Genomic DNA, 102,500 nt, shown 5'->3' on the forward strand with positions numbered 1-102,500 from the left:
GAAGTGCTCTCATATTGGAAAGCCATCGGGCGACCTACAAAACGAAAGGGCTATGTGGACGGAATGATTTTGCATTACGGAAAGGTCACGACTGGAACCGGGGGCGGATTGTGCCAATTATCCAACTTGATTTATTGGATCACGCTCCATAGCCCACTCACAGTGACCGAGCGTTACCGCCACAGTTATGATGTCTTCCCTGATTCACGAAGGGACCAACCTTTTGGGAGTGGCGCCACATGTTCCTACAACTATTTAGACCTTCAAATCACCAATCGGACGGCACAGACGTTTCAACTCCTTCTATATATAGAGGGGGATTATCTCGTAGGGCAATGGCGGTCCAATATCCCACCAACCGTTCAATATGAGATATATGAAGAAAACCACCACTTCACGAATGAATGGTGGGGTGGAACAGTTCGGCATAACCAAATATTTAGAAGCGTCTTCTCCCAAGATGGCACATTCATCCGAAATGAGTTCATCACAGAAAACCATGCTTTAACCATGTACGACCCCTTCTTACCTGAAAACACTGCATACAAAAAAGCCGACTCATAAACCGAGTCGGCTTCATTTCATTACGCGTGCGGCAAGAATATAAAGTAAGCCAAGAAGATCACTAACATGCCGTACATGATTGGGTGAATCTCTTTCGTCTTCCCTTTCGCGACCATCATGAGCGGATACAAGATGAATCCGAGCCCAATCCCCGTCGCAATCGACGAAGTGAGGGGCATCATCAGAATCGTCATGAATGAAGGAATCGCGATTTCTAGCTTTCTCCAGTCGATATCGAGTAAAGCCGAAGCCATGAGTACTCCTACGATAATCAATGCAGGGGCTGTGACCGCCGATGTGACGACTGCCAAGAGTGGCGAGAAGAAGAGCGCCAATCCGAAGAACAAACCTGCGAATACAGCCGTCAAGCCCGAACGACCACCGGCCGCTACACCAGCCGACGATTCTACATATGACGTCGCAGTCGATGTCCCAAAGATTGCACCTGCCACTGTTGCTGTTGAGTCAGCCATGAGCGCTTTACTCGCACGTGGCACTTTGTTGTCTTTCATGATTCCTGCTTGACGAGCTACCGCTACGAGCGTACCCGCTGTATCAAAGAAATCAATGAAGAAGAACGTCAAGATGACGACTAGCATTTGGACCGTGAAGACTTCTGAGAAATTGATGAACGCTTGTCCGAACGTCGATGACATGCTCGGTGGTGCCGAGATGATGTCTGAGATGGCAGTCGGTGTCGGTACAAGATTGAAGATCATCCCGACAATTGCTGTGAGAAGCATCCCGATGAAGATACCACCTTTTACATTTCGAACCATTAACAATGCTGTCACTACAAGACCGAACACCGAAAGGAGTGTCGTCCCTGTTCCGAGTGAACCGAGACCGACGAGCGTCGCTTCGTTGGCGACGACGATACCTGCATTTTTCAAACCGATAAAGGCGATAAAGAAACCAATCCCTGCCGCGACCGCCATTTTGAGTGGTCCCGGAATTGCGTTGACGACTGTCTCACGAATACCTGACAGTGTTAAAACGATAAAGAACAAACCAGAAACGAGAACCCCAGATAGTGCCGTCTGCCATGGAATACCCATGCCGAGAACTACACTGTACGCGAAGAAGGCGTTAAGCCCCATACCCGGAGCGATCGCAATCGGATAGTTGGCGAACAAGCCCATCATGACAGAACCGACGAGGGCGACAAGACCGGTTGCCACGAAAACGGCGCCCATGTCCATTCCTGCTGCACCTAACACGTTCGGGTTAACGAACAAGATGTAAGCCATTGCCAGGAACGTAGTGAATCCTGCAATCAATTCCGTTTTGATGTTCGTTCCAAGTTCATTCAACTGGAAGTAACGTTCAATCCGGTTTCCTGATGGTTGGTGATTTGGTTCTTGCTTGAGCTGTGTGCTCATTGGTTTTCCTCCTTGGCTCGCCGTAAAACGAGAAAAGGTCCCCGATTGATAACCGGAGACCCCACGCGAAACATACAGGGACATAAGTCCCTGATCTATGTCTCGCCGTAGTGAAATCATTTAAGGTGATTTCGTAGAGACTCTCGGGCCATATTCCCGATATTATACGGCAAAATAATTTTTAATTGTTCGGATATGATAAGAACGTTTTTATCTTAACAACGGCAAAATCGAATGTCAACACAAATGACGGATTTTAATCAAATATTTCGCTCTATTGTTCGGATTTACCAAATAAAAACAGAGGGGATTTCTCCCCTCTGATGGTTATTCCCACTCGATTGTTGCTGGTGGCTTCGATGTGATGTCGTACAGGACACGGTTGACGTGACTGACTTCATTGACGATACGAACCGAGATTTTCTCGAGTACATCCCATGGAATGCGGGCCCAATCTGAAGTCATTCCATCAATCGAGGTGACGGCACGTACGCCGACCGCATAGTCATACGTCCGCTCGTCGCCCATGACACCAACTGAACGAATCGGTGTAAGGACCGTGAAGTATTGCCAAATATCACGTTCGAGACCGGCTTTCTTCACTTCTTCGCGCAGAATCGCATCTGACTCACGCACGATTTCAAGTTTCTCTTCTGTGATTTCACCGAGAACACGAATGCCAAGACCTGGTCCCGGGAACGGTTGGCGCCAAACGATATAGTCCGGTAACCCGAGTTCAGTCCCGAGTTCACGCACTTCATCTTTAAAGAGCGTGTTAAGTGGCTCAATCAACGTGAAGTTCATGTCTTCCGGTAGTCCACCGACGTTATGGTGCGACTTGATTGTTTGTGCCGTGTCTGTTCCACTCTCGATGATATCCGTATAAAGCGTACCTTGGGCAAGGAAGTCCATGTCCACAAGTTTAGACGCTTCTTCGTCAAACACGTAGATGAACTCATTGCCGATGATTTTTCGTTTTTGTTCTGGATCTGAAACGCCGGCTAGTTTCGCCATGAAACGCTCCTGCGCGTCAATCTTGATGACTTTCATATTGAAACCGTCCGCGAACGTCTTCATGACGCTGTCCGCTTCATTTTTACGAAGCAAACCATGGTCGACGAACATACATGTCAATTGGTCGCCGATGGCACGATGAACGAGCGCTGCGACAACCGATGAGTCGACGCCACCTGACAACGCGCAAAGAACTTGCTTGTCACCGACAATCTCGCGAATCTTCTCGACTTCGATATCGATGAAGTTCTCCATCGACCACTCACCTTTGGCACCACACACTTCATAGATGAAGTTTTTCAAGATGTCGTTGCCGTACTCAGAGTGACGGACTTCCGGGTGATACTGTACACCGTACATTTTGAGTTCATCACTCTTGATTGAAGCGACCGGACATGATGGGTTCGTCCCATCGACGATAAATCCTGGCGGTGCTTCCATGACGAGGTCGCCATGGCTCATCCAAACCGTATGTTCCACTGGGAGACCTTTGTAGAGCGCCGACGCTTCCGGTGTCGAGAAGAGCGTCGCTTTTCCGTATTCGCGATGTGCCGCTCGTTCAACACGTCCACCGAAGTGATGCGTCATAAGTTGCATGCCGTAGCAGATTCCGAAAATCGGAATGCCAAGTTCGAAAATTTCCGGGTCACAGCGATATGCGCCTTCCGCGTACACACTGTTCGGTCCACCCGAGAAAATAATCCCGGCCGGAGCCAGTTCACGAATCTCAGCAGCGGTCATCTTGTGGGAATGAAGCTCACTATATACGCCAAGGTCACGTACACGACGTGTGATCAACTGGTTGTACTGGCCTCCAAAGTCGAGCACCAAAATCATCTCTTGTTCTATTTTCACAAAACCTCCACCTTTCTGCCTTCTTCTCAAAAAAAGAGCGAGCTTCTCCCACGGATTCACTAAACCGAAGAAGAAGCACGCCCTTTTCTGTGTATACGAAACGTGCTCCTTCATAGTCGGTCCATTTACGGTGGTCCGGTAGAGACTCTCGCGCCAATTCGCGAGTATATACGAAGGAATGCTGTTCAATTATCTAACTAATGCGTCTATCTTACTGTATGCATCCGCCTACTTCAACTCATAATTCGACGAATCATGATTTTCCAATATTCTTTATATTTTGAATTCGGCGTTTTTTCGGCATAGATACTTTGTTCAAACAAACGGGTCAATCTCGTCATTTCCGTCGATTCATAATAAGCATCGACCTCTGCGGCGAGTTCGGACGGCGTGCGCCCGTCGACTTTGAAACCTGCTCCGCGGAGTCGTTTCACTAGATATCGATGCATGGCGACAAGTCGATTTTCATTCAATGGACGCCGTGTCCACCAAAGCATCATGACGAGGCGTTCAATCGATTTTCGGTTCCATACGAGAACGGCGACCGTAAAGACAATGACAATCCAACCCCATACCGGCATATTCCAGTTCTCCGTTACCGCCTCTCCTGACGTCACATCATCGAGTGCCAAATCTTCTTGCGGACGATTCGTCGGCTCGTCGTCTTGCGACGCTTGTGGATCATTGGCCGCTGGATCTTCTGCATTCGCTTCGTCCTCCGTCTCGACTTGAAGCAAGTTGGCGTCCGAGAAACTGATGGTCGCCTCGAGCGGGACCCAGCCTGCGCCTTCCACGAAATATTCTACCCATGAGTGAGCGTGACGGTTCCGGACCGTGTATTCTTCTTCCCCTTGGATAATCCCGCGCGCATCACCCATCGTGAAACCTTTGACCCAACGCGTCGGCACTCCGCTCGCCCGGAGAAGGACGGCAGCCGAGGTCGAGAAGTTGTCACAGTACCCGATTAACGTATCGAACAAAAATTGATCGACGTAATCCGTATCACCTTCCGGGACGGCTACATCTTCCGTATTGTATTGGAAATCTCCAGATTGGAAGTAGGCTTGGACTGCTTGGGCTTGGTCGTAAGGTGTCTCACTGTCGCCCGTGATATCGGCCGACAAGTCGCGGACCCGATCCGGAAGTGAATCCGGCAATTGTAAGTACGCCTGCCGCTCTTCTTCCGTCAACGTCGTCACCGGCTCATTCAACGCCAGTTGCTCTTCTGTGAAGGAAGGGACACTGTAGCGAAGTTGAATCGTCTGAGGCGTCGTTTGCCCGTCATTGTCGAACACGATTTTCCCGGACGGTCGGATGTGAATCGTCTCGTTCGGAAACGGTTCTTCGATATTCCCGACTCGGAATTCGGTGCCATTGTCCGTCTCCGTCGCCTGTGGGTATTCTCCACCATACGGGACGAACGTTTGGCGCCGGTCAAATCGGAGCAACGCCTGTTCCGGTGTCGTATCGACAGCTTGGTCGACGAGTTGTCCGCGGTTATATTCGGAATCGAGGACCGGGGACTCGACCCAGCCTTTCCCCGTATAAATCTCTTTTGACTCGATGCGCCAATAGCGCGCCGGCACACCACGGGCGATGAAGACGATGCCGTCATCTTGCTCAAACGGTCCGCCGAGTTGTTCATCGTTCACCCCATAGCCGACTCGACCGCTGCCTGAACCTTCATCGTTCCCAGCATTTTGGAAACTCGTCGTCAACCGATCGGACCAATCCCCTTCAATTGTCGGCGACACGCTCGCGAGCGCCAACACGACCGAAGCGAGGAGCGCGATACTGACATAGCGGACGAGCGATTTGCTCGGTCGTTTCGCCAGGTCGGTGACGAAGAGCAATAAGAGCGATGCTAAAATTGCGAGTAAAATCTTCCCTTCCCCGTCATAAAGCGTCCACGTGTCAAAGTAAGCCATCAGTCCGAGCGTCGAAACGATCATCCCGAGAACGAAGCCATAGCTCGGATACGTGCGTCCGACCAGGATGGCGAACAGTACCCCGATGAGTGCCATCGCCGAGAAGAAAATCGCCTCTTCCGGCAAAGCCCCGCTCAGTACCCCGCTCAAATCCTCTAACCATAGACCGAACCAATCCAGGATACTCCCGTGGTACACGTACAAGACGATAAAGAAATTGAAGACGACCACACCAATGAAACCATACCAAGGCAACAAGCTTGCAAACATCGGAACGAGAAGCAGGAACAAGAACGGCCAATTGACATCAAATGTCGTACTGCCCACAATCGGCTCGACCCAAAATGACAACAAGTAGGCGGCAAGCGCCGTATAGACGATTCGTTTCAACCATGTCGTCATGTCGTCACCTCGTTCGCCGTGTACAAATGATAGCTGCCTTGTGTCTCATTCATGATCTCACGCACCCATTTCGTCTCGAGTGGGCTAATCAAAATCAAGTTCCCCACTTCTTGCGGCAGGTTGCGCTTCACTCGTTCGACAAGGCGCCCTTCCGGCTCCGGTGTCGCTGTCAGCAAGTAATGGCCGACCTCTGCGCTTTGGTCCGGCAAATGGAACAGACGGACCTGCTCTTCGATGACATACAGTTCGAACGGCAGATTTTTCCGCTCGAGTTGTCGGATTGCACCGACGAGAAGCGACAATGAACGTTCGAACGCTTCTTCATGCCCAGCCGTTGTCGATGGGACAAAGACAAGCGACAGTTTCTTCTCCTGCTCTTGGTCGAACGTTTTCGTCATTAAGTTTCCGCGTCGAGCCGAGGCTTTCCAATCGATTCGACCGATGCGGTCCCCGGCCGCATACTCACGGACACCACTCGTCGTATTGGCAACCTCGGTATATGTGCGCGTGCGGCGATACTGTTCGCCTCGCCCACCGACTTGCTCGTCACGCGGTAAGTCGAACGGAAGTTCAGCAGGTGAGACTTCAACGACCGTCTCGAGTCGCAACGTCCGTTTGCGGTCGAACAGTCCGAACACGTCTCGCACGTGAAGGACGGTCCGATCGAACACGTGGATGCCGCGTCGAATCTGTTCGATTTCGTAATGGACCGTCTCTGTCCGTCGAAAGAAACGGTCGACCGGTGTAATGATGACATCAGTGGATGTCGCGAGTCGCGGCGGCGGTGTCTCTTCTAACGTGACGACCCCGACAAGAAACGGGTATTTCCGCTCCACTTGCAGTTCCACGTCCATCGTTTGGCCCGAGACGAGTCGTTTCGTCGTCACACGGCGCGACACGTTCGCGGCTGTGACCGGATAAATCATGAAAATCGTCCAATAGGCGGCCAGGACGAAAAATGACCACCAGAGCGTCGACGCGACGATACTCCCTTCAATCCGGGCGAATGCGTAAAGTCCGAATGCCGCCGCCCACACAAGGAACAGCTTCATCCAATTTTTCATACTTCTTTGACCTCACGATCCATCGGGACCGGAAGTGTGTCGAGCCAGCCTTTGACGAGCTGTTCGGTCGTCTTCCCTTTATAGCGCGCTTCTGCCGTCAGTAAGATGCGATGACCGAGCACACTACCGGCGAGCGCCTTCACGTCATCCGGTAGCACGAAGTCACGGTTGTGGATATACGCCCACGCCTGTGCCGCCTTCATCAAAGCGAGCGTCGCCCGTGGACTGCCCCCGAGATACGTGTTCGGGTCGTTGCGCGACTCGTGAATCAAGCGGACGATATACTGTTTGACGGCACTCGAAACGTGTACATCGCGCACTTCGCGTTGCATCTGTTCGACTTCATGTTTCGTAATGACACTCTGTAGCGCCTCAAGCGGTTCTTCTTTCTCAAACCGCGTCAGCAGTGCAATCTCTTCATTGAAAGATGGATAGCCCATCTCGATTTTAAGGAGGAATCGATCCAATTGAGCTTCCGGGAGCGGATACGTCCCTTCATGTTCGATCGGGTTTTGCGTCGCCATGACGAAGAACGGGGACGGTAAAATTTTGACTTCACCGTCGACCGTCACGCTGCGCTCCGCCATCGCCTCGAGCAAGGCCGATTGTGTTTTAGGAGAGGTCCGGTTGATTTCATCGGCCAAAACGATATTACCCATCAATGGACCCGGCCGATATTCGAACTCTTTCGTCTTTTGGTTATACATTGAAATTCCGGTCAAATCAGAAGGCAACATGTCCGGTGTGAATTGGACACGTTTGAAATCCAAATCGATGGCTCGACTGAACGTCCGGACTAGCATCGTTTTCCCGACGCCCGGGACATCTTCTAACAACACGTGCCCTCCGGCAAGTAAAGCAGTCAAACTCTTTGCGATGACATCTTCTTTTCCGACGATCACCGTCTCAATGGCATTGATGATCGATTGAATGGCTGGACGATATGACATAGCCGACTCCCCTTTTTTCTCTGATCGCTGACGCGTTAGAAATTAGAATGTTCTGACTTTATTGTGACACATTCGAGCGCTCGTGTGAAAGAAAACCATTATGCCAATGGGCTCTCCATTCTTTACCCGAAAAAAGGCGCCTTGTCTCCGATTCGAGCAGGCGCCATGGCATTTATTTCGGTCGTTCGATTTCGAACGTTTCGCCGAGCGTGGCATAGAAGTTTCCGGCGAGTCGACTCACCGGTGCCAATCGTTCGGCGTCGATACGTCCAGCTTCATAAAGCGCCGGGTCAATATGGAACCTCACGACTCGCGCAATCAATAAGTCAGCCGTCACTTTCCCGTCATGCTCAATCGGAACGTGATGGTGCAGTTTACATTCCATTCGGATTTTGGCTTCTTTCACGCCTGGCGTCTCGATGATATCACTTGGTGCGGTCATGAACGTCGTCCGATCAAGCTCACTCTCCGCTGGCCCTAAATTGGCCGCGGTCTCGTTGACGAGAGCCACGTTCGTCTCATCGACGATATGGATGACGAGTTCTTCTGTCGCGACCGCATTGCGGGCTGTGTCTTTCATGACACCGTTCTTACGTTGAACCGATACCGATAGTAGCGGCGGCTCGGACGCCACGATGTTAAAGTAACTAAACGGCGCAGCATTGATTGTGTCGCCGTTTCGAGTCGTCACGAAAGCGATCGGCCGCGGAACGATACTCCCGATTAAAAATTTGTACGTGTCTCGCTCGGTTAACGCTGAAGGTTCAATCGATAGCATAAGAGCACCTCTTCCATAGTCATTTCTTCTCTTTCAAGCTATCCTGTTCCCTTCACATGTGTCAATCGGAAGCACATTCGAATGTGTAAGATGCTGAAATCCGGGGTATATCCGTCTAGATATGATATTTAAACAGAGAATGCTTGATGGCACATTGTTTGAGCAGTTCGGTGTTCATCTAATTTTTCTTTTTGTATATTTCCGTTATACGACGATGGAATTGGAGTTGGTTTTTAGTTAAGGAAGGAAGTAGAGCGTATTATGGGCAAGTGGATTGAACAATTGAACAGTCGTCAAATTCTCGGCATCCTTTATGGGGTCTGTATCGCCAGCCTCGTTTTAACAGCAATCGGTGCTTGGTTCGTTCGGGACGATACCGTCTCACCGACCGAACTTCTGACGTTGCGTTGGATCTGGATCACCGGGCTAGTCATGTTTATCACTGCTATTTTATTAATTGGACGTCCTTTGATTACACGAATGGTCAGTCAAAACGAAAACATGCGCGCGAAGCAAGCAGAGATGCAGTCCGTGCTCGAGGCGTCGAAACAAAACGAGACCAAGCTGCAGTATCGTAACGAATTGATTGAAGTACTCGCTTCGAAGGAATCGTTACTCGACTATTCGGCTGTCATCGAAAAAATCGTCTGGTTGACCGAGGCCGAGTTCGGGGCCGTATTGCTCGTCAAAGACGATGAAATCACGTCCGTCGTACCGAAAGGGATGACCACTGAACAACAAGAAGATTTGAAAGTACAGTCGCTCTTACTCAAACGCGTTATGATTTCAAGAACGCTAGAGGCGAGTTCAAAAAAAGTGGCCGACCAGCTTCACGGCTACCCATACTATATCCATGAGACGGTCATCCCGGTAAAGGATCCATCAGACGGAACGATGATCGGCTGCTTATATTTGGCCTGTTACGATGAGCCGTTCGATGCGAGTGAAACATCAGAGTTGAACGCGTTCGCGAACCAGTTGGCCATTTCGCTCTTACGGACGCGGCTTTATCGCCAGATGCAACAAGACCGTAAAGAGACGGCACAATTAATCAACTCGGTCCGTGAAGCGATTCTTTATTTCAACTATGAAGAAGACACGATCGTCGGCAACCGCGCCTTTATCCGCATGTTCGATGAACTTCAATTCGAATACGCCGGTTATGAGGAACTGACAACGTTATCGATTGATATCGAACAGTTTGCCGAACGTGTCGATCAACAAGACCTTTTCATCAGTTATATCGAACGTGTCTTCGACCAAGAGCCGCCGGAAGACGGTTTATCGATTTCATTGGATCAAGGTGATTGCTTCCTTCAAGTCTATGCAGAGAGCATTTACCGAGACGGGAAGATTCACGGCACCATGCTCGTCTTGCGCGACGTGACGGCCGAAACTGAAATTGACCGGATGAAATCGGAGCTTGTTTCGACGGTCTCTCACGAATTGAGAACGCCGCTGTCATCAATCTATGGATTCACAGAGTTGATGCTCGAGCGTGACTTGAAGGCAACCCGCCGCGAATTGTACTTGAAGACGATTCACGATGAGGCGAAACGTCTCTCGTACTTGGTCAACGACTTCCTCGACCTTCAAAAAATGGAGGCCGGAAAACAGACGTTCGAGTGGGAGACGGTCGATTTGCTCGAGCTCGCCCGCGATAGTATCAGCTTTTATCAAGAGACGACCGATTCGCATCATCTACACCTTGATGCCGATGTCGGACAAGACTTCAAAATCGAGGCCGACTTGGAAGGGATGCGGCAGTTGCTCGGTAACTTGCTCAGTAACGCCATCAAGTATTCTCCAGAAGGCGGAAACGTCCTCGTCTCGTTGGAACGACTAGAAAGCCAAGTCGTCATGAAAGTCCGAGACAACGGGATGGGTATCCCTTCTTCCGCCTTACCGAACTTGTTCGGCAAATTTTACCGGGTCGATAACTCAGACCGTCGTAAAATCGGTGGGACAGGACTCGGTCTCGCCATCTGTAAAGAAATCGCGAAAGCGCACGACGGACATTTACACGTTGAATCGATTTACGGGGAAGGTAGCACATTTATTTGTGAATTGCCGACATCGAAAGAAGCGATTCATCAATGAACACGACCGGAGTCGTTCCGGTCGTGTTTTTTACGCCTTAGCTTCTATTTTTAGCAGGAATGTTTTGGGATAATCTAGAAAAAGAGTAACATCGAGAAACGAAGGCAACATCGATTTACCCTTCCCATTTTTCTCGCAGGTTAAGTCTAGAAAAAGAGCTATACTAGTAAGGAAGAGACAGACAAGATTGGAGGTCATGAAGTTGGATCACCGCGACCCACCGTTTTCAGAACTAGGCGACTTTAAACAATGGGGACGTTTTGATATAAACGTGCCACTTCAAGGCGGGCAAGCCGAACTGCAAGCTGCCGTATCGATTGTTAGACATCATATTCCTTTGCGGTTGGGTGGGTTTTATATCATCGCGAGTGAAGATGGGATTTTGCGAAGCGGCTCTCACGATGCCAATTTGCAAAAACATATCATTCACCTGCTCCAACAAGTTCAAACGGGCCATGTGGAAGACGAAGCATTGATGAACGAACCGATTTGGACGATTCATTATTTCACCACTCCATAAACGACAAGAGACGATTCGGGCGTCTCTTTTTTTGTGCAAAAAAAGAACGCCTGAGGAGGCGTTAATCAATGTGAGACATGATATCAATGACTTTTTCATAGTACTCAGTGGCCAATTTATATTTCCCATTACTTCGAAGTTCTCTAGCTAACCATAAAGAGTATTTTTGCATATACACATAATCATTATTCATCTCAAAATAGTGAACTGCGTCTTTCAGTGATTTAATCAACTCAAGCTTGTCTGGGACTTGATAACAGTTTTTATAAATTTCAAAATGATGATCGAATTCTTCTAATCCCGTTCGATCACCTTTAATCTCGTATCCTTTGGCCAACCAATTTAAGATTTCTTCTGTGTTGTTGTAGTTTGTATATCCTTCAATCAACGACACGACACTATACAATTTACTTTTCACTTCTACTTTGTAATCGAAACTCTGCATAAAATATTCAAGTGCCCGCTCTTGATCGCCTAGTGAAGAATAAATCTCACCCATGTTATTGTAGAGCATTCCATAATAGTTATTTAGACTTGTCGCACTTATTACTTTGACCGCTCTATGGTAATGAGCCAAAGCTTCCGTAAAGCGTCTTCGACGTTTAAAGGCTAGTCCAATGATAATATGACATTCAACGATTCTTTCTAAGAAAAAATGTTCCTGGAAATAATCGAGCGCGAATTTTACATTCTCGATTGCTTGTAGATAATCTGTGAATTTGTAATACAATCCACCCATGATATACCTCATATCCGCCATTTCCCACGTAGGTAAATTTGAATGGGGAAGTTGTTCGTTCAGATCTTCAAGTAACTCTAAGGATTTTTCTTTCTCATTTTGGTTAATCAGTCTAATACATTTTATCAAAGTATATCTTAGTTTATCTTCTCGATTTAACTGTTCTTCAATCCAACCAATCTCAGTGAAGTATTTCCCCTCACCATCGGGCATGATTTCAAACCTAGCCAACGCTATTAACAATGTTATATATAACTCTTTTGATTGATTGACCACAGGATTAGTTAAATATTTGTTGATTTCAATTCGCTTATCTTGATCTTTCCTTGTTAAAATAGCATCTTTCAAAATCTCTTCAATTTCGCTCTTTACTTTCTCGACTTGTTCGCTGAAATCATAGTACAGAGGCACTTCAATTTCAAGCCTCTTAAAAATCATCTCTAGTACTTCTTCACTAGGAGATGTTTGGTTATTTTCAATTTTACTCAAGTAAGATATTGAACAAATCCCTCTAGCTAAGACAGACTGCTTCATATTCCTACGCATTCTCTCAATTTTTATAAGGTTTCCGTAGTTGTATTCCATCCCAAGAAATAGCCCCTTCGCCCTAATTATTAGCGTTTTTTAAAATAAATATAGTCTGGAAACGTGCATATCAGGAAACTTTTAACCTAAAAACGATATTTTTGATGTTTTTCTGCTATGATTTTCCCAACCTATAGCAGTTCGTTAGACTGTTTAATCATGATAAAATTTAACTAGTAAATATAAAACTTTATATTTTTATAGGTAAAATGATTCACTTTAAAACCAGTTGTAGGATTTATATTTCGGAGGTGAATACATCAGATGGGAAAACTAAGTTTTTTACTGGCTGAAGATTATATTAAACCTAAAATCTATTTCCAATCTAAACAAGCCCCGGTATTCAATACATCCTATTCGTATACCGATCACAATCAATTTGAGGGACTAGAACATTTGACCCAATTGTTGCGTTCTCCAAAAGGATTTATCGTAAACGCTTTTCAAATCGATTATTATCAAACTTTGCCACAACTAATTACAAGAACTCTTAAAGAAAATCGGTCATATAAAAAACTATACATTCTTGGACCTGAACTGTCTCTCTCTATTCTAAAGCGCAGTTCAAAAACCGTCTATGAGAAACACTTCCAAGAATATGGATATATCAATATCGAACGAGATTTTCAAGCAGTTCTTCGCCAATGTTTAGCCTTATTGCAGGAAGGACATATCTTGTATATTCTTCCGGAAGCATCAATTTGCTGGCGACCAGAATCTTTTCACTCGTTAGAGAATCTACTCACTCCATTATGTAGCACATTGCTTAGTCAAGAAGCACACGTTCCAATCTTATCTTCTTCTACTAGAGAAGGTTTGGACAAAGTTGTGCTACATGAACCAAACCTACCACAACAATATGTAGGAGATTTGGAATCACGTGTTTACCAACAGTCAGAATCGGTATATAATTTACTAGAATCTCCAGTTTCTGACTACTAACCACTGTCATAACATACTAGGGATCGCTGCTTTATTCACAATAATTTATTCAACGGAGGGATTCACGATGAAAAAGATTACAGGGCTATTATTCATCGCTGCTGCAGTTTTATTACTTGGTAGCTCAATCAAACCAATGGGCGAAGATTTACCACGCTTGACGAAATTTAATGCACCAATTCAAACCTTTGGTGAGGACCTCCCACGTTTGACGAAATTTGAACCAATTATCAAACCATTAGGCGAAGACCTTCCGCGTTTGACAAAAATCGAACCAACAATCAAACCATTAGGCGAAGATTTACCACGCCTTACGTGATTATTAAAAGAGACGCCCTCGTGCGTCTCTTTTTTTATTTCCGAAACTCTGGAAATAAACTTATTGAAAAAAAGTCAAACAATTTACATATTAACCTCCATTTTTTTCTTGTTTCCTTATATAATAACGGAGACATGATGACGATTTCATTTCACAGCTACTTCACCTATCTTATGAATAAAGGAGCGGATCTCGATTGAACCAAACGAAATCATCTTGGAACTTGAAACTGTTGCTTAGCTCTTCCCTCGTCATTGGTGGCATGGCCATCGCCCCATTCGACTTGACGCCGAACGGTTTCGAATCGAGCCGAGTCGAAGCTGCCTCTACATACACGACGACAGCGAACTTGAACCTTCGTTTAAGTGCCGCCACATGGAGTCCTGTCCTTTTAACGATTCCAAATGGGGCGACCGTCAAATATGTTAGCAAGTACGGCTCTTGGTACAAGGTCAGCTACGGTGGAAAGACCGGCTACGTCGCTTCGCAATACGTGAAAGTTTCGACTCCCTCGACGATGACGCCGAGCTCAGCCTCGTACTACAAAACGACGGTCAATTTAAACTTGCGATTGACGGCAGCCTCGTGGAGCTCGGTCTTGACGACGATCCCGAACGGCGCCACCGTCAAGTATGTCAGTCGTTATGGCTCTTGGTATAAAGTCAGTTACAACGGAAAGACGGGCTATGTCGCTTCGCAATACTTAACAGCCACCGGAGCCCCGACTACGACGACTTCTACCACGTCCTACCAAACGACGGTCAACTTGAACATGCGCTTGACGGCAGCCTCGTGGAGCACGGTGTTGCTGACTATCCCAAACGGTGCGACCGTCAAGTACATCAGCAAGTACGGCTCTTGGTATAAGGTGAGTTACGGCGGCAAGACGGGTTACGTCGCTTCACAGTATTTGAAGCCGGCCACGACGACGACACCAACAACATCAACCGGTTCAGGTCGGACAATCGTGATCGATGCTGGACACGGCGGGAATGACCCAGGGGCTGTGTACGGATCAGTGTACGAAAAAGTCATCGCTTTCGATATCGCCGCACGTCTCGCGAGTACGCTCTCGAATACATATGGCTATAACGCACGGATGACGCGCTCGAACGACGTGTACTTGTCGCTCGCACAACGCGTCGAATTGACAAAATCGTATAAAGGTAGCGCCTTCGTCAGCATTCATAACAACTCGTCGACGAATACGTCTTACCACGGTCACGAAGTCCTCATCCCGACCGGTGAAAGTTATACGACGAACCCATACATCTCGGCTAGCCGTAGTTTAGGGGCAGCCATCAACCGTGAACTCGGTGTCCGAATCCCAACGATTCGTAACCGTGGTGTGAAATATCAAAACGTTTATGTCGTCGGCAAGAACAGCGTCCCATCGACCCTTGTCGAATATGGTTTCATCAGCAACTCGAACGACCGCTCGCACTTGACGAGCACCACATACCGGCAACGGATGGCAGATGCCACCGCTTCTGGGATTCATCAATTTATGAGCACTTATAAATAAGCAAGAGACCTGATCGCATGCGATCAGGTCTCTTTTTCATTGGCGGGACAACGCCAAATTTTATGATGCGCCCCCGGACCCCAATAGTGCTCAATCGTCACGAGCGGCGGGCCGAGCCGCTTCTCCCAATAGGCTTGTGACGTTGGAAAGCCGGCATCTAAATAAAATGCCGTTTGTTGATTCGCCACGAGTTGCCGTCTCATATTGTCTATCAAGAAACGACCGATACCTTGGCGTTGGGCACCAGGTGCGACGTACATGCATCCGATTTCAGGAACGTTCGGCTCGATGTCGACGTGTGCGGTAATGATGTCATTCGGAGGCAAAATCGCGGCCGTCCCTACGATGACGTCGTCTTGGAGCACCACGAAAATTTGAACGGTCTCGTCCTCGAAACTGTCTTGAACGGTCGTATTCAACCGTTCGACTTCCTCATCCAACAAGTCGGCATCTTCAAACTGTTCTCGGCGAATCAAATCACTCAGACTCTCCATAAACAGCCGTTGGAGCGGCTTTACATCTTCACGTTCGAGCGGGCGAAAGTTCAATCTCTCCACTTCCCTCTGTTCCTGAATGATACGTGCTAGTCTTTACCCGCGTCCGCTTCTGGCGTAACGTTCGGTTGATGCGACCCTTCCACCGCCTCGAGCTGCTCGAGATGATCGTAACCGAGATGTCCATGCGTTCTCCAGATGAGGACGATTGCAGTCGTGACGAGCAATAACGTCAAATGGAGAAAGCCGATCGGAAACATGCCCGGCTTCATTAGTGGAATGAGTGCGAACGAGACATTGAACATCGTATGGAGCAAGAAAACGGACCATAAATTCATCGTCGTAACATTGTAGAGCCAAGATATGATGAACGTGAAAGCGAGAATCGCCATGGCGTATGCCCAAAACGGGATGAGCGATTGCCCGGTCCCCTCCATCAAAAAGAGTGGTGTATGCCAGACGGTCCAAATGCCCCCTACGAACAAACTCGCTTTGATCGGGGTCGTCTTCAATTGACACGCGTTGAGCAAATAACCGCGCCATCCGTACTCTTCTTGCATCGTGCCGCCAAGGAACAGCATGTAGAAGAACGTCGGCACGACGAGCCACGGACGCTCAAACAGCAACGCCCCTTCCGCATCGGACCACCAATAGGCAATCAGGAAAACGGAGGGAAGGAACAACAGGCCGAACGCATAGTATCTGCCTGCCATCCGCCACTCGAATCCCCGCTTCCATAACGTCGTGACACCTTCCCAACCGTTCTCCCGAAACGCCATGTAACTCCCGGCAAGACTTGGACCGAACGCTCCGATCAGCACAATCGCTTGAATCGGTAACTCGGTCCCAATAAATAGTCCCCACCACGCCAACCATGAGAACCCGAACGCGATGAGGAGAAATAAGATGATTTCTTTCTTTGTCGGTATCATTCGTCTCCCCTCCTTCTATCCGTAGTTTACCCGCTTTCCGAACGACTTCCCTATTTCATGCAAAAAATATTTTTATTATATGAAGCAAAATGATAGATGGACTTTTGAATTCCAAGGTATAATTGAAATTACAAAAAAATTACATTCATAGTGAGGTATATATGGAACCAGTCGTTGAACACTCGATGAGTCACAATGGGTTTCTCGTGATTCTGTCTTATCTGATTGCCGCCGTTTCTGCTTACGCCGCCATCGAACTGGCCCGACGTGTCAATTCAGCGAACCGTTCCACCCAAAATGTCTGGATCATCGCTGGTGGCGCGACACTCGGTCTCGGCATTTGGTCGATGCATTTCATCGCCATGCTGGCCCATGAGGTATTGCGACCGATCACGTATTCGGTCCCGCTCGTCCTATTGTCCGTCGTCATCGCCATGGCCGGTTGTATGTTCGGCTTCTTGATTGTCTCGCGTCGCACGACTCGACCAGCCCTAATCGGTGCCGGACTAGTCATGGGAGGGAGTATCGCCAGCATGCATTATGTCGGAATGGCCGCGCTCCAAGGCATCACGACTTCCTACAATCCATGGTTGGCGACACTCTCGATTTTGATTGCGCTAGGTGCCTCGCTCGTTGCTTTGTGGATCGGCTTCTTTTCGAAGTATACCGAGAAAAAAATGCACATCGAATTGAAAGTGTTCTTCTCCCTCTTGATGGGTGTCGCCATCTTCGGCATGCATTTCGTCGGTATGATGGCGGCAACTTTCACGTTCGTCGAGACAGACAGACCGTTCGCCAATGCGATTGAGCCTTCGTTGCTCGCATGGCTCGTGAGCGCGATCACGATTCTCTTGTTTGCCATCTTCTTTTTATCACTCACGATTGACCGTCATCTTCGAAAACGGGATTTTATCCAAGCAACGATTCTTGACTCCACGACGGATGCGGTCGTCACGACGACGAAAGACGGAATGATTCAATACGCGAACACAGCGTTCTATCGCTTGTTCGACCGAGTGGAGAAGGATGCATTCTTCCAAGACTATCATCCGTCGCTCACCATCAATCAACCGTTTCATGAAACGAGACGCGTCAATTTCGACGACAGGACGATTGAAGTGACGAGCTATCCGCTTAAAGGGGAAACGATGGACCAGGTACTTTGGTTCTTGCGTGACGTCTCGGAGACAATTGCCTCACAGCGGCTCGTCGAACATATGGCGTATCACGATACGCTCACGGATTTACCGAACCGGCATAAGCTCGAACGGATTTTAGCCGAACATATTCAAATCGAAGACCCGGTCGCTTGTCTCTACATCGACATCGACCGGTGGCGTTTCTTGAGTGACATGCTCGGGCATCACGGCTCGGACGAACTGACGATGCAAATCGCTGAGCGTCTGCAAGTGACCATTCACCCGGATGACATTTTGACGCGCGTCGGTTCATCCGAATTCATCATCTTGCTGTTTGATAAGCGGAGCACGCTCGCCAAACAGAAAGCCGAGAAGTGTATCAAGGCGATCTCGCAACCGTTCGATATCGACGGGACGACCGTCGAACTGACGATGAGCGCCGGCATCAGTCATTATCCGAAAGATACGAAGTCGGCCGAGGAGCTCGTGCAATACGCACGCCTCGCCGTCCACGAGTCGAAACGGACCGGTAAGAATCAAATTAAAGAATTCGAAGACGAGTCGAAGCATCAAATCCTTCGTACCGTCGAAATCGAAAAGGCGCTCGCGCAGGCGCTCGACCGAAATGAGTTTTCACTCGTGTACCAGCCGAAAGTGTCACTTACGCAAAATCGACTCGAAGGCGTTGAGGCGCTCCTGCGTTGGAACAACCGCGAGCTCGGTCACGTGTCACCGACAGACTTCATTCCAATCGCGGAGAACACCGGCCTGATTCACTCAATCGGCAGTTGGGTCATGCGTGAATCGTGCCGAGCCTGGGTCCGTTGGAAGAAGTCGGGCGTGAAACCATTCACGCTTTCGGTCAACGTCTCCCCGCTCCAGTTCGCGCGTGAGGATTTTGTCGAGTCGCTCCAGGCCATCTTGGATGAGACCGGTATGGACCCGATGTTCCTCGAGCTCGAGGTAACGGAGTCGTCGATGCTGTCATATGAAGAATCGACGCGAGAGAAACTCACCCAGCTCCATCAGTTCGGGATTTTAATCTCACTCGACGATTTCGGGACGGGCTACTCGTCGTTCCGTCAATTGCGTGAGCTACCGGTCCAAGTGTTGAAAATCGATCGGTCGTTCATCGTCAACTTGTTCACCGATCGGAACCAGGAAGCCATCGTTCGCTCGATGATTCAACTCGGTCATAACTTGGGTATGAAAGTGCTCATGGAAGGTGTCGAGACGTCGGATCAGCTCGAATGGTTACTGAACGAACAGTGTGATTACGTCCAAGGTTATTACTTCAGTCGTCCACTTCTTGAAAAGGACGTCGTGAAACATGTCAAATCGGTCACGACGTACATCGAGTTTGGAAAGACACGCGCTTGATCAGACTGCAGCCCCTGCGCTGCAGTCTTTTTTGTATGCCAAAAATCTCCCATGCCACCAGGCACGGGAGAATCGTTTTACGAGACTTGCGCTTTTTCTTGCTCGCGAATCAAGTGGTATTGTTCGAGGATTAGCTTCGTCAGCGTGTCATCCTCATGCAATTGGAGATATTTTTCTACCGTCGAGACGATGCCGTCTTCTTCGATGGAAAGATTAAGTTCAGAAGATTCTGAATCCTCAGGGTTATAATAGGTCAAGGCAGCCGCGATTCCGTAGGCCAGTTCATTCGGTTCGATGCCGTTATCGATGAGTTCGCGGGCTGGTTTGACGAGCCGATCACTCGGTCCGAGCTTACGGATTGGTGAGCGGGCGACACGTGAGACTTCATCTTTCAACTTCGGATTCTCGAATCGTTTGATGATCTTTTGAATGTATTGGCTGTGTTCTTTCGCCTCGAACCCGTACTTCTCGAGGAGGAGCCAACCAGTCTCATACAACGCGCCTTGCACAACTTGACGGACACGGCGGTCTTTGAGCGCCTCGTCGATCGTCGCTTTCCCGAACAAGGAACCGATGTACGACGCGATGGCGTGACCGGTGTTGACCGTGAACAGCTTCCGTTCGATGTATGGCCCAATCTCGTCGACCCACGTCACACCTTGAAGCGGGGGCCGCTCGGCCAATCCTTTCGTCTCGATGACCCACTCGTAGAATGTCTCGACCTCGACGAATAGCGGGTCTGCGTGTTGTTGCAACGGGACGATCCGGTCGACGGCCGCATTCGGGAACGAGGCATTGGCCGTCCCGATGCCACCTGACGCTTCGATCGCTTGATGAAGTGATGCGCTACCGCCAATCATGTTCTCGCAAGCAATCACATAAACGGGTGCCGACGTCACGCGTTCACGGAGTCCTTCGCTGATGAGTGGCGCGACTTTCGGCAACAGCGTCGGTCCGACCGCGGTCGTGACGAGATCGGCCTCCGCGATGAGGGCGATGACCCGCTCCGGATCGGTCAAACTGTTGACGCCGCGGACCCGGTCGACGAGGACGTTGTCGACGCCTTCTTCGGCGAATCCGACTTCATAAAATCGCTTGTCTTCTAACGCTTGGATGACGGTATCGTTAATATCGACGAACGTGACCTCGTAACCACTCTGATTGAGCAGCAATCCGATAAATCCACGTCCGATATTCCCTGCCCCAAAATGTACGGCTTTCATTACGCCACCTCTTCCATGAATAGCGACAAAATCTCTTCTTTCGTCTTCGCCTGTACAAGACGCTCGACGTTATCCTCATCTGAACAGATGACCGCGATTTGGGACAGGAGTTCCAAATGTTCGTCATCCACACCAGCAATCCCGATGACGAGTTTCGCCGTCTGGCCACCGAAATCGACGCCGGCCGGCACTTGGAGGATGGAAATCCCCGTCTTTTGAACGGCGGATTTCGCTTCCTCGGTCCCGTGCGGAATCGCGACTTGGTTCCCGATATACACGCTTGAGAGCGCTTGACGCTCGTGCATCGCTTGGACGTAAGCCGGAGACACGCATCCGGCTGCTTCTAACACTTCACCGGCTGCGTCAATCGCTTCGGCCGACGTGTTGAACGATTGGTTGAGTCGAATCATCTCTGTCTGAATGAATGGCATTTTAGTTCCTCCTATACCTTAAACCTTGTCTCTGTCTACTTGTGTTATGAGATTTTGCTGCGTTCTGCTTTAATTTCTTCAATCAATTGATCGTAATAGTCGGCGTTCAAGAAATTCGTGACCGAACGGTGAATCGCATCCGGCACTTGTGCCTCGGCCCGGTCCGTCAAATCCTCGTGGGTGATGATGAATTGAGCGTCTTTCGGCAATTGACTGATTGACGTGTTCGTGACTTTGATTGGCAAATTCGCCTTATTCACTTTATTGCGAAGCACCGACGCGCCCATCGCGCTCGAACCCATACCGGCGTCACAAGCAAAGATGATGTGATCGACTTTATCGAGACGGTCGTGAACGAGAGCTGACGCATATGACTGTTTGCCTTTCATCGCGCTGACGTTTTGTGTCGCTTCTTCAAGTGAAACTTCTTCTGCCGCGCTCGATTTCAAGATGACACTTGCCACGGCGAACGTGACCGCTGCCGACAAGAGAATCCCTGTGACGAGCCCGAGGTACGAACCGCGTGAAGCCATTGCGAGGATTGCGAAGATACTACCTGGTGACGCTGGTGCGACGAGACCGACATCGAACAAGACGAATGTGAAGACCCCAGTTGCCCCCCCTGCGATCATCGCAAGGATTAAGATTGGTTTCATCAAGACGTATGGGAAGTAAATCTCGTGAATCCCACCGAGGAAGTGAATGATCGCTGCCCCTGGTGCCGTACGTTTGGCCGCGCCTTTCGCGAACACCATGTAAGCGAGCAGTAAACCAAGACCTGGTCCCGGGTTTGCCTCAAGTAAGAACAAGACCGATTTCCCGGCGTCCGCCACTTGGTCGACACCGAGCGGGCTCAAAATCCCGTGGTTGATGGCGTTGTTCAAGAACAAGATTTTCGCTGGCTCGATGAATAGACTTGCGATTGGCAACAGTTTCGCACCGACGATCCAGTCGACACCGGCTGCCATGACTTTATCAAGGCCGCTCATGATTGGACCGAACACTTCGAAGCCACCGATCATGAGAAGACCACCGATGATTCCGACCGAGAAGTTGTTGACGAGCATTTCGAATCCAGCTTTGACTTTGCCTTCGATGAGGCGGTCAAATTGTTTAATGACATATCCACCGAGTGGACCCATGATCATCGCACCGAGGAACATCGGAATGTCCGTCCCAACGATGACCCCCATCGTGGCGAGTACCCCGACGACTCCGCCTCGTACATCATGAATCAACTTACCGCCGGTGAACCCGATTAAGAGCGGTAACAGATACGTGATCGTCGGACCGACGAGTTCTGCTAATTTTTCATTCGGCCACCAGCCCGTTGGAATGAAGAGGGCGGTGATAATCCCCCAGGCGATGAAGGCGCCGATGTTTGGCATGACCATCCCGCTCAGGAAACTCCCGAACCGTTGTACTTTGACTCGAACCCCGCCCGAGCCAGCTTGCGCATTCGCCATGTATAAAACCTCCAGTCGATTATTGTGAAAGGTAGATTGTTGTAGTGTAGCTAACCGGTTTGTGCTCTACACTCGTATTGTAGTCTCAGCGTAAGCGCTTTCTCAATTCAATCCAGTTCATACTTTGGCAATATTCTGTGCCAAATAAAAAAATGACCACGGCGGGTCATTTCTCGTGCAACGTGTCTTGAATCATTTTCTTCATACATTCATGAAGCAAGAGACGTAGTTCTTTCTTTGAACCGTTACTGTATAAGTTCATATGTTGTTCGCTCTCAATCAATGATCCACTGACGGCACTGAGGAACTGGAGTTCGACGTCCTCCGCCTCTTCCGGTGCGAGCAGGACGAGCAGACGGGATACCGGTTCGGTCGATTGGTCCATCATGAGGAGCGGGATCGATTGATTCAAGTCGAAAGCGAACACGCTCGCCCGTTCGATCGAGGCGTGACGTCCATGGAACAAGGCCAGTTTCGTGCCCGGAATCCCGAGCCCGGCCACTTCGTGACGCCGGAGCAATTGGGCCGATAACTGGATACCGCTTTGGACGAGTCCACGTTCTTCTAGATGCGTCCCAATATCGAGCAAAATGTCTTCCAGTCGGTCGCTATTATCGAGCGTGACGAGATCGAACTGCCGGTCCATTCGTTCGAACGTCTCGACGAGAGCACCGAGTTCATTGAAGTCGAGCATCGTCGAGTGGCTCTTCTCTTTCGTCTGGAACGACTGCGGGAGCGATAACAGCAAGTGGCGGACGCGCTGCACTTCTTCGTTCGTCAACAGCGGGTTGACGATGAGTGTCGGCACCGATAACGGCGGCAACGGCACGGTCGACAAAATGACGTCATAGTCGTCGAGTCGATGCTGTTCGAGACCGAACAATGACGAGTTGACGACATCCTGCATCTCTGGAAACTCTTGTTTGACCCGGTTGACGAGCATCTTCGAGGAGCCTAGACCCGCCGAACAGACGACGAGGGCACGATATTCGCGGCGCCGGACCGGTTTGACGAGCGCGGCGGCGAAATGCATCGCCCAAAACACGGTCTCTTCTTCCGTGAACGTGTTCGTCCCGAAGACGATATCGGCCGCCTGTTGAATGGCCGAACGTAAATGCGGATAGTCACGGTCGATGTGCGGACGCACCGTGTCCGTATCAGGGAGCGCTTGGGTGTTCATACTCGACAAGATATGGGCGAGCAGCCCTTTCTCGAGCGCGGCGTCGTCCGTGAAGGCGAATCCGTGGATCAGTGAAACGTGATGGATGAGCTTATGGACACGGATCTGCATGACCCAACGCTCTTCCTCATCTTCTTTCATCTGTTCCTTCAACGATCGGAGCCGATTCGCTTCCTCGGCGAACCAGACCCGCTCCGCCATCGAGAACGGCGTCCCGAGGGCCGTCTCCATATCAAACGCGACTTTCAAGTAATCGTCCGAGCGTCCTTTCGTATACATTTCGAGGAAGAACCCGGCGTCCAGACGGGCTTGTTGCACGCCATAGGCGAACGTCACCCGCATAATCGTCCGGTCGTCCATCCGCTCATACGGATGTTCCTTTAGATAGTCATAACCGTCACGGAGCGCCTCGAGCATGACGTCACACGGGACGGTCTTCAAAAAGGTCGGGATGTAATCATCCTCCCCGCGGACAAAGCGATAGAACGCGAGCGTGTCCCAATGAGCGAGCAGCGCATTGATCATCAGCTTCCGCTTCTCGGCTTCGAGGCCGAGCACCCGTGCGCCGACCCCTTTCTTCCGCTCGACTTCAAGGTGATACTCGTCGAACCAACGATCGAGTTTCTCAAGGTCTTGTGTGAGCGTGCTCGGTGACACGTGCATCTGTTTCGCGACCGCCTGCAGCTTAAGCGTATCTTTTTCAAACAGGAGCCTCCAGGCGAGCTCGAAGATGCGGTCCTCCGCCGTTGGAATCGCCTCGGCCGACAAAATCAAGTCTTCGCGCAACTGTTGCTTCGCATCGGAACGACCGATGAGACTGAGGCCGTGCCCGCGCTGCCAAGCGAGTTCCAATTCGAACTCGCGCAGGATGCCTTCGAGCAGTTGACGTTCCCGTTGAATCGTCCGCTCAGACAAATTGACCGCTTGCGCGATTTCCGCGAGCGGGGTCGAGGTCTCCGTTGCCAATAGATGTAGTAAAATCGAGCGCTCTCGGGCGCTCCACTCATGTTTCATATGCATTCACCCATTCCTCGACGAGTTGTCGATATTCCGTGAGCGATAACATGTGTCTGACCGAGCGAACGTGCGCGGTCGGATGATCGACCGTCTCAGTCCCGGCTTGATAGATAATCCAATCCACGTCTTCCGGGATGTCTCGATACGTGCCGTGTTGAATCACACACGATAATTTTCCCGAACACGCTTCAGCAAACAGCTTCGCCGCCATCGCGCTCGTCACGAACCCGCATGGACAGGCAATATATACGTTCATGTCAGACCTTCTTTCATCGCTTATCTTTATCTAACCATACGATGCAACCGCTTACTTCACCTACTATTTTGCTTGTTGGCAAAGATATCGGCAAGCAGTAAAAAGCACCTTTCCTCAATCGGAAAGATGCTGTGTCTAAAGTTAGGCGGCCTTCAGACGATTCCGTGCATGAATCGACTTCATAACGGCACGGGCAATCGGTTGGGCGAACAATAACTCAATCCAGAACGCGATACCAAAATTACGGAACCACGTCGGGAAAAAGTGTTGCAACGTATCAAAATTGATCTCCCCCATCCCGATCCACGGTCCGATGATCGTCATGAAAAATGAGATCAGCGAGACGTTCAACACGATGTTCAATAAGATTCGGGCGTTAAAGCCATCCATTTCTCCGGCAAATCGTTTGAATAGCATCCCGGCTGCCGGTTTGACGATGAAGCGAATCAAGATCATGAGCGCAATCCAGGCGAACGGGATGATTTTGAGCGTGTCGATATAATGGGCGACACTAAAGCCACGTTCCATCCCGACGATGATCGGCGCGATCGTGTTCACGGACAAAATCGAAATAATCAGCATGAACAGGACGCCTTCTTTAGGGTTTTGAGGTAATCGGTCTTCTTGGTACATAAGTAAGCCTCCATACAACATATGATTTCAGAGGGTAGACGTATCTTGCGACATATATTTTTGGTCTATGACCAATATCTCTACAAACTGATTGTCATAGTGTAGCAAGTTGGAGGCCTGCTTCGTAAGCATTTTTTTTTAAATTATTCAACCGTCACCGATTTCGCCAAGTTACGCGGCTTATCGACGTCACAGCCACGGGCGAGCGCGGCATAATACGCCATGAGTTGAACCGGTAACACCGTGATGAGCGGGGCGAGAATTGGTTCGACGTGCGGCAAGATGAACTCATCGTTCTCGTGCTCGACGCCTTGCATCGAGATGATACACGCGTTCGCACCACGGGCGACGACTTCTTTGACGTTGCCGCGAATGTTCAAGTTCGTCTTCGGTTGCGAGATGAGCGCGATGACCGGTGTGCCATCTTCAATCAAGGCGATCGAACCGTGTTTGAGCTCTCCGCCCGGGTAGCCTTCTGCTTGGATATACGAGATTTCTTTTACTTTGAGCGCGCCTTCGAGACAGACCGACGCATCGAGGCCACGTCCGATGAAGAACGTGTTCGGCGTCGTCTTCAAGTAACGGTCCGACAAATCTTCAAACAGCTCTTTTTGCGACATGATCGAGTCCATGATCGTCGCGACACGCGCGAGTTCCGGCATCAACTCGAACGGCAACTCTTTCCCGTTCGCGCGGGCGATATCATAGGCGAGGATGGCGAGCACGGCGATTTGAGCCGTGTATGCTTTCGTCGACGCGACCGCGATTTCCGGGCCGGCGTGAAGAAGCATCGTCTCGTTCGCTTCACGTGAGAGGGTCGACCCTGGTACGTTCGTCATCGTGAGCGCCTTGTAGCCGCGTTTCTTCACTTCGACGAGAACGGCCCGGCTGTCGGCCGTCTCCCCAGACTGTGACAAGAAGACGAACAGCGGACGTGAACTTAAGAGCGGCATATTGTAGCCGAACTCTGACGAGACGTGGACCTCGGTCGGGATGCCGGCAATCCGCTCAAGGATGTCTTTTCCGACGAGCCCAGCGTTATAGCTCGTGCCACAGGCGACGATGTAGATGCGGTCCGCTTCCGAGACGAGCGAGCGCACGCCTTCCGTGAGCTCGATGTCACCGTTCTCGTTCTGGTAGTGTTGGATGATGTTGCGGATGACGGCCGGTTGCTCGTCCATCTCCTTCAACATGTAGTGCGCGTACGTGCCCTTCTCGATGTCTGACGCATCGATCTCGGCCGTGTACGGGGTACGTTCGAGGACCTCGCCGTCGAGCGTCTTGATTGTCGCCGATTCGCGCGTCAAGATGACGATCTCGCCGTCGTGGAGCTCGAGGTACTGGTCCGTCACTTGGAGCATCGCCATCGCGTCAGACGCCACGACGTTGAACGTGCCGTCGCCGAGTCCGACGAGGAGTGGCGATTTGTTCTTGCCGATGTAGAGGCGCTCTTGATCCTCTGAGTCGATCATCGCGATCGCGTACGAGCCGTGGAGCTCAGCCAACGTCTTGCGGAACGCCGCCTCGACGTCATTTAGCACGACGAAGTTCTTCTCCATCAACTGGACGATGACTTCTGTGTCCGTCTCTGAGAGGAACGGGACGTCGAGCGTCGCCTTGATCTGCTCGTCGTTCTCGATGACACCGTTGTGGACGAGCGTGAAGCGGCCCGTCGTGCTCTGGTGCGGGTGGGCGTTCGGGACGCTCGGCACGCCGTGTGTCGCCCAACGTGTGTGGCCGATGCCGATGGCGCCTTCCGCTTCGACCGGTACGATGTCACGAAGTGCAGCGATGCGACCGACTTCTTTGAATACATGGACATCATCACCGACGAGCGCGATTCCGGCTGAGTCGTAGCCTCGATACTCGAGCTTCTCCAATCCTTTTAATAAAATCTCTTTCGTTCCGACTTGACCAATCATTCCTACAATTCCACACATAACAATTCTCCTCATCGATTCGATTTCTCGAAAAAGGAAACGGGCTTTTTAGAGTGCTGTCAACGTGTTCCTCGTTGTCCGTCCGGTCACCCGAACGTTTTAAAAGAACACTTGTAGTCGTGACAGGCGACTAGGAGGCATCCGCCGAAAACTCGATAACCCCCAACCTCGTCAACTCCGAAGAGTTCTGGCGCTTTTCCCTTCATAGCTGGCCGTTTCTCCAGATACCCTTTCATGCTAGCCGGTCTCGATTGAATCCGAAAGTGTTTATGTCACAACAAAATCCGATACTTTTTTACTGTTCATGTAAAAGTCACCACTTTCACTAAAAAGCTACTTTTTTGAACAGGCTTGTCCCGGCGAGCTCGTTCGGGCATGATGGAAGTATCTATTAGATGGAGTGGAGGAATGGCTATGAATATCGTCTTTCTCGTCATCGGCATCATCTTATCGACCGCATCCAAATGGCTGCAAATCGAAGGACAGAGTGAAGTTGGGGATTTTCTTGTGTTTCCGGCCGCCTTTTTCTTGGCGCTCGCGCTCTTGTTCAGCTTCCCATTCTTTAAAGAATGGTGGGATGACCCGTCGCTTCGCCCGAAAGCGTATCGTTTTGCTGGACTTGCTGCCGGCGGCGTCTTGTCATTCCAGCTCTTCGCCTGGCTCCTATTCGGTCAAGGCGAGTGGATCGGAAGTATGTTCTTGATCCCGTTCCTCATCTGCCTCTACTTCGTCATCCGTACGTTTAAATGAAAACGGGGCAGCGCTCAAGCGCTCCCCCTTTTTTAAAAGATGTCGATGTCGAGTAGGACCCCATAATGATCACTCGGCAGCACGTCGGTGATCGAATCAGACGTCTTTCCAAACACGTCCACGTTCGAGATGAAGGGGACGTTCCCTTCGTCGTGACGCCATAACATCCAATCGTAGCGTGCTGGTTGTTTCTGCAAAGAATCCTGCTTCAAATACGGATTGTGTCCATAATCCAGCGTCGGCTCATCCCCTCCACGATGACATGTGGCGACATCAATCCAACGATGTGCGGTCAAATCACGATAAATCTCCGACTGCGGATTGTCATTGAAGTCACCACATAGCAGCTCGTAACGTTCTCCCTCACCAATCCACTCGCGGACCGCCTGCACTTGTGCTTCCCGAATGACCGGCGACCTCCAATTCAGATGGACGTTCGTCAATCCGAACGCGTGACCTCCTGCTTGAAACGTCACCCGCATCGCACAGTAGTTCGCTTCTTCTACCTCGTGGTGCCAAATCGCATCATTCGTCTCGAGCGGAATATGACTTAAGACAGCGAGCCCTTCATCGGGTGAATCCGGATAGGCGAGAAACACGCAAAACGGATAGCCCGTTTCGTTGGCGATCTGCTCGGCTACACTGATGCCTTGCTCCCCTTCCACATGCGTTTTGACTTCTTGAAGCGCCAGCACATCGGCGTCAATCATCTTCACTGTGGTACAGATGGAATCGATCCGTTTCGACCATAATGTCGGATTGTTCCAGAGGTTGAACGTCGCAATCCTCATGTACTGGCTACACTTTGTTGCAAATCTGTCAGCACGAATTGTTCGCTTTCTTGAAGCTGTTGAATCATCTCTCTCAACTCACCGACCGTGTTGTCTAAATAGTAACGGTCCGGTGCACCCGAGCTTAGAAACTCGTTCCGCAATATGATGACCCGCTCCCCCATCTGCGCATCGCTCGGCCGGTGTTGATCACGTTGGACGTGAACGTCTTGCTCCGCCCATAAGATGACGTAGCGCACTTCGACACCTTGTTCAATCCAGTGAGCCGTGTAACGCTTCACGTCTTGCCAAAAGGCGACCCAGTCCACGACGACGTCATACCCTGCCTCAAGAAAATTTTCGGCCAACGCGACGATATTCTTCCAAACCAAATCGTTTGCCCGCTCCGATTCCCATGGCCTTTCACGACTAGAGACTGCCATATGACTGATGTCATCCCCCGACACGTATGCACTCTTCTCCATGCTTTGAGCGAGCCATCTCGCCGTCGTCGACTTCCCGACACCAGCCGGACCTGAAATGATCCATACTTTCCGATTCATCATTATCCTCCTTAACATATAAGAGGAAGCGCCTAAGCGCTCCCCCACTTTTGTTCTTCTCGCAATTCGGCTTCCGTGACGTAGTGCTCGTCGAGTTGAGTCATATGACGCTCATAAAGACGATGCTCAAGAATGGCGAGCACGTATGCTCCTAGCCCAATCAAAGCGAACGTTTGGAGTGTAATCAAATCCGTGAGCAATGCATAAACCCATAATAGGAAGAGTGGTAGTGTCACGAGCCCGAAGATGGAGTTAAGATGGATGAGCCGCTTTGCTGCATCCGACTTCAAAAATTGTTTTTTAATATTCTCGCGTTGCCACATCTTGCGAAAATCGGGAAGACCCGCTGCGATGCTGAGAAATATGACTGTCATTGGTGAGAGCCAATTATACTCTAATGAGAAAAATAGAAGTGCGGCCAACACCGCTGACAAAAACACTTGTGTGGAATGCTTTCTCTGGTCGAACGCCGTCAATTCACGCATTTGGCTTCGTTTATCCATGACCTTGCTCCTTCTCGATGTCGCGCGCTTCCCGAATCAGTTTTAAATCCTCCCCCGTCAAATAATGGCCGTCATGCTTTTGGATGATGCGATCGAGCCACTTCCCGAAAAAGGCAGCTCCCCAGAAAAAGGCTTGCGACAACAAGAACGCCTGAAATGATTGCGGTTGTGGCGTCTCATAGAATACGACAATCCCGTAGTATCCGATTGCGCTAACCCCAATCAAATAAATCGTATACCGGAGCGTAAGCAGTTTCCGTGCCTGTCCATTTTTCACGAACCGACGCCACATGAGAAATCGAGTCGTTTCGATGCTAATCATCAGAGCGAAAACCGACACTAAGAGCACAAGGATAAATGACTCGGGCATGTCCCAGTACGATGCGTAAATTAACATCCCAACGACCGCAGAAACGACCAGGATGCCGAAGCCCCAACTCGTCCACTTCTCAAATCGAAGAATCGTATCAATCTGTTGCTTTGATTGTGGTGATAGTTCCATTCAACTCATCCTTTCGATCAATTCTTCATACGTCGGTGCATGAGGATCATGCTTTTTCAACTGACGTTCAATGAATCGTTTCCGATGATTTGCAGTTAACCCCCAAATCCCAAATAGAAATCCAATCACAATTCCAAGCGACTCCATTGTTAATAACGCCGTCATAAACGTGCCCATCAACAGCGCGCTAATCCACGTATCCGCATATTCGACCTTTAGCCACTGTAAGCTTTTTGGGTGCGTCGAGACATGGCGAAGGAGACGGTATTGTTTATGCCCCATGAAAGTAAGGAACACAGCGACGGTCCACATTAGAGGAATCAATAACATCTTTTCGAATAGAAGCGCAATAATCATTAATAGAATGTAGGTGCCCAGGACCGCGCCCCCAAAGCGTTGAATTCGTTTAATCGATTGGACTTCTTGTTGAATAGAATATTCCATCCGCTCACCCCTTAAGCTGTTCATATGTAGGAAGCCACACATCCTCTTCTTTCATCCGCTTTTCGATTCGTATCGTCATCCATCCAGCCACTCCAATGACAACAACCCCAACGATGTACCATTCGTTCGACTCAAACAACTCACGACCATTCAAAGCGATAAAGAAGGCGATCGTATTGAAACAGTCACTCCATAGTTGCTGGCGATAGCGATGCGCCAATGGTGGATTCAATGCTTGCCGCATCCGGGACCTTCGCATGTACATAACATTGACGGGGACGAGCGCTAGTCCGATATAGACAATTCCCCAAAACAGATGACCCGTCCATGATATAACTGGAAAGACGACAGTCAACAAGACACCGATGATCCCAAAGATGAGTTGTTGGAATGAACGAAACCACGCCCGTTCCTGTTCGATCCGTTCCTTCATCGTGCTTCCTCCAGCTCGAGGGCGCGTAACATCGGGTCATGCGCTTTTAAAGCCCGGTTCAAGCGGCGCGATACGACCTCGCTCATGATTCCCCAGATGACGACCGCGAACGCCCAATAGATGTTGTCGCGACTAAAAATCAATAGACCACCGACCATGATGACAAGCACACTCGTATTGACGATGTCGTACACCAACTGCCAACGGAGTAGCTTTTGGGCGGCTGACTCGACCAAAAACGAACGCCTCATCCGATATTTCGCCACGTCTGAAACGAACAGCGCGATGCCGACAAGCCCGAGCGGTACGGCAATCCACGTCGCCTGTCCAAAGAACATGAAAGCGAACGCTAGAATGACTACCGCCAATAAAGCGTAGCCGATGCGTGTGTGTCGTTGCTTCCATTCTCGTTCCCGTTCCATTCGAACTGATTGTGCCATTCCCTCTCCCCCTCACTCTTCTCCTTTTCTATACGAAATACCTTTCCAATTTGTTTCGCCTATTTTTAGGATTCTCTTTACAATCGTTCGACGTTTTTCAACAATTGCCGAAGGATTGTCCTCCACCCATATATAATTTCTGATATACTGATAGCGTATTCATACCTACAAATTTTCATGTGAAAGGTGCAGACCCTGATGTCCCCAAAGTATAAACAAGTCGCCGAACAGATTGAGACGGATATTATGAATCACGTCTATCAACATACGAACAAGCTCCTCACCGAGGACGAATACGCCACCAAGTACGGCGTCAGCCGCAACACGGTCCGAAAAGCAATCGAGATTCTCGTCAACAAAGGCTACGTCTATCAAGTGCAAGGGAGCGGCGTCTTCGTCCGTGACCATTATATGAGCGATTACGTGAACCTCGAGAAGTTGCAAGGTCTTACGAGCGACTTCAGTGGACGGAAAGTCGAAACGCAAGTCCTTGATTTCGAATTGACGACAGCGAACGACGAAGTCGCCGAACGGATGAAGTGCAACGTCGGGACACCCGTCTACTACGTCAAACGTCTCCGGCTCGTCGATGACCATCCGTTCTCGGTCGAGGATTCGTATTTCCGGAAAGATCTCGTCGTCTATCTCGACCGGAACATCACCGAGAAGTCGATTTACAACTACTTCCGCAACGACCAAAAGCTCGCCATCGGTTTTGCCGACCGTGTCATTTACGCCGATTTTTTGAACGCAGAAGACGCGACACTGCTCGGACTGAAAGAGAACGACCCGGCCCTCCTCGTGGACAACACCGTCTATTTGACGAACGGTCAAATCTTCGACGTATCGCGCTCGACACATCATTTCCGCCATGTGAAGATGCTCAAAGTCTCTAACATCAAGTCCTAAACGCATTCGAGAGATTGTTCTCGTGTGCGTTTTTTTATGTTCACATTCCGGACGAAAAGAAAGGGTTTACATGTAAGCGGTCTCGTGCTACTATCAATTTGTAGAATTTGTACCTATGAATTTTGGTTATCCATACAAAAAGGAGAGATACTATGGTTTCTGAAACAATCGAAATTACACCCGAAGATATTTTCGGTTTAATCGCTCTTTCAGGCGACGCCAAAGCGAGCTACCATCACGCGATGCTATTGATGCAAGAAGGCAAGGCAGAGGAAGCGGCTGAAGCGGTCAAAGCTGGGGATGCGACATTGAAAGAAGCACACGCCATCCAGACGAAATTCGTCACACTCGAAGCACAAGGGAAAACGGCTACGGTCGGCGTCCTCATGGTGCACGCGCAAGACCACTTGATGAACACCATCCTCGTTAAAGAGATGCTCGGCTATATGATGAACATGCAAAACGAAATCAACCAATTGAAAGGAATGGATCAAAAATGATGAAAATCGGACTCTTCTGTGCAGCAGGTATGTCAACAAGTATGTTAGTAGAAAAAATGAAAGCGGTTGCCGCTGAACGAGGCCTTGAGGCTGAAATCGCTGCTTACCCAGAATCAGAAATGGAAACGTACGTGGACAACCTCGACGTCGCGCTTCTCGGACCACAAGTCAAATACTTGCTCGCGAAAGGCAAACAAATCTGTGAGCCTAAAGGTGTTCCAATCGACGTCATCAACACAGTCGACTACGGCATGATGAACGGAACGAAAGTATTAGACCACGCGTTAAAACTCGCAAATAAATAAACTGAGGTGACCACTTTGAAAATGCCAAATAATTTCTTGTTCGGCGCTGCCTCGGCTTCTTACCAAGTCGAAGGTGCATGGAACGAGGACGGGAAAGGACTCTCGAACTGGGACGTCTTCTCGAAAATTCCTGGGAAAACATTTGAAGATACAAACGGCGACGTCGCAGTCGACCATTACCACCGTTATAAAGAAGACATCGCACTCATGGCGGAGATGGGACTCGAATCATACCGTTTCTCGATCTCATGGCCGCGCGTCTTCCCGAACGGCACAGGTGAAGTGAACGAAAAAGGACTCGAGTTTTACAACAACTTGATTGACGAGTGCTTGAAGCACAACATCGTCCCTTTCGTGACACTCTACCATTGGGACCTCCCGCAAGCGCTTGAAGAAAAAGGCGGCTGGAAAAATTCAGAGACGGTTGACGCATTCGTCCGTTTCGCCGATACTTGCTTCCAATCGTTCGGCGACCGTGTCCGTCACTGGATCACGTTCAACGAAGCGGTCATCTTCTGCTCGCTCGGCTACTTGACTGGGGCACACCCGCCCGGCATCGAAGGCGACGTCAAAGGTTACTTCCAAACGACACACCACGTCTTCGTCGCTCACGCTCGTGCCGTCGAGTTGTTCAAACAAAACGGATACGTCGGCGAAATCGGAATCACGCACGTGTTCAACCCGGCTTTCAGCATCGATGACGCCGAAGAGAATAAGTTCGCTGAAATGCACGCGAACGCTTACTCGACGCATTGGTTCTATGATCCGATCTTGAAAGGTGAATACCCAGCATACGTCGTGAAAGGACTCGAGGAGCAAGGCCTTCTTCCTGACATGACAGACGAAGAGCTCGACCTCTTGAAGCGCACGGCTTCAATGAACGACTTCATCGGCCTCAACTACTACAGCCCGCAACGCGTCATGAAAAATGACTCGGCGCTCGTCATGGCCGGTGGCCGTGAGAACTCGACAGGCCGCCCGGGTAACCCATCATTCGATGGCGTCTATAAGACGGTCATGATGGATGACAAGGTCTACACGAAATGGGCTTGGGAAATCTCACCGGAAGCGTTCCTTGACGGCATGCACATGCTCAAAGATCGTTACGGCGATGTGAAAATCTACATCACAGAGAACGGTCTCGGTGATGTAGACCCGATCGTAGACGGAGAAATCGTCGACGACGCTCGCATCGAATACATCGAAGGTCATATCCGCGCCGTGAAACACGCTGTCGAACAAGGTGTCAACGTCGCAGGTTACTACGCTTGGTCGGCCATCGATCTTCTCAGCTGGCTCAACGGATATAAGAAGCAATATGGCTTCATCTACGTTGACCACGCCAACGGGCTTGCTCGTAAGAAGAAAAAATCGTTCTACTGGTACAAAGACATTATCGCTACTCGCGCTGAAAACCTATAAGGAGGTTCCCCATGAGCCGCTTAGAAACCGTATTTGAAAAATTCACGCCAGGGTTCGTTCGTTTCGCGAACGCCAAGCCCGTCCTTGCTATTAAGGACGGGTTCATCCTGACGATGCCGATGACGATCATCGGGTCATTGTTCTTGCTCATCCTTGCTCTCCCAATTCCAGGTTGGGCTGACTTCATGTCAGGATTGTTCGGAGCTGATTGGACGCTTCCACTCACGCAAGTCGTCGGTGCGACGTTCGACATTCTCGCTTTAATCGGTGTATTCGGAATCGCTTACTCGTATGTTAAAAACGAAAAAATCGAAGGTGTACCAGCTGGTATCCTCGGAATCATCTCGTTCTTGATCATCACGCAAGCGTCTGTCCTCTCTGAAGGTGGAGAAACAGTCGGCGGAGTCATCCCGAAAGTATGGACAGGCGGACAAGGTGTCCTCGCTGCCATCGTCGTCGGATTGGTCGTTGGATTCATTTATTCGCAGTTCATCAAACGCGGCATCAGCATCAAAATGCCTGACGGTGTTCCACCAGGCGTATCGAACTCATTCTCAGCACTCGTTCCTGGTCTTGCGATTATCACACTTGCGGTCGCGACATTTGCGATTTTCCAAGCGGTTGCTGATCGTACGTTCACAGAAGTCGTCTATGACGTGCTTCAAGCACCACTTCAAAACTTGACAGACACACTTGCCGGAGCCGTTATCATCATGGTGCTCATGTCAGTCATGTGGTGGTGTGGAATTCACGGTGCTGCCATCCTCATGGGGATTATGGGACCACTTCTTACAGCAAACGCGCTTCAAAACCAAGCACTCCTCGATGCGGGTGAAACACTCGTTGCCGGTGAGAACGCGAAAATCGTTACCATCCAGTTCCTCGACGTCTTCACGAAGCTCGGTGGATCAGGAATCACAATCGGTTTCATCATCGCAACACTCATGGTCGCCCGTTCGGCTCACTTGAAGCAACTCGGTAAGCTATCGCTTGCACCAAGTCTCTTCAACATAAACGAGCCGGTCATCTTCGGGATGCCGATCGTGTTCAACCCGATCATGTTCGTACCGTTCGTCATCGTTCCTGCCATCGCATCGTTCATGGTGTACTTCTCAATCCTTTGGGGCTGGGTCGACCCGTTCAACGCGCTTCAAGTGCCTTGGACGACACCACCAGTAATCTCCGGTTTCTTAATCGGCGGATGGCGTGCAGCGCTCTTGCAGATTGCAACGATTGCTATGGCCGTAGCCGTGTACCTCCCGTTCGTCCGCATGCAAGACCGCGTCTCGTACGGTGAAGAGTTGAAAGCACAAGAAGACGCAGACAAAGCGTCAGCCTAAGTAAAAACGACAGCCCTTCTCAGCGATGAGAAGGGCTGTTATATTTAGGGAAATGAGTATGAGAGTTGGTATATAGATGAAACGAAATTATACGGTCGCGTTCTGCTTATTAATGAGCGCCTCGTTCCTTGCCGGCATCGTCCTAGAGTCTGTCATCCCGTTCGTTCTTGGAGTCATCTTTCTGTTCGCAGCTGGCGTTCAAGCTAGAAAAGAAATCATTCATTAACAAGCAGCCAGCCTATTCGTAGTGCTGGCTGCTTTCGATTACAGATCTCGAATCGGATATGCGTCGGCGATTGCCTGTAACCCTTCCAAAAAACGCGTCACATTGCTCACAGACGTCTCAAACGTGAACGCAAGCTCCTCAGACTCACCTTCAAGCGGATGCTCGAGATACCCCTTTACCGTGACTTCATCCCCATCTCCGTCTCTTCTCGTCACCGTCAAGCTGACGAATGGTTCGGTCGGCTCAAAATCGACTTCGGATACGTCGCCCGCTACGAATGACTCGAACATTGGTATGTAGTGAGCCACGAGCAGACTGTCGAGCATGACGTCATCGAACGTGATGCGATGGTCCGGCGTATGGAGCCCGACCCAATTACGATGCCAGGCCGCGTCATGGATGTTGTCGGCGTCAGGATAGGCGTACGCATAGCTCTCGATTGTCACATCACACGACTCGTCTCGTGACATCAGTTTGGCGATCGGCATCGTTATCCGTCCTTCCTGAGCGAATAACCGTCAATCTCCTGCAGACGCATCCGTTTCTGATCGACGGCCGCATGGACGATGACCGTCACTCCTGGGTTGAGCTCCATCATCTTCTTGATTTTCGTCAAGTCGTCCCCTTTAATCTCGACCGGCAGGATAAACTCGCCTTCCTTCAAATGGATGAACTTGATCTTTCCTTTGTCGTCATAGCCTGTCACTTCGTACGTCGCATAGTTGCGTTTCATTAGTAACAACCTCCTTTAAGTGGCTAATGCACTTAATAGATCAATTCCCTATTCCGTAATATTCTTTAACTTGATTCAAAGTAACTTGGATCCCGACTTTTTCTAATCTTGGATTCACTTGTTCATACAATTTTTCAATCATGTCTACACGATCTTCATCTACGCCATAATGAATTTTACGATGGCAATTAGCGCATAAGCAGATAATATTCGCTGCACGATCTAAATCAACATCTGGAAAATTATCATATCGAGATATACCAACGAAATGATGTGCCTCGCAATAAGGCTGTCCCGAAGATTTAGAAAGAAATGTCGAGTGCTCAGATTCTACCTCACATTTGTATCCCGCTCTAATTAATGCCGTAGTTGCCTCTTTAACATCTCGTGGATATTTTTGACGACCACTCTCATCAATCACTAATTGTTTACGTGGTCTTGGCTTTTCGTCTAAAGATGGATCTTCCTCTTTGACGATACTAGAATATCGGTCAACAGCTTGTTGATATTCGATTTCATTATTTTCAAGGTATGCATTATCATCATTTAAAAGAATATATCTGTTGAATTCTTCAGCGCTTCGGTCGTTAAGTAATGTCTTTAATTTTTGATAGCTTTCTAACAGCAAATTAAAGTCTTGTATGAGAACCGAGTTATCTGGTATCGCGTTGATATCATAATAGATACCCATAATATGACCATTTTCATATCCAATTGCTAAATCCTTTTGGGATGCTAAATCAATTTTTTTCAGATTAAACTTTGAAGGTACATTGATCTTACTGCGCATAATGCTAGCAGCTGTTCTAGCTTTCTCTCTTCCCATTTTTGCTCCGTATTCTTTACTGAAATATGTATATCCCTGATTTAAACTGAGATAAAATCCCGACATGTCGCTTTTAAAAAGATATACCAGATAATATCCTTTAGTAGCTGAAGATGTGATCGAACGATCAAAAAAACCGATCCATGGTATCGTGGCCCAATTCCCCTTTCCTACTGAACCAGTGATCGCATATTTTTTCTGATCTAAGTTTAACTGCTCGTACATTAAATTCGGAATGTCTTTTCTAACTTCACGGCTGAGTTCATTTTTTTCAAATGAAGATTGCTTTTCAGTCAAATAATTGTTTAATACATATCGGAACGTACTTTCAAGATTTTTGTTATTCATATTCCCACCTCATTTATCAATTAAATTACTTTATTACCTATACTTTACCAAAACACTTCTTTTTATATTACTTTTCTCATTAACTTTATTTATGTACACAAAAAATCCATCCCTGTAGCGGCAGGGATGGATTCGTCTTACGCCTCGACGCTATCCGCGTGTTTGGCTTTATGGTCCGCGATGACACCGGCGTACCATTTTGCGCTGTCTTTCCAGACGCGCTCTTGCGTGTCGAAGTCGATGTAGAGAATGCCGAAACGTTTCTCGTAACCGAAGCTCCATTCGAAGTTGTCCATCAAGGACCAAAGATAGTAGCCAGCGATGTTCATGCCTTCATCATTCAAATCAGATACGGCTGTGAGGTGCTTTTGGACGTAGTCGATCCGTTTATCGTCATGGACTTCGCCGTTCTCAAGCACGTCGTCGTATGCGGCGCCGTTCTCGGTGATGATGATTGGAAGGTCAGTGTACTCGTTACGTAAGCGACGGATCAGGTCTTTGAATTCGTTCGGGGCGATATCCCAGCCCATGCCCGTCTTGTCGTAATCGGAGTAAGCAGCAACCGTCATGAAGTCGTTGGCCGCGCTGAACTCGACGAGTCCGCGGCTATAGAAATTGATGCCGAAGAAGTCGCACTCGGTCGAGATCGTCTCCATGTCACCTGGTTTGATGAAATCGTACGTGTGCACGTATTTCGCGAATAAGTTCATCATGTCGACCGGATACTGACCTTTGAACACTGGATCGAGGAACCAGCGATTCGAGTAACCGTCCGAGTTGTTTTGTGCGAGTCGATCGTTCACCGAGTCCGTCTTCGCGTAGACCGGTGACAAGTTGAGCGTGATGCCGATTGGCGTCGTCGACTTCAACTCTTGTTTCAACAGTTCGACCGCTTTCCCGTGCGAGAGAAGCATATGGTGCACGGCGCGAACCGCTTCGTTCATGTCACGATGGCCCGGTGCGTGAACGCCGAGATGGTAGCCGAGGAATCCGGCACACCATGGCTCGTTGTGTGTGATCCACGAGTCGACGATGCCGTCGAGTTCGTCGAAGCACACTTTGGCGTAGTCGAGGAACCAGTCGACCGAGTCGCGGTTCACCCAGCCGCCTTCATTGTGGGCCCACATCGGGAGATCCCAGTGGTAGAGCGTGACAGCCGGCTTGATGCCTTCCTCACGGAGGCGTGTCGCCAGCGTCTTGTAGAACGCCATCCCAGTCGGGTTGAACTCACCCTTCGCCGGGAAGATGCGCGGCCAGGCGATTGAAAAGCGATACGTGTCGACACCGAGCTGTTTGATGTGCTGGATGTCTTCTTCGAAGCGGTGGTAGTGGTCGCAGGCGACGTCACCGTTATGCTTCTCGAACACGCGTCCGTCGATGTCGCAGAACATGTCCCAAATCGACGGAGTGCGCCCGTCCTCGTTATATGCGCCTTCAATCTGATACGACGAAGTCGCGGTCCCGAAGACGAAGTCTTTGTTAAACTGCATAGTCTATTCCTCTTTTCTCTCTAGTTATTCTTTGACCGCACCAGCCGAGATACTGCTGACGATATATTTCGACAAGAACAAGAAGGCGATCATGATTGGCACGACCGAAATGGCGATACCGAGGTAAAGGGCACCGAGGTTCTCGGCGACTTGTGAACCTTTCAAGAAGCCCATGAGTACCGGCAACGTGTACTTCTCAGGTGAGAACAAGAGCACGAGCGGCATCAAGTAGTTGTTCCATGAGCCGATGAACGTAAAGATTGACATCGTCGCGACGGCCGGCATCATCATCGGGAGAGCAATCGTATGGAAGATGCGAAGCTCGCTCGCTCCATCGATTCGCGCTGCTTCGATCATACTGACGTGCAGCGTCGCTTGTGTGTATTGGCGGATGAAGAAGACGACGAACGGACTGGCGATCGACGGGATGATGAGCGGGATGAACGAATCGAGAATCCCGAGTGTTTTCGAAATCTCGTAGAATCCGATCAGTCCAAGTTGCCCTGGGACCATCATCATGACGAGCATGAAGATAAACATCACGTTTTTGCCTTTGAAGTTATAGAAGGCGAATCCGAACGCTGTCATGGCTGAGAAGTAACCAGAGAGCAACGTCACGAGCACCGCGACGATCAAACTGTTTTTAAAGCCGGTCCAGATGTTGATATAGTCGCTCAAAATCGCATAGTTGTCGACGAGCGCCGATCCCGGGATGAGCGAGAAACCAGACATGATTTCACCGTTCGTCCGAGTCGCGTTGACGAGCATCATCAAGAATGGGATGAAACAGACAATCGTTAAGATAATCAAGCCCGTGTAAATCAAACCACGGCTGAACCATTTCTTTTTCGGTTTCTTACTGGGCGGTAACACACGGAGCGGTTTCTCCTCGCGCGGCGGCTGAACTTCGCTGTCGGCGAGCATACGCCGTGATTCTGCATTTTGTTCCATTGCTTATGCTCCCTTCTGCGCAGCGCGTTCTTTACGGAACATCCCTTTGAAGACGATCGCCGAGAAGACGAGTGTGATCAAGAACAAGCCGTAAGCGACCGCTGCCGCATAGCCATAGTTGTTATACTTGAATGCTTGGTTATACAAGTAGAGAACCATCGTGTTCAACGAGCCATCTGGTGCACCGATTCCATCTGTCAAGAGGAGCGGAAGATCGAACAGTTGAAGACCACCGATGAGCGATGTGATCATGATGTACAAAAGAATGGGTTTGAGTAGTGGGACCGTGACGTTCGTGAACATCTGCCAACGGTTCGCGCCATCGATATGGGCGGCTTCGAAGAAGTCTTGTGAAATCCCCGATACACCGGCCATGACGATGATGAACGAGTGACCGAACCACATCCATGTCAAAATGAGCGAGACGGACAGTTGTGCCGTCACCGGTTGCGATAACCAATTGATCGGGTCAGAGATGATACCAAGTTTCAAGAGCATCATGTTGAGTGATCCATGTTGCCAGTCGAGCAAGATTCCGAACAAGAGCGCAACCGAACTGATTGTGATCAAGTTAGGAAGATAGAAGAATGAACGGAAGAACGCGAGGCCCTTCAACTTCAAACGTAAATCTGAGAACAAGAGCGCGAGTGCCAGCGCGAGACCGATTTGCAAGACAAAGTTTATTCCCCAAATCTTGATCGTATTGACGAACGCCTCGATGAAATATGTGTCTGTCAACAGGCGCGCGTAGTTCGCAAAGCCGACGACCTCTTCTCCTTGGCTGCCGGTATAGTTAGTGAAACTGTAGTACAGGGTCAAGAAGACCGGGTAGATACTGAATGTCAAAAAGACGACCCAAAATGGGGCAATAAACGCATAGCCGTAACGGTCTAGTTTTTTCACGTCGTGTTACTCCTTCCATAGCAACCCTTCAGGGGGGAAATCCCCCACTGGTTAGCTTGCTTCAGTCAACTGTAATGTCTGGGTAAGCGTTCTTCGCTTGTTTTTTGAACTCTTCGATTGCTTCTTCTTTCGACTTCTTACCTTCTACGTACTGAAGGACTGAAGCGCCGTAGAGCGTGTCGAGTTGTTGGTCGTATTTCGTGACAATCCCTGGTGTGATTTCATCCGCTTGCTCGAGGAAGAAGTCATAGTTGTTCTGTCCGCCGAGGAACTCGTCGCTGAAGTCATCTTTGATTTTGTCGGTAACTGGTTTGTAAGCGAGGACGTCGCCTGTCTCTTCAGCCCAGCCAGTCAAGAACTCTTCGTCTTGTGTCATGAGCTTAACGAAATCGTATGCAGCTTCTTTATTTTTCGATCCTTCATAAACGCCGAGCCATGTGCCGCCCCAGAAGTACGGGCTTGGACCGTTCGTGACTGCCCAGTCACCGGCTGTGTCTTTCGCGCTGTCTTTCAAGACGCTGTGAAGACCCCATGTCGGGAGGACGTAAGAGAAGACTTGTGTCTCTGTCTCTTTGCCGCCTTCTTTAACTTTGATCGGCTTCGACATACCTTCGAACCAAGATGGTGACCATTCTGGAGCGAGTGCCGTGTATTGTTTCTCACGAAGCTCTTTCGCGTAGTCCATGTAGTTGATCTTGTCTTCTGTCAACACGAGTTCGTTGTTGTCGTTTACCCATGCTTCTGGGTTCGCGCCTTGTGAGAACCAACGAATCGCACCTTCGTCTGGGAACATCTTGTAGCCTTTTTGCTTCATCTTCTCAGCAACTTCGAAGACGCCGTCCATCGAACTCATCATGTTGCCGATTTCAGTCGGGTCATCCGTACCGAGCACTTCTTTTGCTAAGCTACGTTTGTAGTAGACGCCACCTGGTGTCGTTTGCCACGAAAGCGCGCGCACGTTGCCGTCTTTATCTTTCCCAAGGTCGAAGACGTAAGGGATGTAGTCGTCTGAGATTTCATTGACGTTGTAGGGCTCGTCTGAAAGGTTTTCCCAATAGCCTGCGTCAACCCATTGCTTAAGGAACGCGATTTCTCCTGTGAAGACGTCCGGTGCCCCAACGCCGCTTTCAAGTGCCGGCTTTAGTTTCGTCGGATAGTCCGCGATTGGAACGATTGTCAATTCAACCTTAAAGCCGTTCTTCTCTTCGTATGTTTTGATTGGCTCTTTAAGCTCGTCCGTGAACGACCAAACTTTAAGTACGTCGTCTTTGCCGTTTGACGATTCTGAAGACCCTTCGTCATTTGAGCATGCGCCCAAGACACCGACTGATAGTGCTCCGATAGAGAGTAAGCTAACTAATTTTTTACGCATGTGTGAACCATCCTTTATAAGTGTTTTTTAGAAAGCGTTTACAAGAAGAGGTAAATAATTGTCGAAAGCGCTTTCGAAAGAATCGAAAATAAAATATCGAAAGCGGTTTCGATTTGGGGTGAATGATTTTCGAAATCGCTCTCTTCTCTCCATTCCGCTGAAGCGAACAGAGCGACTTCGAAACATCATCGTGACTTGTTTACTTTTTGACCGGCGCGCACGATGCCCGTTCAATCAATGTTACCGGGATGACGCGACGTTCAGTCCGTCGTTCTTTGGCTGTCATCTGCTCGATGAGCAGCTCGGCCGCCGCCTCTCCGATTTCGTCCGTGTCTTGCCGGATTGTCGTCAGTTTCGGCGTGATGTACTTGATCATCTCGATGTCATCGTAGCCGATAATCGAGATGTCTTCCGGGACCCGGAGACCGTGTTCATGGACGGCTTCGATTGCCCCGATTGCCATTTGATCGCCTGCCACAAAGACAGCCGTCGGCGGTGACGCCAATAGTAACAACTTCTCCATCGCCTGCTTGCCTTCTTCGACCGAGAAGAACCCGGCGTTCACCAAGTATCCTGGTTGAATCGGTAAATCGAGCGCGTGCATGGCAAGCTCATACCCTTTGACCCGGGCCGCCCCAGCGTCAATCGACGAATCGCCGGCGATATGTGCGATGGCGCGATGGCCTAACTCATACAAGTAGTTCACAGCCATGCGGGCCCCTTCCGCGTTGTCCGAATAGACGACGCTACAGTTGGCGCTGTCCATATCGACCACGACAATCGGGATGTCGCTTTGCATGAGTTCTTGTACTTGTTCATCCATCCGGTCCGAGCAAATGACGACAATGCCGTCGACCGCTCGGTGTTTGAAGTGCTCGAGGTAACTCATGTCGCGGTTGCGGAGGTTACGCGAGGCGAAGATTAAATCATATCCGTGTTCCTCGGTGGCGTGACGGAAACTTTCAATGATGCCATTGAAGAACGGATGCTTCATTCCGACTTCGTTCGCTTCTGAGAACATGACCCCGATCGCCCACGACTTTTTCGTCGATAACGACTGTGCGTGCGCGTTCGGCAGATAGTCCATCTCAGCCGCGGCTTTTAATATTTTGGCTCTCGTCTTTTCGCTGACGTCTTTATAGTTATTCAACGCTTTAGAGACGGTCGTAATCGAAAAGCCCGTTTTTTTTGCTAAATCATAAATCGTACCCATGTCAGTCTCCTCTTCCCGAAAGCGCTTTCGGTAATTTGATTGTAGCGCACGAATTTGTAGGAATCAATTCTTTTTCGTGGAATGTTTTGAGATTTATTTTCGTGCCGTGTTTCTTCTATATTACTGCATCGACCTACTTTTTGTCGTCAGTGTGTTCGTGTATACAACCAAACGAGATTCGTAAATTTCTGCACTTCCGTCTCCCCGGTCACGCCTTTAAACAGACGTTGGAACGGTTTGAGCAATTGCTCGATGACGATTTTCCGGAGCCGGTCTCGGTGCAACTCATACGTAATCGCCTCAAACAAATCCTCTTGTTCTTCAGTCATCTTGACATGCGCGTGAATCCGTTCCGCCATCTCAATCAATTCGTCTTTCGTGACGAGATTTTTATCGGTCGTCCCACGCATTTGATCAACTGTGACCGGGTTTAGAATGTGCTCCCCTGTCTCGATCATACGGTTTGCCATCAGTTCCACGTAAGCGTATAAGTTTCGCACCAACTTTTGAATCGAGTACGCCGTATTCGTGATGCGGAGCGTGAACATGACATGCTGTAACATCCCATTGAAGAGTACGGTCAATTCGACCGAATACGGACGAATCGGTTCGCCAATAATCTCAGTCAAACGCATCGCGAGCCACTCAATCTCATAGACGCGATGTTGCAAGACTAGCTTCTTCAACTCTGGCTCGTTTGCCGACATGATCGACTCGAACAAGGCGTGCAAGTTCCGCTCTTCATTCAATTGAATCAAAATCGAGATCTGTTCAATGAAGACGTCCTTGTCCCGTTTGTCCCGTCCCATCTGCATCTCGATTCGGCGTTGGCCGGCGTCATAGCGCAAGTTTTCGAGAATGTTGGCGACACAGTCCGTCTTCGAGGCGAAATAGTTGTAGAACGTCCCTTTCGAGATATTGGCCCGCTCGATAATTTCTTGAACCGACGTCTGCTGCACCCCGTTCTCGATGAACAGGTTCATGGCGACATCAGCGACTTTTCGTTTCTTATCTTTCATAGAATCATGGCTCCGTTCTGCTTGTTTTGTACCTTAAGTATATCATTTTGAACTGGCAGTACAAAATGGTTGATTTATTTGTACAACGGGTATAAAATCATCACATCGACACTTACTAGTATATAACTATTCAGAACATAAAGGAGCAACTCGTATGAAACCAGAATTCCAAAAGAAACCGCCGTACCTCATGCTCGCGGTTCTCTTTGCAGGGGCGTTCATCGCCTTCCTGAACAACTCATTATTGAACGTCGCGCTCCCATCGATCATGGTCGACTTAGAAATCGCCGACTACTCGACGGTCCAATGGCTCGCGACCGGCTTTATGCTCGTGACGGGCGTACTCGTCCCGGCATCGGCCTACTTGATCACCCGGTTCTCAAACCGGAGCCTCTTCATCACGTCGATGGCGATTTTCGCTCTCGGGACGGCCATCGCCGCTTTCTCTCCGAACTTCGGTGTCTTACTAGCCGGTCGGATGATTCAAGCGGTCGGGGCGTCGACGATGGGACCGCTCTTGATGAACGTCATGCTCGTCAGTTTCCCGCGTGAAAAACGTGGAACGGCGATGGGGATTTTCGGTCTCGTCATGATTTCAGCACCAGCCATCGGTCCGACACTCTCGGGCTACATCGTCGAATACTACGACTGGCGCGTCTTGTTCGAGATGATTCTCCCGCTCGCCATCATCGGGCTCGGGCTTGCCATTTGGAAAGCCGAGAACGTCATGGTGCAAAATAAAGAGCAATCGCTCGACTATCTATCGCTCGTCCTATCGACGATCGGTTTCGGTGGCGTCTTGTATGGTGTCAGCTCAGCGAGTTCGGATGGTTGGGATAACCCAATCGTCTTGACGACGATGATTGTCGGATTCGTCGCACTGATCGCCTTCGTCATCCGTCAGCTCAACATGGAGAAACCACTGCTCGACCTACGGGCATATAAATATCCAATGTTCGCGCTCGCCTCGATCATCGCGGTCGTCAACGCCGTCGCCATGTTCTCGGGGATGATTTTGACACCGGCTTACGTCCAGAGCGTCCGCGGCATCTCACCGCTCGACTCGGGGCTCATGCTGTTGCCAGGTGCCATCATCATGGGAATCATGTCACCGATCACCGGCAAGCTGTTTGATAAATTCGGACCGAAGTTGCTCTCTATCACGGGTCTCACGATTACGGCCATCTCGACGTATATGCTCGCCCACGTCCAACTCGATTCGACGTACACGTATATCGTCACGACGTACACGCTCCGCATGTTCGGGATGTCGATGGTGATGATGCCGATCATGACCAATGGTCTCAACCAGCTACCGACGAGCCTCAACCCCCACGGAACGGCCATTAACAACACGGCCCAACAAGTATCCGGTGCGATCGGGACGGCAGTCCTCGTCACCATCATGAACTCGGTGACGAAAACAGAAGCCGAGTCACTTATGACCGGCGTCGACCCAGCGACACTCACCGAGAGTGCGATGGGTGCGTTGACGCAGCAAGCGTTGCTTTCAGGGATTCAGTATTCGTTCTATGTCGCGCTCGGCATGAACATTTTGGCGCTCGTCCTCGCCTTCTTCGTGAAACGAGTCGATGTTAAAAAACTCAATTTCAAAGAAGACGCAGAAGAACTCAAAAAAGCGAATTAACAAAACAAGCCGTCCTGTTCGATTAGGACGGCTTGTTTTCTGTTTATCCCTTTGTAAAACTCAAGTCATGCCGACTCGGATGTTCCGGGTCGAACTGGCGAATCTTGCGTTCGTAATACATCGTCGTCGCCGCTTGGCCCGCAACCGCCCCGAAGAAAATCATCATCCATAAGAACAGATTTGACTGGAATCCATGTTTAAATAACAGGCAGAACCCGATGGCTCCGAACAGCGAGACAGCGTTGCGCCCAAGATACGTGCGACGAATGAACTTCTGGACGGACGGTTCGGCTGTCAACCGTTGCATGAATCGGCTCTCGCGCCATTCCAGGTAAATCAACACGACGAGCGCCGCTAAGAAGACGATTCCACTACCCGTTTGAAACTCGTTTATAACTAATAACACAAATGACATCCCGACCGCGATGACGACTGATACGTGCAATGGCATCCATCGTTTTTGATACGATTGAATCGAACGCATGCGTGCTTGTTTCTTCATTCCCATCACCTCGTCTTTAGTTACGTGAGCAAACTGGTTTTAGTTTCGTTAAAAGAAATGCTTCATGATTCACCTTCATAAATTTGGATGATTCCTCCCGTTTAATCAAAATGAAATAATTAATAAACCTAATATATGGTATTATTTTCATAGTTTATTCGTTGATTATGGGAGGAACAAGGATGAAGCGTGTAGTCGTTTATTGGGTAGGAGTTACTTTAATACTATTTTCATTGATTAGTTCGACACCGTCCGTTTCAGCTGCGTCAAAAAAAGAAAATCGTGCTATTATGGGAACATCAGCATTAACACCTCAACAGATGGCGGACTTTGTCAAAAAGAAAAATCCAAAAAACGTCCGGCTTCAAGCTGTGACCGTCGAAGAGCTCGCCAAACTGTTCATCGTCATCGGTGCAAAAGAAGGTGTCCGTGGCGATGTCGCGTTCGCGCAGGCGTTGAAGGAGACCGGCTACTTCAGTTACAAAGGGGACGTCCTCCCGAGGCAACACAATTATGCGGGCATCGGAACGGTGGGTAATGGGGTAAAAGGCCATACGTTCCGCTCGCCTTTCCAAGGCGTCACAGCCCATATTCAGCATTTGAAGGCATACGCTTCGAAAGACAAACTGAACATGAAGCTCGCCGACCCTCGCTTCCGTTACGTGAAACGAGGATCCGCACCAACATGGCCCGCCCTCCAAGGCAAATGGGCGATGCAGCCAAGAGGCAACTATGGCAACGACATCCTTGCGATTTATAAAGAGATGGAACGGACAAAACTTCGCGTCGCCAAAAAATGAATGACCTACAATGACTTACAGGGGTGAAAGATAGTGACTTGCAACCAAGTACGATTGTTTAGCGGACTCGCACTTCTCGTGACCGGCGTCGCTTTACTACTCAAACGTTAACAGGCATTCGGGGCACCTGCCCGGATGCTTTTTTCATGTAAACTGAAAGAACAAACTTGAGGACGTGTACGCGCCACGTCTGTTAGGGAGGAATAAAGCATGTCGACTTGGGATAAACGGTTCAATACGGATGAGTATGTGTACGGGGAAAACCCGAACGCCTTTGTGAACCAACAGGCACACCTGTTCAAACAGGGGATGCGTGTGCTCGCAATCGCAGAAGGGGAAGGACGAAATGCGGTTTGGCTCGCGGAACAAGGAGTCACCGTGGACATGTGGGACTACTCGCGAGTCGGTCTTGACAAAGCAAACCGGTTAGCAGAACGTCGCGGGGTCACCCTTCACACCCGTCTCGTCGATTTGGCCGAGGCCGATTGGTCGGAAAACGTCTATGACGCTATCGTCTGTATTTACGGACATTTTCCAGATCACGTAAAAAAATCCGTCATTGCAGGAGTCGGGCGTGCCCTAAAGCCCGGCGGTTATTTCGTGACGGAAGTCTACAGCGAGGCGCAACTCACTTACGGAACGGGCGGTCCGAAGCAAAAAGAGTTGCTCTACACGCGCTCTGATTTCGCAACACTCATGGATTCATTCAAAACGATCCACTTTTTCGACGGGACCGTGGAGCGACACGAAGGCTCACTCCACAACGGTGAATCGGCTGTCTTGCAATATATCGGCCAAAAAGTAAGTACCTCGTAAACAAGTTAAACCGACTCGTCTAACGACGAGTCGGTTTTGTCATTTGAGATTAATGTCCCCGATACTTCCCGAGCGCCCGTATGTTGAGTAAGTAGAGTACCCCGGCATAGACAATCAAGCCGAGCAAATAACCCCAAATCCCGGCGAACCCGCTCCCGTACACCATGACTTCTTTGATCGCGGTCGCCCCGTAAAAGATGGGCATGACGTAACTCAAGTTGCCGAGCCCGTACGGAATCAAGTCGAGCGGGATGAGACCGGAAAAGAACACTTGCGGGATGATCGTGAACGGAATCATCTGGACGACTTGCAGTTCCGAACGGGCGAACACCGAAATCGTGGCGCCGAACAAGACGGCCGTCCCGGCCATGAGCAACATGACCAACATGACCCAACCGATATTGCCGAGCGAGGTCAGCCCGAGCACGTAAATCGTATACAGAACGATGAAGACGGATTGAACGACCGCGAACACGCCGTAGCCGAGCGTATACCCTAAGATGACCTGTCCACGTTTGATTGGTGTCATCAGGAGCCGTTCGAGCGTGCCACCGCTCCGCTCTTTGACGAGCGCCATCGCCGACAGGATGAAGACGAAGAAGAACGAGAATAGCGACAAGAACACGTAGCCGAACGAATCGAACGTCGATTGGCCTTCTTCCCCATATACATAGTTCATCTCGATATCAGCCGCCGGATTCAATGCCGACAACGCCGCTTGAATCTCTCGTACCGCCTTCGAAGACTTCGTCGAAGGTTCTCGGAGCGTGATGGTCGTCCCTTCCTGAGTCACTTCAAAAATCGCATCGACGTCTTTATTGTCCTCTAAATACCCGAACGGATTGTCGACCGTATCCAACCGGACGTCGAGTGTCTCGGCTTCGAACGCTTCGACGAGTTGCGTTTGTTCGTTCTCATCGAGCACGACGACCGGCACATAATCCGAGTCCCCGAGCAGGAAGTAGACGAGCGTCAAGATGAGGAGCGGCGCAATCAAAATCAAGGCGACACTCCGCTTATCGTTGAGCGTCTGAAAGATGACGCGTTTCGCCAAGTTACGCATGATCCGTCCCTCCTTCTCGACCGGCGATGAGGAACAGTTCCTCGACGCGACCGTTCTCCGTCTGGTCTAACAGATGTGGCACGGTGTCGTAAGCGATCAAACGGCCGTTATAGATGAGCGCGGCCCGGTCACACTCGAGCACCTCGTCCATGACGTGCGTCGAGACGATGATCGTCGTCCCGTTCGCCCGAATCGCTTGAAACTGATTCCAAATCTGACGGCGTAAGATTGGATCGATTCCGACCGTCGGCTCGTCTAAAAACAAGACGTCCGGTTGATGCAGGATAGCGATCGCGAGTGACAGCCGTTTTTTCATCCCGCCCGAGAAGTTTCGGACGAGTTTCTTGCGGTCGGCCGTCAAATCGACGAGCGTGAGCACTTCCGTGATGCGTTGCTGCAGTGTCGTCTTGCTGAGCTTATAGATGGAGCCAAAAAACTCAAGGTTCGCCTCGGCCGACAAGTCGTCATACAATCCATCGTTCTGAGGCATGAAGCCGATGTTGTGCAGCATATGCATGTTTGGCATGACCGTCTCCCCTATTTGAATCGAACCCTTGTCTGTGGCCAAGGCACCGATCATCAGTCGGATGAGCGTCGTCTTCCCTGAACCGGATGGGCCGAGCAGGCAACAGATATCCCCTGAGTTGATGGTAAAGTCGACGTGGTCGATGGCCAATTGGTCACCGAACGATTTACTGACGCCGTTCAGTTGGATGTCCATAGCGATTCTCCTTTTCGATGCCCGATTCATGTACACTTGATTAATAGACACCGTGTTGGTTTATACGTTCAGTATAGACCTCGTCCGACAGCCCAACAATCGGCAATATCGGCCATCGTGTCGGTTATCAGACAGTTCACACCCAAGTGTTGGATAAAGGAGAAAAAACAGATGGGACATGAAGATTTACGCATCACGCGAACGAAACAATTGATTAAGAATGCCTTTTTAGACTTGATTGACGAGCACGGGTTCGAGGCGGTCACGGTGAAAGCTGTCACCGAACGGGCCGGCATCAATCGCGGGACGTTTTACAGTCATTATGCGGATAAGTTCGACTTGATGGAGAAGCTGATTGAAGTCATTTTTCACGAGGCCGAACGGAAACTGGTCAAACAGATTCCGCGTGTCTTTGGTGACCAGCGCGGACCGGGCGCTCATGAACTGCTCGTCCCGTTCATCCGCTTCATCGAAGACAATAAAATCTTAATGAAACCGCTCCTAGGCCCGAACGGTGACCCCCAGTTTCAAGCCCGGCTCCGGTCGTACATGCACGCGGCGCTCTTCCAACGCTCCCCGACGGTGTTGTTCGATGCGACGAAAGCACTTGTGCCGGCCGACTATCTCGTGTCTTATATTTCCGCGGCCCATATGGGGGTCATCTACGAATGGCTGTATAACGACCGTCCCGAAACCGCAGAGGACATCGCCCGCATCATCTATACAATCACGTTCGAAGGACCGCTGACAGCCGGCGGTCTGAAGCCGTAAGTTTTTTCCCGACATCCACTTTGATCATTTTATACATTCGAGCCCGATATGCATGTTCATTCTACGCGAAGCAGGGAATAAGAGACGTGATGGCAAACTGTTAGAGTAGACATCACGCGTTCCTACTTAACAATAAAAAATACATGGTGGAAGAAGGGCGAAACACATATGCAAAACGTGAACAAATCGGTGATTGTGATCGGTGGCGGGCTCGGCGGGATTTCCGCGGCGATCTCACTCGCACAAAAAGGATACGACGTCTCCTTATACGAAAAGAACGACCATATCGGCGGGAAAGTGAACCGGCTCGAACAAGACGGCTTCGGCTTTGACCTCGGCCCGTCGATTTTAACGATGCCGCAGATTTTTGAGAAGCTGTTCGCAGGTAGCAGCAAGCGGATGGAAGACTACGTGCCAATCAAACGGCTCGACCTCGAGTGGCGCTCGTTCTTCCCGGACGGCACGGTGCTCGATCTCTATCATGATTTGGACAAGATGGAGCGCGCCAACCCGACGTTGTCCCGAAAAGACATGTACGAGTACCGCGAGCTGTTGAAATATGCCGAGCGGATTTACAACACGACGGAGAAGGCGTACTTGAAAGAAGGGTTTGAATCGCCGCGCGAAGCGGTCGCGAAGAACGGTCTGTTCTCGACGTTGTTCGGCTTCGATTTGACGTCGACGATGTACGACGGCATCGCCAAACGAATCAGCAACCCGCATTTACGGACGATGTTATCGTATTACGTGAAGTATGTCGGATCGTCCCCGTACAGCGCACCGGCTGTCCTCAACATGATGATTTACATGCAGCACGCCCAAGGCTGCTGGTACGTCGAAGGCGGGACGCATAAACTCGCGGAAGGATTGACGAAACTCGCGGAAGAGATTGGCGTCCAGCTCCATACCGGTCAAGGCGTCGTCCGCGCGCACACGCTGAACGGACAATTGACGGCCATCGAGCTCGAAGATGGACGGCTCCGCTCGGCCGACTATTTCGTCTCGAACATGGAAGTCATCCCGTTCTATCAAAAGATGGTCGAAGCAGATGACCAGTTCGTCGACAAGCTTGTCGAGAAATATGAGCCGGCCAGCTCCGGCTTCGTGCTCCACCTCGGCGTGAACAAAGAGTATCCTGCGCTCGGCCATCACAACTTCTTCTTCTCGGAGAACTTGCACGAACAGATGGACAAGATTTTCGAGCAGCACGAGTTGCCGGACGACCCGACGATTTACTTGGTGAACGTCAATAAGACCGACCCGACACAGGCACCGCCTGGGCATGAGAACATCAAGATCTTGCCGCACATCCCGTACATCCAGGACAACCCGTTCACACCAGAACAATACGCCGCGTTCGAAGAGCGCGTCCTCGACAAGCTCGAACGGATGGGCTTGGACGGATTGCGGGAACATACGGTGACACGTGACGTCTGGACGCCGCATGACATCGAGCGCACGTACGGTTCGGACCGGGGCGCGATTTATGGGACCGTCGCCGATAAAAAACGGAACGGCGGCTTCAAGCATAAGAAACAGAGCGAGCTGTACGACAACCTCTACTTCGTCGGAGGTACGGTCAATCCCGGCGGCGGCATGCCGATGGTGACATTGAGCGGCCAGCAAGTGAGCGATAAGATTGCGAAGCGTGACGGAGTCACAAATCGATGACCGACTCGTTTTGGGAACGACACCGCTTCAAGTTCTATACGATTGGCATGGTCATCTGCGGGATTTTGGTGGGCATGTTCGCCTAACGAAGCCAAATTATATCTTAATTTAAAACACCCTATGGAGAAGCAGATGGACTCACCAATCTGTATTCATCCATAGGGTTTTTATCGTGACGAGATACGATGATCCATTTTGTTTATTAGACTCAATCTCTATGATGCAACTTATGTGGATATTTCTGTAAAGTGTTCATCTTGTATTGATGAACAAGGAGGTAGTTGCTACACTGATTTCAAATATATGGATTGGTACAGAGGAAGGCGGTTCGTGCATGAAAATCAAGCTCGATATTAGTAACGAGCGCTATGACGAGATTAAGTCTATGCTCGAGGAAAAAGGAATTGAAATAGATGATACGGCCGACCTGGTACTGAGTACATCTACTCCTTTTGTTCAGCATTTGACTGTTAAAGAGAAGGACACGAATGAACGGATCGTGTTACCAGTAGCGGATATTATTTGTATCGAATCCTTTGGCCATACAGTGGAAATTGAAACGCAAGCATCCGTTTATGTCGCTACTGATCGATTATACCGGCTCGTCAGTTTGCTCGATCCGACGTCTTTTTTACGAATCAGTAACTCTGTTGTCATTGCAACAAATCAAATCAAACAAATCAAACCCACTCTTTCCACAAAATTTATCCTTACTCTAACGAACGGAAAACGCGTTGATGTGACAAGGAGCTATTACTATATCTTTAAAGATCATTTTCATATCTGAAGGAGACAACTTTATGAGCATCCCTATTTACATCATCGCGACATGCATCGTTCTATTCACCTTTATTGTGACTATCACGCTTTATTTTCAGGCCTACAAGCGACACATCAATCAAGCGCTAATTGGCAACTTAAAAACACGTTCCCCGATGATGCCGCCTTATAAAATCACTGTCATCCTGTCAATTGTTCTCTTAGTAATCAGTGTGTTGATTAGTTATTTTGCGGGATACACCAATGCGTACAAAGCATATGAGGAAGATATCTGGGTTCTCGCTCCGTCTGATATTCAGACATTTTATGCTGAAATTCAAGGAATCGAAGACAATCAGATAACGGTTAAAGGTAATTTATTTAACGATGAAACGAATCAAACACTTATGGAATATGAAGTTTTTGAGGAACAAGTATCCATTTATAAACAAGAGGAGACGCTCTCTCTATCAGATTTATCCAAAGGTGATTTGATTTTAATCACCTTGTTGACGAACCGTTCGGGCACAGGTGTGTTTAAAATACAGGTAGTGGAGAAGCAGTGAAACGCCAATCAATTTAAAAAGCCATAAAAGTCGAGGCTCTCGAATTTTATGGCTTTTTGGTTCTATTCAGTTCTGCTTGTTCGCTGTTCCAATCATTAGCTTTAGCACGAAAATGATTCCGCCTAACAAGACAGCATAATTACCAAGCGTCCACAGCATATCAAGCACTCGCATATCCATCGAACTCCTCCTTATTTGAGCTGGCGTTTCGCTTCATCGCGATGCGCCGTCCGCAACTCATGGTTCGTCACGTGCTCTGGGTCAATCACCTCAATTTTACGGTTCACCCATACCGACAAGAAGATGAACGGGAGGAACAAAGCGATCAGCATGATTGCAAAGACGAAGAGTGACCCTTCAATCGCCCAAGCGATAGCGATGAAGACCCCAAGCAAGATGACGTTCGCGAGAACGGTACCGAACTCGAGGCGCACGAACTTTTGATACCGTGACTCGTCATTGAACGTAAGCAGCAAGTTCATACGATGCCACGCCCGATAGAGACTCGGCAATTGCGTCGCCATGATGATGACGGCGAACGTCGCGACCGTAATGTCTTGAGTAAAGATGAAGTAAAAGGCGATTCCTAAAATTGCGAACGTGAGCAAGAGCGCCGTCCGGTTCACTTTCCGGTCGTTCTCGACCATTTGTTTCAGTCGTTCATTTTTATTAACCATAGTTAGGTACTCCCATCATGATGACTTTCGTTTTTCGCGCTCGAGTTGCGCCTTGCCGAGTTCCGTCGCGGTCACGTGCTCCGGGTCAATCGTTTTCAACTCACGGTCGATGCGAATCCCAAGCGCTAGGAATGTGATCAGACCCACGATAACGACGATGACGAGCGTGAGTAGCGTGATTCATCCGAGCATCGAGCTCGCGATCAACAGCAAGAGAAACACGATGTTCCCGACGGCCAAGCCGAACTCGGACCGTACTTTCTGTTGGTAGCGAGCGTCGTCGTTGAAGGTGAGCAGCAACTTCATCCGGTACCACCCTTTATACAGCACGGGCAGCTGTCCAACCAAGATGATCGGCAACAGTAAGAGGACGTCCGTCGCCCAAAAATAGATGATGAACAGTGCGATGATTCCTATCGTCGGGTACAACATTTGTTTTTGTCGATTTCGATCGTTCTCCATCATGCGTTCAAGTCTTATGTTATGGTCAATCATCCAATCCCCCTAATCAAATCTCGTTACCTTCTTTTACGAAAGGAAACGGCAAATCGTTTCACTCAACTCTAATATCGTTATCAAGAATGTACATCGTCTCTTCGTAGCATTGTTTACTATAGACGTCGTCTTGTCTGTGGAGCGTCTCAAAAAATGCTTCGAACAGTTGTTGATCTAAGGGCTTCCGTCGAATAATGACTTCTTGAATGACGCTTGTCGCCGTCTCTCGTAACGTCTCGTCATCCATCCATGTCAACAGCTCACGAACGAGTTCGTTCGCCTCAAGTGAATCCAATCCATTGAACCAAATAACCGCACCGTCCAGTTTTTCTTTCGGTTCTTCACTATAAAGCAGGCGTCGTGCATCGTCCAAGAGTGCTTTCCCTGGTTTCATTTCAGTGATTGGTTCTGGAATCATTTCTGCAAACATTACCATGTCGACCGTCGTGAGCGCTTCGCTAAATTGACTGAACGAATCGAACAAGACATCAATCTCTTCCGTATCCGTATCGATATAGGCAATCTTAGGCGTCGCTCCTTCACGGTAGTCGAATGCGAGGAAAAAGTGCCCGTCACCGGCGAACGCAATCAATCGTTCATCCTCGACACCCCATTCCGTTAATAAAGCTTTTGATTCGATCAGCCCTTCGTGACGCCCGACTCCAGCAATTGAATCAACGAGAACGATGTCATCTTGTCCATTCCATATAATCGGCAAGTCGCGCTGTTCGACATATCCCCCGTTCTGGATACGAATCGTCTCGAGATAATCAATCGGCAGTTTCACTCCGAGTCGCGTCTCCACTTCAGTCAACACGTCATCCGTTAATGCGGGCAACCGGTTCGGGTCGTCCGGTATATCGTTCCAAATGATCATTGTTCCCCTGCTTTCTTCAATCGTCTGTATTGGCGAATGTCTTGATTCGTCACATGTTCTGGATCAATCTTTTTGAGTCGCTCATTCACCCACCATTCAAAATAAAGACAAGGCAAGACGATTAGCGTACCAAGCAATGAATACGTGACATGTTGAAAAGTTTGAATGACTGTACCCCAAATAAATACCGCGAGCCCGATGACCGTCATGAAGATGAATAAAAAGTTGAGTCGAACATATCGGCGATACAGCTCATCCGAACTAAAGCGAAGCAATAGCTTCATCCGTAACCAGCCCCATAAAATCAATGATGCGTAAATGACTAAAAAGGCTGCGAACACCTGCATGTTCGTTAAAGTGTAACGACTATGGAGATAAAACGAGGTCAAGATGATGATGGCTACTAGTAGACCAAATAAACGAATCGAGACTTGTTCAAACCGCATCAATTGAAGCAAGCGATTTTTATGCTCGACCATCATTCGCCCTCCCATTTCCGCTTCAAGCGCTCACGTTTCGTAAACCCAATCAAGCTATCAGTGACATGCTCATGATCGATACGAAGTAACCGGTAATCGAGCCATGTCTCAACCACTAACATGCCTGCAATCAACATCGCCGATAGTCCACTGAATACTGGCAATGCGAAGTATCCTGACACATATCCGCCCATCAAACCGAGCATGACCCATAACAGCGCAATCGCGATGACGCCTTTCGCCCGAATCAACCGTTTGTAAGATCGACTTTCATTGAACGTCACAAATACGCGCGTCTTCTGCCAAGCTACGCGACTGAGCGGGACAGCCGTCATCATCAAAAAGACGAACATCGCAAGCATTGGCAATGATGCATTGGTATAGATCCACCATCCCACTCCAAATCCAGCTGCTGCGGCCCATAACAAGTTAAAGGCACCTTTTTTCGGACGTATCTGTAATTGCTCGATTCGTTCTTCTCGCGTCATCATCATTTGTTCCTCCTTGAAACCAATTCGGACCGTTTACCGTACATAGGAGTAGCATACCAATAATTAGGAGGTATTTCGATGGATATTCTGATTTTAGTCGTCCTGCTCGGTATCGTCGGCTTTATTGTGACCCGCTCTTATACCATCTATCCGTCATCGTTCGGAGACCGCTCCCCCGCCCAACCACGTGCCTCGTTCACGACAAAATGCCCGCATTGCCAAGCCGTCATCAAACGGCAGGAACACGGGCAGATATGTCATATTTGTCGTAAATCCTTTTAACCGACTTGTTTTACTTTTTGATGGGCCGTCTCTTTATTTCCACTCAACTGGAACAACAGAACCCCACCAACGATTAGCACGATGCCAATCGCTGTCTTCCACGTGAACGGAATGGCTTCGAGCCCGAACCAGCCGAGCGTGTCCCATAGGAGCGCGAATAGGATTTGTGACACCATGACGATTGATATGGCATGGCTCGGTCCGAGCTGTTGAACGCCTTGCGTCACGCTCATGACGACACCGACTCCGATGATGCCGCTGAACCAATACCACGTCTCCATCCCCGTGACCGCGAACAGACCAAATCCTTCACTGATCAATCCGACGAGTAGCGACGCCAAGAAGCCGAGGGCGAGCACGAGCGTCGTCGTCGCCCACGCCCCAACCTGTTCTTTCACTTTGGCGTTGAACGTATTCTGCACACAGACGAGCATGCCGCCCATGACCGCGAGCATCATTCCAAGTGCCATGATATGTCCTCCTCATTCATAAATACTCTCCCCGGCGACGGCAATCAACCCGGCGCGATCCATGATTGCAATCGACCGACGATCCCGTTCAATCAATCCTTGTTCCACGAACCGCTTGAGTGTCCGGTTGACGTGGCGATAGCTCGTCCCAATCAAATCGGCGATATCGGTCAACTCATCGACGGTCGACCCGAGCGTCGTCTCTTCCGGTGTCATCGACAACAGATAGCTCGCGAGTCGCACATCGACCGGGTAAAACAAGTTGAAACTCATCGACTGCGACTTCATCTCGAACTTTTTTGTGATGCCTGCCAGCAAATAGTGGAGCCACGTCACATCATCTTTCGCATGACGCGCGAGATCATCGAAGCGGACGACGAGCATCTCGACCGGCGTAACCGCCTCGACCGTGTTCAAGAACGGCGTGCGGCGAACGTATTCGATGTCGCCAATCAAGTCGAGCGGATATTTGAACGACAAGACGAGCCGCTTCCCGGCCGCCGACGTGTGGGCCACCCGAATCTTTCCACTGACGAGAAAGTGAAGATGCTCGGCCTTAGCGCCTTGGGTACAAATCGCCTCCCCCGTCGCGTAACGGACGAGTGTGAGATGAGGACGGACGGCTGATGGGAGCACCTCATTCAATCCATATTGCTTCATGTAACGGTCAATCTGTTCCATCGCGCGTCATCCTTTCAATACGAGAATCCCGATAATCATCATGATGACACCGAGCAGTTGCGTCCGGTTCAAGTCACGGCGCAACATCCCGAACCACCCGCGCCAGTCGATGACAAGCGCGAGGGCAAGCTGGGCAATCAAGAACAACGAGATGGTGAGGGTGACGCCGAGCTCATGCACGGCCGTCATATTGCTGAACAAGATGAACGCAGCAAACGCGCCCCCTGACAAATAGAGCGGCTCGACGCGACGCATGTGGACGTACGTCCGGTCGCGGACGACGAGCATGATCACGAGCGCGACGAGAAAGCCCGTCAATTGCGTCAACGTCGCAGCCTGCCACGTCCCGATACTTGAACTGATGCGAGCGTTGGCGACGCTCTGCAGTGTCAAAAAGAAACCTCCACTGATGGCGAACAGTACTCCGCGCATGATGCCTTTCCTCCCCTATGACAAACGAATCAGCATGATCCCGATGACCATGACGAGTAAACTGACGAGTTGAATCCCGGTGACCGGGTTCTTCGCGGCCCCGAACCAGCCGAAGCGGTCGATGAGCAGACTTCCGCACAGCAAGCCGACAATGACGATGACGACGGCGATGCCGGTCCCGACCATTGGCACGATCAACACATTACCGCCGATGAACAGTGCCCCGATGATGCCGCCGAGCCACATCCACCACGGCTGCCCGCGTAGCCCGCCCCTTTCGACGTTCGGCCGCAAGACGAGCAAGATGAGCAGTAACGTCACCGTCCCGACGACGAACGAGACGAGCGCCCCTTTCAAAGCCGATTCGAGCACCGTTCCCAAATAGCCGTTGATGGCCGTCTGCGTCGCACTCATTATCCCGGTCCCGATTCCGACGAAGCGCCAGACGTTCAAATTGCCGGTTCCCGTCTGCGATCGGGCGACTAGTTTGCCGCGGCGACGGTTAATCCAGTCCGTAAGTGCGACCGTCCCGACGACGCCAAGTAATACGAGCAAGGCCCCGAACACGCGCCACGGCGTGAGGACGTTGACGGCTGAATTAAACCAACCGAAGTGGTCAATCAACAGTCCCATCAAAGTCTGTCCAAAAATCGGCATGATGACAGTCTGAACGCTGCCGAGCCTTGGAAACAAGAGGATGTTACCCGTTAAAAAGATGACCCCCAACAAGCCGCCCGACCACATCCAAAGCGGTTCTGCTCGGAAGATGGACGATTCAATCCCGAACGACTGCCCGGTGAGTAATAACATAAGTGTTAAAAAGGTCGTCCCGATCGCGAACGACAGAAACGACGCGACGAACGGTGACCCGACGATGGTGCGCAGACGTGAGTTCACGCTCGTCTGCATCGGCAACAAAATCCCGATGACGAGTCCAATTACAATGGCTAACATAGTCTCTTCCTCGATTCTCTCTATATACTGTGTACATCTCAAGCTTACTCCTCGAGCGCTCGAGCATAAAGGACCTATGTCCTGAAATGTGAAAAAAGACGAGTTCCGATGATCAGGAACTCGTCTTTTCGTGTGCACGGCGCTCAGTTTTCGCTTCGTCGAACATCCGATTCGTGACGTGATGTTGATCAAATGTCAGAACGATTCGGGTGACCATGTATGAAAACAGTAACCCGCCAATCGTCCCAGTCACCAACATGACCATGAGTGGCCAAATCGTGAGAAGGCCCGTGTGATAGGCAGCGAGTAGACAGATGAACAGCAAAAAGATGAACCATTCGACGATGAAATCACTGTAAATCCAACGTCGATAGCGAGGATCCGGATTAAATGTCAGCAACACTTTCGTCTTGCACCACGCGACACATAATTGGGGCAAATACACTGCAAATAGGATGAGCGGTAAGTAAATCGATGTCTGATACGAGATGAACGCGACAGCGACAAGGCTGAAGAAAAGGCCCCAGTAGCGCCAGTGCCACGTCGCATCCTCATGCGCGAGTAATCGCTCGATTCGTTCTTGTTTCGTCAAGATCATCACATCAACCCCCGCGTCGTCATCAATTCAGATCGGACCGGTTGGACTGTATCTGCGCTTTGGACAGCTTCGTTGACGCGTTTATACAAAGGCGGCAACGTGACGGCAATCCCAATGGTGAGAATCCACGTCCACCATGGAGCCTCCAATTTATAACTTGCCACGCTACCGACGATAATGACGTACCATCCGCTTAACACCCAGTAGACGTTTCTCGTCGCGACTTGTGCTTTCGGTTCCGCAGACAGATTGGCGAGCGCCTTGCCCTCTTGTATTACATATACAATCGAACCGATTGCGAATATACTCATCAAACCTGCCCATACCCACCACAGTTGATCGGCGAGCAGCGTGACAAACAATAGTCCAGGGACAGGAGCGAATAGTATGTCCCGCCGCCGCTTCTTTTGCTCACGGTATCGGTTCATTTCGTCAATCCGTTGTTGTTTCGTCATACGATTCCATTCCTTTTCTAATCATTGATTCCGTCAAGTCGACGCTTCAGCTTCTCACGATTGGCTTTAGCCAGCATGTTTGACGTAACGTGTTCTGGGTCGAGTTTGAGCAGTTTTCGATCCATCCACAGCGGCAACAACACAGACGGTGGTGCCCCGATGACCATCGCCCACATCAACACGTCCGGATGAATCTGCCCCGTCAAAAACAGGGTGATGAGACTGAACAACGTGAGGAAGGTAGCTACTAAGATAAAGAATTGTCCTTTCACGAGACGCCGATATGTCCAGTCGTCATTGAACCGAAGATACAGGACGGTCTGTTTCCATTCGAAAAACAGTGTCGGCACAAGACTGGCCACCGCAATCACACCAGAATACGTCGTGTGCATCATGAAATAAAGCGCGCTCACAAAGATGACGACACTGCTTCCAATCATGAAACGACGATACGTCGTGTAGATTTGTAACAATGCCTCAGTCCGGGCTTCTCGATCCATCTCATCCCTCCTCAGTCTCTGACGTTGTCGAGCCGTATCTCACGAAGCATCGGATGCTCCGGATCGATGTTCATCAACCGCTCGTCTTGCTTTCGGATCAAACAATACCCGACATAGATGACACCGACCGCTACACCCAATATCCACGCGTACGTCCACCCTAGCTTAAGCGTCAGGGCAAACGACAAAAGGAAAAGGACGAACAGCGCAAAGACAAATCCGTTCCGACGGACGATCATCTTTTTGGCTTCCTCTTGCTCGGTCAACTCGGTCTCGACTCGATTCGCCTTGAAGAAGATTCCGCCTAATAGCAACAGACAGACGAGCGCTCCCGCCACGTACCAACCGTTCCATGAATCCGATTCGATAAATCCGACGAGACAAAACACCATTGGAAACGTGAGCAGACTTTGGAAAACGGCCGTCTTTATATTGGTTTTATAAATCAGATTGATGCGTTCTTGTTTGTTCATCAAATCCCCCCTTAAAAACTTTCCCGCTTGACGTCTCGACGCGTCGGTTGCTGGGGATCAATCAGCTTTACTTTCTCATCAAGTAACCGCTCGACAATCACTAGCGCTAACGCTGTAAAAGAGAAGATGAAGAATGGGACCCAACTGATTGTTTCGAGCTTCATGAGCAACGGGAAAAACAAACAGATAAAGACGACCATCATGTAGTCGAACACATATTGGATATGGATGACCCGCTTCGCTCGAATGTGGTCTGTGAAACTGCTCATGAATCGACTTTCCCGTCCAATCATCACGCCGTATATCAGCAACGATGCAATCATCAAACTGCCATACAAGATTGATCGTGTCTCGGTTTGTAAAAAGAAAAAGAGTAATACTCCTATTGGAATCGCAAAGCCAAGTCGTACGAGAAGCCATTTCCGGTTTGCGGTAACCATTTGCTTCAAACGCTGATGTTTATTCATCTTGTTCACCTCTTATCTCACTATACGATTCCACCAGAAAAAAAGTTCCGTTTTTTTACAATTTTCTTGTAGTAGCCTCCTCGCTTGACGAACCAGTCACTTCGCTTTATAGTTTAGTTAACTTAACTATATTAAAAGACAGAAAGACTGAGGTTTTCTTTATGAATGTGCTACAAAATCCACGCTTCGTGTTCACGTGGTTATCCGGGATGACGCTCACGCTCGGCTTCTCGATTTTCTTCTTGAGCGTATCGTGGCTCACAATCGATGTGCTGAAGCAACCGGCCCTCCTCGGGATTATCATGACCGCCGTCTCGTTGCCGCGTGTCGTGATGATGGTATTCGGCGGCGTGTTCGCCGACCGATTCCAAAAAAGTCGCCTCTTGTTTTTGACGAACCTCGGACAAGGTCTTCTCATGGTCGCAGTCGTGGCACTGCATCTTGCGGACGCGTATTCGGTGTCCGCCTTGATTATGATTTCCATCGTGTTCGGACTCCTCGACGGCATGTCCTATCCGGCGTTGTCTTCCTTAATCCCGTCGCTCGTCAAACAAGAAGAGTTGCAACGCGCCAACTCACTCTTCCAAGGGACGCTCGAGCTCATGTTCGTGTTCGGACCGTTCCTCGCCGGTGCCTTACTCACATGGGGCGGCTTCGGGCTAAGCTTCGGGACGGCGGCCGTCTTGATTTTCATCGCCGCTATCTTGATCATGCCGCGCTTGATTCGTGACTCCATCCCCCTAGCCCGTGCGATGTCGCTCGGCCATGTCATCGTCGATTTGAAAGAAGGCATTCGTTACGTCTCGAGCACGCCGATTTTACGGAGCGGGACGCTGTCGATTGCTATCATCAACTTGTTCGTCATGGGACCGCTCATCATGAGCATCCCGATTCTCGTAGGTGAACGGGGTGGCAACGCGTTTGATTTGAGTTTGATTGAAGGTGGACTTGCCGTCGGGACGTTCGTCGCGAGTTTTCTCGTCCTGTTGTTCCGCTCGGTCCACCGTGGACGCTTCGTCTTCCGCGTCCTGTTTTTGACGATTGGGGCCTTCTTCCTCTATACGCAGGCGCAGTCGATCACACTCCTTGCCTTGGCTGCAGCTGCGAGCGGATTTATGTTGATGCTCGTCTATTTGCCGACGGTCACGCTCATGCAAGAACATAGCGACCACGACAAGATTGGACGCGTCATGAGCATCATGGCGCTCGCCGCATCCGGGTTAGAGCCGATCGCGTTCGCCGTCCTGTCGATTTTGGTCGCCTTGGCCGTGCCGATTCAAACGTTACTCATCTCGTTTGGTATAATCGGATTAATATTGAGTAGCGTGTTATACGTGCGGAGCCAGACGTTCCGTGACACGCGATGAAAGGAGAACAATCATTGAACGACACACGCAAACAGCAAGTCATCGAGATGTACCGTCAAATCGACGAGCTCGACTTGTTGTTCACTAAATATTTTACCGAGTTGAACGAGTTCGAACTGAGTTATCAACAGGAACAGATGCTACTCCTGTTCAAACGACAAGACACATGGACGACGACCGAGATTGCCACGAAGATGAATATCTCGAAAAGTGCGGTCAGCCAAGTGCTCAAAGTGCTCGAACAGCGTCAGTTCGTTAAAAAAGAGAAAAACCCGGACAACTTGCGCGAGAGTTTCATCCGCCTCGGTCCAATCGGTATGGAGTACTCGAAACAAATCGATGCGATTGAAGAACGACTCGCCGAGGAGATGTTCTCCGTGCTCGAAGACGATGAGATGACAATGATCAATCGTGCGCTCGCGTTGATGATCCAAAAGTTCAAATGAAAAATGCGTATCATCCTGGGTTTGGGATGATACGCATTTTTGGTTAGAGCGGCTCGACGATACGTTCTGCTGAACGGAGTGCGCCCTCGATATGACCACCGAACAAAGAGTCCGTCTCTGTCCCAGCAAGTGAAAGGCGACCTTCCCAGTCCGCATCAAGTGCAATCGGCTGATAGACAGGGAAATCAGTCAACGGTTCTCCGTCTTGAACCGTGGCCGTATACCGGTCACTCGACCAATCGACGTATAAGACATCACGCGGGGTGCGCGCCTCTTCCCCGTATAGACGGACGAGCTGGTCGATGACGAGACGATTCAATTCGTCCCGGTCGAGTACCGAGCGTTCAGTAGCGGTCAACCGGAAGAAACCGAATAACGCGGCAAGTCCGTCCGGCTGCGAGGCATCATGAATCTCTTGCAACACACCGGCCCAGCTCATGCCTTGGCCGGATAGCCCCTTATCTCGCCAAAACGGACGGTCATATACGGCGAGCACTTTCGCCTGTCCGCCCATCCAGGTCGGCGTGTTCGACAGTTTCGTTTGCACGGTTTCCGATAGTTCCGGTTGAAACGAGATACGTGGGACGAGCCGAGGTGGGATGGCTAGGATGACGTGACTAAACGGTTGGGACCCTCCCGTTTCGAGTTCGATAGATACCCCGTCCTCAACCTGTTGAATCGAGGTGACCGTCGACTCGAGCTGAACCGTTTCGCTCGGTAATGTCGCCGCGAGCGCCGTCGACAAACTGGCCATGCCACCGACGAGTCGCATCGATGGGATTGTATGACCGGGCGGGAGCGTATGGCGTTCGATGACACCGAACTGCCGCTCGAGCATCAAGTCTCCGGCCGTGTATTGCGAGAACGCTTGAAGACCCAGTTGGTCGACCAGTTGCGTCATCGTCGTCTCCGTCTCTGGCCAATACCAAGTCGGACCGAGGTCAAAGCCATCGTGACTCAACACCCGTCCCCCGATGCGGTCACGCGACTCGAACACGGTGACGTCATAGCCTTTCTCGATGAGGAGCGACGCAGCATACAGTCCGCTCACACCGGCTCCGATAATCGCAATTGATGGATTCATGAAAACGCTCCTTCTTTATACGTGGTGTTCCTATTATACTGAAAAAGGCGAATATACATAATCTGGGCGCACCGCTCAGGAAAGGACGTTACGAGGTGAACCGATTCTTTTATTATTTTTATTTCCCATTCATCTGGACGATGCGTCTATTGTATCGGTTCATCAAAACTGAATTCATGTTGACAGTTGCATTGATTGTCATAGCTTTCCCATTGATGTTTTTAGTATTGGATGATTTCTTTCCACTACCCCTCTATTTGAAGACATTTGCTTCGGTCTATATCTCTATGGCCATGCACACACCGTTTCATTATTTTGATTCGGACGTCAGACGGCGACGTACCAAGCCTGGATACATTCCGCTCGATGAAACCAAATCGTATTTGAAATCGTAATATCTAAGAGCCACACAAGGAGGAAACCACATGGAGGAAGTATTGTTCTCATTGCTCGAGGGAGTTATGGCACTGCTGCCGTTGCTTATCATTATTTTGTTCATTGTGACAATCGTACGATTCATGAATCGCCATGAGCAACGCGCTAATGCACAGATTGAATTCGAGAAACTAACCGCCTTGCATCAACAAGAACAAATGAATGCGTTAATTGAACGACTCGATCGAATTGAAGAGGCGTTAGAAACTCGCCGTTAATGGAAAGGAGTGTTTGAATGGATTGGACCACGATCATGTTGATTGCTTCATTGATTTTGAACGCGTTCTTCCTCAACGTCATCGTTATGCAAACAAAAGATATTAATGCATTGAAACGAAAACAACTCCATACCGAACCAATCGTGCAGGATGACGAGTTTTATGCGTCGATTAAAGAAAAAATCGATACGATTGGTGTGATTCCGACCGTGAAATTCTTGCGTGAGACATATGGTCTGTCGCTACTTGAAGCAAAACAATTGGTCGATCGCGTAAATGAAAAGGAGTAGCCCTCGCTACTCCTTTTTGACTGCCTTTATTTTGGAAAGAAACCGACTTTTCCCTGAGCATACACTTTATGTGTCACATGTTCCGCGTCAAGTTCGCCAAGTCTTTGATCGAGCCGGGACGACGCGATGATTCCGATTCCGGAGAGTCCCGTTGCAAGCACCAACAAACTGATTTGTTCCGGGTTGAACAGGAGTGTCAGCATCAATACCACGTAGGCTCCAATCAGCCCAATAGCTGCCCAACCTTCAAGACGCACAAGTCGCTTGTAGGCGGCAGACGAGTTGAAGCGTAGCAATGTGTTCGTCCGCGTCACTATTTTCACGAGACCGACAGATGGCAACACTAGGAGGAACCAAATGAATTCAGCGAGACGATGTTCATCAATGGTCATCAAGACCACACTGACTCCTGTGATCAGTGCAAATAACGCGAGTGCCTGGCGGGTCGAGCGCTTCCCGCTTTCATATAAATGATCGAATCGTTCGCGTTGGGTCATTCAATTATTTCTCCTTTCGCAGGCCAAGGCGTTTAGGTGAGTACGGTTCTATTTACTCAATTCCTTTAAACGGAACCGGTGACGACAGATTGATGAGTGACGACGGCTGGCCGTAAGCCATCGATTCATCGATGAACGTCTCGAGAGTGCGTACGTTTTCCGTCACCACTTTTACCAAATAGCTGTACTGGCCGGCGAGACGATGGCATTCCATCACGCTCGGTTGTTGTCGGCAAAACTCTCGGAACGCCTCGCATCGTGTCGTGTCATATAAAATAAAGGCCGTCACATGCTTTCCTAATTTCTCCGGATTGATTACGGCACGATACGCTGTGATGACTTCGCGTTCTTCGAGCCGCTTCAGCCGTTCATTCGCAGCCGGTGTTGATAAGCCAATCCTCTTCCCGAGCTCCGTGACAGAAATCCGCGCGTTCTCCTGCATCAAGCTGACGATATGTCGATCAATTTCGTCCATTTCGGTCCCTACTTTCAAATCGTAAGTTGTGTGTCCAATCTTCCGTGCATTTTAAGGAATCGCACGCAGAACTCCGTTGATCTCGTATGTAATCAACTCTTCCTCCCCGCTACACTTAAGGTAACGTTAACAAGGGGGAAACAGACATGAAGCAAAACACAGTCGTACCATTATTGATTATTGACGTCCAAAAAGCGTTCCACGATCCGAGTTGGGGCAATCGGAACAATCCGATGTTTGAAGCAAACACTGCACGTCTCATCTCGACTTGGGAAGATGCCAATCAACCGATCATCTACGTCCAACACGTCTCTCAAGTGCCTGAATCATTATTTTACTTCCAGAAGGACGGTCATTTGTTCCAAGACTTCATTCGTCCACGCGAACAAGACACCATCCTCACCAAGCAGGTCAACAGTGCCTTCATCGGTACGAACCTGCAAGAGCTTCTCGAAGCGTATCAAGCGAAATCCATCATCGTCACAGGATTGATCACGAACCACTGTGTCGAGACGACCGCCCGCATGGCCGGCAATCTCGGATTCGGACCAATTGTCGTGTCCGATGCGACGGCGACGTTCGACCGCCGTTCATTGAGCGGTTCGTTGATTCCAGCAGATGTCATCCATGACGTCTCCCTCGCCAACTTGAACGAAGAGTTCGCGACCATCCAAACGATGGATGAGGTCATCGCGATGGTTCAAACGAAAGTAGTACAGACCCAATAACGGGCTGTACTGCTTTTTTCTCGATGTTAATACCGTACTTATCCAACTAGTTCCTGTAACGTTATTCAGCAATTTCTTCTTTATAGCCACTAATTAAAAATGGAATCTTTAAATTCGCAAGCTTCATTAAGAAATCGGGTTCAAACTCTAGTTTCACATCAAGGTGATAGACGACACCTAAATCGATATGGATACAATCGGCTCCACAAGAACGAAGGGTATCGATATGCTCCGTAAGGATGTCCACCATCCAAAAGAGTCCGATATACGGATTTTCCATTTGTTGAAATTCAAGTGGTGGTTCAAATGACGCATGACCGTACGTAGCAATTCCTTGCCATTTCCCTACGCGCTCAATCTCCCCGACTTCTGTTTGTTTATAAAATTGAATGCCTGTTTTTTCTGTTGCAACGCGAGGTGAGAAATTCTCTCCGGTTAAATGGCAAGGAATCATAAATTGATCTGGAGGATACCTTTCGAGCGTTTCACTCATGATTGTGGACTCGGATACTTCACCGCGTTCTTCTCGAGCTTCTCTTCAATCGCCTGCGACACATCAATCCCTGCCGCATGCGCGAACGTCAGCGCGTAAATGAGGACATCCGCGAGCTCTTCTTTCATCTCGACGTGTTTCGTCTCGAGCGCTTCTTCGCTCGACACCCATTGGAACAACTCCAACAGCTCGCTCGCCTCGAGCGATAACGATAATGCCAAGTCTTTCGGGTTATGATGGAACGCCCAATCGCGCTCGTCACGGAATTCAATCACTTTGTCCATCAGTCGTTGTACTTCGTTCATATCTGTACCTTCTCTCTTTGAATGTGTAACAACTTATCTCGCAACGCTTGATTGCTCGCATATAAGTAAAGTCCTCGGACGCCACGCTTCATCAACACATTGATGGAGTTCAACACGATTTGTTCTTTCGCCAACTCGACATCTTTGACACCGTCAATTCCCGCATACGCCCCGGTGTCTTTATAGAGATTCGTGTCGATCACCAAGCAATCCTTCGTCTCATCGTACGTTACCGAAGGACCGAGCACGACGCCGACGTAGTTCAAATCAAAACCTTGGATCGTATAGATCGATCCAGCCTCGGCAATCGTCTCCGATTTCTCGGCCCACGTCGTCTTGCCTCCCGTCGTATTCCACGGCATCTTATACTCACCGTTCGACTCGTAAACGTAATACGTTTCCCCGTCCTTTTTATGAAGGTAATCGAACGTCGACACGACTCGACTGAGCCCATGTTTCTTGTCTTGTTCGATAATCATTAGGTGCATCTCTTCCAACGTTTCAAACACACGTAAATCATAGTTTTTAGAAGCTGGGAATGCTTGTATCTGCTTAGCTTTGAAGGCTTTGATCCAATCGATGACATCCTCATCCGCCTGCATCCGAAACTGATTCGTCAGTTTATATGTTTTCAAACACTTCGCTTTTTCTTTAAACTCATCCAACTTGCTTTGATCCCACCGACTCTTCAGCTTTAACACTTGGTCTTGATCGAAGATAACAATGACAACCTTGGCGATCTTCATCAATTCTTCGAGATGATTATCTGCCCGAAAGTTGTTGTATGCATCTGACTTCGTCAACAGGAGGTGCGCCTCGTCGACCAAAATGATATCGACCTTCTTATCTTTTAACTTGTTAAGGAGCGGCGTCGGTTTGACGAAATTGACAGCCTTCAAGTGTTTGACTTGTTTGGCAATCCCTTTATACGTCTTCAGCATCTCCTCGTGATTGACGACCAGATAGTTCTCCGTTTGATACAGATTCGAACCCGCCTCATTCGTTCGCGCCTGAATCGTATTGAAGATGGAGCTCAGTACAACACTCTTGCCGACACCGGCCTCGCCTTCAATGACATACAAGTCTCCATACGTGTCTTCGGGCTTGGCCTTCGCAATCCGTGTCTCACAAAACTCGAGCACACGCTCTTTTAAATCCATCTGTTCAACGGATAGTTCTTTGAACGGCGACAATTTGAAGATGTCTTTGTTCTCGATGGCGTGCAGGTCGTTTTCGACGAGCCCATTCTTATGTAGCACACCCCATAACTCAGGAAACAGCTCATTGTCGTAGAACGATTTATTGTAATAATTGTGTGTGAAGTCGCTTGCCGTCTTGCTTTTGTTTTGTAACGTATACTTCTCGTCCCCTAAAAAGTAGTTGATCAACTTCGTCTCAAGATGAAACGTCGCCGATCGATTGAACGTCTCATGCTTCACGAGATTGATTTGGTCTACATTTTTCCGATCAGCTTGTTTCAGCTTCAGATGTTGTTTCATACGTTTTTGGAAATGCACCGTTTCCCCGATATACGCTTCCTTCTGTCCGTTCAAAATATAAATCACCGGATAGTTCAAATAATCGGCTGTCCGATCAATCTCATCTATACTCGTTTTATCAAAATCTAACGGAATGACCTCAATCATCTTCACTGACACACCCTCATCTAATTTCAAATTATCTCCAGTTTAGCATAGCCTTATTCCAATTCATTACTCAAGTCTTTCCTGAATCAATGGTATACTCCAACTAAAAAGGGAGGGATTCGGTGCTTACGTTCGACAACGTCTCTGTTCGCCAACAGGACACGCTCATCCTTGAAAATATCTCCTTCACCATCAATCCGGGTGAAATCGCAGCCATTCATTGTGGCGTCACTTCCCGGGAAATATTGTTCGCATTATTGACGGACACGCACGCAAACTACTCCGGGACCATCGATACAGCGAATCGTACGCTCTCTGTCTTCTCCATTCGTGACGGATTGTATGACCGGCTGACTGTCGAGGAGTACTTGCGATTTACGCACACGCTTTACGAATCGACGGAATCGCTGGATATCGTCCTGCAAACCGTTCAACTCACACCATATCGGAACAAACGATTGAACCGGCTCAGCTTGTCTCTCGTCCGGCGCGTCCAATATGCGGCGCTGCTTCTACATAATCGGGACATTTACGTTCTCGAAGAACCGGATCAAAACGTCGACCAAGAGACACGGCACTTGTTCGCGACCGTCTTGATGCAACTGAAGCAGCAACAAAAAGCCATCCTGCTTCTGACGAGCAACATGGAGAGTGCCCTCTTCGTCACGTCGACCGTCTATCGTATCGACCATCGGCACTTGCGCTTACTCGACGTGGAACCGGATGAAGCGGATGCGCACGAAGACGTCACGCCTGACGTCATGCACGTCCGCTTCGAGAAGATTCCAACAAAAGTGAACGAGAAAATCGTCTTGCTCGATCCACCAGAAATCGACTACATCGAGAGCCAGGATGGACAATCCGTATTACACAGTCAATCGGAGCAATTCCCGAGCGTCTTCACGATGAACGAGCTCGAGACGCGTTTGACTCCGTACGGCTTCTTCCGTTGTCACCGGTCGTACATCGTCAATCTTCAACGGGTGCGGGAAGTGATCACGTACACGAAGAACAGTTTTAGCCTCGTGCTCGATGATTCGGCGAAGACAACGATTCCCCTCTCGAAGACGAAAATGGCCGAATTGAAGACGATGATTGGGCTGAAATAGGCTCCATTCACAGTCCGATTCGCTCCACTCAGTCCTCAAGAAGCGCCATTTATGGCCATTCTAATGCGCCCGCCTCTTCCTCTCGATATGATTTAATCAGGAAATACGACATCAACAAGGAGGAACGAGCGATGCAGGATATTATCACCGTGAATCAATTGAAAAAGTTGTTCGGGAACGAAGAAGCGTTACGAGACGTGACCTTTTCTGTAAAAAAAGGAGAGGTGTTCGGGTTCCTCGGACCGAGTGGATCCGGGAAGACGACGACCATTAAAATTTTGACGTCGCAACTCGCCCAGACGTCTGGTGACGCCACCGTGTTCGGCGTCCCGGTCTCGGAGTTGAAACAAGAACAGTATCGGAAGCGGATTGGCGTGTTGACCGATAACAGCGGACTGTACACGCGTCTTTCGATTGAAGAGAACTTGCAGCTCTATTGCGACCTGTACGACGAGCCACGCACTCGTATCGATGACGTGCTCCAGACAGTGAACTTGGCCGGGGAACGCAAAAAACGCATCTCTGCCTTATCACGTGGGATGCTGCAACGGGTGACACTGGCCCGGGCGTTATTACATGAACCGGAACTGTTGTTTTTAGATGAGCCGACATCCGCACTCGATCCGGTCAATTCGCGCCACATCTATAAAGGCATCGAACGGTTGAAGGCAAAAGGGACGACCATCTTCTTGACGACTCACGACATGAATGAGGCCGAGGAGTTGTGCGACCGCGTCGCCTTCTTACATCAAGGGGAGATTCAATTGCTCGACGCTGTATTTTGCAATACAAATGTGCACAATAATGCAACGAAAAGTACAGAACTTTGCCAGCTGGGTTTTAGTGTTTCGACAACGCATGCGTGACACGATAACTGTCACCTGTAAAGTTTAGTATGTGAGCGTGATGGATGACGCGATCGACGAGTGCCGCAGTCAAGCGCGCGTCGCCAAAGATGCGATTCCATTGGCTGAACTCAAGGTTGGATGTGATGATCAGGCTCTTTCGCTCGTACCAGTCGGTGATGAGATGAAACAGAAGTTCCGCAGATTCTTTTGTGAGAGGGAGATATCCCATCTCATCTAAAATAATCATATCTGCCGACTCGAGACGAGAATGGAAGTTGCCTAGTTTTCCATCCCGCCAGGCCTTGTTAAGTTGCTCGACGAGTTCAGAGACCCGGAAGAACCTCACCTCATAACCTTTGTGACAAGCTTCTCTCCCGAGCCCGATGGCCAAATGGGTCTTTCCTGTACCCGGGGACCCTGTCAGAACGACGTTCTGTGAGTGCTCGACGAAATTCAGTGAGGTCAGTTCGTCCTTATCTAAATGCTTTGGGAAGTAGATGTGATTGCCCCAATGATAGTCGTCTAGTGACTTATTGTTGATGAATTTTGCCTTTTTGATTAACCGTTGCGCTTTCGCTTCCTCGCGGAGGCGCATTTCCATCGAGAAAAGCTCCGTGAGAAACTTTTCAGGGGATTCCGTTGGAATCGATTCATAGATTTCAGCGACATAGGCAAGGCGGAGCGATTTGCACATTTCTTTTAGGCTCATACTGCACCACCTTCTCCCCAAGGCCGATTCAGGCTATCGTACTTGCTCCAATCCACATCATAAGGATGGTCCTCAACCACGGCTGGATCGTCGTCCTCGCTCAGTAGCTCGTATAGGCGTTCATTGATCTCGAGGATTGGATAGAGTGCGAGCTTGGCTCGGATCCAGGCCAGTCTTTCCTGCCGAACGAGTAAGTTGGGTACGCCCAGGTACTCTTTGATTCTACCCGGCAGATATTCGGAATAACGGGAGTGCCCGAAGCTTCTCGGCTTCTTGTGCCAAGTGCTGATGATGTTTTCCCATGGGAGCGCACGCTTTGTCATCATGTAGGGACGTTTTTCTTCGTAGAGGATTTCTCCGTGAAGTGAGAGAATCTTCATCGAATCCCACCTTAAGATGGCGCGTACTTGCCCATGACGAGCCCCTGAAGGGATCAAGACTTTCGTCTTATCGATCGTTATTTCGCCGTACTTGTTCACCTTGAACAGTTCTTCTTTGAAGACGGGGAAGTCTTCTTGCGGCAATCGCAATAGATGTCTCTGCTCTTCTTCGAACAACTCACGGATCAGCACATGCTTTTCGTAATGCACTCTCTCCATGTCATCCCGTAGGGAAGCTGCGAGTTGCCGGTTCGTCGAATCGTAATCATGCATGACAGGGGCTGGGACAAGAAAATTGTACCGAACGTATCCTACCTTGTTCTCGACACTTCCTTTCTCGTTACCTCTGTAAGGATTACAGCTTTGAACTTGGAAGCCGTAATGTGCCATGAACTGCAGGAAAGCATCTGTATAGATCGCCTCTTCTTTTGTCGTTCGTGGTTGGATGACTGCGGCGGGGAGATTATCGATTCTGAGCTGTTGCGGTACACCACCGATTTCTTCAAAAAGCATTTTGAGTCCCGTCAAAAAGCACTCTTGGTTTTCTGCGGGCAGGGCGACAGCTGCTGTGCGGTTACTGAAGGGCAGGCTCATGACGAGGCATTTTACATCGACCGCATGACTATCTTTGACGACTTCCATCGTCCCGAAATCTACCTGTGCCTCACCCGGAGGGTGTTGCAATCGTTCTTGCCTTGTGTCGTTTTCCTCCTCGCTCGTCATATGCCAGCTCTTGATGAAATTGCAGACCGTCCGGTAAGAACCCTCGAATCCGTTCGCCACCAGCGTTTCATAAAGCTTTTTATTCGTTCGTCTTAACTTTTTCTGAAGCATTTGATCCTCGGTCAACCAATCCTCGACCATCTCGCCCCATTTCGTTCCGTACATCATGCCTCTCTTGGGGCGAATGGTTTCACTCGGCAGTTGAGCTGAATCCGCGTATTTTTTTACCGTCCTCCAGTTGAGGTCTAGATTTTTAGCGATTCGATTGATCGAATGTGATTTGTGGTTTCTCAGATATTTGATACAATTGATATCGGACATTGCTAGCATTCCTTCCATCTCCTAACGTTCTTGTGTCGCAACTTAAACGTTAGGGTGAGATTATGGTTGCTGGCAAGTCCTTTTTCTTTTCTAAAATAGGAGTGCAGAGTTGTGTACGTTTCCGTTGCACACTTCTGCACTCCTATTTTGCATTACACAGACGCTCCGAAACGATTGCGCCGGAAATATGCGAACGGCTCGATGCGCGTCGAACTGCATGACGGGGAAACGGTTGAATTGAAGCAAGGAAAAGATGGGGCGGACTGGCTTCATGAGCAGATGCGTGATCAAAACATCGCGGCCATTCATTCGAACGAACCGACGCTCGGGGATATCTTTATCGAAGTAACGGGGAGGAAATTATCATGACATTTTCAATGAAACGGGCACTCGCCATTTTCCAGAAAGACTATAAAGACTTGTCGCGGAACTTATTCGTCTCCTCGACGCTAATCATGCCGCTGTTCTTCGCCGTCTTCTATTCACAGCTCGGCGGAGGAGGCATCGACGTGACTTACTTTGTCATCAATATCACGTTCAGCCTGGTTGCGACGTTCGTCCAGTGTGCCTTAATCGCCGAAGAGAAAGAGAAGAACACACTCCGTGGGCTGATGTTATCGCCGGCGAGCACGCTCGACATCTTGCTTGGAAAGAGCGCGCTCACGTTTGTGACGACGCTCATCCTCATCGCAGCGTGTGCCTTCATCATGGGATACAGCCCTGCGAACCTGCTCGTTATCTCACTCGCCTTGATCGTCTCGACGTTCTTTTATATCGGGATTGGGACGATTCTCGGATTGATGACGAAGACGGTCATGGAAGCTTCGCTCATCGTCATGCCGGCGTTTTTCTTCTTCTCGTTCTCACCAATGTTGTTGGTGTACGAGGACCGTTTCTCTATCATCGGGTTACTCGAGTATTTGCCGAACATCGTCTTAATCGACCTCGCGCATCAAATTGAGGGCGGTTCTGGATTTGGTTCTACGTGGTTGGAGCTTGTGATACTGTCCGCTTGGGCGCTTGTCGTGTTCGTCGGAAGTATTGTGATGTATAACCGGAAACAGACGGATTGAAAGAAGGATTGCTTACAAGCAATCCTTCTTTGCTATAACTTAACTAGCTAAAATCATTGGAAAGAAAAACAGTAGTATAAATTCACTCTATCTTTTTAGCTCAATTGTGCAATTTTTGGATCAAGACTTTAAAAAAATCAGGAAGTAAATTATATATATTTTTATCTTGCTTTCCCCCAACTTATCAACCAGTATTATTTTGAAATTTGATTACTTCCTATAGAATCTATTAAAACTAAAACTATTGCATATTGAAGTATTTTTGCTTTCCTCTCATATTCAATTAATAAAGCTTCAGATAATTCATTGTCAAAGTTAGAGCCGTGAGCCACCCTATTCCGTTTTTGTAAAATTTCATCTAAGAATGTTATCCAAAGAGATGTTGCTCGATTTTTTTTTGTGAATTTTATATCACTTTTTACCAAATCGAATTTTGATAATTCTACTTTATAGGGAAAATTCTTGGTCCCCTCTAGCAAATGAGCTTTTATCTCTTCCACAAGTTGATCTGTTATCTCATTGTCATTTTCAAATACAACTTCTAATTTAGATTCATGTAAATAACTAAAAAAACTGTCAATACCAAAATTACTTAATATCTTGTCTATGACGCTAGATTTGGGATTTTTGTTTCTATCATATAAAAAAGGTTCAATTTGAAGATCAGGATTATATTTATCAAAAATTTTAGATAAGTCGTCGTATCTCCCACCATCACCCAAAAAATAGCTTATAAAATTTGACTTAATTGTTTTTGGCATTAGTGAGAAGTTCACTTGCTCACTTAGATCTCTGACTACAGCCTTGGCTAAGTCCTTAATGTAACCTTCTAATTGAGCAACTAGTAATACTGTGGTTGATCTGCAGAGAACATCATAATAGTCTTTTTTGGAAGAAAATTCATTTGTCATTTTAATTAATAAATTTATTTCCTCCCATCTTTGTTCAGATGTTATTAAGAATTCATAAACCTCTGTTTCAACCTGTACAAAATCCTCTTCTTCTGTAGGTGTTTGAATGGATTCAAATTGTCCGTCGACTTCTTCCCATTCGTCTTCTGGTTCTTGAATTTCAATATTTATAACTTTGTCAACTCCGTCTTGTTCACTCACTAACCTCACCTCTTAATACACCTTTCACTGTACTAATTCGCGTTTCTAATTTAGTTTTATCATTTATACTGCCTGAAATAGATTCTACGAAGTTACTATCTTTAAAAAGTAATAAGTATTTATTCTTTATTTCTTGTTGTATTTCTACATTTTCAGATTTATCTACATTATTTATAATATAATCTGCCATAGAAATACTCAAAGCATCGTATACTGCAGCATTGAATTTAGACGCATAAACTAGTCGTTCTGTACCATCTTCTTTTCCTAAATATTTATATTTAGCAAATGCAGAATCTCCGAAATTTAACCTTATAACATTCATTGTTTGATTAAATATATCTCTATAAAATTCTAATTTTTCTTCAGTAGCCTCTTTATTAAAGGTTTTCATACTATCCGATAGAAAAGTTTTTAAGTTAGGTTTATACGTTTTGTATCTGTTATCAATAAATGAAATAAATCGAAGGACTAATTCAACATCTTCCATTTTTTTCACTTTTCTATTATTATCTCTATCTTTAATATCGATTTGATTTAATAACATAAAATCATGATTTTTAGCTAATTCTTTAATTAATTCGTTAAATTTCCCCCTGTATATTGCATTTCTCAGTTCTTGAGGTTCCAGCTTTACTGCTCCAGTATTCAGTCTTTCGAAAATATCATATTTTACTTGCGGATCAAGGGTTGAATCAATTCTTAAACATTTAATCGTCCGCTCTTCAAGTCTCCTTTTCAAAAAAGCCGGCAAGTTTTCATAATAAGACCCTTCTAATTCTTCAAGCACATCCATTTCAGTTAGAGCCAGTTTATTTTCAATAAATCTCTTAATTGCTGTCAGTCTTTGTTGTCCATCAATCACCGAAAATCTAGCAATAAACTCCTCATCAACCTCTTCGTCAGCATCTACGTCTTGTGATAAATAAATGGTTGGTATTGGAATGTTTAAAATTAAACTTTCAATAAGCCTAGAAGCTGTTTCATCTGTCCATCTTCTGTTCCTTTGATATTCGGGATCTAATTTTATTTTCCCTTGATTTATTCTTTTTACAATTGTTTCTAAATCATATTCAATATTTTGAGTCTTAACAGTCCGTTCTTTTGCTTTTTTCTGAAGCTCAACTATATTTAAATCTTCTATCATTACATTTCCTCCTAGTGTCCAAATAATTTATAGAGTACTAATATACTGTTATTATAGTTTAATTTACTTAGCCTTACTCAATTATTACTTCATATTTTTACCATAGCCGTGTAGAATAAATTAACTTTATGTTTTCAAAATAAAACGACGTCCCTAACAAATTTAGGAACGTCGTTTTATTATTTATTGAGTTAAATCATTAAATTAATACAATTTAAGTTTAGTGACTTACATCATTCCACCCATTCCACCCATTCCACCCATGCCGCCCATGTCAGGCATGCCGCCGCCAGCGCCTGCTGGTTCTGGCTTGTCTGCGATGACCGCTTCCGTTGTGAGGAACATGGCTGAGACTGACGCTGCGTTTTGAAGTGCTGAACGCGTCACTTTCGCCGGATCGACGATACCGTGTGCGATCATGTCGACGTACTCGCCAGTTGCGGCGTTGTATCCAATGCCGACCGACTCGTTCTTGAGCTTCTCGACGATGACCGAACCTTCTTCACCCGCGTTTTCAGCGATTTGACGGACCGGTGCTTCGAGGGCACGGAGGACGAGTTTCACACCTGTCGCTTCATCCGCTGTCACTTCTGCAAGCAACGCACGAACAGCTGGGATGACGTTGATGAACGCCGTACCCCCACCTGCGACGATACCTTCTTCGACGGCTGCACGTGTCGCGTTGAGCGCGTCTTCGATGCGGAGCTTACGTTCTTTCAGCTCTGTCTCTGTCGCTGCGCCAACTTTGACGACGGCTACGCCGCCAGCGAGTTTCGCGAGACGCTCTTGGAGTTTCTCACGATCGAAGTCAGATGACGTCTCTTCGATTTGGTTGCGAATCGTTTGAACGCGTGCTTTAATCGTTGCTTCGTCTCCAGCACCTTCAACGATTGTTGTCGTGTCTTTCGTGACGACGACTTTCGATGCGCGTCCGAGCTGTTGAAGCGTTGCCGACTTGAGCTCGAGGCCGAGGTCTTCGGTGATGACTTGGCCGCCTGTGAGCGTCGCGAGGTCTTCGAGCATCGCTTTACGACGATCGCCGAATCCTGGTGCCTTGACTGCGACCGCATTGAACGTACCACGAAGCTTGTTCAAGACGAGTGTCGCGAGCGCATCGCCTTCGATGTCTTCTGCGACGATGAGGATTGGTTTCCCTTGTTGCACGACTTGCTCGAGCACTGGGATGATCTCTTGGATGTTCGAGATTTTCTTATCTGTGATCAAGATGAACGGGTTGTCGAGCACCGCTTCCATCTTGTCTGAGTCTGAGATCATGTATGGTGACAAGTAACCACGGTCGAACTGCATGCCTTCGACGACGTCGAGTTCTGTCGTGAAGCCGCGTGACTCTTCAATCGTGATAACACCGTCGTTACCGACGCGCTCCATCGCTTCAGCGATCAACTCGCCGACTTCTTCGTCCGCTGCCGAGATGGCCGCGACTTGGGCGATCGCTTCTTTCGACTCAATCGGTTTCGAGATGAGCTTGAGCTCTTCAAGTGAACGACGAACCGCTTTGTCGATCCCTTTACGGAGAATCATCGGGTTCGCGCCTGCTGTCACGTTTTTGAGACCTTCACGAATCATCGCTTGAGCGAGGACTGTCGCCGTTGTCGTACCGTCCCCTGCGACTTCGTTCGTCTTCGAAGCGACTTCAGCAACGAGCTTCGCGCCCATGTTTTCGAAGTGGTCTTCGAGTTCGATTTCTTTCGCGATCGTCACACCGTCATTCGTGATAAGCGGTGAGCCGAACTTCTTCTCGAGGACGACGTTGCGTCCTTTCGGTCCGATTGTGACTTTTACCGCGTCAGCGAGTGCGTCGACACCGCGAAGCATCGCGTGACGTGCGTCTTCTGAGAATTTGATTTCTTTTGCCATTGTTCATTTCCCCCTAGAAAAGTTTTTGAAGAATGGTGAGTCTTAGCCTACGATTGCGAGAATATCGCTCTCTCGAACGATTAAGTATTCTTTGCCTTCATGCTTCACTTCGGTACCCGCGTACTTCGAGTAGATGACCAAATCATTTTCTTTGACGTCGAGCGCGATCCGCTCACCTTGGTCCGTGACGCGGCCTGTACCGACTGCGAGGACGCGTCCTTGTTGCGGCTTCTCTTTCGCCGTGTCAGGAAGCACGATGCCTCCGATCGTCTTTTCTTCTTTCTCCACGACTTCGATGATGACGCGATCGCCTAGTGGTTTTAACATAGAAAAAACCTCCTCCGAATATGAATGATGTATCGTTGAATCGTAAGTTTTAGCACTCGTCAAAAAGGAGTGCTAACATTGATTAGTGTAGTATGAGACGCCTGAAAATGCAAGCGGGAACATCAAAAAAATGCTTCCACTCGCGGTCAAGAGACCTTATTTGATACAATGGTCAAAAGGAACGTTGACTCTTAGGAATAAGGACGTGTTCAATTGGCTACACTAAACTCAAACCAATCGATAAATACCCGTTTTTCGATGGCACCTAACATTCGGCTCCGGCATATCATCCCGATTCTGCTGTATGCGTTTGTTCAATTCTTTCCGGTATTGATCAGCGAAGTGCGTCCGGAATGGATCACGCCGACAGCTACCGGGCTTTGGTTCGCCATCGGTTTCAGTTTGACGATCATCATCTCGCTCTTCTTGCTCTGGCCTGACTTGAAGCTGTATAAACAGCAAGGCATCCAATCGAACTTGAACGACACGGTCAAATGGATCGGGCTCGGTATTCTCATGCAGTATGGGCTCGTCATCGTCGCCAACTTGATTGAGACGGCAATATCAGGTGACGTCATGGGGTCTCAGAACACTGAGGAAATCGCGGATATCGTCCGTCTCGTCCCGGTCATGACGCTCTCAGTCGTCTTGCTCGGCCCAATCATGGAAGAGATTCTGTTCCGTCATATCTTATTCGGGAACTTGAGCGCCCGCTTCGGGTTCTGGATCGCGTTCGCGGTCAGCTCGCTCTTGTTCGCGCTCATCCACGGGGACAACAAGATTCTCGTTTACGTGGCGATGAGCTTCGCCTTCACGGTCGCTTACGCTAAGACGCGTCGCTTGATCGTACCGATCGCGATTCACGCGTTTAACAACGCGCTCGTCATGGTCGTATTATTCTTAATGTAGAAATGAGGTGGCATTGATGCCGCGACACTTAAAAGTTATGTTTTTGTTCAGTCTCTCGTTCGGGATTCTGTTCACCGTCCTCGCCTACTACTCGGTGCAAGAGTACGGCTTCAGCTTCTGGACGTACTTCATCATCGCCGTAGCCGCGTATGACTTCTTCAAGGTATATCAGATTTTAACGCTCGCCCGAAAAGCGAAAAAAGAAAAGACCGATAAATCGGCATAACGAAAAGACCAAGCGCGCAGCTTGGTTTTTTCTTATGGATTAATTTTTCCAAAACAAAGGATTCAAGATTGTAAAATAAAGGTATTAATCATTTAGGTCAGTATAAAAATAGTAAAGGGGCTGGTGGTATGTTTAAAAAGATGATGAATAACGTAGCAGTCACAGTCCCACTCTAGGCGTCCAAACTTCAATCGTTCATAAGTCCAAAAATCCCCGAGCTGTTGGATGTGACCGTCGAGATCACAAACGGACAATTGATTTTAGCAGGGTCAAAGAAAGTCGGGGTCGCTTTCTTCTCGAAAGATGTTCGGATGAAACTGACATTGGTGCCAAAAGAGATCCACGGGCGAAAAATTGTGTTCACTGTCGTGAAGGTCGAGCCGACGGATAAAGAAATCTTCAACGACAAGTTTTTAAACCACTCCCCTTATATCACTTACGATGCTCGAACGTTGACGCTTGACTTGAGTGCGATCGGCCCGCTCCAAAAAGTGAAAGTCGGCAACATCAAGTCACTTGCGTTAGAAGAAGGACGTGTCGTTTTAGTCATCAGCGCATGACCATCCGCTCTGACTCATCCTGGATCTCTTTTGAAAAAGATATCAATCCGCGTTATATTTGATAGGTTAACTATCAAATAAGGAGAGATACGATGAAGAAAGCAGTTCTCGCGATGGTCGCTTCCCTGTTTCTCGTCGCCTGCTCCAACCAAGACGACCTGTCTACATACGACGAGTATGGCGTGCTCGAAGAGACGATTGAGATCGCACAGTATGAACCGAAAGTCGAGACGGACAACGACGGCAACCGTGTCATCTTGTTCTATGCAGGTGAACGTGTCGCCTATAAGAGCGTCTACGTGAAAGACGAGCGTCATTTGAAAGTCATCAGCACGAATGATGAGGCCCCGCTTTATAACGACACACTATGAAACACAGCCCTCTTCACACGAAGAGGGCTGTTCTCAATTCTCATAATGAATCTGTTGGTGGTGTTGTAGAGGATACGCAATCAATTGCTCACTTTCTAACGGTTCATGGAACAGTGACACGGCCGTGATTTGGTTGTTGTCATACGTCCGATAGTAATAGATACCATCATCGACGTTACAGCACGAGGAATAGATGGTGTACTCATACGTCCCGTCCTCGGCCTCGTTCAAGCCACGTGTTTGCATCACCGTATCCAACAGCTTGAAAAATTGCCCGACCGCGGACGCCTCGGTCGGTTCGCAGACCGAGTTAAAGGTAGCGAACGTTGCCCGGACGAAACGCGACGTCGACGATAAGTCACCCGGCAAGCCTTGCCCGCCTAATCCGAGACAATAGGCATCGAGGTTCAATGTCGGCGCGAACGTATTAGCCGGCAGTTTCGTCGAGACATGCCGATAATCGTTCAGATTGAACAACTGATACTCGAACGACGGATTGTTCGTTAAGACGCCGACTGGATTGTCGTACACGCGCAACCCGTCCGCCATCGGCTCGACGACAATCGAGGCATCTCTGTCGGCGATGATCCAGTGTAGCGGATGAAGCGGGAGAGCGTCACTGAAATTAAGATTAACCAGCTGAATCGTCGCCAGTCGCTCTTTCACTTCCTCGATTGTCGCGCATTGCCCGAGGATCCACGGAATGAATTCGAATGGAGAGATGTTGTCTCTTCCGTCGACTTCCGGCTTGAATACGGCATTCCCTGGGAAGTTCAGCCCGGCCATGCTGACCCCTTTTTCATTCGTCGCCTCGTAATAGAGCGGGTAGTCTTCCACGACGGTCGCCATCCCGATCATCGCGTAATGGTTAACGTTCTCGCCCATCCGTCTGAAGTTAAACGGATAGTGTCGGGGGGTGATCGTCACTTGCTCGTGATAGGACACGTTCAGGTCTAAGTTTCTGCCGAAGTAGTGGGCGTGCGGAGCGTACGTGATTGCTGTACACATAACAAAACTCCTTCCGATCCAATGCAGACAATAACAGCACTCTTTGTCCTATTCACGTTTTCGTCTGACATCAACCATAAGAAAAAACGATGAGGCGTGTGCCACATCGTTCTTCATATTAATTCAGTTCGGTTTCGACCGTTGTGTCCGGCATGAAAAACCAAAGTCCCATCCCTTTTAATCCGAATACGAACGCCAACCCATAATACATGAGTGCTTCGAGCGAGTAGGTCAACGTATCCATGAAGAACGAGACGAAGAGTCCAATCATCAAGGCAACGACGACACCTCGTAATGTCAGTTCACTTGATTCGCGTCCGATGGCACGAGATGCTTCCTCACCAAGTGTCGCCGCGATGTCACGGCGCCAAGCATAAAACAGAGTCGCAGCCAGCGCCAACGTCATATCTGGCACGTTACCACCTAAGACATCCATGATGGTGAGCCCGAGCATAATGAACATCCCGAGTTTCAATGCATCTTCATTTGTATAGGTCACTCGAGGTTTCAAGAAGTTGTTCATAGGACGATGAACCCCACCGTCAACAGACCATATACGAAACCGAGCACGATCATACTGATGGCGATCGATTTATATTGCGGATACTTATGTAAGACGACCGCTCCGGCGATCACGTGAATAAACGCGACGATGAACGTCACAATCGCAAAACCCATTCGGTTGTTCCTCGCTTCCAAAAATAAATAATAGAAAATCATGGGAATTCATCCGTTTCCCGGTACAATAAAGACTGCATTCATTATATCAATTTTTGGAAAGAAGGCACATCACATCATGAATTATTCACGTACCGATTTATCAAAATCAGACGAGAATACTCCCACTTCTAAACGTGGCGGGCGAAGCCGTAGTGAACGTGGGAGATGAATCGCCAACCTCTTTTTTGGGTATAAATACCTAGAGGAGGTGAACACCATGTTGAAGCATAAAGCGTATAGATTCCGGATCTATCCGACAACGGAGCAGGAAATTTTGATTGCCAAGACAATCGGTTGTTCACGCTTCGTCTTCAACCACTTCTTGGCGAAGTGGGAAGAAACCTACAAGGCGACAGGAAAAGGACTGTCCTACGGCTCCTGTTCAAAAGAAATACCTGTACTCAAGCAAGAGCTTGATTGGTTAAAGGAAGTCGATAGCACTTCCGTGCAAAATAGCGTCAAACATCTGGCCGAGGCATATGAACACTTCTTCAAGAAACAGAACGAACGACCACGGTTCAAGTCGAAGCGGAACCCTGTCCAATCCTACACGGCGAACATCCAAGGCAAGTCCCAACTTCCTGAGGTATCGATCGTCGGCAACCGGCTTAAGCTGCCGAAGTTGAAGTGGGTCCAGTTCGCCAACTCGAAACAAGTCGAGGGCCGAATCCTCAGCGCCACGATCCGACGGAACGCGACGGGCAAATACTTCGTCTCCCTGTGCGTCGAGCAGGAGATCGACGAACTGCCAAAGACCGGCTCAACCGTCGGCGTCGACGTCGGACTGAAGCATTTCGCCGTCCTGTCCGACGGCACGGTGTACCAAAACGACCGCTATTTTCGCACGCTCGAGAAGAAACTGGCGCGCGAGCAACGAAAACTCTCCCGTCGTCAGCTCATCGCCCTGAACAAGAACATCAAGCTGTCCGAGGCGAAGAACTACCAGAAACAAAAACGCAAGGTTGCCCGCATCCATGAGAAGATCGCGAACAAACGTACCGACTTCCTGCACAAGGTGTCGACCGAGATCGTCAAAAACCACGACGTCATCGGCATCGAGACCCTGCAGGTGAAAGACATGCAACAGGACCGCAAGTTCAGCAAAGCCATCTCCGATGTCAGTTGGTCGGCGTTCTTCCACATGCTCGAGTACAAGGCGGACTGGTACGGCAAGACCGTCGTGAAGGTCGGGAAGACCTTCGCCTCGAGCCAGCTCTGTTCAAGTTGCGGCCATCGACACAGAGACGTGAAGCATCTCGGTCTGCGTGAGTGGACATGCCCGGGTTGCGGGACCCACCACGACCGCGATGTGAACGCAGGACTGAACCTCAAACGAGAGGCCGAACGCATCCTCGCCTCTTCAACCGTCGGGACGACGGGGCTAGCCTGATCAAGTTCCGGTCGTTAGACTGGATGACTCAGGAATCCTCCACCTCCAAACGAAGCGTAGGCGGAGGTAGTTCAACGACAGAGGAAATGCTCCTCGTCAACAGCGAAGTCGAGAAAAAGAAACGCAATCTCGTCGTCGCGTACTTGCTTTGGTTCTTCCTCGGCGGTTTCGGCGCACACCGCTTCTACTTCAAGAAGACCGGGACGGCTATCGCGATGCTTGCTACAACAATCCTATCAATCGCCCTTACGGTTGTATTGATTGGTGTATTCGGGTTTATCATCGTTGGAATTTGGGCGCTCGTCGACGCGTTCCTCATGCCAGGCTGGCAACAACGCGAAGTCGAAGCCATCGAGCGCGAGACGATTGAGTCGTTGAAGACTCGCTCTGAACGCCAAGCTGCCTTTTAACGACCAGACGGTCACGCCAACGCGTGACCGTCTTTTCTATTAGAAGCTATTCTCTTTCAAGTAGAACGCGAAGTTCCGGTGCTTCCGTTCTTTCGTCGCGTAATGGATCCATAGCCACGCGAGCGACTCGAGCTCCCGCGCCAGTTTCAAGTGTCGGAGCGTATGAGCGTCGAAACCAATCTTCGAGGCGAGGTCTTGGACGGCCCGGACCGACTCCTGCTCATCACCGGCGATGAACATCATCGACATGTTCGGGTTCTCCAAGTTCTCGACACCGGTCTGATTGAACGCCTTGACGATGCGGACGTGCGGCGCGAGTTCCTGTAGATGTTCGGCCCCCGATTTCCCTTCCGGCCGCTCGATCGCGTCAAACTCTTTCGCAATCGGATTCGTCACATCGATGACAATTTTGTCGTCCAAGTCCCGGAGCGATTGAATCAAATCGACGGCCGCCGCGAACGGCGTCGTCAGCAACAGGATTTGCGCGTTCGACGCCACTTCTTGGAGCGACATCGTCCCCTCGCGCTCCGAGCGCGTCCCGTACAACACTTCATAGCCAACGTCCTCGAACTTGCGCCCGAGCGTCCGTCCGACTTTCCCAGCTCCTAAAATACCGATCTTCATATAATCCGACTCCCCTTCACAGTTCTTCGTCCGTCCGTGTCACCGTGCCACCCAGTTCTGTCGCCAGTCCATCGAGCACCGAGTGATCGAACTCTTCCCCGATCGCCATCACCCCGGTCTGTCCGGGCTCGATATTCCCGACCGTCCGCTTGAACGTCTCTTGAATGCTCTGGACGTGTTTCAAATCTTTCGTTCCTCCGATGAGTCCTCCCGTGAGCGTGCCGAATAGAATCCCGAACGGTCCGCCGAGAATCCCGACGGCCATCCCGATCAAGGCACCTTTCGTCGACTTGTTCGTCGGCGTCAGTTGGACGGCGTCCTCGAACGAGAAGGCCCCGTTATCTTCACGCTTTATGACGACGAGTTGTTCGAACCCGACGAGTCCTTCGGCGTGGTACTTTTTCAACTTACTGAACGCTTGATACGAGATCGACTCCTCTGGAAACGTGAACGTGACGATATGGTACGGTTGTTTTTCCTTCTTGGCCATATTGGCTCCTCCTTTGACAGGACCGGGTGACACATCAGCTTTCTCTTACCCCTTCCCCGGCTTCAGACGAAGAAAAACCTGTGTGCATTGTACGCTTGTCGCCAATTTATATGGTAAAATTTTCATATCATAGTTGAGATGGGAGCCACGCTTATGCAACGTCCGCTTCGCAAATCCGCCACGAACCGCTCACTCTTCGGTGTCTGCGGCGGCATCGCTGAATACTTCGATTTGTCCCCGCTCGGTGTTCGTCTGCTCTTTTTAATCGTACCGGGGAACATCCTCATCTATATGATTCTCGCCAACTCGATGAGGGACGCCCCACGCTATCTATAAAAAAACTCGGAAGCCGCGGCTCCCGAGTTATTTTTATGCGTTGACTTTATCTTTCATCGCTGCGAGCGCCCCGCTGTTGATGAAGTGCCATGGCTTGTTGTAATGCGGTTGGAAGAAGAAGTCGACGTAAGCGAGCTCTTCGACCGTCATCTCGTTTTGGATCGCGAGCGACAACGTGTTGACCGCTTGCGTCATGTCCGCTTTCGAGAGAACTTGTCCGCCGACGACGCGATGCGTGCCGACTTCATAGACGAGTTTGAACTGGACCGGTTCCGCCGTCGGCATGAACTCCGGACGGTACGCATCTTCAATCACGACGCTCTCGACGTCAAGGCCGAACAGACCGGCCGCTTCTTCCGTGAGACCTGATGAAGCGATGTTCCAATCGTAGAGACGGAGACCTGACGTCCCTTGCGTCCCTTGATAGCGGACACGCGGTGCGATCAAGTTCTCAGCGACGAGCGTTCCCATGCGGACGGCATTCGTCGCGAGCGGGATGTAGGCGTGTGTGCGCGCCGGGTTGTAATAGACGGCACAGCTGTCACCAGCGGCGAAGACGTCCGGGTTGCTCGTGCGCATATACTCGTCGACGATGATGGCGCCGTTGCCGAGCATGTCGACTTGGCCTTGAAGGAGTCCCGTGTTCGGGCGGAAGCCGACACAGAGGATGACGAGGTCAGCCTCGAACTCACCTTTATCGGTCACGACGTGCGTGACGTTTCCATCTGTCCCGCGGAACGCTTCGACCGTCTGGCCGAGCTCGAGGTCGATGCCACGTGACGTCATGTCCGCTTCAAGTTGATCCGTGAACGACTTGTCGAGGTACTTGTTCAAGATGCGGTCGGCGCTATCGATGAACGTGACGTGTTTGCCGTACACTTCGAACGCTTCGACAAGCTCGACGCCGATATAGCCGGCACCGATGACGGCGATGTTCGTCGCGTCTTTTGCCCGCTCGATGATGCGTTGGGCGTGGCCATAGTTTTTGCAGAGCTCAATCCCAGTCATCTCGATGCCAGGAAGCGTCGGGACGATCGGCCATGAACCAGTCGTGACGATCAAACGGTCGAACGTGTCATAGACGTCTTCTCCCGTGTCGAGGTTTTTCGCATGGACCGTCTTCGCTTCCGTGTCGATGTTCAATACGTCGTGCTTCATGCGCATCGTCGCGCCGAGTTCTTCGAGCTCTGTCGGTGACGCATAGAAAAGCTCTTCCGCACGTTTGACGACACCACCGACGTGAAGGGCGATCCCACACGAGAGGAAACTGACGTTGTCGTTCCGCTCATACACCGTGATATCGAGATTGTCGTGCTTGGCGAGTAATCCTTTGACGGCTGCTGTTCCTGCGTGTGTACATCCGATGACTGCGATTTTCATATGGTTGTCTCTCCTTTGAGTGTTAGGCAAGTTAGTGTTTGTGATAAATATCACATTTACTTTCTGAACTTAGTGTACTATTTCACAAGAAGGTTTGACAATCCCTTTGCTCACTTTTTCACGTAAATATGTCGAAAGTTTGAACACCCACTGTGACAACAAAAAAGCACCGTCCCGTTAAGGAACGATGCTCACTTCTCATTCATTTGTTTCATCAAATCCATCTGCTCTTTCACCATCGCCTCTTTCTCACGACGGAGCACGCCCCGGTACGTGATGCGTGAAATCGATAAGCTGATTTCATACAAGAAGAAGAGCGGCAATGACACCATGAGATGCGACGTCAAATCCGGCGGCGTGATGAACGCGGCGATGACGAACAAGGCGAAGTACGCATACTTCCGAATTTTTGATAAGAAGTACGGCGTCACGACACCGATGCGCGTCAAGAACATCGTCACGACCGGCAACTGGAACAACAGTCCGAATGGGATGGTCAGTTGCAGCAAGAACGTGAAGTAGTTCGACGCCCCGATGATTTGCGTTAGCCCGAGGTCTTGCCCGAGGTCCGTCGAGATATCGAGGACGAGCGGGAACAACCAATAATAGGCGAACGCGAGACCGATCAGGAACAAGATGAAGATGATCGGGATATAGGCGAGCGTCGCTTTCCGCTCGTTCGGATGCAGACCAGGTGCGACGAACGCCCACAGTTGATACAGTAGAAACGGACCGGATGCGACGAGCCCGATGACGAGCGCCAAGTTCAAGTAAATCATGAGCGGGTCCGCGACCCCAAAGGCGTTCAGTTCGAGCCCTCGTTCGACGAGGTCCGCCTGCAGATAGGCGAGCACGTATTTGACACTCGGCAAAGCGATCAAAAAGAAGGCAAAGACGACAAATGCCGACAGCATCAGTCGTCTCCGCAGCTCTGTCAAGTGATCGGACAGCGCCCGCTCTTGATCAGGTTGATGATTCATGATTACTGCTCTTTCTTCTCAAGTTCTTTCTTATCTTTCTCGTCATGTTCGTTCATCATGCCGTTCGTGGCATTTTTGAACTCACGGAGCGTTTGACCAGCGGCGCGTCCGAATTCAGGCAATTTCTTCGGCCCGAAGATGATGAGCGCGACGATGGCGATAATGAAGATACTTGCGCCTCCTGGAATACCGACGACGAGCAACGATGATAGTAATTCCATTATTGATGGACCCCCTCAGCAGATGGATAGTGTTGCATAAAGTAAATGAGCGACTGGAGTTCGATCGACAAGTCGATGTGATGGACGCGGACCGTGTCCGGCACCGTAAGACGGGCCGGCGTGAAGTTCAAGATGCCTTTGATGCCGAAGCGGACCAAGTCGTCCGCGACAGGCTGCGCATAGGCAGACGGCACCGTTAAGATGGCGACGTCAATCTTGTTCTGTTTCATGATCTGTTCCATCTCATCGACGTGATGAATCGGGACACCGGACATCGTCGTGCCGACTTTTGTCTCGTCTGCGTCGAACCCGACGACGATATGTGTGTTATTGTTTTTAAGGAAGTTATAGTTGACGAAAGCTGTCCCAAGATGACCAACCCCGACTAAGGCGACGTTCGTAATCTCGTCCTGATTCAGTGTCTTACGGAAAAAGTCTAACAGATACTGTACGTTATAGCCATATCCCTTTTTACCGAGCGCACCGAAGTACGAAAAATCGCGACGGATCGTGGCCGAATCGACCTTGACCGCCTCGCTCAGTTCAGCAGAAGAGACACGCTGTTTTCCTGATGAATGTAGGCTTTGGATAAACCGATAGTATAGTGGCAACCGTTTGGCTGTCGCTTGCGGAATCTTTGGTTCGTTTTGACTCAACGGAAAGAGCCTCCTTTTTACGACGCGTTTCAAACGAATCTAATTTCATACACCTTGATTGTAAACGAATTCACATGACCACTCAATGAATATACCTGAAATGGGGAAGAAATAAAGTATACTAAATAGAGAGAAAGGGGTTTTTTCACTTGATCCTACTGCAAGTCAATAACTTATCGAAATCATTCGGCGTCGAGCCGATTTTAGAGAACGTCAAACTCGAGATTCAAGAAGGCGAACGTGTCGCCCTCGTCGGCCGCAACGGCGCCGGCAAATCGACGCTGCTCAAAGTCATCGCCGGGGAATACAACTACGATTCAGGTGACATCATGAAGCCGAAAGACGTCACCATCGGCTATCTCGCCCAAGATTCAGGGTTAGAGTCGAACGAGACGATTTGGAACGAGATGCTCACCGTCTTCACCGATTTGATCGAACAGGAGAAGACGCTCCGCCGCATGGAACAAGACATGGGTTCTGAGCGCATCTTGAACGACCCGGCCGCCTATGAGCGTCTGCTGTCGTCTTACGATGAAGAACAACACACGTTCAAAGACCGCGGTGGCTATCAATATGAGGCGACGATCCGCTCCGTCCTTCACGGGATGCGTTTCTATCCGGACGACTTCGAACGCCGCATCGATACGCTCTCCGGCGGACAACGGACACGTCTCGCCCTCGCGAAGATGCTGCTCCAAAGTCCCGACCTGCTCATCTTGGATGAGCCGACGAACCACTTGGACATCGAGACGCTCGGCTGGCTCGAGAAGTATTTGAGCGGCTATAAAGGCGCCGTCCTCATCGTCTCCCACGACCGCTACTTCCTCGACCGCGTCGTCTCGGTCGTCTATGAGCTGTCGCGCCACCGAAGCCGTCGCTTCGTCGGCAACTATACGAAGTATCTCGAACAGAAGGCCGCCATCTACGAGCAAGAGAAGAAGCAGTTCGAGTCGCAGCAAGAAGAGATCGCCAAAATGCAGGACTTCATCCAGCGCAACATCGCCCGGGCAACGACGACGAAGCGGGCCCAGAGTGTCCGCAAGCGTCTCGAGAAAGTCGACCGAATGGAAGCGCCGGACGGTGATGAGCGTAGTGCCGTCCTCTCGTTCTCGATTAAACGCCAAAGTGGGAACGACGTATTGAGCGGCAGCGACCTCGCCATCGGCTATGAGGAACCAATCGCCCAGCAGCTCCGCTTCCAACTGCAGCGCGGCGAATCGGTCGCCCTCGTCGGTCCGAACGGGGTCGGTAAATCGACGCTCTTGAAAGTGTTGACGAAACAACAGCCGGCGCTCACCGGTGACATCCGCTACGGTACCGGCGTCGAGATCGGCTATTACGATCAGGAGCAACAGAACTTGTCGGACGCCAACCGCGTCATCGACGAGATTTGGAACGACTGGCCGCTCATGCGCGAACAAGAAGTCCGCAGCCTGCTCGGTCAGTTCCTGTTCAGCGGTGACGACGTGATGAAGCGCGTCCATGAACTGTCGGGTGGAGAGCGGGCCCGCTTGACGCTCGCGAAACTGAAGCTCGAGCAGCCGAACTTGCTCATCTTGGATGAGCCGACGAACCACTTGGACCTCGACTCGAAGATGATCCTCGAGAACGCCCTCGTCGACTACCCGGGCACGATCTTGTTCGTCTCGCACGACCGTTACTTCATCGACCGGCTCGCGACGCGTGTCTTAGAGATCACGCCGAACGGCATCGACGAATACCTCGGTGATTACTCGTATTACGTCGAGAAGAAAGAAGAACTCGAAGAACTGGCCCGACTCGCTCGTGAAGAGACGAAACAAGTCATCGTCAAGAAACAGCGCGCCGACAAGGAACAGCAACGCGAGGAACGCCGGATGAAACAACGGATCGAGGAGATCGAGCTCACCATCGAGCAACACGAGGCCCGTCTCGAAGAGATTGAGCAACTGTTGTGTGAACCGGACGTCTTCAACGACTTCGCTCGGGCACAGGAACTGTCGACCGAGTCCGATGCGACGAAAGAATCGATCACGGCACTGTATGCAGAATGGGAGGAGCTCCATTCATGATGCGATTCCGTGCGATGCGAATCGAATGGATGCACGCCTTCCTGACCGGTCTCGCCTACATCGTGCCGACGGGGACGGAATTCGTATCCGAACTGATTCGTGGGGAACCGACGGTCGTTCCGTCGTTCCTGTTTTATTTCTTGCCGGTCGTCATCGGCTTCATCATCCAGACATGGAGCGGGATTGTGATCAGTTTGTTGAGCGGCCTGCTTATGAGCACCCTGTTTATCCGCCTCGTCGTCTGGCCAGTCGATGTGACCGTGCACAGTTTTTACGCCCCGGGCTCGGTGTGGGGACACTTCTATCAGTCGACGCTCCTCATGTGGGTGCTCGCACTGATTGTCTACGTCGTGAGCCGGGTGAACATGTGGTACAAACAGAACAAACATCATCCGGACGTATAAAAAAGGGAAGCCGTCTCCAACGTGGAGACCGGCTTCCCTTTTAACAGTTAGAAATAACGTAGCGGCTGGAATCCGCGTGTATGGAAGTCGAGCTTGAGGCCGTCTTCCGTGATAAAGAACACGTACTCGTTCGTATCGACATCACGGACGAACACTTTATAGAACGTGAGTGTCTCCTCACGGTTCGTCACATACTTCGCCTCATGTGTCGAGATCACTTGCGCGAACAGTTGCTCTTCGTCAAACTCGTTGACGATATCCTCGAACTTCGCCGCTTCTTCTTCGGTCGCTTCTCGTCCCGGCGCAATCTCGTAATACGCGTCGCTCGCTTTCGGCTGAACGCCGAGGTTGCGGTCGACGACGATGACGCTCTCGATATTTTGGTCGTCTAGGCTCTTATAGCCGTATAACGTCTCGACGAGCGTATTCTCACCCGTGACCCGGCCGATGCCTTCGATTGATTCCGCTCCCGTGAGCGACCGGACACGTGTCGCTTCCGGTACGATTTCTTCTTGATAAGCGATATTATAAGCGCGGATAATCTCTCGTACTTGCAAAAACGTCGCGACGACGAGCAGTACGACCAGACCTCCAATGATGATGCGTTTCGTCATGTCTCTATTTCCCCCTAGACTGTCATGCTCTCTTCTAAGGATAACCCAGGAACCGCATTCATCGCCAGTGTATCGCGCTTTCCTCGCACATACGCGTGATGTGCCGCCACCCCAATCATACCGGCGTTGTCTCCGCATAGATCAAGTGGTGGGATAACGAGGCGGATGCCTTCGCGGTCCGTCGCTTCTTTGAGCGCAGCGCGGAGTCCACGGTTGGCTGCGACGCCACCTGCGACGAGCAATTGCTTCGCTCCTTTTTCTTTCACGGCACGAATCGCTTTCTCGACGAGTACTTCGACGACACTCGCTTGGAAACTGGCCGCCAAGTTTTCAGGGATGACCGTCTCCCCGCGCTGTTCAGCGTTGTGGACGGCGTTGATGACCGACGACTTGAGCCCGCTGAAGCTGAAATCGAAACTTCCCGCTTCAAGCCGAACCCGTGGGAACTTGTACGTGTCTTCCCCATCGGCTGCGAGACGGTCGATGGCAGGTCCACCTGGGTAAGGAAGACTGAGCGTCCGTGCGACTTTGTCATATGCTTCTCCGGCCGCATCGTCACGTGTCTCCCCAATGACTTCGAACACACCGTGCTTGGGCATATAGACGAGCTCCGTGTGGCCGCCCGAGACGACGAGACAGACGAGCGGGAACTCCATCTCCTCGACGAGTTCGTTCGCATAGATGTGTCCGGCGATGTGATGCACGCCGATGAGCGGTTTGCTATGGGCGAAAGCGAGCGCTTTGGCCGCACTGATTCCGACGAGGAGTGCACCGACAAGACCCGGCCCTTGCGTGACCGCGACGGCGTCGACGTCTTGCATCGTCACACCCGCTTCACTGAGGGCGTCATCGATGACGTAGGTGATCCGTTCGACGTGGTGGCGCGAGGCGACCTCGGGCACAACCCCGCCAAACCGTTTATGACTTTCAATCTGCGACGAGACGACGTTCGATAAAAGCGTCTTACCGTCACGCACGAGCGCGACCGACGTCTCATCACAGCTCGACTCAATCGCGAGGATGAGCGATGTGTCCATCTGTTTCACTTCCTAACTTCGCCCAGTAAATATAGGCGTCTTCATTATTGTCTTGATAATATCGTTTCCGGCGTCCGGCATTTTCGAAACCGAACTGTTCGTACAGCTTTTGGGCGCCGATGTTCGAGACGCGCACTTCGAGCGTGAGAGCCGCGAGTGACTTCGAGCGGGCGAATTCAACGAGTTGCGTCAACAGAAGATTTCCGATGCCTTGCCCCCGATATTCCGGTAAGACGGCAATGTTCGTGATGTGCCCCTCGTCTACAATTTGCCAAACCCCGACGAAGCCGACCACGCGTCGTTCATGCACAGCGACGAAATAGATCGCTTGGTCATTGCGGAGCATCTCGTTCATGAACGCTTCTTTCGTCCACGGAATAGCGAACGAGGCCTCCTCGACTTTGGTCACTTCTTCGACGTCGAGCCATGTCATGCGCCGGATTTTAATATCAGCCATTGTTTTGTCCCTCGAGCCATTTCGCTTCCGCCTCAGCGAGACGAAGATACTCGGGCTCAAACGCATGGACATCATTCGTGGCCTCACCTAAGGCGACGAGATCGCTCGCACGGCCGTAACTATGCGCGGCCGGTGCTTCGGTATAGTCGTAAGACGCGAGTGCGTCACGGAACGGCTCCACGTCGCCGACGACGACGAACGGTCCGCTGATATTGGCTTCAAGCCAAGCGGCGACCGATGCGTGACGGTCGAGTGTGACGGCCTCGTTCTGTTGATAATGCCCGATATAGGCATTCCCTCGGCGGGCATCGATAAGCGAGACGATTGGGAGCTCCGTGTTCGGGGCCGCCGCCATAAGACGGAGCGCCGAGACCCCGACGAGCGGAATTTGAAGCGTGTAGGCGAGCGTCTTCGCTGTCGTGACACCGATGCGAATCCCCGTATAAGATCCAGGACCTGTCGTCACGACGATGCGTTCGAGTTCGGTCGGTGTCCATTTGACCGCATTCATCAATTGTTCGATCATCGGCATGAGCGTGACGGCATGATTTTTCGAGACCATGACCGTCGCCTCGGCTTGAATCTGTCCGTGCTCACTCAAGGCGACAGACAGACGTGTCGTCGACGTGTCAATCATGAGTTGTTTCATGCGAGCACCTCCTTCACGAGTGCATCGTACGTGTCGCCGACGGGCGCGAACGTCAGTTGACGTTCCTCGTCCCCGACTCGCTCGATTGTGATGGCGAGCCGTTCCGTCGGAAGTGACGACTCGATCAAGTTCGACCATTCGACGATGGCGACACCATCACCGTTGATGTATTCCTCGAGGCCGATATCGTCCCCCGTGTCTTCGAGACGATAGACGTCCATATGATAGAGCGGCAAGCGCCCTTGGTATTGTTTCATGATGGTGAACGTCGGGCTGTTGACGTTACGCGTGACGCCGAGGCCTTTACCAAAGCCTTGGGTGAACGTCGTCTTGCCGGCACCGAGGTCGCCGTCCAACGTTATGACCGTTCCGGCTTTGACGAGCGTGGCGAGTTTTTCTGCCACCGCCTGCGTTTCGGCCGCAGAATGGGTAATCAATGTATACATGATGTTTCTCCTTTAGTGGTTCTAGCGATACGTACTCATTGTACACTCAATTTTGCGCAAAAAAAAACACGAAACGTCATCGTTTCGCTATCTCATTTAAAAAATTGGTTGCGGGGGCTGGATTTGAACCAACGACCTTCGGGTTATGAGCCCGACGAGCTACCAGACTGCTCCACCCCGCGACGACATATGAAATTAAATAAAAATTGGTTGCGGGGGCCGGATTTGAACCGACGACCTTCGGGTTATGAGCCCGACGAGCTACCAGACTGCTCCACCCCGCGATGGTTTGAATTGTTTCGACATCCTCTATAATAAGTGAAGTAGTTATAAAATGCAACCTTTTTCTAAATGTTTTTTGAGAATTGGAATCGGGAACATGATAAGGAGTGTAACTTACTAGAGAAAAGGGGCGCGACCGTCATGTCGAAATGGGGTAATCGCTTTAAAAAATGGTTCTTTTCCGAACTGGATGCATCCGTCTATTTTCACACCGTCCCGTTCATTCCGAACGAGACCGTCCATGGAACGCTGCGGGTGTTGAACACCACTTCGCATGTCGTGCGCCTGCAAGAGTTGACGCTCAATTTTATGACGACGTTCAAAGATATCACGCTCGAAGGCAATGAATTCAATCGGGAGGCCGACTTGCAAGAAGTTCCAATCGCCCTATCGGCCGTGCTCGAACCAGGTGCTGAAGAACACATCCCGTTCACGTTCGATTTGACGATGTATGCCCCCTCCACCGCCGGAGCTCCATATAGCGTCGAAGCGACCGTTTGGGACACCGATGGAAAACGGGTCTGGTTCGATGTCATCGAGAAAGTCGAAGTCGAACCGCTCCCTGCCTTGAAACGATTATTGGAGGCGACTGAACACGCCGGGCTCGAGCTCATGTTCGTCCGTAACGTTATCGACCCGATCGGAGAAGAACGACCGTATCCGTTCGTCGAGAAGTATGGATTCAAACCGGTCGGTGACTGGGCCGACGAGTTCGAAGTCGTCAAATCGTTCTGGCGGGTCGACGAGGACGGGGTCGACGTCTATTACTGGCTCGACAATATCGAGAAGCAACGTACACTCGAGTCAATCGCCAATGACGTCACGATGCGCCATCGCTCGCTCACGTGGGACCAACTCGAACGCGAGCAAGACCGGCTCGGCCTCGGCATTCAAGAGACGTTACGTAGCCACCGTTCTTCATGAGCGGTGGTTTTCAATTGTCCAAACATCGTTACTCGTCGAGACGATCGTTTGGAACTTTTCGCGCTGCGGATGCATGAACAGCTCGTATTGGAGTCGACGCTCTTCGTGCGAAGCCTGTAAATATGTGAGATCCATTCCCCGTTGCTGGATATCTCGAACGGAACGTCGCGCAAACTCAGTATCACTGTCGGTATATAGATAAGCCGAAACATCCCACGAATCTGCAGCGAGGAACGCGACGCTCATGCCTTCGATGATGGTGATCCGTTTTGTCGGGTCAATCCACGTTCGTTCAAGGTATGGAACGTCAATCGTGAAAAAACCGATCCCTTCACGCACCATACGAACATCACGCTCTAGTGAAGGTAGATGGTGCGCGGACGGATGACAAGCTGTCATCTTATAATGATGCTCCTGCCCGTCGACCGTGTAATCGAGCATAGCGCTCTTCCGTAACATCGAGTCCGTGATATATGGATCGGTATTGATGTAGTTTACGTCTCCGAGGCGCTCGCGTAGGGCGTCTGCAAATATCGTCTTCCCGGCACCCCCGTGTCCCGAGATGGCGATAATCGTGCGCTCCTCTCGTTCGGCCTGGGCAACCATCATATCAATCAATTCATTCATAATGCTCCCCCTTTTGGTACACTTCATATAGAAAGGAAGTGTACCAATCCGATGTCAACTTGTCCATTTTGTCATCCTCAACTTGACCCGTCTCAGACGATCGTCGCCGAGAATGAGACATGCTACTTCTTGATGCACGACCGTGAGCAGGACTTGCTCGTCGGCTCTGGCGTTATCGTCCCAAAACAACATCGGGCGACGACGTTCGATCTCACGCCTTCGGAATGGCGCGATACATACGAGTTACTCCACGAAGCAAAGTCCTTCCTCGAGAAGACGTATGGTCCTGATGGGTATACGCTTGGCTGGAACGTCGGAACGGCGTCAAACCAGACCGTCCCTCACGCCCACCTGCACGTTATCCCTCGATACGCCGACGGACCGCACGCGGGTAAAGGTTTACGCCATTGGTTGAAACGACCAGAATAACCAAACAGCTCATCGTGTGAGGATGAGCTGTTTTCGTTTCGTTTCTATTTCTTCGAGTTGTTGTTCTAGACGTTCTACTTCTCTCGTCATTTTCTCAATCAGTTGAGCGATTTCACGATCGAGTCCTTTTACCTTGTCTAGCGAATCATTGATTCGTCCATGCATCGTCCACTCGGAAAAGATGTCATCGAGGAAGTAGTCAGCGAATTGAATGAGCGAACCGCGTTCAATGTGTAAGCCGCTGACAACTCCTTTCACATCAGCCAATTCCCGCGAGAAGCGCTCAAGCGCAGCTTGAAGTTCATGCATCTTCCGTTCCGAAGCATCGATGGCGTCATGTTTCATTGCAGTCGCAATCAATCCACCTCCAAAGAACGTATCATACGTCGACCAACCTTTCGCACTGTCGAGATGTTTAAGTGTTCTCGAGATGGCCGTCCGTGCTGAATTTCCAGCGACGATGGCTTCTTTATATTCAACAAGCACCTCATTCATTTTTACCTGTTGATCCGTGAGTCGATATAATTCTTCCCTAACAGTAAAATCTTGCTTCAAATGAGTTTCCTTCTCTTTTAGGAAGGTCTCCCATTTCGCGTCGATTCCACGATACGTCTCAAATGTTTCATATAAGTCACGACGCTCAAGCGCTAACTCATCCACCATCGCCTCATGTTCCCGTAACTTCAATTCGGCCCGGGCCGCCTCTTCTAATTCAATCGTTTTTTGTTCGTTGAATGTTCCCCTTAGCTTACGCCATGCGTTGACGAGCGAGAATGAATCTAAGTCATAGACATCGCGCTGTTCCTTCGTAAACGAATTGAGAAGTTGCTTTCGCACAGCTTCATGTTCGGCAATTTGCTTGTCGAGTGTTTTTAATTTACGGGCGAGTCGGTCCCGTTCTGCCATCTGTTGTTGTAAGTCGTGTTGGGTTTGGTAGAGATCACTCATAACGTTTTATTCCTCCAGTTTCTTTTCGATAATATTCTAACAGGTCTTTGACGTGTACCCCGTCAATCGTTAAGCCGTCAATCGATGAGTCCTTGATTTGGACACCATCGAGCCGACAGTTTTCAAAAAATGTATTCGTCAGGTTTGTATGGAAGAACGTCGTCGGCCTCCCTGATTCGTACATGGTGACGAAACGATACTGAGAACCAGATAGATTCAAATCATCAAACTCCGTCTCTCTGAAGTTGATATTCCGAAATTGGCTCTTCGTGAAATTACAGTTGTGCGCCTGAAGCTCTGAGACGTTACTATTCGTGATGGAGACACGACTCGCATCCATCCCATACGCTTGAGCACCTGTAATGGAACGCTCTTCATAGCGCAATATCATGTGATCTGTCCGTTGCTTCACTCGTTTGACGAAACAAACTCCCTGATCTGATTCGAAGACGGATTGGTAACCAGCTGCTCGATAAAATGCCACGTTGTTAGGTTGGGCTGTGGATGTCTCCAACTCCCAAATTCGAACAGTCGGATGAAGCTCCTCGATTGATTGTAGTGCCCGTTTCCCAATCCCTTTACCTTGTCTATATGGATGGATAAAGATGCGGTCTATCCGGCCATAATCTTGCCCTGTCAACGTCACGACGGCTCCCCCGACGACTTGTCCTTCAAGCTCGATGACGTAGCATGTCAATTGTTCAATCAAGTACAGGCTCATCGCCTCGTCATCATAACCGGGTGGTTCAATATTTAAGTCTCGATATGGTAGTCGGAGACGGTCTGCCTCTTGTTTAAAACTTGCCCGTGAAACCTCAGTGAATATCGTCTGGTCCGAGGTTGTAGCTTCACGAATGTGCATGATGATTCCCCCTCTTCACGTGTTTATACGCAAAGAAAGAATTAAAGGTTTCGAGAACGACAAAAAAGGACGATCGAGCATTTGCTCAATCGTCCTTTGCGTTGGCCTAGCAACGTCCTATCCTCACAGGGGGAGACCCCCAACTACTTTCGGCGCTGAAGTACTTAACTTCCGTGTTCGGCATGGGAACGGGTGTGACCACTTCGCTATCGCCACTAGACAATTATTATATTAACATACCGATTAGGATAAAGCAATACTATTAGGTAATTTTGTTTAAAATAATCACATAAAGAAAGACGACCGAGCGGATGCTCGATCGTCTTTCGCGTTGGCCTGGCAACGTCCTATCCTCACAGGGGGAGACCCCCAACTACTTTCGGCGCTGAAGCGCTTAACTTCCGTGTTCGGCATGGGAACGGGTGTGACCACTTCGCCATCGCCACCAGACATAGAGAGATCGTTCTCTCAAAACTGAAGACTCATCAATTCACACAAACCATTAGACTAGATCAAAGCCTCGACCGATTAGTATCATTCAGCTCCACACGTCGCCGTGCTTCCACCCATGACCTATCTACCTCATCGTCTCTGAGGGGTCTTTCTTGATTGCTCAAAGGGAAATCTCATCTCGGAGGGGGCTTCATGCTTAGATGCTTTCAGCACTTATCCCGTCCGCACGTAGCTACCCAGCGATGCTCCTGGCGGAACAACTGGTACACCAGCGGTGCGTCCATCCCGGTCCTCTCGTACTAAGGACAGCTCTCCTCAAATTTCCTGCGCCCACGACGGATAGGGACCGAACTGTCTCACGACGTTCTGAACCCAGCTCGCGTACCGCTTTAATGGGCGAACAGCCCAACCCTTGGGACCTACTCCAGCCCCAGGATGCGATGAGCCGACATCGAGGTGCCAAACCTCCCCGTCGATGTGGACTCTTGGGGGAGATCAGCCTGTTATCCCCAGGGTAGCTTTTATCCGTTGAGCGATGGCCCTTCCATGCGGAACCACCGGATCACTAAGCCCGACTTTCGTCCCTGCTCGACTTGTAGGTCTCGCAGTCAAGCTCCCTTCTGCCTTTGCACTCTTCGAATGATTTCCAACCATTCTGAGGGAACCTTTGGGCGCCTCCGTTACTGTTTAGGAGGCGACCGCCCCAGTCAAACTACCCACCTGACACGGTCCTCCAGCCGGATCACGGCTGCGAGTTAGAGACTCTATACGCAAAGGGTGGTATCCCAAGGGTGTCTCCACCGAAGCTGGCGCTCCGGCTTCACAAACTCCCACCTATCCTGTACATCGCGTACAAAGCCTCAATATCAGGCTGTAGTAAAGCTCCATGGGGTCTTTCCGTCCTGTCGCGGGTAACCTGCATCTTCACAGGTACTATGATTTCACCGGGTCTCTCGTTGAGACAGTGCCCAAATCGTTACGCCTTTCGTGCGGGTCGGAACTTACCCGACAAGGAATTTCGCTACCTTAGGACCGTTATAGTTACGGCCGCCGTTTA

121 protein-coding genes, 2 tRNA genes, 3 rRNA genes and 2 riboswitches (2 of these 128 running past the window's edge) are annotated in these 102,500 nt (G+C 49.7%); of the genes, 42 read left to right on the plus strand and 84 right to left on the minus strand.

What is annotated here, in order from left to right; genetic code table 11:
* On the plus strand, positions 1-564 hold the 3' portion of the coding sequence (locus ACZ2GZ_RS13210) for a VanW family protein (RefSeq protein ID WP_029596119.1). Its footprint begins 270 nt before the window's first position; the window shows 564 of its 834 coding nt (coding positions 271-834); the start codon falls outside the window, past its left edge; it ends in the stop codon at positions 562-564.
* Between the two features lie 20 nt (positions 565-584).
* Here ACZ2GZ_RS13210 and ACZ2GZ_RS13215 read toward each other — a convergent pair whose 3' ends face one another.
* The 6 genes from ACZ2GZ_RS13215 to ACZ2GZ_RS13240 all read right to left on the minus strand — a co-directional run bounded on the left by ACZ2GZ_RS13215 (position 585) and on the right by ACZ2GZ_RS13240 (position 8,937).
* Complete coding sequence (locus ACZ2GZ_RS13215; protein WP_035385692.1) at positions 585-1,946, minus strand: NCS2 family permease; 1,362 nt, start codon at positions 1,944-1,946, stop codon at positions 585-587.
* 88 nt (positions 1,947-2,034) lie between these two features.
* Positions 2,035-2,136, minus strand: a riboswitch (purine riboswitch).
* A gap of 137 nt (positions 2,137-2,273) precedes the next feature.
* Positions 2,274-3,797 carry a glutamine-hydrolyzing GMP synthase gene (guaA, locus tag ACZ2GZ_RS13220; protein WP_029596121.1) on the minus strand — a complete coding sequence of 508 codons (1,524 nt, stop codon included), beginning with the start codon at positions 3,795-3,797 and terminating at the stop codon, positions 2,274-2,276.
* A 111-nt stretch (positions 3,798-3,908) separates the two neighbouring features.
* Positions 3,909-4,009, minus strand: a riboswitch (purine riboswitch).
* A 39-nt stretch (positions 4,010-4,048) separates the two neighbouring features.
* Positions 4,049-6,145: a transglutaminase-like domain-containing protein gene (locus ACZ2GZ_RS13225; protein WP_470295309.1), complete on the minus strand. Its 2,097-nt coding sequence runs from the start codon at positions 6,143-6,145 to the stop codon at positions 4,049-4,051.
* The gene (locus ACZ2GZ_RS13230; RefSeq protein WP_470295310.1) at positions 6,142-7,209 is read right to left on the minus strand and encodes a DUF58 domain-containing protein; all 1,068 of its coding nucleotides are present in this window, start codon (positions 7,207-7,209) and stop codon (positions 6,142-6,144) included. The genes ACZ2GZ_RS13225 and ACZ2GZ_RS13230 overlap by 4 nt, the downstream gene beginning before the upstream one ends.
* Positions 7,206-8,159 carry an AAA family ATPase gene (locus ACZ2GZ_RS13235; protein ID WP_470295311.1) on the minus strand — a complete coding sequence of 318 codons (954 nt, stop codon included), beginning with the start codon at positions 8,157-8,159 and terminating at the stop codon, positions 7,206-7,208. The genes ACZ2GZ_RS13230 and ACZ2GZ_RS13235 overlap by 4 nt, the downstream gene beginning before the upstream one ends.
* 172 nt (positions 8,160-8,331) lie before the next feature.
* On the minus strand, positions 8,332-8,937 hold the full coding sequence (locus ACZ2GZ_RS13240) for a flavin reductase family protein (protein WP_214756911.1): 606 nt from the start codon (positions 8,935-8,937) through the stop codon (positions 8,332-8,334).
* A 261-nt stretch (positions 8,938-9,198) separates the two neighbouring features.
* Here ACZ2GZ_RS13240 and ACZ2GZ_RS13245 point away from each other — a divergent pair, with 261 nt between their 5' ends.
* Positions 9,199-11,037, plus strand: a complete 1,839-nt coding sequence (locus tag ACZ2GZ_RS13245; protein WP_470295312.1) for an ATP-binding protein — start codon at positions 9,199-9,201, stop codon at positions 11,035-11,037.
* A gap of 202 nt (positions 11,038-11,239) precedes the next feature.
* Positions 11,240-11,557 carry a hypothetical protein gene (locus tag ACZ2GZ_RS13250; protein WP_125318027.1) on the plus strand — a complete coding sequence of 106 codons (318 nt, stop codon included), beginning with the start codon at positions 11,240-11,242 and terminating at the stop codon, positions 11,555-11,557.
* Positions 11,558-11,618: 61 nt separating this feature from the next.
* On the opposite strand, the gene ACZ2GZ_RS13255 is transcribed toward ACZ2GZ_RS13250, so the two are convergent.
* Positions 11,619-12,881 (minus strand): helix-turn-helix domain-containing protein, encoded by a 1,263-nt coding sequence (locus ACZ2GZ_RS13255; RefSeq protein ID WP_214803421.1) that lies wholly within the window; start codon positions 12,879-12,881, stop codon positions 11,619-11,621.
* A 264-nt stretch (positions 12,882-13,145) separates the two neighbouring features.
* On the opposite strand from ACZ2GZ_RS13255, the gene ACZ2GZ_RS13260 reads away from it, so the two are divergent.
* From ACZ2GZ_RS13260 to ACZ2GZ_RS13270, 3 genes are all read left to right on the plus strand, one after another.
* Positions 13,146-13,823, plus strand: coding sequence for a hypothetical protein (locus ACZ2GZ_RS13260; protein ID WP_214803424.1), 678 nt, complete (start codon positions 13,146-13,148; stop codon positions 13,821-13,823).
* 67 nt (positions 13,824-13,890) lie between these two features.
* On the plus strand, positions 13,891-14,142 hold the full coding sequence (locus tag ACZ2GZ_RS13265; protein ID WP_214803427.1) for a hypothetical protein: 252 nt from the start codon (positions 13,891-13,893) through the stop codon (positions 14,140-14,142).
* A 196-nt stretch (positions 14,143-14,338) separates the two neighbouring features.
* On the plus strand, positions 14,339-15,667 hold the full coding sequence (locus ACZ2GZ_RS13270) for an N-acetylmuramoyl-L-alanine amidase (protein WP_214803430.1): 1,329 nt from the start codon (positions 14,339-14,341) through the stop codon (positions 15,665-15,667).
* Between the two features lie 23 nt (positions 15,668-15,690).
* On the opposite strand, the gene ACZ2GZ_RS13275 is transcribed toward ACZ2GZ_RS13270, so the two are convergent.
* Together ACZ2GZ_RS13275 and ACZ2GZ_RS13280 are read right to left on the minus strand one after the other, a co-directional pair.
* Positions 15,691-16,215 carry a GNAT family N-acetyltransferase gene (locus ACZ2GZ_RS13275; protein ID WP_214803432.1) on the minus strand — a complete coding sequence of 175 codons (525 nt, stop codon included), beginning with the start codon at positions 16,213-16,215 and terminating at the stop codon, positions 15,691-15,693.
* Positions 16,216-16,250: 35 nt separating this feature from the next.
* Positions 16,251-17,093: a CPBP family intramembrane glutamic endopeptidase gene (locus tag ACZ2GZ_RS13280; protein WP_214803435.1), complete on the minus strand. Its 843-nt coding sequence runs from the start codon at positions 17,091-17,093 to the stop codon at positions 16,251-16,253.
* A 161-nt stretch (positions 17,094-17,254) separates the two neighbouring features.
* Between ACZ2GZ_RS13280 and ACZ2GZ_RS13285 the strand changes: the two genes are divergently transcribed.
* A complete protein-coding gene (locus tag ACZ2GZ_RS13285; protein WP_470295313.1) occupies positions 17,255-19,612 on the plus strand; it encodes a bifunctional diguanylate cyclase/phosphodiesterase in 2,358 nt (785 codons plus the stop codon).
* 77 nt (positions 19,613-19,689) lie between these two features.
* Here ACZ2GZ_RS13285 and ACZ2GZ_RS13290 read toward each other — a convergent pair whose 3' ends face one another.
* The 7 genes from ACZ2GZ_RS13290 to glmS form a co-directional block, all read right to left on the minus strand.
* Complete coding sequence (locus ACZ2GZ_RS13290) at positions 19,690-20,835, minus strand: mannitol-1-phosphate 5-dehydrogenase (RefSeq protein ID WP_029596133.1); 1,146 nt, start codon at positions 20,833-20,835, stop codon at positions 19,690-19,692.
* Positions 20,835-21,266: a PTS mannitol transporter subunit IIA gene (locus ACZ2GZ_RS13295; protein ID WP_470295314.1), complete on the minus strand. Its 432-nt coding sequence runs from the start codon at positions 21,264-21,266 to the stop codon at positions 20,835-20,837. The genes ACZ2GZ_RS13290 and ACZ2GZ_RS13295 overlap by 1 nt, the downstream gene beginning before the upstream one ends.
* Positions 21,267-21,310: 44 nt before the next feature.
* Positions 21,311-22,732 (minus strand): PTS mannitol transporter subunit IIBC, encoded by a 1,422-nt coding sequence (locus tag ACZ2GZ_RS13300; protein ID WP_034781590.1) that lies wholly within the window; start codon positions 22,730-22,732, stop codon positions 21,311-21,313.
* A 166-nt stretch (positions 22,733-22,898) separates the two neighbouring features.
* On the minus strand, positions 22,899-24,926 hold the full coding sequence (locus ACZ2GZ_RS13305; protein WP_158406021.1) for a BglG family transcription antiterminator: 2,028 nt from the start codon (positions 24,924-24,926) through the stop codon (positions 22,899-22,901).
* On the minus strand, positions 24,916-25,185 hold the full coding sequence (locus ACZ2GZ_RS13310; protein ID WP_021065180.1) for a PTS sugar transporter subunit IIB: 270 nt from the start codon (positions 25,183-25,185) through the stop codon (positions 24,916-24,918). Before ACZ2GZ_RS13310 ends, ACZ2GZ_RS13305 begins: the two co-directional genes overlap by 11 nt.
* A gap of 141 nt (positions 25,186-25,326) precedes the next feature.
* Positions 25,327-25,818 (minus strand): DUF2798 domain-containing protein, encoded by a 492-nt coding sequence (locus ACZ2GZ_RS13315; protein WP_029596137.1) that lies wholly within the window; start codon positions 25,816-25,818, stop codon positions 25,327-25,329.
* Positions 25,819-25,961: 143 nt separating this feature from the next.
* Positions 25,962-27,758, minus strand: coding sequence for a glutamine--fructose-6-phosphate transaminase (isomerizing) (glmS, locus tag ACZ2GZ_RS13320; RefSeq protein WP_470295315.1), 1,797 nt, complete (start codon positions 27,756-27,758; stop codon positions 25,962-25,964).
* Positions 27,759-28,172: 414 nt separating this feature from the next.
* On the opposite strand from glmS, the gene ACZ2GZ_RS13325 reads away from it, so the two are divergent.
* Positions 28,173-28,508, plus strand: coding sequence for a hypothetical protein (locus ACZ2GZ_RS13325; protein ID WP_021065292.1), 336 nt, complete (start codon positions 28,173-28,175; stop codon positions 28,506-28,508).
* 32 nt (positions 28,509-28,540) lie between these two features.
* Here ACZ2GZ_RS13325 and ACZ2GZ_RS13330 read toward each other — a convergent pair whose 3' ends face one another.
* From ACZ2GZ_RS13330 to ACZ2GZ_RS13360, 7 genes are read right to left on the minus strand one after another with little or no spacing between them, the layout of a single operon-like run.
* A complete protein-coding gene (locus ACZ2GZ_RS13330; protein ID WP_470295316.1) occupies positions 28,541-29,299 on the minus strand; it encodes an endonuclease/exonuclease/phosphatase family protein in 759 nt (252 codons plus the stop codon).
* Positions 29,296-29,841 carry a P-loop nucleotide/nucleoside kinase family protein gene (locus tag ACZ2GZ_RS13335; protein WP_470295317.1) on the minus strand — a complete coding sequence of 182 codons (546 nt, stop codon included), beginning with the start codon at positions 29,839-29,841 and terminating at the stop codon, positions 29,296-29,298. The genes ACZ2GZ_RS13330 and ACZ2GZ_RS13335 overlap by 4 nt, the downstream gene beginning before the upstream one ends.
* A gap of 32 nt (positions 29,842-29,873) precedes the next feature.
* Positions 29,874-30,344 carry a hypothetical protein gene (locus ACZ2GZ_RS13340; protein ID WP_214716144.1) on the minus strand — a complete coding sequence of 157 codons (471 nt, stop codon included), beginning with the start codon at positions 30,342-30,344 and terminating at the stop codon, positions 29,874-29,876.
* Entirely contained in the window at positions 30,337-30,846 is a 510-nt protein-coding gene (locus tag ACZ2GZ_RS13345) for a hypothetical protein (protein ID WP_214803468.1), read from the minus strand. Before ACZ2GZ_RS13345 ends, ACZ2GZ_RS13340 begins: the two co-directional genes overlap by 8 nt.
* On the minus strand, positions 30,847-31,290 hold the full coding sequence (locus tag ACZ2GZ_RS13350; protein WP_470295318.1) for a hypothetical protein: 444 nt from the start codon (positions 31,288-31,290) through the stop codon (positions 30,847-30,849).
* A gap of 4 nt (positions 31,291-31,294) precedes the next feature.
* Positions 31,295-31,723 carry a hypothetical protein gene (locus ACZ2GZ_RS13355; protein WP_214803474.1) on the minus strand — a complete coding sequence of 143 codons (429 nt, stop codon included), beginning with the start codon at positions 31,721-31,723 and terminating at the stop codon, positions 31,295-31,297.
* The gene (locus tag ACZ2GZ_RS13360; RefSeq protein WP_214834912.1) at positions 31,720-32,163 is read right to left on the minus strand and encodes a hypothetical protein; all 444 of its coding nucleotides are present in this window, start codon (positions 32,161-32,163) and stop codon (positions 31,720-31,722) included. The genes ACZ2GZ_RS13355 and ACZ2GZ_RS13360 overlap by 4 nt, the downstream gene beginning before the upstream one ends.
* Positions 32,164-32,361: 198 nt before the next feature.
* Between ACZ2GZ_RS13360 and ACZ2GZ_RS13365 the strand changes: the two genes are divergently transcribed.
* The 6 genes from ACZ2GZ_RS13365 to ACZ2GZ_RS13390 all read left to right on the plus strand — a co-directional run bounded on the left by ACZ2GZ_RS13365 (position 32,362) and on the right by ACZ2GZ_RS13390 (position 36,865).
* Positions 32,362-33,072: a GntR family transcriptional regulator gene (locus ACZ2GZ_RS13365; RefSeq protein WP_214834031.1), complete on the plus strand. Its 711-nt coding sequence runs from the start codon at positions 32,362-32,364 to the stop codon at positions 33,070-33,072.
* 152 nt (positions 33,073-33,224) lie between these two features.
* Positions 33,225-33,572, plus strand: a complete 348-nt coding sequence (locus ACZ2GZ_RS13370) for a PTS lactose/cellobiose transporter subunit IIA (protein WP_021065301.1) — start codon at positions 33,225-33,227, stop codon at positions 33,570-33,572.
* Entirely contained in the window at positions 33,569-33,877 is a 309-nt protein-coding gene (locus tag ACZ2GZ_RS13375; RefSeq protein WP_021065302.1) for a PTS sugar transporter subunit IIB, read from the plus strand. The genes ACZ2GZ_RS13370 and ACZ2GZ_RS13375 overlap by 4 nt, the downstream gene beginning before the upstream one ends.
* A gap of 15 nt (positions 33,878-33,892) precedes the next feature.
* On the plus strand, positions 33,893-35,299 hold the full coding sequence (locus ACZ2GZ_RS13380) for a GH1 family beta-glucosidase (RefSeq protein ID WP_470295319.1): 1,407 nt from the start codon (positions 33,893-33,895) through the stop codon (positions 35,297-35,299).
* Positions 35,300-35,310: 11 nt separating this feature from the next.
* Positions 35,311-36,639, plus strand: coding sequence for a PTS sugar transporter subunit IIC (locus tag ACZ2GZ_RS13385; protein WP_470295320.1), 1,329 nt, complete (start codon positions 35,311-35,313; stop codon positions 36,637-36,639).
* Between the two features lie 76 nt (positions 36,640-36,715).
* Entirely contained in the window at positions 36,716-36,865 is a 150-nt protein-coding gene (locus tag ACZ2GZ_RS13390) for a hypothetical protein (protein WP_470295321.1), read from the plus strand.
* 38 nt (positions 36,866-36,903) lie between these two features.
* Here the strand turns inward: ACZ2GZ_RS13390 and ACZ2GZ_RS13395 are convergent, their stop codons facing one another.
* The 9 genes from ACZ2GZ_RS13395 to ACZ2GZ_RS13435 form a co-directional block, all read right to left on the minus strand.
* Positions 36,904-37,353 carry a WapI family immunity protein gene (locus ACZ2GZ_RS13395; RefSeq protein WP_214716126.1) on the minus strand — a complete coding sequence of 150 codons (450 nt, stop codon included), beginning with the start codon at positions 37,351-37,353 and terminating at the stop codon, positions 36,904-36,906.
* Positions 37,354-37,355: 2 nt separating this feature from the next.
* Positions 37,356-37,598 (minus strand): hypothetical protein, encoded by a 243-nt coding sequence (locus tag ACZ2GZ_RS13400; RefSeq protein ID WP_214716124.1) that lies wholly within the window; start codon positions 37,596-37,598, stop codon positions 37,356-37,358.
* Between the two features lie 40 nt (positions 37,599-37,638).
* Positions 37,639-38,772, minus strand: coding sequence for an MrcB family domain-containing protein (locus tag ACZ2GZ_RS13405; protein ID WP_470295322.1), 1,134 nt, complete (start codon positions 38,770-38,772; stop codon positions 37,639-37,641).
* Positions 38,773-38,909: 137 nt separating this feature from the next.
* Positions 38,910-40,262, minus strand: a complete 1,353-nt coding sequence (locus ACZ2GZ_RS13410; protein ID WP_214716120.1) for a GH1 family beta-glucosidase — start codon at positions 40,260-40,262, stop codon at positions 38,910-38,912.
* A gap of 24 nt (positions 40,263-40,286) precedes the next feature.
* Positions 40,287-41,213: a carbohydrate ABC transporter permease gene (locus ACZ2GZ_RS13415; protein ID WP_021065309.1), complete on the minus strand. Its 927-nt coding sequence runs from the start codon at positions 41,211-41,213 to the stop codon at positions 40,287-40,289.
* Positions 41,214-41,216: 3 nt separating this feature from the next.
* Positions 41,217-42,116, minus strand: coding sequence for a carbohydrate ABC transporter permease (locus tag ACZ2GZ_RS13420; RefSeq protein ID WP_021065310.1), 900 nt, complete (start codon positions 42,114-42,116; stop codon positions 41,217-41,219).
* A gap of 61 nt (positions 42,117-42,177) precedes the next feature.
* Positions 42,178-43,488, minus strand: a complete 1,311-nt coding sequence (locus ACZ2GZ_RS13425; RefSeq protein WP_470295323.1) for an ABC transporter substrate-binding protein — start codon at positions 43,486-43,488, stop codon at positions 42,178-42,180.
* 199 nt (positions 43,489-43,687) lie between these two features.
* Complete coding sequence (locus ACZ2GZ_RS13430; RefSeq protein ID WP_470295324.1) at positions 43,688-44,701, minus strand: LacI family DNA-binding transcriptional regulator; 1,014 nt, start codon at positions 44,699-44,701, stop codon at positions 43,688-43,690.
* A gap of 146 nt (positions 44,702-44,847) precedes the next feature.
* Complete coding sequence (locus ACZ2GZ_RS13435) at positions 44,848-45,720, minus strand: TetR/AcrR family transcriptional regulator (RefSeq protein ID WP_214716112.1); 873 nt, start codon at positions 45,718-45,720, stop codon at positions 44,848-44,850.
* 154 nt (positions 45,721-45,874) lie between these two features.
* Between ACZ2GZ_RS13435 and ACZ2GZ_RS13440 the strand changes: the two genes are divergently transcribed.
* Complete coding sequence (locus tag ACZ2GZ_RS13440; RefSeq protein WP_214716110.1) at positions 45,875-47,368, plus strand: MDR family MFS transporter; 1,494 nt, start codon at positions 45,875-45,877, stop codon at positions 47,366-47,368.
* 43 nt (positions 47,369-47,411) lie between these two features.
* On the opposite strand, the gene ACZ2GZ_RS13445 is transcribed toward ACZ2GZ_RS13440, so the two are convergent.
* Positions 47,412-47,870, minus strand: a complete 459-nt coding sequence (locus ACZ2GZ_RS13445; protein ID WP_404353622.1) for a hypothetical protein — start codon at positions 47,868-47,870, stop codon at positions 47,412-47,414.
* Between the two features lie 290 nt (positions 47,871-48,160).
* Here ACZ2GZ_RS13445 and ACZ2GZ_RS13450 point away from each other — a divergent pair, with 290 nt between their 5' ends.
* Positions 48,161-48,670 (plus strand): glucosaminidase domain-containing protein, encoded by a 510-nt coding sequence (locus tag ACZ2GZ_RS13450; RefSeq protein WP_404353623.1) that lies wholly within the window; start codon positions 48,161-48,163, stop codon positions 48,668-48,670.
* Between the two features lie 210 nt (positions 48,671-48,880).
* Positions 48,881-49,486: a class I SAM-dependent methyltransferase gene (locus ACZ2GZ_RS13455; protein ID WP_470295325.1), complete on the plus strand. Its 606-nt coding sequence runs from the start codon at positions 48,881-48,883 to the stop codon at positions 49,484-49,486.
* 49 nt (positions 49,487-49,535) lie between these two features.
* Here the strand turns inward: ACZ2GZ_RS13455 and ACZ2GZ_RS13460 are convergent, their stop codons facing one another.
* Together ACZ2GZ_RS13460 and ACZ2GZ_RS13465 are read right to left on the minus strand one after the other, a co-directional pair.
* Positions 49,536-50,549, minus strand: a complete 1,014-nt coding sequence (locus ACZ2GZ_RS13460; protein WP_404353625.1) for an ABC transporter permease — start codon at positions 50,547-50,549, stop codon at positions 49,536-49,538.
* Complete coding sequence (locus tag ACZ2GZ_RS13465) at positions 50,542-51,270, minus strand: ABC transporter ATP-binding protein (protein WP_470295326.1); 729 nt, start codon at positions 51,268-51,270, stop codon at positions 50,542-50,544. Before ACZ2GZ_RS13465 ends, ACZ2GZ_RS13460 begins: the two co-directional genes overlap by 8 nt.
* A gap of 171 nt (positions 51,271-51,441) precedes the next feature.
* Between ACZ2GZ_RS13465 and ACZ2GZ_RS13470 the strand changes: the two genes are divergently transcribed.
* From ACZ2GZ_RS13470 to ACZ2GZ_RS13485, 4 genes are all read left to right on the plus strand, one after another.
* Positions 51,442-52,041: a TetR/AcrR family transcriptional regulator gene (locus ACZ2GZ_RS13470; protein WP_214716100.1), complete on the plus strand. Its 600-nt coding sequence runs from the start codon at positions 51,442-51,444 to the stop codon at positions 52,039-52,041.
* Positions 52,042-52,209: 168 nt separating this feature from the next.
* Positions 52,210-53,712: a phytoene desaturase family protein gene (locus ACZ2GZ_RS13475; RefSeq protein WP_214720117.1), complete on the plus strand. Its 1,503-nt coding sequence runs from the start codon at positions 52,210-52,212 to the stop codon at positions 53,710-53,712.
* Between the two features lie 334 nt (positions 53,713-54,046).
* Positions 54,047-54,499, plus strand: coding sequence for a LytTR family DNA-binding domain-containing protein (locus tag ACZ2GZ_RS13480; RefSeq protein ID WP_470295327.1), 453 nt, complete (start codon positions 54,047-54,049; stop codon positions 54,497-54,499).
* Between the two features lie 13 nt (positions 54,500-54,512).
* The gene (locus tag ACZ2GZ_RS13485) at positions 54,513-55,037 is read left to right on the plus strand and encodes a hypothetical protein (RefSeq protein WP_251130351.1); all 525 of its coding nucleotides are present in this window, start codon (positions 54,513-54,515) and stop codon (positions 55,035-55,037) included.
* A 191-nt stretch (positions 55,038-55,228) separates the two neighbouring features.
* Here ACZ2GZ_RS13485 and ACZ2GZ_RS13490 read toward each other — a convergent pair whose 3' ends face one another.
* The 6 genes from ACZ2GZ_RS13490 to ACZ2GZ_RS13515 are packed head-to-tail and all read right to left on the minus strand — an operon-like array spanning position 55,229 to position 58,056.
* Positions 55,229-55,714, minus strand: a complete 486-nt coding sequence (locus ACZ2GZ_RS13490) for a hypothetical protein (protein WP_470295328.1) — start codon at positions 55,712-55,714, stop codon at positions 55,229-55,231.
* 15 nt (positions 55,715-55,729) lie between these two features.
* Positions 55,730-55,861 (minus strand): hypothetical protein, encoded by a 132-nt coding sequence (locus ACZ2GZ_RS13495; protein WP_285800947.1) that lies wholly within the window; start codon positions 55,859-55,861, stop codon positions 55,730-55,732.
* Between the two features lie 33 nt (positions 55,862-55,894).
* A complete protein-coding gene (locus ACZ2GZ_RS13500) occupies positions 55,895-56,209 on the minus strand; it encodes a hypothetical protein (protein ID WP_470295329.1) in 315 nt (104 codons plus the stop codon).
* A 58-nt stretch (positions 56,210-56,267) separates the two neighbouring features.
* Positions 56,268-57,086: an SMI1/KNR4 family protein gene (locus ACZ2GZ_RS13505; RefSeq protein ID WP_214720115.1), complete on the minus strand. Its 819-nt coding sequence runs from the start codon at positions 57,084-57,086 to the stop codon at positions 56,268-56,270.
* On the minus strand, positions 57,083-57,565 hold the full coding sequence (locus tag ACZ2GZ_RS13510) for a hypothetical protein (protein WP_214709457.1): 483 nt from the start codon (positions 57,563-57,565) through the stop codon (positions 57,083-57,085). Before ACZ2GZ_RS13510 ends, ACZ2GZ_RS13505 begins: the two co-directional genes overlap by 4 nt.
* Entirely contained in the window at positions 57,565-58,056 is a 492-nt protein-coding gene (locus ACZ2GZ_RS13515; RefSeq protein WP_470295330.1) for a hypothetical protein, read from the minus strand. The genes ACZ2GZ_RS13510 and ACZ2GZ_RS13515 overlap by 1 nt, the downstream gene beginning before the upstream one ends.
* 78 nt (positions 58,057-58,134) lie before the next feature.
* Between ACZ2GZ_RS13515 and ACZ2GZ_RS13520 the strand changes: the two genes are divergently transcribed.
* Entirely contained in the window at positions 58,135-58,338 is a 204-nt protein-coding gene (locus tag ACZ2GZ_RS13520) for a hypothetical protein (protein WP_470295331.1), read from the plus strand.
* On the opposite strand, the gene ACZ2GZ_RS13525 is transcribed toward ACZ2GZ_RS13520, so the two are convergent.
* The 9 genes from ACZ2GZ_RS13525 to ACZ2GZ_RS13565 all read right to left on the minus strand — a co-directional run bounded on the left by ACZ2GZ_RS13525 (position 58,335) and on the right by ACZ2GZ_RS13565 (position 63,368).
* Positions 58,335-58,808, minus strand: coding sequence for a DMT family transporter (locus ACZ2GZ_RS13525; RefSeq protein ID WP_470295332.1), 474 nt, complete (start codon positions 58,806-58,808; stop codon positions 58,335-58,337). The genes ACZ2GZ_RS13520 and ACZ2GZ_RS13525 overlap by 4 nt on opposite strands.
* Positions 58,809-58,820: 12 nt before the next feature.
* Positions 58,821-59,489 (minus strand): Crp/Fnr family transcriptional regulator, encoded by a 669-nt coding sequence (locus ACZ2GZ_RS13530; protein ID WP_470295333.1) that lies wholly within the window; start codon positions 59,487-59,489, stop codon positions 58,821-58,823.
* A gap of 6 nt (positions 59,490-59,495) precedes the next feature.
* Positions 59,496-59,921, minus strand: a complete 426-nt coding sequence (locus ACZ2GZ_RS13535; RefSeq protein ID WP_470295334.1) for a DMT family transporter — start codon at positions 59,919-59,921, stop codon at positions 59,496-59,498.
* A gap of 15 nt (positions 59,922-59,936) precedes the next feature.
* Complete coding sequence (locus ACZ2GZ_RS13540) at positions 59,937-60,875, minus strand: DMT family transporter (protein WP_470295335.1); 939 nt, start codon at positions 60,873-60,875, stop codon at positions 59,937-59,939.
* A 112-nt stretch (positions 60,876-60,987) separates the two neighbouring features.
* Positions 60,988-61,473, minus strand: coding sequence for a hypothetical protein (locus ACZ2GZ_RS13545; RefSeq protein WP_214803560.1), 486 nt, complete (start codon positions 61,471-61,473; stop codon positions 60,988-60,990).
* Complete coding sequence (locus ACZ2GZ_RS13550) at positions 61,473-61,928, minus strand: hypothetical protein (RefSeq protein WP_214803563.1); 456 nt, start codon at positions 61,926-61,928, stop codon at positions 61,473-61,475. The genes ACZ2GZ_RS13545 and ACZ2GZ_RS13550 overlap by 1 nt, the downstream gene beginning before the upstream one ends.
* 17 nt (positions 61,929-61,945) lie before the next feature.
* Positions 61,946-62,428, minus strand: coding sequence for a hypothetical protein (locus tag ACZ2GZ_RS13555; RefSeq protein WP_029596174.1), 483 nt, complete (start codon positions 62,426-62,428; stop codon positions 61,946-61,948).
* 11 nt (positions 62,429-62,439) lie between these two features.
* Positions 62,440-62,901 carry a hypothetical protein gene (locus tag ACZ2GZ_RS13560; protein WP_470295336.1) on the minus strand — a complete coding sequence of 154 codons (462 nt, stop codon included), beginning with the start codon at positions 62,899-62,901 and terminating at the stop codon, positions 62,440-62,442.
* 11 nt (positions 62,902-62,912) lie between these two features.
* Entirely contained in the window at positions 62,913-63,368 is a 456-nt protein-coding gene (locus ACZ2GZ_RS13565; RefSeq protein WP_214720105.1) for a hypothetical protein, read from the minus strand.
* A 161-nt stretch (positions 63,369-63,529) separates the two neighbouring features.
* On the opposite strand from ACZ2GZ_RS13565, the gene ACZ2GZ_RS13570 reads away from it, so the two are divergent.
* Positions 63,530-64,735 (plus strand): MFS transporter, encoded by a 1,206-nt coding sequence (locus ACZ2GZ_RS13570; RefSeq protein ID WP_470295337.1) that lies wholly within the window; start codon positions 63,530-63,532, stop codon positions 64,733-64,735.
* Between the two features lie 14 nt (positions 64,736-64,749).
* Positions 64,750-65,181: a MarR family winged helix-turn-helix transcriptional regulator gene (locus tag ACZ2GZ_RS13575; protein WP_251129305.1), complete on the plus strand. Its 432-nt coding sequence runs from the start codon at positions 64,750-64,752 to the stop codon at positions 65,179-65,181.
* A gap of 43 nt (positions 65,182-65,224) precedes the next feature.
* On the opposite strand, the gene ACZ2GZ_RS13580 is transcribed toward ACZ2GZ_RS13575, so the two are convergent.
* Complete coding sequence (locus ACZ2GZ_RS13580) at positions 65,225-66,265, minus strand: flavin monoamine oxidase family protein (protein WP_470295338.1); 1,041 nt, start codon at positions 66,263-66,265, stop codon at positions 65,225-65,227.
* Between the two features lie 425 nt (positions 66,266-66,690).
* Between ACZ2GZ_RS13580 and ACZ2GZ_RS13585 the strand changes: the two genes are divergently transcribed.
* Positions 66,691-66,918: a hypothetical protein gene (locus ACZ2GZ_RS13585; protein ID WP_470295339.1), complete on the plus strand. Its 228-nt coding sequence runs from the start codon at positions 66,691-66,693 to the stop codon at positions 66,916-66,918.
* A gap of 17 nt (positions 66,919-66,935) precedes the next feature.
* Complete coding sequence (locus ACZ2GZ_RS13590; protein WP_214709430.1) at positions 66,936-67,208, plus strand: hypothetical protein; 273 nt, start codon at positions 66,936-66,938, stop codon at positions 67,206-67,208.
* Between the two features lie 26 nt (positions 67,209-67,234).
* Here the strand turns inward: ACZ2GZ_RS13590 and ACZ2GZ_RS13595 are convergent, their stop codons facing one another.
* Positions 67,235-67,705: a hypothetical protein gene (locus tag ACZ2GZ_RS13595; RefSeq protein ID WP_470295340.1), complete on the minus strand. Its 471-nt coding sequence runs from the start codon at positions 67,703-67,705 to the stop codon at positions 67,235-67,237.
* A 52-nt stretch (positions 67,706-67,757) separates the two neighbouring features.
* Entirely contained in the window at positions 67,758-68,180 is a 423-nt protein-coding gene (locus ACZ2GZ_RS13600; RefSeq protein ID WP_470295341.1) for an Lrp/AsnC family transcriptional regulator, read from the minus strand.
* Positions 68,181-68,326: 146 nt separating this feature from the next.
* On the opposite strand from ACZ2GZ_RS13600, the gene ACZ2GZ_RS13605 reads away from it, so the two are divergent.
* Complete coding sequence (locus tag ACZ2GZ_RS13605; RefSeq protein ID WP_214709424.1) at positions 68,327-68,908, plus strand: cysteine hydrolase family protein; 582 nt, start codon at positions 68,327-68,329, stop codon at positions 68,906-68,908.
* Positions 68,909-68,969: 61 nt separating this feature from the next.
* On the opposite strand, the gene ACZ2GZ_RS13610 is transcribed toward ACZ2GZ_RS13605, so the two are convergent.
* The 3 genes from ACZ2GZ_RS13610 to ACZ2GZ_RS13620 are packed head-to-tail and all read right to left on the minus strand — an operon-like array spanning position 68,970 to position 71,352.
* Positions 68,970-69,401 (minus strand): hypothetical protein, encoded by a 432-nt coding sequence (locus ACZ2GZ_RS13610; protein ID WP_214709421.1) that lies wholly within the window; start codon positions 69,399-69,401, stop codon positions 68,970-68,972.
* Complete coding sequence (locus ACZ2GZ_RS13615) at positions 69,398-69,706, minus strand: nucleotide pyrophosphohydrolase (protein WP_214754722.1); 309 nt, start codon at positions 69,704-69,706, stop codon at positions 69,398-69,400. The genes ACZ2GZ_RS13610 and ACZ2GZ_RS13615 overlap by 4 nt, the downstream gene beginning before the upstream one ends.
* Positions 69,703-71,352, minus strand: a complete 1,650-nt coding sequence (locus ACZ2GZ_RS13620) for a DUF2075 domain-containing protein (RefSeq protein WP_470295613.1) — start codon at positions 71,350-71,352, stop codon at positions 69,703-69,705. The genes ACZ2GZ_RS13615 and ACZ2GZ_RS13620 overlap by 4 nt, the downstream gene beginning before the upstream one ends.
* A 122-nt stretch (positions 71,353-71,474) precedes the next feature.
* On the opposite strand from ACZ2GZ_RS13620, the gene ACZ2GZ_RS13625 reads away from it, so the two are divergent.
* Complete coding sequence (locus tag ACZ2GZ_RS13625) at positions 71,475-72,461, plus strand: LytTR family transcriptional regulator DNA-binding domain-containing protein (RefSeq protein ID WP_470295342.1); 987 nt, start codon at positions 71,475-71,477, stop codon at positions 72,459-72,461.
* 131 nt (positions 72,462-72,592) lie between these two features.
* On the plus strand, positions 72,593-73,327 hold the full coding sequence (locus ACZ2GZ_RS13630) for an ABC transporter ATP-binding protein (RefSeq protein ID WP_470295343.1): 735 nt from the start codon (positions 72,593-72,595) through the stop codon (positions 73,325-73,327).
* Here the strand turns inward: ACZ2GZ_RS13630 and istB are convergent.
* Positions 73,302-74,018 (minus strand): IS21-like element helper ATPase IstB, encoded by a 717-nt coding sequence (istB, locus tag ACZ2GZ_RS13635; RefSeq protein WP_029595512.1) that lies wholly within the window; start codon positions 74,016-74,018, stop codon positions 73,302-73,304. The two genes, ACZ2GZ_RS13630 and istB, sit on opposite strands and share 26 nt — an antisense overlap.
* Positions 74,015-75,460 carry an IS21 family transposase gene (istA, locus tag ACZ2GZ_RS13640; RefSeq protein ID WP_470295344.1) on the minus strand — a complete coding sequence of 482 codons (1,446 nt, stop codon included), beginning with the start codon at positions 75,458-75,460 and terminating at the stop codon, positions 74,015-74,017. Before istA ends, istB begins: the two co-directional genes overlap by 4 nt.
* Positions 75,461-75,553: 93 nt before the next feature.
* On the opposite strand from istA, the gene ACZ2GZ_RS13645 reads away from it, so the two are divergent.
* Positions 75,554-75,811: a hypothetical protein gene (locus ACZ2GZ_RS13645; RefSeq protein WP_470295345.1), complete on the plus strand. Its 258-nt coding sequence runs from the start codon at positions 75,554-75,556 to the stop codon at positions 75,809-75,811.
* A complete protein-coding gene (locus ACZ2GZ_RS13650) occupies positions 75,808-76,515 on the plus strand; it encodes an ABC transporter permease (RefSeq protein ID WP_470295346.1) in 708 nt (235 codons plus the stop codon). Before ACZ2GZ_RS13645 ends, ACZ2GZ_RS13650 begins: the two co-directional genes overlap by 4 nt.
* 194 nt (positions 76,516-76,709) lie before the next feature.
* Here ACZ2GZ_RS13650 and ACZ2GZ_RS13655 read toward each other — a convergent pair whose 3' ends face one another.
* The 4 genes from ACZ2GZ_RS13655 to groES form a co-directional block, all read right to left on the minus strand.
* Positions 76,710-77,627 carry an MAE_28990/MAE_18760 family HEPN-like nuclease gene (locus tag ACZ2GZ_RS13655; RefSeq protein ID WP_470295347.1) on the minus strand — a complete coding sequence of 306 codons (918 nt, stop codon included), beginning with the start codon at positions 77,625-77,627 and terminating at the stop codon, positions 76,710-76,712.
* Entirely contained in the window at positions 77,620-78,774 is a 1,155-nt protein-coding gene (locus ACZ2GZ_RS13660) for a GmrSD restriction endonuclease domain-containing protein (RefSeq protein ID WP_470295348.1), read from the minus strand. Before ACZ2GZ_RS13660 ends, ACZ2GZ_RS13655 begins: the two co-directional genes overlap by 8 nt.
* A gap of 228 nt (positions 78,775-79,002) precedes the next feature.
* Entirely contained in the window at positions 79,003-80,652 is a 1,650-nt protein-coding gene (gene groL / locus ACZ2GZ_RS13665; RefSeq protein WP_470295349.1) for a chaperonin GroEL, read from the minus strand.
* Between the two features lie 42 nt (positions 80,653-80,694).
* Complete coding sequence (gene groES, locus ACZ2GZ_RS13670; RefSeq protein WP_021065365.1) at positions 80,695-80,979, minus strand: co-chaperone GroES; 285 nt, start codon at positions 80,977-80,979, stop codon at positions 80,695-80,697.
* 213 nt (positions 80,980-81,192) lie between these two features.
* Here groES and ACZ2GZ_RS13675 point away from each other — a divergent pair, with 213 nt between their 5' ends.
* The 4 genes from ACZ2GZ_RS13675 to ACZ2GZ_RS13690 all read left to right on the plus strand — a co-directional run bounded on the left by ACZ2GZ_RS13675 (position 81,193) and on the right by ACZ2GZ_RS13690 (position 83,045).
* On the plus strand, positions 81,193-81,888 hold the full coding sequence (locus tag ACZ2GZ_RS13675) for a lysostaphin resistance A-like protein (RefSeq protein WP_470295350.1): 696 nt from the start codon (positions 81,193-81,195) through the stop codon (positions 81,886-81,888).
* Positions 81,889-81,904: 16 nt separating this feature from the next.
* Positions 81,905-82,114, plus strand: coding sequence for a YdiK family protein (locus ACZ2GZ_RS13680; protein ID WP_021065367.1), 210 nt, complete (start codon positions 81,905-81,907; stop codon positions 82,112-82,114).
* A gap of 227 nt (positions 82,115-82,341) precedes the next feature.
* Positions 82,342-82,674, plus strand: coding sequence for a hypothetical protein (locus tag ACZ2GZ_RS13685; RefSeq protein ID WP_470295351.1), 333 nt, complete (start codon positions 82,342-82,344; stop codon positions 82,672-82,674).
* Between the two features lie 92 nt (positions 82,675-82,766).
* On the plus strand, positions 82,767-83,045 hold the full coding sequence (locus ACZ2GZ_RS13690; RefSeq protein ID WP_470295352.1) for a hypothetical protein: 279 nt from the start codon (positions 82,767-82,769) through the stop codon (positions 83,043-83,045).
* Positions 83,046-83,078: 33 nt separating this feature from the next.
* On the opposite strand, the gene bsh is transcribed toward ACZ2GZ_RS13690, so the two are convergent.
* The 3 genes from bsh to ACZ2GZ_RS13705 all read right to left on the minus strand — a co-directional run bounded on the left by bsh (position 83,079) and on the right by ACZ2GZ_RS13705 (position 84,731).
* A complete protein-coding gene (bsh, locus tag ACZ2GZ_RS13695; protein WP_470295353.1) occupies positions 83,079-84,053 on the minus strand; it encodes a choloylglycine hydrolase in 975 nt (324 codons plus the stop codon).
* Positions 84,054-84,171: 118 nt separating this feature from the next.
* Positions 84,172-84,576, minus strand: a complete 405-nt coding sequence (locus ACZ2GZ_RS13700) for a hypothetical protein (protein ID WP_214799889.1) — start codon at positions 84,574-84,576, stop codon at positions 84,172-84,174.
* Positions 84,573-84,731, minus strand: coding sequence for a hypothetical protein (locus ACZ2GZ_RS13705; protein WP_214799891.1), 159 nt, complete (start codon positions 84,729-84,731; stop codon positions 84,573-84,575). The genes ACZ2GZ_RS13700 and ACZ2GZ_RS13705 overlap by 4 nt, the downstream gene beginning before the upstream one ends.
* A 259-nt stretch (positions 84,732-84,990) precedes the next feature.
* Here ACZ2GZ_RS13705 and tnpB point away from each other — a divergent pair, with 259 nt between their 5' ends.
* Positions 84,991-86,163 carry an IS200/IS605 family element RNA-guided endonuclease TnpB gene (gene tnpB / locus ACZ2GZ_RS13710; protein ID WP_470295354.1) on the plus strand — a complete coding sequence of 391 codons (1,173 nt, stop codon included), beginning with the start codon at positions 84,991-84,993 and terminating at the stop codon, positions 86,161-86,163.
* Positions 86,164-86,249: 86 nt separating this feature from the next.
* Complete coding sequence (locus ACZ2GZ_RS13715; RefSeq protein ID WP_251132995.1) at positions 86,250-86,573, plus strand: TM2 domain-containing protein; 324 nt, start codon at positions 86,250-86,252, stop codon at positions 86,571-86,573.
* A gap of 39 nt (positions 86,574-86,612) precedes the next feature.
* Here ACZ2GZ_RS13715 and ACZ2GZ_RS13720 read toward each other — a convergent pair whose 3' ends face one another.
* Both ACZ2GZ_RS13720 and ACZ2GZ_RS13725 read right to left on the minus strand, forming a co-directional pair.
* Positions 86,613-87,197, minus strand: a complete 585-nt coding sequence (locus ACZ2GZ_RS13720; protein WP_214720080.1) for an NADPH-dependent F420 reductase — start codon at positions 87,195-87,197, stop codon at positions 86,613-86,615.
* Positions 87,198-87,213: 16 nt separating this feature from the next.
* Positions 87,214-87,687: a hypothetical protein gene (locus ACZ2GZ_RS13725; RefSeq protein WP_131436755.1), complete on the minus strand. Its 474-nt coding sequence runs from the start codon at positions 87,685-87,687 to the stop codon at positions 87,214-87,216.
* A gap of 153 nt (positions 87,688-87,840) precedes the next feature.
* On the opposite strand from ACZ2GZ_RS13725, the gene ACZ2GZ_RS13730 reads away from it, so the two are divergent.
* Positions 87,841-88,023 carry a PspC domain-containing protein gene (locus tag ACZ2GZ_RS13730; protein ID WP_470295355.1) on the plus strand — a complete coding sequence of 61 codons (183 nt, stop codon included), beginning with the start codon at positions 87,841-87,843 and terminating at the stop codon, positions 88,021-88,023.
* A 33-nt stretch (positions 88,024-88,056) separates the two neighbouring features.
* Here ACZ2GZ_RS13730 and ACZ2GZ_RS13735 read toward each other — a convergent pair whose 3' ends face one another.
* The 4 genes from ACZ2GZ_RS13735 to ACZ2GZ_RS13750 form a co-directional block, all read right to left on the minus strand.
* Positions 88,057-89,403, minus strand: coding sequence for an FAD-dependent oxidoreductase (locus ACZ2GZ_RS13735; RefSeq protein WP_058765575.1), 1,347 nt, complete (start codon positions 89,401-89,403; stop codon positions 88,057-88,059).
* 191 nt (positions 89,404-89,594) lie between these two features.
* Positions 89,595-90,383, minus strand: coding sequence for a twin-arginine translocase subunit TatC (gene tatC / locus ACZ2GZ_RS13740; protein ID WP_214799895.1), 789 nt, complete (start codon positions 90,381-90,383; stop codon positions 89,595-89,597).
* Between the two features lie 2 nt (positions 90,384-90,385).
* Positions 90,386-90,604, minus strand: a complete 219-nt coding sequence (locus ACZ2GZ_RS13745; RefSeq protein WP_021065382.1) for a twin-arginine translocase TatA/TatE family subunit — start codon at positions 90,602-90,604, stop codon at positions 90,386-90,388.
* Positions 90,604-91,260 (minus strand): redox-sensing transcriptional repressor Rex, encoded by a 657-nt coding sequence (locus ACZ2GZ_RS13750; protein WP_029596207.1) that lies wholly within the window; start codon positions 91,258-91,260, stop codon positions 90,604-90,606. Before ACZ2GZ_RS13750 ends, ACZ2GZ_RS13745 begins: the two co-directional genes overlap by 1 nt.
* A gap of 149 nt (positions 91,261-91,409) precedes the next feature.
* Here ACZ2GZ_RS13750 and ACZ2GZ_RS13755 point away from each other — a divergent pair, with 149 nt between their 5' ends.
* The gene (locus ACZ2GZ_RS13755) at positions 91,410-93,311 is read left to right on the plus strand and encodes an ABC-F family ATP-binding cassette domain-containing protein (RefSeq protein ID WP_058765570.1); all 1,902 of its coding nucleotides are present in this window, start codon (positions 91,410-91,412) and stop codon (positions 93,309-93,311) included.
* A complete protein-coding gene (locus ACZ2GZ_RS13760) occupies positions 93,308-93,715 on the plus strand; it encodes a hypothetical protein (RefSeq protein WP_276693682.1) in 408 nt (135 codons plus the stop codon). Before ACZ2GZ_RS13755 ends, ACZ2GZ_RS13760 begins: the two co-directional genes overlap by 4 nt.
* Positions 93,716-93,762: 47 nt before the next feature.
* On the opposite strand, the gene ACZ2GZ_RS13765 is transcribed toward ACZ2GZ_RS13760, so the two are convergent.
* From ACZ2GZ_RS13765 to ACZ2GZ_RS13795, 7 genes are all read right to left on the minus strand, one after another.
* A complete protein-coding gene (locus ACZ2GZ_RS13765; RefSeq protein ID WP_276693681.1) occupies positions 93,763-94,329 on the minus strand; it encodes a hypothetical protein in 567 nt (188 codons plus the stop codon).
* Positions 94,330-94,343: 14 nt separating this feature from the next.
* Positions 94,344-95,366, minus strand: coding sequence for a tRNA (adenosine(37)-N6)-threonylcarbamoyltransferase complex transferase subunit TsaD (tsaD, locus tag ACZ2GZ_RS13770; RefSeq protein ID WP_470295356.1), 1,023 nt, complete (start codon positions 95,364-95,366; stop codon positions 94,344-94,346).
* Entirely contained in the window at positions 95,338-95,823 is a 486-nt protein-coding gene (gene rimI, locus ACZ2GZ_RS13775) for a ribosomal protein S18-alanine N-acetyltransferase (RefSeq protein ID WP_021065388.1), read from the minus strand. Before rimI ends, tsaD begins: the two co-directional genes overlap by 29 nt.
* Positions 95,816-96,472, minus strand: coding sequence for a tRNA (adenosine(37)-N6)-threonylcarbamoyltransferase complex dimerization subunit type 1 TsaB (tsaB, locus tag ACZ2GZ_RS13780; protein ID WP_470295357.1), 657 nt, complete (start codon positions 96,470-96,472; stop codon positions 95,816-95,818). The genes rimI and tsaB overlap by 8 nt, the downstream gene beginning before the upstream one ends.
* A complete protein-coding gene (gene tsaE / locus ACZ2GZ_RS13785; RefSeq protein WP_034781401.1) occupies positions 96,469-96,918 on the minus strand; it encodes a tRNA (adenosine(37)-N6)-threonylcarbamoyltransferase complex ATPase subunit type 1 TsaE in 450 nt (149 codons plus the stop codon). Before tsaE ends, tsaB begins: the two co-directional genes overlap by 4 nt.
* A gap of 105 nt (positions 96,919-97,023) precedes the next feature.
* A tRNA-Met gene (locus tag ACZ2GZ_RS13790) sits at positions 97,024-97,100 on the minus strand.
* A gap of 25 nt (positions 97,101-97,125) precedes the next feature.
* Positions 97,126-97,202: transfer RNA gene (locus ACZ2GZ_RS13795), tRNA-Met, on the minus strand.
* 139 nt (positions 97,203-97,341) lie between these two features.
* On the opposite strand from ACZ2GZ_RS13795, the gene ACZ2GZ_RS13800 reads away from it, so the two are divergent.
* On the plus strand, positions 97,342-98,124 hold the full coding sequence (locus tag ACZ2GZ_RS13800; protein ID WP_131472764.1) for a sporulation protein: 783 nt from the start codon (positions 97,342-97,344) through the stop codon (positions 98,122-98,124).
* On the opposite strand, the gene ACZ2GZ_RS13805 is transcribed toward ACZ2GZ_RS13800, so the two are convergent.
* Positions 98,119-98,751, minus strand: a complete 633-nt coding sequence (locus ACZ2GZ_RS13805; RefSeq protein ID WP_029596216.1) for a uridine kinase family protein — start codon at positions 98,749-98,751, stop codon at positions 98,119-98,121. The genes ACZ2GZ_RS13800 and ACZ2GZ_RS13805 overlap by 6 nt on opposite strands.
* Positions 98,752-98,802: 51 nt before the next feature.
* On the opposite strand from ACZ2GZ_RS13805, the gene ACZ2GZ_RS13810 reads away from it, so the two are divergent.
* The gene (locus ACZ2GZ_RS13810; protein ID WP_029596217.1) at positions 98,803-99,180 is read left to right on the plus strand and encodes an HIT family protein; all 378 of its coding nucleotides are present in this window, start codon (positions 98,803-98,805) and stop codon (positions 99,178-99,180) included.
* Positions 99,181-99,189: 9 nt separating this feature from the next.
* Here the strand turns inward: ACZ2GZ_RS13810 and ACZ2GZ_RS13815 are convergent, their stop codons facing one another.
* The 5 genes from ACZ2GZ_RS13815 to ACZ2GZ_RS13835 all read right to left on the minus strand — a co-directional run.
* Positions 99,190-100,128 carry a coiled-coil domain-containing protein gene (locus tag ACZ2GZ_RS13815; protein WP_029596218.1) on the minus strand — a complete coding sequence of 313 codons (939 nt, stop codon included), beginning with the start codon at positions 100,126-100,128 and terminating at the stop codon, positions 99,190-99,192.
* Positions 100,121-100,990 carry a GNAT family N-acetyltransferase gene (locus tag ACZ2GZ_RS13820; RefSeq protein WP_051627758.1) on the minus strand — a complete coding sequence of 290 codons (870 nt, stop codon included), beginning with the start codon at positions 100,988-100,990 and terminating at the stop codon, positions 100,121-100,123. Before ACZ2GZ_RS13820 ends, ACZ2GZ_RS13815 begins: the two co-directional genes overlap by 8 nt.
* Positions 100,991-101,094: 104 nt before the next feature.
* Positions 101,095-101,210 (minus strand): 5S ribosomal RNA (rrf, locus tag ACZ2GZ_RS13825).
* Between the two features lie 114 nt (positions 101,211-101,324).
* Positions 101,325-101,440: ribosomal RNA gene (gene rrf / locus ACZ2GZ_RS13830) — 5S ribosomal RNA — on the minus strand.
* Positions 101,441-101,498: 58 nt separating this feature from the next.
* Positions 101,499-102,500, minus strand: a 23S ribosomal RNA gene (locus ACZ2GZ_RS13835) (it continues 1,912 nt past the right edge of the window).

The sequence above is a fragment of the Exiguobacterium sp. KKT215 genome, assembly GCF_055635335.1.

Bases quoted from the DNA above. Each gene is read 5' to 3' on its own strand.
- ACZ2GZ_RS13395 (WP_214716126.1), bottom strand. From the start codon at position 37,353: ATGCCGATCGCCAAACTGATGTCACGAGACGAGTCGTGTGATGTGACA.
- ACZ2GZ_RS13480 (WP_470295327.1), top strand. From the start codon at position 54,047: ATGAAAATCAAGCTCGATATTAGTAACGAGCGCTATGACGAGATTAAG.
- ACZ2GZ_RS13245 (WP_470295312.1), top strand. From the start codon at position 9,199: ATGGGCAAGTGGATTGAACAATTGAACAGTCGTCAAATTCTCGGCATC.
- ACZ2GZ_RS13460 (WP_404353625.1), bottom strand. From the start codon at position 50,549: ATGCGTAACTTGGCGAAACGCGTCATCTTTCAGACGCTCAACGATAAG.
- ACZ2GZ_RS13490 (WP_470295328.1), bottom strand. From the start codon at position 55,714: ATGGTTAATAAAAATGAACGACTGAAACAAATGGTCGAGAACGACCGG.
- ACZ2GZ_RS13295 (WP_470295314.1), bottom strand. From the start codon at position 21,266: ATGCCATTCATTCAGACAGAGATGATTCGACTCAACCAATCGTTCAAC.
- ACZ2GZ_RS13525 (WP_470295332.1), bottom strand. From the start codon at position 58,808: ATGGCACTTGGAATGATGCTCGCGGTCATGGGCGGCATGCTCGTCTGT.
- ACZ2GZ_RS13720 (WP_214720080.1), bottom strand. From the start codon at position 87,197: ATGAAGATCGGTATTTTAGGAGCTGGGAAAGTCGGACGGACGCTCGGG.
- ACZ2GZ_RS13300 (WP_034781590.1), bottom strand. From the start codon at position 22,732: ATGGCGAATGCGCAAGCTGGCTCGGGCGGGGTTCGAGTCAAAGTACAA.
- ACZ2GZ_RS13445 (WP_404353622.1), bottom strand. From the start codon at position 47,870: ATGAAGAAACAAGCACGCATGCGTTCGATTCAATCGTATCAAAAACGA.
- ACZ2GZ_RS13485 (WP_251130351.1), top strand. From the start codon at position 54,513: ATGAGCATCCCTATTTACATCATCGCGACATGCATCGTTCTATTCACC.
- ACZ2GZ_RS13265 (WP_214803427.1), top strand. From the start codon at position 13,891: ATGAAAAAGATTACAGGGCTATTATTCATCGCTGCTGCAGTTTTATTA.
- ACZ2GZ_RS13610 (WP_214709421.1), bottom strand. From the start codon at position 69,401: ATGAGTGAAACGCTCGAAAGGTATCCTCCAGATCAATTTATGATTCCT.
- groES (WP_021065365.1), bottom strand. From the start codon at position 80,979: ATGTTAAAACCACTAGGCGATCGCGTCATCATCGAAGTCGTGGAGAAA.
- ACZ2GZ_RS13310 (WP_021065180.1), bottom strand. From the start codon at position 25,185: ATGAACGTATATATTGCCTGTCCATGCGGGTTCGTGACGAGCGCGATG.
- ACZ2GZ_RS13255 (WP_214803421.1), bottom strand. From the start codon at position 12,881: ATGGAATACAACTACGGAAACCTTATAAAAATTGAGAGAATGCGTAGG.
- ACZ2GZ_RS13360 (WP_214834912.1), bottom strand. From the start codon at position 32,163: ATGGCACAATCAGTTCGAATGGAACGGGAACGAGAATGGAAGCAACGA.
- ACZ2GZ_RS13510 (WP_214709457.1), bottom strand. From the start codon at position 57,565: ATGGTCGAGCATAAAAATCGCTTGCTTCAATTGATGCGGTTTGAACAA.
- ACZ2GZ_RS13325 (WP_021065292.1), top strand. From the start codon at position 28,173: ATGAATATCGTCTTTCTCGTCATCGGCATCATCTTATCGACCGCATCC.
- ACZ2GZ_RS13375 (WP_021065302.1), top strand. From the start codon at position 33,569: ATGATGAAAATCGGACTCTTCTGTGCAGCAGGTATGTCAACAAGTATG.
- ACZ2GZ_RS13345 (WP_214803468.1), bottom strand. From the start codon at position 30,846: ATGGAACTATCACCACAATCAAAGCAACAGATTGATACGATTCTTCGA.
- tsaB (WP_470295357.1), bottom strand. From the start codon at position 96,472: ATGAAACAACTCATGATTGACACGTCGACGACACGTCTGTCTGTCGCC.
- ACZ2GZ_RS13315 (WP_029596137.1), bottom strand. From the start codon at position 25,818: ATGTACCAAGAAGACCGATTACCTCAAAACCCTAAAGAAGGCGTCCTG.
- ACZ2GZ_RS13440 (WP_214716110.1), top strand. From the start codon at position 45,875: ATGAAACCAGAATTCCAAAAGAAACCGCCGTACCTCATGCTCGCGGTT.
- ACZ2GZ_RS13650 (WP_470295346.1), top strand. From the start codon at position 75,808: ATGACATTTTCAATGAAACGGGCACTCGCCATTTTCCAGAAAGACTAT.
- ACZ2GZ_RS13745 (WP_021065382.1), bottom strand. From the start codon at position 90,604: ATGGAATTACTATCATCGTTGCTCGTCGTCGGTATTCCAGGAGGCGCA.
- groL (WP_470295349.1), bottom strand. From the start codon at position 80,652: ATGGCAAAAGAAATCAAATTCTCAGAAGACGCACGTCACGCGATGCTT.
- ACZ2GZ_RS13605 (WP_214709424.1), top strand. From the start codon at position 68,327: ATGAAGCAAAACACAGTCGTACCATTATTGATTATTGACGTCCAAAAA.
- ACZ2GZ_RS13540 (WP_470295335.1), bottom strand. From the start codon at position 60,875: ATGTTAGCCATTGTAATTGGACTCGTCATCGGGATTTTGTTGCCGATG.
- ACZ2GZ_RS13535 (WP_470295334.1), bottom strand. From the start codon at position 59,921: ATGCGCGGAGTACTGTTCGCCATCAGTGGAGGTTTCTTTTTGACACTG.
- ACZ2GZ_RS13565 (WP_214720105.1), bottom strand. From the start codon at position 63,368: ATGAATAAACATCAGCGTTTGAAGCAAATGGTTACCGCAAACCGGAAA.
- glmS (WP_470295315.1), bottom strand. From the start codon at position 27,758: ATGTGTGGAATTGTAGGAATGATTGGTCAAGTCGGAACGAAAGAGATT.
- ACZ2GZ_RS13290 (WP_029596133.1), bottom strand. From the start codon at position 20,835: ATGAAAGCCGTACATTTTGGGGCAGGGAATATCGGACGTGGATTTATC.
- tsaE (WP_034781401.1), bottom strand. From the start codon at position 96,918: ATGTATACATTGATTACCCATTCTGCGGCCGAAACGCAGGCGGTGGCA.
- ACZ2GZ_RS13365 (WP_214834031.1), top strand. From the start codon at position 32,362: ATGTCCCCAAAGTATAAACAAGTCGCCGAACAGATTGAGACGGATATT.
- ACZ2GZ_RS13680 (WP_021065367.1), top strand. From the start codon at position 81,905: ATGCCGCGACACTTAAAAGTTATGTTTTTGTTCAGTCTCTCGTTCGGG.
- ACZ2GZ_RS13800 (WP_131472764.1), top strand. From the start codon at position 97,342: ATGTCGAAATGGGGTAATCGCTTTAAAAAATGGTTCTTTTCCGAACTG.
- ACZ2GZ_RS13735 (WP_058765575.1), bottom strand. From the start codon at position 89,403: ATGAAAATCGCAGTCATCGGATGTACACACGCAGGAACAGCAGCCGTC.
- ACZ2GZ_RS13560 (WP_470295336.1), bottom strand. From the start codon at position 62,901: ATGAACAAACAAGAACGCATCAATCTGATTTATAAAACCAATATAAAG.
- ACZ2GZ_RS13475 (WP_214720117.1), top strand. From the start codon at position 52,210: ATGCAAAACGTGAACAAATCGGTGATTGTGATCGGTGGCGGGCTCGGC.
- ACZ2GZ_RS13520 (WP_470295331.1), top strand. From the start codon at position 58,135: ATGGATATTCTGATTTTAGTCGTCCTGCTCGGTATCGTCGGCTTTATT.
- ACZ2GZ_RS13370 (WP_021065301.1), top strand. From the start codon at position 33,225: ATGGTTTCTGAAACAATCGAAATTACACCCGAAGATATTTTCGGTTTA.
- ACZ2GZ_RS13690 (WP_470295352.1), top strand. From the start codon at position 82,767: ATGAAGAAAGCAGTTCTCGCGATGGTCGCTTCCCTGTTTCTCGTCGCC.
- ACZ2GZ_RS13815 (WP_029596218.1), bottom strand. From the start codon at position 100,128: ATGAGTGATCTCTACCAAACCCAACACGACTTACAACAACAGATGGCA.
- ACZ2GZ_RS13465 (WP_470295326.1), bottom strand. From the start codon at position 51,270: ATGGACATCCAACTGAACGGCGTCAGTAAATCGTTCGGTGACCAATTG.
- ACZ2GZ_RS13330 (WP_470295316.1), bottom strand. From the start codon at position 29,299: ATGAGGATTGCGACGTTCAACCTCTGGAACAATCCGACATTATGGTCG.
- ACZ2GZ_RS13305 (WP_158406021.1), bottom strand. From the start codon at position 24,926: ATGAAACATGAGTGGAGCGCCCGAGAGCGCTCGATTTTACTACATCTA.
- tnpB (WP_470295354.1), top strand. From the start codon at position 84,991: ATGTTGAAGCATAAAGCGTATAGATTCCGGATCTATCCGACAACGGAG.
- ACZ2GZ_RS13715 (WP_251132995.1), top strand. From the start codon at position 86,250: ATGCTCCTCGTCAACAGCGAAGTCGAGAAAAAGAAACGCAATCTCGTC.
- ACZ2GZ_RS13805 (WP_029596216.1), bottom strand. From the start codon at position 98,751: ATGAATGAATTGATTGATATGATGGTTGCCCAGGCCGAACGAGAGGAG.
- rimI (WP_021065388.1), bottom strand. From the start codon at position 95,823: ATGGCTGATATTAAAATCCGGCGCATGACATGGCTCGACGTCGAAGAA.
- ACZ2GZ_RS13530 (WP_470295333.1), bottom strand. From the start codon at position 59,489: ATGGAACAGATTGACCGTTACATGAAGCAATATGGATTGAATGAGGTG.
- bsh (WP_470295353.1), bottom strand. From the start codon at position 84,053: ATGTGTACAGCAATCACGTACGCTCCGCACGCCCACTACTTCGGCAGA.
- ACZ2GZ_RS13570 (WP_470295337.1), top strand. From the start codon at position 63,530: ATGAATGTGCTACAAAATCCACGCTTCGTGTTCACGTGGTTATCCGGG.
- ACZ2GZ_RS13390 (WP_470295321.1), top strand. From the start codon at position 36,716: ATGAAACGAAATTATACGGTCGCGTTCTGCTTATTAATGAGCGCCTCG.
- ACZ2GZ_RS13765 (WP_276693681.1), bottom strand. From the start codon at position 94,329: ATGACGAAACGCATCATCATTGGAGGTCTGGTCGTACTGCTCGTCGTC.
- ACZ2GZ_RS13615 (WP_214754722.1), bottom strand. From the start codon at position 69,706: ATGAACGAAGTACAACGACTGATGGACAAAGTGATTGAATTCCGTGAC.
- tatC (WP_214799895.1), bottom strand. From the start codon at position 90,383: ATGAATCATCAACCTGATCAAGAGCGGGCGCTGTCCGATCACTTGACA.
- guaA (WP_029596121.1), bottom strand. From the start codon at position 3,797: ATGATTTTGGTGCTCGACTTTGGAGGCCAGTACAACCAGTTGATCACA.
- ACZ2GZ_RS13730 (WP_470295355.1), top strand. From the start codon at position 87,841: ATGCAACGTCCGCTTCGCAAATCCGCCACGAACCGCTCACTCTTCGGT.
- ACZ2GZ_RS13705 (WP_214799891.1), bottom strand. From the start codon at position 84,731: ATGGGTTTTGCGATTGTGACGTTCATCGTCGCGTTTATTCACGTGATC.
- ACZ2GZ_RS13760 (WP_276693682.1), top strand. From the start codon at position 93,308: ATGATGCGATTCCGTGCGATGCGAATCGAATGGATGCACGCCTTCCTG.
- ACZ2GZ_RS13450 (WP_404353623.1), top strand. From the start codon at position 48,161: ATGGGAACATCAGCATTAACACCTCAACAGATGGCGGACTTTGTCAAA.
- ACZ2GZ_RS13225 (WP_470295309.1), bottom strand. From the start codon at position 6,145: ATGACGACATGGTTGAAACGAATCGTCTATACGGCGCTTGCCGCCTAC.
- ACZ2GZ_RS13230 (WP_470295310.1), bottom strand. From the start codon at position 7,209: ATGAAAAATTGGATGAAGCTGTTCCTTGTGTGGGCGGCGGCATTCGGA.
- ACZ2GZ_RS13280 (WP_214803435.1), bottom strand. From the start codon at position 17,093: ATGATACCGACAAAGAAAGAAATCATCTTATTTCTCCTCATCGCGTTC.
- ACZ2GZ_RS13285 (WP_470295313.1), top strand. From the start codon at position 17,255: ATGGAACCAGTCGTTGAACACTCGATGAGTCACAATGGGTTTCTCGTG.
- istB (WP_029595512.1), bottom strand. From the start codon at position 74,018: ATGAGCCTAAAAGAAATGTGCAAATCGCTCCGCCTTGCCTATGTCGCT.
- ACZ2GZ_RS13400 (WP_214716124.1), bottom strand. From the start codon at position 37,598: ATGAAACGCAACTATGCGACGTACGAAGTGACAGGCTATGACGACAAA.
- ACZ2GZ_RS13820 (WP_051627758.1), bottom strand. From the start codon at position 100,990: ATGCACATTCGTGAAGCTACAACCTCGGACCAGACGATATTCACTGAG.
- ACZ2GZ_RS13385 (WP_470295320.1), top strand. From the start codon at position 35,311: ATGAGCCGCTTAGAAACCGTATTTGAAAAATTCACGCCAGGGTTCGTT.
- ACZ2GZ_RS13505 (WP_214720115.1), bottom strand. From the start codon at position 57,086: ATGATCATTTGGAACGATATACCGGACGACCCGAACCGGTTGCCCGCA.
- ACZ2GZ_RS13810 (WP_029596217.1), top strand. From the start codon at position 98,803: ATGTCAACTTGTCCATTTTGTCATCCTCAACTTGACCCGTCTCAGACG.
- ACZ2GZ_RS13405 (WP_470295322.1), bottom strand. From the start codon at position 38,772: ATGAATAACAAAAATCTTGAAAGTACGTTCCGATATGTATTAAACAAT.
- tsaD (WP_470295356.1), bottom strand. From the start codon at position 95,366: ATGGACACATCGCTCATCCTCGCGATTGAGTCGAGCTGTGATGAGACG.
- ACZ2GZ_RS13410 (WP_214716120.1), bottom strand. From the start codon at position 40,262: ATGCAGTTTAACAAAGACTTCGTCTTCGGGACCGCGACTTCGTCGTAT.
- ACZ2GZ_RS13240 (WP_214756911.1), bottom strand. From the start codon at position 8,937: ATGCTATCGATTGAACCTTCAGCGTTAACCGAGCGAGACACGTACAAA.
- ACZ2GZ_RS13550 (WP_214803563.1), bottom strand. From the start codon at position 61,928: ATGACGAAACAACAACGGATTGACGAAATGAACCGATACCGTGAGCAA.
- istA (WP_470295344.1), bottom strand. From the start codon at position 75,460: ATGGAAGGAATGCTAGCAATGTCCGATATCAATTGTATCAAATATCTG.
- ACZ2GZ_RS13425 (WP_470295323.1), bottom strand. From the start codon at position 43,488: ATGCGTAAAAAATTAGTTAGCTTACTCTCTATCGGAGCACTATCAGTC.
- ACZ2GZ_RS13545 (WP_214803560.1), bottom strand. From the start codon at position 61,473: ATGATCTTGACGAAACAAGAACGAATCGAGCGATTACTCGCGCATGAG.
- ACZ2GZ_RS13600 (WP_470295341.1), bottom strand. From the start codon at position 68,180: ATGGACGAAATTGATCGACATATCGTCAGCTTGATGCAGGAGAACGCG.
- ACZ2GZ_RS13725 (WP_131436755.1), bottom strand. From the start codon at position 87,687: ATGGCCAAGAAGGAAAAACAACCGTACCATATCGTCACGTTCACGTTT.
- ACZ2GZ_RS13630 (WP_470295343.1), top strand. From the start codon at position 72,593: ATGCAGGATATTATCACCGTGAATCAATTGAAAAAGTTGTTCGGGAAC.
- ACZ2GZ_RS13355 (WP_214803474.1), bottom strand. From the start codon at position 31,723: ATGAAGGAACGGATCGAACAGGAACGGGCGTGGTTTCGTTCATTCCAA.
- ACZ2GZ_RS13555 (WP_029596174.1), bottom strand. From the start codon at position 62,428: ATGGATCGAGAAGCCCGGACTGAGGCATTGTTACAAATCTACACGACG.
- ACZ2GZ_RS13580 (WP_470295338.1), bottom strand. From the start codon at position 66,265: ATGAATCCATCAATTGCGATTATCGGAGCCGGTGTGAGCGGACTGTAT.
- ACZ2GZ_RS13430 (WP_470295324.1), bottom strand. From the start codon at position 44,701: ATGGGTACGATTTATGATTTAGCAAAAAAAACGGGCTTTTCGATTACG.
- ACZ2GZ_RS13700 (WP_214799889.1), bottom strand. From the start codon at position 84,576: ATGAACAACTTCTTGAAACCTCGAGTGACCTATACAAATGAAGATGCA.
- ACZ2GZ_RS13455 (WP_470295325.1), top strand. From the start codon at position 48,881: ATGTCGACTTGGGATAAACGGTTCAATACGGATGAGTATGTGTACGGG.
- ACZ2GZ_RS13335 (WP_470295317.1), bottom strand. From the start codon at position 29,841: ATGAATCGGAAAGTATGGATCATTTCAGGTCCGGCTGGTGTCGGGAAG.
- ACZ2GZ_RS13515 (WP_470295330.1), bottom strand. From the start codon at position 58,056: ATGATGACGCGAGAAGAACGAATCGAGCAATTACAGATACGTCCGAAA.
- ACZ2GZ_RS13435 (WP_214716112.1), bottom strand. From the start codon at position 45,720: ATGAAAGATAAGAAACGAAAAGTCGCTGATGTCGCCATGAACCTGTTC.
- ACZ2GZ_RS13235 (WP_470295311.1), bottom strand. From the start codon at position 8,159: ATGTCATATCGTCCAGCCATTCAATCGATCATCAATGCCATTGAGACG.
- ACZ2GZ_RS13660 (WP_470295348.1), bottom strand. From the start codon at position 78,774: ATGATAGAAGATTTAAATATAGTTGAGCTTCAGAAAAAAGCAAAAGAA.
- ACZ2GZ_RS13340 (WP_214716144.1), bottom strand. From the start codon at position 30,344: ATGGATAAACGAAGCCAAATGCGTGAATTGACGGCGTTCGACCAGAGA.
- ACZ2GZ_RS13260 (WP_214803424.1), top strand. From the start codon at position 13,146: ATGGGAAAACTAAGTTTTTTACTGGCTGAAGATTATATTAAACCTAAA.
- ACZ2GZ_RS13350 (WP_470295318.1), bottom strand. From the start codon at position 31,290: ATGGAATATTCTATTCAACAAGAAGTCCAATCGATTAAACGAATTCAA.
- ACZ2GZ_RS13590 (WP_214709430.1), top strand. From the start codon at position 66,936: ATGGATTGGACCACGATCATGTTGATTGCTTCATTGATTTTGAACGCG.
- ACZ2GZ_RS13585 (WP_470295339.1), top strand. From the start codon at position 66,691: ATGGAGGAAGTATTGTTCTCATTGCTCGAGGGAGTTATGGCACTGCTG.
- ACZ2GZ_RS13500 (WP_470295329.1), bottom strand. From the start codon at position 56,209: ATGATTGACCATAACATAAGACTTGAACGCATGATGGAGAACGATCGA.
- ACZ2GZ_RS13470 (WP_214716100.1), top strand. From the start codon at position 51,442: ATGGGACATGAAGATTTACGCATCACGCGAACGAAACAATTGATTAAG.
- ACZ2GZ_RS13595 (WP_470295340.1), bottom strand. From the start codon at position 67,705: ATGACCCAACGCGAACGATTCGATCATTTATATGAAAGCGGGAAGCGC.
- ACZ2GZ_RS13620 (WP_470295613.1), bottom strand. From the start codon at position 71,352: ATGATTGAGGTCATTCCGTTAGATTTTGATAAAACGAGTATAGATGAG.
- ACZ2GZ_RS13415 (WP_021065309.1), bottom strand. From the start codon at position 41,213: ATGGAACAAAATGCAGAATCACGGCGTATGCTCGCCGACAGCGAAGTT.
- ACZ2GZ_RS13215 (WP_035385692.1), bottom strand. From the start codon at position 1,946: ATGAGCACACAGCTCAAGCAAGAACCAAATCACCAACCATCAGGAAAC.